Source organism: Proteus sp. LHD240705 (assembly GCF_047921555.1).
GTDB lineage: Bacteria > Pseudomonadota > Gammaproteobacteria > Enterobacterales > Enterobacteriaceae > Proteus.
In genome coordinates, this window is the sequence record NZ_JBLRMI010000009.1 from 57,672 (window position 1) to 151,860 (window position 94,189).

A 94,189-nucleotide genomic window follows, 5' to 3' on the forward strand; every position below is an offset into this window, starting at 1 on the left:
AAAATACTTTCTATTAAGTCTGCAATAGTACTGTATTCATGATGCTCTTTATAAAGCGTGACAGTGAGTTTTGTTAATGAAGCTGGTTTAGGATGTTGGCGTATTAATTTACTGTGATGCCAATGAAGTAATAAGCCATAAGCGGGAGACCAATGACGTTGATAGAAAGGATCACAATGAGTGAGCATATTAACAGGGGTCAATACACTGCTTAACCATTCCCTTATTTCAGTCTGTTGGCACAGTTTTGAGCGACTATCATAGAGAAGAAAATAACACCCTTCCTCTTTACGACTTTCTAATGAATCTTTATTGGTATCATCGTCCGTTAAATGAATAGTTGAACAAACCATCTTGTTATTCAGTTCAGGAACGACCCAAATATCAATTTCATCTAATAATGCCCGCAAGCCAAAATAGCGATTAAAGGCCTTGATTTGCAGCTTATGTTTATCATTAGCGATAACTTGATAAGCGCCTGTGCCAATAGGGTGTTGTGCAAAAGAGGGAAGTGATGCCCATTCTTGCGGCAAAATAACAGCTTGTGGACTCCCTAATAACGTTGCAAATTGCTTATCAGCTTCGCTTAAGTAAATGTCGAGCACATAAGGTTGAGGTGAGGAAATTTGTTCTATATGGGCATAAAGAGGATTGCAGTGTTTCATTCTCATTAAAGAAGTGCTGATATCTTCAAGTGTAAGCTCTCGACCATGATGAAAATAGATAGAGGGACGTAAATAAAATCGCCAATGTTGCTCTGTGAGCATTTGCCAATGATGAGCTAATTCCGCTTCTACTTCCCCATTTTCCTCTTTTAGATGCACCAACGAATTGAATATTTGGCTCATTAAATGCAATTCAGAGCGCCTTAATGGTGTTCCTGGTAATAAATTTTTAAAGGGACGGTAGTAAATAATACGTAGTAATTGTTGACCGGGATGAAAGCTTTTTTCAATTTGTGAGAGCACCATTTGGCGTACAGAATCTTTATCACCCATTAGTGCTACAAGCTTTTCAATATCATTATCTTCTATTAGTCTTTCGGCGCGATTTTGTTGGATCTCAAGTGCATTAGAATGAAAAATAAGCGTGGATTTTTTACCTCGACCGACTTCTGCTTGCCAATTTATCCAACCTATTTCTTGCATTTTATTTAATAAAGAGCGGACATGACGACGTGTGCAATGCAGGGTTTGTGCTAATTCTTGTAACGTTGTTTCGGTTGCTTTTCCCTGAAAGGCTTGCCATAAGCGAATAAATTGTAACTCTAAGCGGGGTGAGGTCATAAAAGAGGAAATCCCTTGATAAAGTGATCAATTTTAATTTCCTTATATTAGACCGATAATGCCTGTGTTTAAAGTTAGCTCTCATGTTAGTTATCACAAATTACGAATACTGACAGACTCCCCCATTTGAGCATTCGGTGATTACCGGCCAGTGATACGGATCACTGGCTTTTTTATTTGAGCAAAAAAAAGCCGTAAATGAATTTACGGCAAGAATGACAAAGTAAACATCACAGAAAGTAGAAGAAGGTGAAAAAATTACTGTAGTTAGCGCATAAAGGTGGGTTGTTTTGCCTCGTAAGCACTAATATCATCTTGGTGTTGCAGCGTTAATCCAATGCTGTCTAATCCTTCAATCATGCAGTGACGGCGAAATGAGTCGATTTCAAAAGAGAAATGTAATTCACCCGCTCTAACCTCTTGTGCCACTAAATCTACGGTAATTGGTGTACCAGCATGTTCTTTTACCCAATCAAATAATTGTGAGATTTCATCATCACTTAATTTGATGGGTAATAATTGATTGTTAAATGAATTTCCGTAAAAAATATCAGCAAAGCTGGGTGCGATAACGGCGTGAAAACCATAATCAGTTAATGCCCAAGGTGCGTGTTCACGAGATGATCCACAACCAAAGTTTTCTCGTGCTAATAAAATAGAAGCGCCTTGGTAAATTGGCTGATTTAAAATAAATGTAGGATCAGGCTGAGTGCCTTCGTCATCCAAAAAACGCCAATCATGAAACAGGTGTTTACCAAAACCAGTACGCGTCACTTTCTGCAAAAATTGCTTAGGAATAATGGCGTCGGTATCCACATTTGCTGCATCTAAAGGAACCGCAATACCCGTGTGTTGAGTAAATTTATTCATTGTGTTCTCCTTTAAGATGCCACTGCAAATGTACGAATATCTGCAAAATGACCATTAATAGCAGCAGCTGCCGCCATTGCAGGACTAACTAAGTGTGTTCGACCTCCACGACCTTGGCGGCCTTCAAAGTTACGGTTGCTGGTAGATGCACAGCGTTCGCCTGGATTTAATCGGTCGTTATTCATGGCCAAACACATTGAACAACCCGGTAAGCGCCATTCAAAACCTGCTTCAATAAAGATTTTATCTAAGCCTTCCGCTTCCGCTTGGGCTTTAACCGGCCCTGAACCCGGAACAACAATCGCTTGAACATGAGAGGCGACTTTATGACCTTTGGCTATTTCAGCGGCAGCACGTAAATCTTCAATACGAGAATTTGTACAAGAGCCAATAAAGACTTTGTCGATAGCGACATCTGTTAAGTTAACGCCTTCACTTAATCCCATATAAGCCAAGGCTTTTTCAGCAGAGGCACGTTCAACAGGATCGTTAAAACTGTTTAATAATGGAACAATTTGGTCAATCGCAATGACTTGGCCTGGGTTGGTTCCCCATGTGACTTGTGGTGCGATATCGGCAGCATTGATAGTCACTGTGGCATCAAAGATTGCATCATCATCAGATTTTAAGGTTCTCCAATAAGTGACGGCTTCATCCCATGACTGATCTTTAGGCGCAAATTGACGCCCTTTTAAGTAGTCAAAAGTGGTGTCATCAGGTGCGACTAAACCTGCTTTAGCTCCCATCTCAATTGCCATGTTACATAAGGTCATTCGACCTTCCATGCTTAAGGCTTCAATGGCTTCACCTGCAAATTCAACGATATAGCCTGTACCCCCCGCACTACCTAATTTGCCGATAATGGCTAATACGATATCTTTTGCCGTGATCCCAATGGCTGTTTTACCCTGAACTTCGATTTTTAATGTTTTAGCACGAGACTGTTTTAAGGTCTGAGTTGCTAAAACATGTTCAACTTCTGAAGTACCAATCCCAAAAGCTAATGAACCAAAAGCGCCATGAGTTGCTGTATGTGAATCACCGCAAACAATAGTCATTCCCGGTAAGGTTATGCCTTGTTCTGGCCCCATTACGTGAACAATTCCTTGATAAGGATGATTTAAGTCATACAACGTGACACCAAATTCTTGGCAGTTTTTCATCAACTCTTGCATTTGAATTCTTGCCATATCACCACAAGCATTAATATCTTTAGTTTGTGTTGATACGTTGTGATCCATCGTTGCAAAGGTTTTATTCGGTTGACGAATAGGGCGACCTTTTGTCCTTAATCCATCAAAGGCTTGAGGCGATGTCACTTCATGCACTAAATGCCGGTCGATATACAGAATGGGTGTTTCATCACTCACTTCTCTGACAACATGTGCATCATAAATTTTTTGATATAATGTTTTACCCATGTTATGCCCCTTCACGAATATATTGAGCGATACGATCACCCATTTCGGCGGTTGTGATTGCGTTACCATCACCCGCTAAATCTGCGGTGCGATAGCCTTTTGCTAACACTTGTGTGATAGCATCTTCAATGGCTTGAGCTGCATTATCTTCATTAAAGCTATAACGTAATAACAGTGCGGCAGACAGAATTTGTGCAATAGGGTTAGCAATGTTTTTACCTGCTATATCAGGAGCTGAACCTCCAGCTGGTTCATATAAGCCAAAGCGTTCTTCGTTAACACTGGCAGATGGCAACATTCCCATAGAGCCAGTGATCATTGCGCATTCATCAGATAAAATATCGCCAAAAATATTGGAGCACAGCAACACATCAAACTGAGAAGGATCTTTAATTAACTGCATTGTTGCGTTATCGATATACATATGCTGAATTTCAACATCTGGGTATTCTTTTGCGATCCCTGTTACCACTTCACGCCATAAAATAGAGCTTTGTAATACGTTAGCTTTATCAATTGAGGTTACTTTATGACGGCGTTTACGTGCTGATTCAAACGCAAAGCGTGCAATACGTTCAATTTCATAACGATGATAAATTTCAGTATCAAAAGCACGCTCTTGTGCACCTTCACCTTCACGACCTTTAGGTTGACCGAAATAGATACCGCCTGTTAATTCACGTACACATAAAATATCAAAACCACGTTGTGCAATATCGGCTCGTAATGGGCAGTAGGCTTCTAAACCTTCATATAAGCGAGCTGGGCGTAAATTGCAGAACAATTTAAAATGCTTACGTAATGGTAATAAAGCACCACGTTCTGGCTGTTCATTTGCAGGTAAATGTTCCCATTTAGGACCACCGACTGAACCAAATAAAATCGCATCAGCTTGTTCACAACCTACTAAAGTATCTGCGGGTAACGGAGTACCATGATTATCAATGGCAATGCCACCGATATCGTATTCTTTTGTTGTGATATTGAGTGAGAAGCGCTCACTAACTGCCTTCATCACTTTTTGTGCTTGAGCCATGACTTCAGGGCCAATACCATCTCCGGGTAATACTGCAATATGATAATTTTTTGACATAATTAAACCGCTTCTTGTGTTGTGTGTTGTTTGCGTTTTTCTATTTCGACTTGCTCTGAGCGCCAAATGCTATTAATAACGTGGATCATGGCATTTGCTGATGAACCTACGATGTCAGTTTCTAAACCCATTCCATGAAATTTACGTCCTTGATATTCAACGACGATATCAACTTGCCCTAAGGCGTCTCTGCCTTCACCTTTAGCTGTTAATTGGTAAGTGACTAATTTCAACGGATAACCTGTTGCGCGAGAGATGGCTTGATAAACCGCATCGACGGGACCATTACCCGTTGCTGCTTCAGTAATTTCTTTATCACCATGAGTAATGCTGACACTCGCGGTAGCAACGGTTGATGAACCCGATTGAGTATTAAAATAATTCATTACAAACTCATCAGGCTCTTGTTGCTGTTGTCCCATAAATGCTAAAGCTTCCAAATCGTAATCAAAGACTTGGCCTTTTTTATCAGCCAAACGTAAGAAGGCAGAATATAAAGTATCCAAGTTATAATCTGTTTCACGATAACCCATCTCTTCCATACGATGTTTAACTGCCGCACGACCTGAGCGAGAAGTTAAATTCAGCTGCACTTCTTTTAATCCGATAGATTCTGGAGTCATGATTTCGTAGGTTTCGCGGTTCTTCAAAACGCCATCTTGGTGAATACCCGATGAATGCGCGAATGCATTGGGGCCAACAACAGATTTATTAGCATGAATTGGCGTATTACATAATTGGCTGACTAATTGGCTGGTGCGATAAATTTCTTTGTGATTAATCCGTGTCTGAACATTCATCATTTGCTCACGGACTTTTATCGCCATAATGACTTCTTCTAATGCGCAGTTACCTGCACGTTCGCCTAAGCCATTAATTGTCCCTTCGACTTGTCTTGCACCCGCTTGTACTGCGGTAATTGAGTTAGCGACCGCCATGCCCAAATCGTCATGACAGTGAACAGAAATAATAGCTTTATCAATATTGGGAACACGCTCAAACAAGTTGGTGATAATGCCACCAAACTGATAAGGCGTTGTATAGCCTACGGTGTCTGGAATATTAATGGTGGTTGCACCAGCATTAATTGCGCTTTCAACAATTCGACATAAATTATCGATATGAGTACGTCCCGCATCCTCGCAAGAAAATTCCACATCATCGGTATAGCGACGAGCTCGTTTTATTGAGTTCACGCCCATTTCAATAATATCTTCGAATGATTTCTTCAATTTATGTTCAGCATGCAATGCCGAGGTTGCCAAGAACACGTGGATACGAAAAGCTTCTGCGACTTTTAAAGACTCTGCTGCAACATCAATATCGTTATCAACGCAGCGTGCTAATGCACAAATACGGCTATTTTTGATTTCACGTGCAATGGTTTGTACGGATTCAAAATCACCGGGAGAAGAAACAGGAAAGCCCGCTTCAATGATATCCACACCTAAACGCTCTAAAGCGTAAGCAATTTGTAACTTCTCTTTTACGCTTAAGCTCGCCTGCAATGCTTGTTCACCATCTCTCAATGTGGTATCAAAAATAATCACGTCATGGCTCATAATCTGTTCCTTTCTCTTTTTATTTGCTGTTTGCGCTCTCCCAGGTATAAAAAAACCCGCGACTAGCGCGGGTTTTCTCTCTAAGGGCAGGTGTGTTTCACTTTTTACCCATAAGCCGACCGCGCATAAAAGTTGCGAGTAGTAGTAGGCTTGATAGTAAAATTGCGTTTGACATGAAACATCCTTAGATAAGTTCTCAATAATCTGTATTTATTGATACCTAATACCAATAAAGATGTCAAGTGTTGGAATTTATTAATTCATTTGTCAGTGTTATTTATAAATTTTTCATAGTGATTCTGGCTAATATCTAAATTTTTACTAATGATTATAACTATCAAGCATTCATTGATTGGGTTAATGTTCCATACGTTGTTTGAAAAAGAGTGAAATGAAAAATTAAACAATTGTTTGCTTTTTTTTTAATCAGCCAGTGGGTAGGGGAAAAAGAGGGGGTTAGGGGAGGAATAATTGACAAATGTGAGCAACGTTTTGAATGTAAGAATAAAAATCATTGTATTATAAAAAATAATAGATATCGGATACCTATTTTAGGAATGAAAGTACATTATTTTATTATGATTTTTATCATACTTTGTTTTATTATTTGCAAGGCAGAAGGTAAAACAGGTTGTAATATATATTGATATAATCATTTTCTATACATGTAATTTTAATGTCAAAATTAATTTCTTATATGAAATATGTTTTTTTATTGATATGAAAATTATGTTTTTAGTTATATACATGGATGATGAATAATAAATTTTAATAAATAGTTTAAGTAATAGTTAAAGCTTATTTATTATTAATAATATATTAGTTAATAATGTTTATTTGACTATTATGATAACATAGTGGAGTAAGAAATGACGGATTACACATCAGCAACAGTTACCAGCAGAGAATCAGCAGATATGCATTTACGTAATGTTGATCTTAATTTATTAACGGTATTTGATGCTGTTATGCAAATGCAAAATGTTACCCGTGCTGCGCAAGTACTGGGCATGTCACAACCCGCAGTGAGTAATGCTGTATCTCGCCTTAAAGTTATGTTTAATGACGAATTATTTGTTCGCTATGGACGCGGTATTCAACCTACATTAAGAGCTAAACAACTTTTTGGCCCAGTAAGACAAGCCTTACAATTGGTTCATAACGAGCTTCCTGGAGCAGGATTTGAACCAGAACAAAGTGAGCGTATATTTAATTTATCTATTTGTAGTCCTCTAGATATAAAACTAGCACCCAAAATAGTTGAACAAATTAAAAATGAAACACCTAATATTAACGTTAATATTAAGTCTTATTTAAATAGCAATATAGAACACCAATTAAAATATCAAGAAGTTGAGTTCTTTATTAGCTATAAGGAATTTGAAAAGACTGAATTTCATTCACAACCACTATTTAATGACGAAGTTGTTTTAGTCGTTTCTAATAAACATCCTCGTATTAAAGAGAGTGTGACCCAAGAGATGTTATTAAATGAGCAACATTCCATTGTTTCTTTAGATGATATTGGTTCATTTAGTGCGCCTTATTATAAAGATACTCATTTGGAAGATTTAATCACTTATCAAGGAACCGATTTAAATAGTGTATTAAATATTGTATCTAGAACTTATTTGGTCGCTATTGCACCAAGATGGTTAGTTGAAAGTTATTCTGAGCAATTAGATATTAAAGCTGTGTCGTTACCTTGGGAAAAAACAGAGCGTCCATGTTACTTGATTTGGCATGAGTCAACAGCGCGTGATAAAGGCCACTTATGGATGAAAAATTTATTAAGTGAAGTTTGTCAAAAATAGAGTGTTTTTGCTCATAATTAGTTTTTTTTACTAATTATGCAGAAATAGTGGCAGATAACGTTAGCTATTCGGCTAATGACCAAAATGGCGTTTATGCAGTTAGGTAAACTAAATTGGATTGCTGTCACTATTTTTGCCCTTTCTTTGTAATAATGACTCTTATTTGTATTATACTGTGCTAAACCTATTTTTTTTCACTAATATTCTCCTCTCTATATTGTCATTGATTAAGTTATAACAATTACCTATTGTTATTTATCAGCTTTTCTTTTCGGCTTTCCATAAAAAATAAGATCATCATATTTAGTTTTCTCACGATGATGAGATAGCCTTTTTTGACAAAACTTTTCATAACTCACAATTTTACAAATTTATGTAAAATTGAATTCCTTTATTTTGGTGGATCACTTAGACTTTTATTCGAGTCAGCGAACATGTGTAAGCTGAAATTGTAAGGGAGACATTTTCTCCATTTCGGTTTCATAACACGGTCGCTTTTCCATAAATAGCAGGAAAATTATGATAACTAATAATAATCTTCATGATTATCATATAATTAGAAGATTGCAGATGCAATTTTTGCACAGCGGGAATAAAATTGCTTATCGTCAGTGGGATGCTAAGCGCAATATCGAAATGTCTTGGGAGTTGGTTGAAAAGAAAACACGCGCGCTCTCAAATGCATTGTTAGAAATGGGTGTGGATATTCAAGAAAATATTGGGATCTTTTCTCAAAATACCATTGATTGGTCTTTAGCTGATATTGCTTCTTTGCAGCTACGCGCAGTAACTGTTCCTCTTTATGCAACAAGTAGTGTTGAACAAGCCGCTTACATTTTAAATGATGCGAATATTCGTATTCTTTTTGTTGGCGACCAAAAGCAATACGATATTGTTTCTGAATTATTAGCGTTATGTCCTCAGCTTGAACATATTATTGTGTTTAACTCTGATGTTGTGTTAAACGAAAATATACCTTCATGCTATCTGGAAAATTTAATTAACCAGTCAACATTTCAGCATGATGACGTGTTAAAACAGCGTATTAATGAATGCAATTTAGATGATCTGTTTACTCTGATTTATACATCAGGAACCACAGGTGAACCTAAAGGCGTTATGCTTGACTATACAAGTCTAGCATCACAACTTTATCTACATGATGAGCGTCTCTCATTATCTGATAAAGATGTTTCTCTCTGTTTCTTACCTCTTTCTCACGTTTTTGAACGTGCGTGGAGCTTCTATGTGATGCATACAGGTGCGGTTAACGTGTATTTGACTGACACTCATGCTGTCAGAGAGGCAATGAGTGCGGTTAAACCTACCGTGATGTGCGCCGTTCCTCGCTTTTATGAGAAAGTGTATAGCGCTATTCAAGATAAAGTGTCTCAAGCTTCAGTGTTTCGTCAATTTATCTTTAAATGGGCGATAAAGCAGGGTGAAAAACAGCGTGAAGCACAACTAAATCAACGTCAACAGGGCTTTATTTCCCGCTTATGTTATCGTTTTGCAGATAAAAAAGTGTTAAGTCCAGTGCGTCAAATTTTAGGTGGGCGAGTTCGCTTTTTACCTGCGGCAGGAGCGCGTTTAGATGATGCTGTGATCCGCTTCTTCTTGGCTACTGGTATCAATATTAAATATGGCTATGGTATGACAGAAACCTGCGCCACAGTTTCATGCTGGGAAGAGAACAAATATAAATTAGGTTCTATTGGCACCCCATTGCCGGGCGTCGAAGTGCGTATTGGCGCAGAAAACGAAATCCAAGTACGTGGCAGCATTGTCATGAAAGGGTATTTCAATAAGCCTGAAGATACGGCGGATGCCTTTACAGAAGATGGATGGTTACGTACCGGAGATGCTGGTGCACTTGATAGTGATGGCATGTTATTTATCACTGAACGTTTAAAAGATTTAATGAAAACGTCAAATGGTAAATACATTGCACCACAAATGATCGAAGGAACATTAGGGCAAGACCGCTTTATTGAGCATATTGCGGTGATCGCAGATACACGCAAATTTGTTTCTGCACTTATCGTACCTTGCTTTGATGCATTAGAAGAACACGCGCGTGCATTAAATCTAAAATATCAAGATCGTATGGAATTATTACGCCATACTAAAATTAAAGAGCTATTTGATGAACGTTTACGTGAAATGCAAAAAAACTTTGCAAGTTTTCATCAAGTTAAGCGCTTTACTCTTCTTGCTGAAGGCTTTTCTATGGAATCGGGTGAATTAACACCAACATTGAAACTTCGCCGTAAAATTATTTTTGAACGCTATCGAAATGAAATCGAATTAATGTATCAAGATTAATTTTAATTGATGAAAAAGCACCTAAATGGTGCTTTTTTCTTTTGAAATTACTTATTGATAGATAATAATGATTGAAATAATTGATAAAAGACATAAACGGAAACGTTGACGCATACGGTTTTATCAGTAAATTGTGTTAAAATGCAAACTCAGATCAGCATGATGACTGAAATTCATAGCAATATGTAATAAATAACACATTTAATAATTAAAAGAGGCTAATGTGAAACTGGATGAAATCGCCCGCTTGGCTGGTGTTTCACGAACAACAGCAAGTTATGTCATTAATGGTAAAGCGAAACAGTACCGTGTAAGTGACAAGACTGTTGAAAAAGTGATGGCGGTGGTCAGAGAGCATAATTACCACCCGAACGCTGTTGCCGCGGGATTACGTGCTGGTCGTACGCGTTCTATTGGTTTGGTTATTCCTGATTTGGAAAATACCAGTTATACCAGGATCGCAAATTACCTTGAACGACAAGCGCGTCAACGCGGTTATCAATTACTGATTGCCTGTTCAGAAGACCAGCCAGACAACGAAATTCGTTGTGTTGAGCACTTACTGCAACGTCAAGTTGATGCCATTATTGTTTCAACAGCATTGCCACCAGAGCATCCTTTCTATCAGCGTTGGGCAAATCGCTCATTACCGATTATTGCGTTAGACCGAGCATTAGAAAGTGAGCATTTTATCAGTGTTGTTGGCGATGACTTAGAAGATGCCAAAATGCTGGCAACAGAATTAAAAGCATTCCCTTCGCAATCTGTACTCTATTTAGGCGCACTTCCTGAACTCTCTGTGAGTTTTTTACGTGAACAAGGTTTCCGTAATGTATGGAAAGATGATCCTAGAGAAGTCACCTACCTATATGCAAATAGCTATGAACGAGAAGCTGCTGCGGCTGCTTTTTCTGAATGGTTAAATAACAATCCAATGCCTGATGCGTTATTCACTACCTCTTTCGCTTTATTACAAGGGGTTATGGATGTGACATTACAACGTAGTGGTCGTTTACCAACACAATTGGTTATTGCGACTTTTGGTGATCATGAGTTATTGGATTTCCTTGAATGTCCTGTTTTATCTGTCGCTCAACGACATCGTGATATTGCAGAACGTGTGTTAGAACTTGTTCTTGCGAGTCTTGAAGAAGAACAAAAACCGCAAGCAGGAATTACACGTATTCGTCGTGATTTATGTCGTCGAGGCAGTTTGGGGCGTGCGCGTTAATTGATGTCGCTCTGTTGGTAATTATCTGCATTTATACTCATCCCTGTTTTATTAAATTAAAACGGGGATGTTTTATTTGATTTAAGAATGTCGAATTGCTTAGAGAATATTAAATTTGAGATTAATCTTAAGCGTTTTTTTACTATTTCTCGCATTTTGCTAAATTAGTAGATTGAATTTTGACATATCCATAAGTGATATTGCTTAAATTTAATGAGTAATTAATTTTATTTTGGGAAACTTAAGAAAAAAAGAAATAACTATCTTCATGATATTGAATTATTTTTTTTCGTCTTGCTGTTTTTGTTTATATAAAAGCAACCTCAAATTATTATGTTGGCTAAAGGTAAATGAACTGCAATAAATTAGTTTTTTATAATAAAAATCATGATTTACTTATTATGATTTCTTTATCTGGTTTTCTTCCTTGTAATCGCTATAAATAATTACTTTTCGTGATTAAAAATAGAATTTGAAAAATAACCTCTATTAATCATAGTGTTAATATTTCTTTTTTTCTTTTTGTCGATAATTTAAACATTCCAGAGTATCTACCAAATTACTGTAAATATAAATAAAGCTTCCTATATCTGGCTTGACAACGTTTTCATACCATCCGTAAACTCTATTTGTGGGGATTTGTGGGATAATGTGGTGTAAATTACAAAGCTGGGGGTAATGAGGATGTTTCGTGGAGCAACACTCGTTAATCTTGACAGCAAAGGGCGAATAACAGTTCCTTCCCGTTATCGAACAACGCTGAGTGAGATTTCTGAAGGTCAAATGGTTTGTACCATTGATCTCAATCAGCCATGTTTATTGCTTTATACCCTTCCAGAATGGGAAAAGATTGAGTTAAAATTAGCGGCTTTGTCCTCCATGAATCCTGCGGAACGTCGAGTTCAACGTTTGTTATTAGGTCACGCCAGCGAATGCCAAATGGATAGCGCAGGACGTCTTTTGTTAGCTAGCACGCTAAGACAGCATGCGGGGCTAACAAAAGAGGTCATGTTAGTCGGTCAATTCAATAAATTTGAATTGTGGGATGAACAGGTCTGGTACAAACAGATCGAAAAAGACATTGTAGCCGAGCAAACCTCACAGGAACCGTTATCGACACGACTATTGGATTTATCACTTTAAATAATGACAACGAATAATTTTAGTCATACCAGTGTATTACTGGATGAAGCAGTGAATGGCCTGAATATTAAACCTTCAGGTATCTATATCGACGGAACATTTGGTCGCGGAGGGCACTCTCGTCTAATTTTATCGCAATTGGGCGAACAAGGTCGCTTGATTGCGATAGACAGAGATCCACAAGCGATTGCTGTTGCTAATGAAATTGATGATGCTCGTTTTTCTATTGTTCATGGGCCGTTTTCAAATATTGAGCAGTATGTCACTGAGTTAGGTTTAGCAGGGAAAATTGATGGTGTATTACTGGATTTAGGTGTTTCTTCACCTCAACTTGATGATCCAGAACGTGGTTTTTCTTTTATGCGTGATGGACCTCTTGATATGCGTATGGACCCAACATCAGGGCAATCAGCCGCACAATGGCTGATGACAGCAGCAGAAGAAGACATCACATGGGTATTGAAAACCTTTGGTGAAGAACGATTTGCTAAGCGTATTGCTCGCGCCATTGTTGCACGTAACAAAACAGAAGAGCCTTTGACTCGAACCAAACAATTGGCTGATTTAATTAGCGACGCAAGCCCAGTAAAAGAACGACATAAGCACCCAGCAACACGTAGCTTTCAGGCAATTCGTATCTATATCAACAGCGAATTAGATGAAATTGAAAAAGCATTAAAAGGTGCTGTTTCTGTTTTAGCACCAGAAGGACGTTTGTCGGTCATTAGTTTCCATTCATTAGAAGACCGATTGGTGAAGCGTTTTATTCGAGATGAAAGTAAAGGGCCAGTTGTCCCTGCGGGTATTCCTCTCACAGAAGCGCAGATAAAAGAGTTAGGAAGTGCTCGCTTATCGAGTATTCACAAGATGAAACCGACAGGCGTAGAAGTTGAAGAAAATCCACGGGCACGAAGCTCTGTATTGCGTGTAGCACAACGTATTGAGGAATAAATGTCTACTGAACGACACTCACTACCGAGAGTTATAGGGCAGGATTTACTGCGTCATGGCAAATTACCTGTATGTTTACTGATTGCTGTGATTATTTCTGCGGTGTATGTCGTGACGACCGCACATAAGACACGTTTATTAACAGCCGAGAAAGAGCGTTTAGTGCTGGAGAAAAACGTATTGGAGATCGAATGGCGCAATCTCATTCTTGAAGAAAACGCACTGGCTGACCATAGCCGAGTAGAGCGTTTTTCAAGTGATAGTTTGGGAATGATCCATGTTGACCCAACAAAAGAGAACATCGTGGTTACTAAATAATTAAGGCAAGTATGAAATTTTCACGTTCGGCAAAAGCGAAAGCAAAAACAAAGTCAAATGCCAAACTACGCAAGCCTGAAGAAAAAACAGGATTTGTGAGTTGGCGTTTTGCGTTGCTTTGCGGTGGTATTGGTATCGCTTTAGCCGCGCTATTAATCCGTGTTGCCTATTTACAGATTATTAACCCCGATCCCCTTATTCGTGAAGGGGATATGCGTTCTCTACGTGTACAAAAAGTACCGACAGCAAGAGGCATGATCAGCGATAGAATGGGGAGGCCTCTTGCCGTTAGCGTGCCTGTTTTTGCCATTTGGGCAGATCCTAAAGTTGTATTAGATGCTAATCCCGATATGACAGATTCTCGTTGGTTAGCACTTGCTGATGCACTGAAAATGCCAGTGAATCACATCGAGCAAAAAATTGTCGCAACGCCTTCCGCTCGTTTTATCTACTTGGCTCGCCAAGTGAACCCTGAAATTAGTGATTATATTAGTAAACTAAAAATCACTGGAATTAATATGCGCCAAGAATCAAAACGCTATTATCCATCAGGCGAAGTAACTGCTCACATCATCGGTGTAACAAATATTGATGGTGATGGTATTGAAGGTGTTGAAAAAAGCTTTAACCAGTGGTTGACAGGTGCTCCTGGTGAGCGTGTTGTTCGTAAAGATGGTTTTAACCGTGTTATCGAGAATATCGCTCAAACAGACAGCCAAGCTGCTCATAACCTGATGTTAAGTATCGATGAACGTCTGCAATCTGTGGTTTATCGCGAATTAACCAATGCGGTTATTAAGAATAAAGCAGAGTCGGGAACCGCTGTTTTAGTTGATGTAAATACCGGTGAAGTGCTGGCGATGGCTAACAGCCCATCGTACAACCCAAATAATTTAACGGGAACGCCTAAAGATGCGATGCGTAATCGTGCTATCACCGATATTTTTGAACCAGGTTCTACCGTAAAACCGATGGTTGTGATGAGTGCGCTCCACAATCATATTATTAAAGAAAATAGTGTTATTAATACCGTTCCTTATCGTATTAGCGGGCATCAGATAAAAGATGTGGCGTTATATCATGAGCTTTCGATAACAGGAATATTACAGAAATCGAGTAACGTTGGTGTTTCAAGACTGGCGTTAGCGATGCCTGCATCTGAACTTGTGGATGTTTATTCACGATTTGGATTCGGGAAGCCAACTAACTTGGGGCTAGTTGGCGAAAGTAGTGGCATATTTCCAATAAAAAAACAACGGTGGTCCGATCTTGAAAGGGCCACCTTCTCTTTCGGATATGGGCTAATGGTAACGCCGTTACAGTTAGCGCGTGTCTACGCAACGATTGGTAGTTTTGGTATTTACCGTCCTCTTTCTATTACAAAAGTTGACCCTCCAGTACCCGGAACTCGCGTATTCCCCGAGCCTGTGATGAGAACCGTCGTTCATATGATGGAAAGCGTTGCATTGCCCGGTGGTGGCGGTGTGAGTGCTGCAATTAAAGGTTATCGTGTTGCGATTAAAACAGGGACAGCGAAGAAAGTAGGACCAGACGGAAAATATATCAATCAATATATCTCTTATGCGGCGGGTGTTGCTCCAGCAAGTCGCCCTCGTTTTGCATTGGTTGTCGTAATCAATGAACCCAAAGCAGGGAAGTACTATGGTGGGGCAGTTTCTGCACCGGTGTTTGGCGCGATCATGGGTGCGGTTTTACGCACAATGAACGTAGAACCTGACGCATTGACGCCAGACGATAAAAATGAATTTGTAATTAAAAAAGAAGAGGATACAAGTGGCCGATCCTAACTTAAGTGACCTATTAGGGGCACTCGGGATACAAGCACCGTCATTGATGCTCAAAGACATGACACTCGATAGCCGAAAAGCGGCGAGCGGTGATCTTTTTATCGCCATCAAAGGTCATGAAACTGATGGTAGACGCTATATTCCTCAAGCAATTGCTCAAGGTGTTTCGGCGGTATTAGCGGAAGCACAAGATGTTGCAACGCATGGTGAAATCCGTGAAAGTCACGGTATTCCAGTTATTTACATTGATAATCTTAATGCAGAATTATCAAAGTTAGCGGGACATTTTTATCATCAACCTGCGGAAAAACTGAAACTGATTGGTGTTACTGGGACTAATGGAAAAACGACAACAACACAATTGTTAGCACAGTGGGCACAAGGTTTAGGTGAAACAAGTGCTGTGATGGGAACAGTAGGTAACGGACTTTTAGGTCATGTTGTTCCTGCGATGAACACCACAGGATCTGCGGTTGATATTCAATTAGAGTTACAGCAATTATTAAATCAAGGCGCGACATTGACCGCTATGGAAGTTTCTTCTCATGGTTTAGTTCAAGGTCGTGTGAGTGCATTGCCTTTTGTGGCGAGTGTATTTACGAATTTAAGTCGTGATCATCTTGATTACCATGGTGATATGGCTAACTACGAAGAAGCAAAATGGTTACTGTTTTCCACTCATTGCAGTGGTGAAAAAATCATCAATGCGGATGATGCCGTTGGTCAAAAATGGTTATCTCGTTTACCTGACGCTGTTGCCGTGACAATGGAAAATAAATTGCCACAGAATTGGCAAGGCCGTTTTGTTAAAACAACCCAGATTAATTATCATGATGCGGGTGCAACCATTCACTTTAGTTCTAGCTGGGGTGATGGTGAAATTGAAAGCCCATTAATGGGGGCATTTAATGTTAGTAATCTTTTATGCGCTTTAGCGACATTATTAGCACTTGAATATCCATTAGATGCGGTTATTAAAGCGTCATCTTCACTCACACCTGTTTGTGGCCGCATGGAAGTATTTAGTGCGGATAATCGCCCTACGGTTATTGTCGATTATGCTCATACTCCAGATGCTTTAGAGAAAGCACTTCAAGCTGCTCGTTTACACTGCACAGGTAAACTATGGTGTGTATTTGGTTGTGGCGGAGATAGAGACAAAGGTAAGCGCCCACTAATGGGAGCAGTCGCAGAAGAGCTGGCTGATAAAGTTGTTATCACCGATGACAATCCTCGTAGTGAAGAGCCTCAAGCAATTATCCAAGATATTCTTTCGGGTTTAATGGATCCTGGTCGTGCGATTGCTATTGAAGGTCGGGCTGAAGCGGTTACTAACGTGATTATGCAAGCAGATACCAATGATATGATTTTAGTCGCAGGTAAAGGGCATGAGGATTATCAGTTGGTTGGCTCGCGTCGTCTCGATTATTCAGACAGATTAACCGTTGCTCGGTTATTGGGGGTGATAGCGTGATCCCTCTGTCTTTAGGAAATATTGCACAAATTAGCAAAGGCACATTGAGCCATCTCGCTCAAAGCCAAGCGGATCAACTTATCATCAAATCGATTTCAACAGATAGTCGTAAAATTGATGAAGATTGCCTGTTTATTGCATTAGCGGGTGAGCGTTTTGATGCTCATGATTTTATTGCTGATGTAAAAGAAAAGGGCGCCGTTGCGGTTTTAGTTAATCGTGAGATTGATGTTGATTGTCCGCAAATCATTGTGAAAGATACCCATCTAGCAATGGGCGAAATTGCAGCACATATTCGTTCGCTAAGCCACGCCAAGATTGTTGCGTTGACAGGCTCTTCTGGAAAAACCTCCGTTAAAGAGATGACCGCTTCTATTTTGCGTCACTGTGGCGAAACCTTATATACCCATGGCAATTTAAATAACGATATTGGCGTACCTTTAACGCTTTTTCGTTTAACGCCAGAACACCGTTTTGCGGTTATCGAATTAGGTGCAAACCATATCGGTGAAATCGCTTATACCGTAAATATGGTAAAACCAGATAGTGCATTGGTAAATAATCTCTTTTCTGCACATATTGAAGGTTTCGGTTCACTGGAAGGGATTGCTCAGGCAAAAGGTGAAATCTTTACCCACTTAAAAGAGCAAGGTACAGCCATTATTAATCTGGATAGTAATGACTTACCTCTGTGGAAACACCATTTGAATGCGCGCCAAACGCAATGGTCATTCTCTTTATCAGCACAAGGTAAAGCCGATTTTTATCCATCAGATATCACAGTTAAGCAATTCATCACAAACTTCACCTTACACACACCAGAAGGTTGTGTAGAAGTCACTCTTCCATTACCGGGTCGTCATAACATTGCGAATGCTTTAGCGGCAAGTGCGCTTGCGCTATCTGCTGGGGCGACGCTTGAAGATATTCGCCTTGGTTTATCGACATTAAAAGCCGTACCAGGAAGATTGTACCCTGTTGAATTAACAGCAGGAAAAATGGTGTTAGATGATACTTACAATGCTAACGATGGTTCGATGATCGCAGGCTTACAGGTTTTGTCTCAATTACCGGGATATAAGATTTTTGTCGCAGGTGATATGGCTGAATTAGGTAAAGATTCAGAAAAATGTCACCGTGACGTGGGGCGTTTTGCACACGATGTAGGTATTGATAGCGTATTTACCGTAGGACATCACAGCCATTTTATTAGTGATGAAAATCAAGGTGGTCAGCATTTTGTATTTAAAGCCGACTTACTTGCTCAATTAATTCCATTATTACAGCAGCATGATGTTGTTTCAGTTTTAGTAAAAGGTTCACGAAGCTCCGCGATGGAAGATATCGTGAACGCATTAAAGGAGTGCTTTGAATGTTAGTTTGGCTAGCCGAATATTTGGTTAAATACCATACATTTTTTAATGTGTTTTCTTATCTGACATTCAGGGCGATTGTTGGCTTATTGACGGCATTAATTATTGCGTTGTGGATGGGACCTCATCTGATTGCATGGTTACAAAAAATGCAAATCGGGCAAGTGGTTCGTAGCGAAGGGCCAGAGTCTCACTTTAGCAAACGCGGTACGCCAACAATGGGCGGGATTATGATCCTGTTCTCTATATCCATCTCCACACTACTATGGGCAAGATTAGATAACCCCTATGTTTGGTGTGTATTACTGGTTTTAATTGGTTACGGCGTGATTGGTTTTGTTGATGATTATCGCAAAGTAGTTCGTAAAGACACAAAAGGCTTAATTGCTCGCTGGAAATATTTCTGGCAGTCCGTACTCGCACTTGTTGTGGCATTTAGTATGTACGCAATTGGTAAAGATACGCCAGCAACACAGCTAGTCGTTCCATTCTTTAAAGATGTTATGCCTCAATTAGGTATGCTCTACATTTTATTGGCTTACTTTGTGATTGTGGGTACCAGTAACGCTGTGAACTTGACAGATGGTTTAGATGGTTTAGCTATTATGCCAACAGTATTTGTTGCTGCGGGCTTTGCATTAGTTGCATGGGCAACAGGTAACGTTAATTTCGCCAGTTATTTGAAAATTCCTTACTTAATGCATGCGGGCGAATTGGTGATTGTCTGTACCGCGATAGTTGGCGCTGGTTTAGGTTTTCTTTGGTTTAACACTTACCCAGCACAGGTCTTTATGGGCGATGTTGGTTCACTTGCATTAGGTGGCGCATTAGGGACTATCGCAGTGTTATTACGCCAAGAGTTCTTATTAGTGATTATGGGGGGTGTGTTTGTTGTTGAAACACTCTCCGTTATTTTACAAGTCGGTTCATTTAAGTTGCGTGGTCAACGTATTTTCCGTATGGCTCCAATTCATCACCATTATGAATTAAAAGGCTGGCCTGAACCTCGTGTTATTGTCCGTTTCTGGATCATCTCACTGATGTTAGTGCTTATTGGTCTGGCGACATTAAAGGTGCGTTAAGATGGCAAATTATCAGGGAAAAAAAGTGGTTGTTGTTGGGCTTGGGATAACAGGCCTTTCTTGCGTTGACTTTTTTATCCGCCAAGGTGTTACACCTAAGGTTATTGATACACGCCAAAAACCAGGAGGCTTAGATAAGCTTCCTGTTGACGTTGAATATCATACAGGTAGTTTTCATCAAGCATGGCTTAACGATGCTGATTTAATTATCTCAAGTCCGGGTATTGCACTTTCGACACCGGAGCTTGTTGAAGCCGCAAATCATGGTGTTGAAATTGTTGGTGATATTGAACTGTTTTGCCGTGAAGCCAAAGCGCCTATTGTAGCGATTACGGGCTCTAACGGTAAAAGTACCGTGACAACGCTTGTGGGTGAAATGGCAAGCGCGGATGGTATTCGTGTTGGAGTCGGTGGCAATATTGGTGTTCCAGCTCTGACCTTATTAACCGAGCCTTATGATTTATATGTATTAGAGCTATCGAGTTTTCAACTAGAAACGACTTATAGCTTACAAGCCGCTGCTGCAACGGTATTAAATATTAGCGAAGATCATATGAATCGCTATCCGTTAGGATTAGAACAATATCGTGAAGCAAAACTGCGTATTTACGATAATGCTAAAACCTGTGTTTATAACGAAGATGATGCATTAACGCTACCTTTAGCGGGTAAAGATAATCGTTGTGTTAGTTTTGGTGTTGGACAAGGTGATTATCAGCTTGATAACACAAATCGCATTTTAAAAGTGAAAGGTGAAAAAGTCCTTTCAACGGCTGAAATGTACCTTTCAGGACAGCATAACTATACCAATGCATTAGCCGCATTAGCTCTTGCTGATGCTGTGGGTATTTCTCGTAAAGCTGCAACCGAGGTACTGAAAACGTATCACGGTCTTGCTCACCGTTTTCAATTAGTTTATTCACATCAAAATGTACGTTGGATAAATGACTCGAAAGCCACCAATGTGGGAAGCACTGAAGCGGCATTACGAGGACTTGAAGTTGAGGGCACACTACATCTTTTATTAGGTGGTGATGGGAAATCTGCTGACTTCACTTCTTTATTGCCTTATATCAGTGGAGATAATATTCGTCTGTACTGTTTTGGACAAGATGGACACGCATTGGCAAATCTACGACCAGATGTCTCTTTATTAACAGTGACAATGGAAGAAGCCATGCGGGCTTTAGCTCCTTCTGTAAAATCAGGGGATATGGTGTTGCTCTCTCCTGCATGTGCAAGCTTAGATCAGTTTAAATGTTTTGAGCAGCGTGGTGATGAATTTGCACGTTTAGCAAGGGAGCTTGGCTGATGAGCGTATTCGCAATGCGAAGATTAAAACAGTGGCTAGTGGGCAGTTATCAAACTGAGAATACGGCATTTGTACCGTATGATCGCACTTTGCTCTGGTTTACTTTCGGATTAGCGGTTGTCGGCTTTGTTATGGTGACATCAGCTTCAATGCCTGTTGGTCAACGTCTTGCAGAAGATCCTTTCTTATTTGCTAAACGTGATGGCATCTATATTGTTGTCGCATTTTGTATTGCGTTAGTCACCATGCGCATTCCAATGGCAATTTGGCAACGTTATAGCAGCTTAATGCTGTTTGGTTCGATATTACTTTTATTAGTGGTATTGGGGGTAGGGAGTTCCGTTAATGGTGCTTCACGCTGGATTGCGGTGGGACCATTAAATTTCCAGCCTGCTGAATTATCAAAACTTGCGCTGTTTTGTTATTTATCGAGCTATTTAGTCCGAAAAGTTGAAGAAGTCAGAAATAACTTTTGGGGTTTCTGTAAGCCGATGGGCGTGATGTTAGTACTGGCCGTTTTATTGTTATTACAACCAGACTTAGGAACCGTTGTGGTTTTATTCGTAACAACATTAGCGCTGTTATTTTTAGCGGGTGCTAAAATTTGGCAGTTCTTAGCCATTATCGGTTCAGGAATTGCCGCTGTTGTTATGTTGATTATTGTTGAACCTTACCGTGTTCGACGTATCACTTCTTTCTTAGAACCTTGGGAAGATCCATTTGGAAGCGGTTATCAGCTTACACAATCTCTAATGGCATTTGGTCGTGGTGATTTGCTTGGACAAGGTTTAGGAAACTCAGTACAAAAACTAGAATATTTGCCAGAGGCACATACCGACTTTATTTTCTCCATTTTGGCTGAAGAACTTGGTTATATCGGTGTGGTTTTGGTGCTTTTAATGGTATTCTTCATCGCTTTTCGCGCGATGCAAATTGGACGACGTGCGCTGATCCTCGATCAACGTTTTTCAGGCTTTTTAGCTTGTTCTATCGGGATCTGGTTTACATTCCAATCATTGGTGAATGTAGGCGCAGCAGCAGGCATGTTGCCGACAAAGGGATTAACCCTTCCTCTTATTAGTTACGGTGGTTCAAGTTTGATTATTATGTCAACGGCTATCGTGATGTTATTACGAATTGATTATGAAACACGTCTAGCACAAGCTCAGGCGTTTGTAAGGAGCCCGAAATGAGCGAGCGTAGACGCCGTTTAATGGTTATGGCTGGTGGCACTGGGGGACATGTATTCCCAGGTCTGGCTGTTGCTCATTATCTACAATCTCAAGGTTGGGAAATCCGATGGTTAGGAACGGCAGATAGAATGGAAGCCGATTTAGTTCCTAAGCACGGTATCGAAATTGAATTTATTCGTATCTCAGGTTTACGTGGAAAAGGTATTAAAGCATTAATCGCAGCACCTATTCGTATTATTAAAGCGATTTTTCAAGCTCGTGCCATTATGAAGCGCTATCAGCCAGATGCTGTACTTGGTATGGGTGGTTACGTTTCAGGTCCTGGTGGTGTTGCCGCTTGGATGTGCGGGATACCCGTTATTTTGCATGAGCAAAATGGTATCGCTGGATTAACCAATCGCTGGTTATCGAAAATTGCGAAACGTGTATTACAGGCTTTTCCGGGGGCATTTCCTAAAGCACCAGTTGTTGGAAACCCTGTTCGTGAAGATGTATTGGCACTTGAAGCGCCTTCAGTACGATTAAAAGAGAGAACAGGGCCTATTCGTGTACTGATCATTGGTGGTAGCCAAGGTGCTAGAATTTTAAATCACACCTTACCCGTAGTTGCAGGTTTACTAGGTGAACATGTTACAATCTGGCATCAAGCAGGAAAAGGTGGCGAAAGTGATACAAAAACACGCTATCAGAACGAATTAGCAAAAAATTCAGTTAAATCTGAATATAAAGTTACTGAATTTATTGATGATATAGCGCAAGCTTACCAATGGGCTGATGTTGTTGTGTGTCGTTCAGGTGCATTAACGGTCAGCGAGATTGCCGCAGCGGGATTACCCGCTATTTTTGTTCCTTTCCAGCACAAAGATAGACAGCAATATTGGAATGCACTGCCGTTAGAAAAAGCGGGTGCAGCGCGTATTATTGAGCAAAACGATTTAACTCCAGAAGTCATTGCACAAACCCTGAAAAATTGGGATAGAGAAACCTTGTTAGCAATGGCAGAGAAAGCAAAAAGTGTTGCGATTACGGATGCCACAGAGCGCGTAGCGAATGTGATAATCGAAGTGGCAAAAAAATAAACGTAACTTGTAACCATTAACGTAGAGTGAAGAAGTAAATAGTGAATACACAACAACTGGCAAAATTAAGATCATTTGTGCCTGAAATGAGAAAAGTTAGGCATATTCACTTTATTGGCATCGGTGGTGCTGGTATGGGGGGGATTGCCGAAGTGTTGGCTAACGAAGGTTATGAAATCAGCGGTTCTGATTTAGCACCAAACGTAGTCACACAACAGCTCGTTGCCTTAGGCGCGACAGTCTATTTTAATCATCGCCCTGAAAATATTCGTGGCGCAAGTGTTGTTGTGGTTTCGACAGCAATCAGTGCTGAAAATCCTGAGATTATTGCAGCAAGAGAAGCGCGTATCCCTGTTATTCGTCGTGCTGAAATGCTGGCCGAATTGATGCGTTATCGTCATGGTGTTGCGATTGCCGGAACACATGGCAAAACGACAACAACAGCGATGATTTCAAATATTTATGCGCAAGCGGGTTTAGATCCTACTTTTGTTAATGGTGGGCTTGTTAAATCGGCTGGCACTCATGCTCGCTTAGGTTGCAGTCGTTATTTAATTGCTGAAGCTGATGAAAGTGATGCATCGTTTTTACATTTACAACCCATGGTTGCTGTCGTTACGAATATCGAAGCAGACCATATGGACACATATCACGGTAATTTTGACAATCTAAAAGAGACGTTTATTACCTTTTTGCACAATTTACCATTCTATGGTCGTGCAGTGATGTGTCTGGATGACGATGTCATTCGCTCTATTATTCCTAAAGTGGGTCGTTATATTACGACTTATGGCTTTAGTGAAGATGCTGACGTTCGTATTACACATTATGAACAAAAAGGTGCTCAGGGCTTTTTCACTATTTCTCGTGAAGGTATGCCAGATTTACAAGTTGTATTAAATGCACCTGGTCGCCATAACGCACTGAATGCGACAGCTGCGGTTGCTGTCGCCACAGAAGAAGGCATTGCTGACGAACATATTTTAGCCGCATTACTTAATTTCCAAGGTACTGGACGTCGTTTTGATTTCTTAGGTAACTACGGTCTTGAGCATGTTAATGGTCAAGAAGGTGAAGTGATGCTAGTGGATGATTATGGTCATCATCCAACAGAAGTTGATGCAACGATTAAAGCGGCGAGAGCGGGATGGCCAGATAAACGCCTAGTGATGATTTTCCAACCTCATCGCTATACACGTACTCGCGATTTATATGAAGACTTTGCCACTGTTCTCAATCAGGTTGATATTTTATTATTAACAGATGTTTATTCTGCTGGGGAAGCACCTATTGCAGGTGCCGATAGTCGCTCACTTTGTCGAACAATTCGCCAACGTGGGAAGCTAGATCCTATCTGGGTTTCTGATGTGACTAATATTTCATCAATATTGGCAGGTGTATTAACAGATAATGATCTTGTTTTAGTTCAAGGTGCTGGAAATATTGGTAAAATAGCGCGTCGCTTAGCAGATACGAAATTACAACCATCTTTCAGCGAGGATTAAGACGGATGTTTGAGCAAGTGAACATCATTTATGGTGAAATGGTCAATAAAGTAACTGTAATGATGGCGTGTTATGAGGAAAATAACACTGTATTAGCGAAAAAAATGATCGAGAATTCGCTTGCTCAAATCTGTGTTGAGAAAAAATTTCAGTTAAAAAGTAAGAAAAACGCAGAAAAATTCGCAATTTCTTCTTTTAAAGTAAATAATTCTCAACAGATTGAACAATTTAGTGATTTAATTATCAAACCTAAAAGTGTTCATAAAGTATATATATGTAGGAAAAGTATTAATCGCTGGAATATCGGACAAAAGAATGGGCGATTCTCTTGTTTAAACGTTGCTCAGGAGTTAGTGGGTTAATATGTCACAAGCAGCGCTAAATATAAAAGAACACAAAGAGAAGCAACATTCTGACAGACCGAGTAATGGTACTTATTTATCAGGATTAATCTTTTTCTTATGTGTGATTGCCACCATCATTTGGGGTGGAATACAAGTGGTTAACTGGATGAAAGACGCAAATCGTCTGCCAATCTCAAAACTTGTATTAACGGGTGAGCGACATTACACAACGAATGATGATGTACGTCAGGCCATTTTGTCTTTAGGACAGCCGGGTACATTTATGACACAGGATGTGAATATTATTCAGCAACAAATTGAACGTATGCCATGGATTAGGCAAGTCACTGTTCGTAAACAGTGGCCTGATGAACTTAAAATCCATCTGGTAGAGTATGTTCCCTTTACCCGTTGGAATGACACTTACTTTCTTGATAAAGAAGGACGCGTTTTCAGTCTGCCAACGCAGTTGGAAACCAAAGGAAGTTATCCTTTGTTATATGGTCCTCAAGGAAGCGAAAAAATGGTGTTGTCAGGTTATGTGGCAATGAGAGATCAGCTTCTTGCAAGTAACCTGAATTTAAAAGCAGCGTCAATGTCTGCCCGTCAAGGATGGCAATTAGTTTTAGACAATGATGTCCGATTGGAGTTAGGTCGTAAGGATAACGAAAAACGGATCGCTCGCTTTATTGAGTTGTATCCGATACTGCAACAACAAACAGATAAACGAGTTGATTACGTGGATCTGCGTTATGACAGTGGTGGTGCAGTCGGATGGGCTCCTTTATTACTTGATAATGAATAAACAAGACGTGGCAGATGACACGATGAAGGCGAAGGCAGAACAATAATGATCAAAGCGACGGACAGAAAATTAGTAGTTGGTCTTGAGATTGGTACGGCCAAAGTAGCCACCCTTGTCGGTGAGATCCTGCCTGATGGTGTAGTGAATATTATCGGGGTGGGAAGTTGTCCATCTCGGGGCATGGATAAAGGTGGCGTTAATGATCTCGAATCCGTCGTAAAATGTGTACAACGGGCGGTAGATCAGGCTGAGCTAATGGCTGACTGCCAAATATCTTCAGTATATTTGGCGTTATCAGGCAAGCATATCAGTTGCCAAAATGAGATTGGTATGGTGCCAATTTCGGAAGAAGAAGTGACTCAAGATGATGTTGATAGCGTGGTTCATACCGCGAAATCCGTCAAAGTAAAAGATGAACATCGTGTTTTACACGTTATACCGCAAGAGTATGCCATTGATTATCAAGAAGGGATCAAAAACCCAGTTGGATTATCGGGTGTGCGTATGCAGGCTAAAGTTCATTTAATTACCTGCCATAACGATATGGCAAAGAATATTGTAAAAGCAGTTGAACGCTGTGGGTTAAAAGTGGATCAACTGATTTTTGCGGGACTGGCTTCAAGTTTTGCTGTATTGACCGAAGATGAACGTGAATTAGGTGTGTGTGTTGTTGATATTGGTGGCGGTACAATGGATATCGCAATTTATACCGGTGGAGCATTAAGGCATACTCGCGTTATTCCTTATGCTGGCAATGTAGTAACAAGTGATATCGCTTACGCGTTTGGCACTCCGCCAAATGATGCCGAAGCTATCAAGGTTCGTCATGGTTGTGCATTAGGCTCTTTAGTTGGTAAAGATGAAAATGTCGAAGTTCCAAGTGTCGGAGGCAGACCACCAAGAAGTCTGCAACGACAAACTCTTGCTGAGGTGATTGAGCCTCGTTATACCGAACTGCTCAATCTTGTTAATGAAGAGATTTTAAAAGTTCAAGAACAGTTACGCCAGCAAGGGATTAAGCATCATTTAGCCGCAGGTATTGTGCTAACAGGTGGTGCTGCACAGATTGATGGACTTGTTGAATGTGCTCAACGTGTTTTCCACACGCAAGTACGGATCGGTAAACCGTTAAATATTACCGGGCTAACAGATTATGCGCAGGATCCCTACTACTCAACAGCGGTTGGGCTCTTGCATTACGGTAAAGAATCTCACTTTGGTGAGGAAACTGAAACCGAGAAACGCTCTGCTGTCAGTGGTTTATTTAAAAAACTCACTGGTTGGCTAAAAAGAGAGTTTTAATAATCAGACAAATTTAAAAAGAGGTCGTTTGAGCAAGCGGCCCTGAGAAGGCACAAAACGGAGAGAAATTATGTTTGAACCTATGGAATTAACCAACGATGCGGTGATCAAAGTCATCGGCGTTGGTGGCGGCGGCGGTAATGCGGTTGAGCACATGGTTCGTGAACGTATTGAAGGCGTAGATTTCTTTGCAGTCAATACGGATGCTCAAGCGCTACGTAAAACAGCGGTCGGACAGACTATCCAAATCGGTAATGCCATTACGAAAGGCTTAGGTGCAGGTGCAAATCCTGAAGTAGGCCGTAATGCAGCAGAGGAAGACCGCGAAGGGTTACGTGCAGCACTTGAAGGTGCCGATATGGTCTTTATCGCAGCAGGTATGGGCGGTGGTACTGGTACTGGTGCTGCGCCTGTTGTTGCAGAAGTGGCTAAAGAATTAGGCATTTTGACCGTTGCTGTAGTGACTAAGCCTTTTAATTTTGAAGGCAAAAAACGTATGGCATTTGCGGAACAAGGTATTACTGAGTTATCAAAACATGTTGACTCATTAATCACTATTCCAAATGACAAGTTATTAAAAGTACTTGGTCGTGGAATTTCATTATTAGATGCATTCGGCGCAGCTAATGATGTATTAAAAGGCGCAGTTCAAGGTATCGCTGAGCTAATCACTCGCCCAGGTTTAATGAACGTTGACTTTGCTGACGTAAGAACTGTGATGTCTGAAATGGGTTATGCCATGATGGGATCGGGTGCTGCGAAAGGCGAAGATCGTGCTGAAGAAGCAGCAGAAATGGCGATTTCAAGTCCATTATTGGAAGACATCGACTTATCTGGCGCGCGTGGTGTGTTAGTCAACATCACAGCAGGTTTTGACTTACGTCTTGATGAATTTGAAACAGTGGGTAATACCATTCGTGCATTTGCATCAGATAATGCGACTGTGGTTATCGGTACATCCCTTGACCCAGAAATGAATGATGAATTGCGTGTGACTGTGGTTGCAACAGGTATTGGTATGGACAAACGTCCAGAAATTACGCTGGTAACTAATAAACAGAATCAGCAAAGCGCAATGGAGAATCGTTACCAGCAAATGCAAAATAGCATGTCTTCTTTCTCTGCTGTAGAAGAAAGCAAGCCTGCCGCAAAAGCCGTTAACGAACAATCTACTCAGGCAAACAAAGAACCAGATTATTTAGATATCCCTGCGTTCCTGAGAAAACAGGCTGATTAATCGCCAAAAAGATTGGCATCTCCGCTTTTTGTGCTAAACTGTCCTGCCAATTATAAGTATAATGATTGGTAGGACGGATAACATTGCGAGATAAAATGATGATCAAACAACGGACATTAAAACGAATTGTACAAGCAACCGGTGTGGGACTTCACACGGGTAAAAAAGTTACGCTTACAATGCGTCCGGCGCCAGCAAATACTGGGGTCATCTACCGTCGTACTGACTTAAATCCACCGGTGGATTTTCCAGCAGACGCAAAATCAGTTCGTGACACTATGTTATGTACTTGCTTAGTCAACGAAGACGATGTGCGTATATCAACCGTTGAGCATTTAAATGCAGCACTGGCTGGTTTAGGCATTGATAATATCGTAATTGAAGTGAATGCACCTGAAATTCCAATTATGGATGGAAGTGCGGCACCTTTTGTTTTCTTGTTACTTGATGCAGGTATCGAAGAGCTTCGTACTGCGAAGAAATTCATTCGCATCAAAGAAACAGTACGTGTAGAAGATGGCGATAAATGGGCAGAGATGCGTCCATACAACGGGTTTAAATTAGATTTTACTATCGATTTTAATCATCCAGCCATTGATGCAAGTACACAGCGTTATAAATTAGATTTTTCCGCTGAATCTTTTATGAGCCAAATTAGCCGTGCTCGTACATTTGGATTTATGCGTGATATCGAATATCTACAATCTAAAGGATTGTGTTTGGGCGGAAGCTTCGATTGTGCAATCGTAGTTGATGACTATCGTGTTCTCAACGACGATGGCTTACGTTTTGAAGATGAATTTGTTCGTCACAAAATGTTGGATGCAATCGGTGATTTATTTATGTGTGGCTATAACATTATCGGTGAATTCACCGCGTTTAAATCAGGTCATGCACTGAACAATAAATTGCTCCAAGCTGTATTAGCGAAAGAATCTGCGTGGGAATTCGTCACATTTGAAGACGAAGCGCAAATGCCAGTGGCATTCAAAGCCCCCTCAATGGTCTTTGCTTAATTCCTGCGAAGGAAAGCGCGTTAATTATCTCTAATTAACGTTCATCTTTGGCTGTACTTGTACTCTCTCCGGCAAGTGCAGCCAACCGTTCTAATCTCTCTCTTAATTTCTTTGGACTTTTCTCAGCTAAATACTTCAATGATTGCGCACTTTCTAAACTTAAGTGACGTTTCTTTTTAGGCTCTTGTTCTTTTAATGATGATATTAAAGATCTTTTTTCCTGTTTTACGCCTAAAGACGGATTTATTTTGATGTCTATTGAGGATAAGGATGGTAAAATTTCTTGTCTCAATGCGGAAAGTAATGACGGGGTTTCATAACGTAAACGAGTTAACCAACTTGCGTTTGCAACTTCAATAATTAAAATAGCATTACGATAATTTGCGACACGGCACTTATCTCGTAAAGGAACGGGTAAAAGAGCCATGACGGCACGATTTAATTTTAGTAAAATCGTTGCGCGCTGTTGTATAAGTTGTAGTGTACTCTTGTTGGAACCTTCAAGTTCAATGAAGATTTTTTCCAATGATTGTGGGTAACTATCCCGCATAGATTTTGACTCCACAAAATAAAGATTAATGAGCAACGAAGGTTAATGAGTATTATAAGTTTTTGGCGACAGTTTGGCAGGCGATATTTTTGGTCGCATCTGCTTTTAGGGATGGTAGCAGCAGGTATCGGAATACCTTCGCTGTTGTCTGCTCATGCCGAAAATCCACAGCAAACAGATACTCCTTCTTCTCAAAACCGTCAAAGCCAGGCAATTATTGCGTTTGATAACTTATTCTTACGTCAAAGTGTACAGAATCCTGCCTCATCCTTCACCTTTAATTACTGGCAACAGCATGCAGTAAAAAATGTGATCAAACAGCTCTCTTTTGCATTCACCATTAATTCACCCGAATTGATGGTTAAAGCCAAAGATGAACCGTTACCTGCTTCTAATGTTGCAGCGGTTATGCTTGATACGCTGTATGCCTTATTAACAGAGACTCCATCATCGGCACTAAGCCTCCTCCCTCTTTCTGGCTATGTTTTAGTACAGAATAAAATTTCCTATCATACCGGATTATGGCTTGCACAAATCCGTGGTATTCGCGCAGGGCCTTACCTAACAGCTTAATTGAGTCACTTAATCTAATAAGATTATGATTATCTCTGTTTATCAATAAAAACAGAGGCTGTTTTCGGCGTTTCACGCCATAAATGAGAATAAAGATTTATGTTAGGTAAAATTGTAACCAAAATTTTTGGTAGTCGTAATGATCGTTCAATCCGCCGTATGCGCAAGGTTGTTGCTGAAATTAATAAACTAGAGCCAGAATTTGAAAAGCTGACAGATGATGAGCTAAAAGCGAAAACGGATGAATTCCGTGAGCGCTTAAAAAATGGTGAGAAAGAAGAAGATATTTTACCAGAAGCGTTTGCAACAGTGCGTGAAGCCAGTAAACGTGTTTTTGGTATGCGTCACTTCGACGTACAGTTAATCGGTGGTATGGTTCTGAATGAACGTTGTATTGCAGAAATGCGTACGGGTGAAGGTAAAACATTAACCGCAACATTACCTGCGTACTTAAATGCGCTATCAGGTAAAGGCGTTCACGTTGTTACCGTCAATGACTATTTGGCACAGCGTGATGCCGAAAACAACCGTCCTTTGTTTGAATTCTTAGGATTAAGCGTTGGTATCAACTTACCAAATATGGCGCCACCAGTAAAACGTGAAGCTTATAATGCTGATATCACTTATGGTACGAACAATGAATTTGGTTTCGACTACCTACGTGACAACATGGCATTTAGTCCACAAGAACGTGTTCAACGCAAATTACACTATGCATTAGTGGATGAGGTTGACTCAATCTTGATCGATGAAGCACGTACACCACTGATCATTTCAGGTCCAGCAGAAGACAGTTCTGAGCTTTATATCCAAATGAATAAAATCATTCCTCATTTGGTTTCTCAAGAAAAAGAAGACTCAGATACATTCCAAGGTGAAGGCGATTACTCTGTTGATGAAAAAACACGTCAAGTGAATATCACAGAACGCGGTCTGGTTAAAATTGAAGGTTTATTAGCAGATGCTGGCATGATGAAAGAAGGGGAGTCTTTATACTCACCGGCTAATATTATGTTAATGCACCATGTAACAGCGGCATTGCGTGCTCATGCGCTGTTTACCAAAGATGTTGATTATATTGTTAAAGATGGCGAAGTTATCATTGTTGACGAACATACAGGTCGTACAATGCAAGGTCGTCGTTGGTCTGATGGTTTACACCAAGCTGTTGAAGCAAAAGAAGGTGTGAAGATCCAAAATGAAAACCAGACATTAGCGTCAATCACATTCCAAAATTATTTCCGTTTATACGAAAAATTAGCAGGGATGACGGGTACTGCGGATACAGAAGCGTTTGAATTTAACTCTATCTATCGCTTAGAAACAATTGTTATCCCAACTAACCGCCCAATGGTACGTAAAGATCTGCCTGACTTAGTCTATATGAATGAGCAAGGTAAATTTGCAGCCATTATTGAAGATATTCGTGAACGTACTCAAAATGGTCAGCCTGTTCTTGTCGGTACCATTTCAATTGAAAAATCAGAAGAGATTTCTAAAGCGCTGACTAAAGCGAATGTTCACCATAACGTGCTGAATGCGAAATTCCACGCAATGGAAGCGGATATTATTGCTAACGCAGGTTTACCTTCAGCGGTAACTATCGCAACTAACATGGCAGGTCGTGGTACCGATATCGTGTTAGGGGGTAGCTGGCAAACTGAAGTGGCTAAACTGGAAGAGCCAACAGAAGAAAAAATTGAAGAAATCAAAGCTAAATGGAAAGAGCGCCATGATGCAGTATTAGCATCAGGTGGTTTACATATCATAGGTACTGAGCGTCACGAATCTCGCCGTATTGATAACCAGTTACGTGGTCGTGCGGGTCGTCAAGGGGATGAAGGTTCTTCTCGTTTCTATTTGTCTATGGAAGACTCCTTAATGCGTATTTTTGCTTCAGACAAAGTGTCTGGCATGATGCGTAAATTAGGGATGAATGAAACCGAAGCGATTGAGCACCCTTGGGTAACCAAAGCAATTGCAAACGCACAGCGTAAAGTAGAAAACCGCAACTTTGATATTCGTAAGCAACTGCTTGAATATGATGATGTGGCAAATGATCAGCGTCGTGCAATCTATACTCAGCGTAATGAATTACTGGATGTGGCAGACGTAAGTGAAACTATCGATAGTATTCGCCAAGACGTTTTCACTTCGATGATTGATAACTATATTCCACCTCAATCACTAGAAGAAATGTGGGATATTGACGGCTTAACGGCATGTTTACAAAAAGACTTTGATTTAAATTTACCAATCAAAGAGTGGTTAGATAAAGAACCAGAATTACACGAAGAAACATTACGTGAGCGTATTTTAGAAAAATCTATCGAAGTCTATAAAGCGAAAGAAGAGATCGTTAGTGCTGAAATGATGCGTAACTTTGAAAAAGGCGTGATGTTACAAACGCTAGACTCACTGTGGAAAGAGCACTTGGCAGCAATGGATTATTTACGTCAAGGTATCCACTTACGTGGTTATGCACAAAAAGATCCAAAACAAGAGTACAAACGTGAATCGTTCGCTATGTTTGCTAACATGTTGGAATCACTGAAATATGAAGTGATCAGCACACTAAGCAAAGTACAAGTTCGTTTACCTGAAGAAGTTGAAGAGTTAGAACGTCGTCGTCGTGAAGAAGCCGAGCGTTTAGCTAAACAACAACAATTAAGCCATGAAGTGACAAAAGAATCTCAAATGTCAGCAATCGATGGTCAAGTTGCTGCAGGTAAAAAAGTGGGTCGTAATGAGCCATGCCCTTGTGGATCAGGTAAGAAATATAAGCATTGTCATGGCCAATTAGGTTAATTTATTTTTCATAATAATAGCTGTGTAATGTACTGATTAGAAAAAGATCCACTTAGTCATAAGTGGGTCTTTTTTATCGATTACTGATCGTACTTTACGTTCTATTTTGAAACGAACACATAAAAAACCCCACTTTATTATCCTAATAAGTGGGGTTTGGTTTACAAAAGAATAGGCATTACTCTTTTATAGGGTGTCTATTATTTTTCAGAAATAGACGATTTTGTGTTTACCGTTTCATTCACTTTAATAGGTGATTTTAATGATAAGTCACCACCTGCAAGTTGTTTCACTAAATCAACAGCAGATGATTTCAGATCAAGATCTGCACCTGCTTCATATTGATGACCTTCAATATTGTTTAATTGAACGTTGCTACCGCCTAAATCAACCTGACCTTGCTCACTTTTAATTTCAGCACCTGTAAGTTTAGTTGTACCACTTACATTTAATGAAATGTCATTTTTGCTTGTTAAGGTTGTGGTTTGGGTAACGGCATCATTATCAATATGAGAAACTTTGATATCCGCATTCGCCGTATGGCCTTCAGCACCTGTTACGATATTTTTGATGCCATTGCCCACTGTACCAACACCTTTATCAATTTTGGCTTTTGTTTCGCCACTGATACCGGTTTTATCTGCGATAGTTGAAGAGAGTGAGTTGTATTTATCAGAGATAACATCAGTTGCAGATTTAATACCTGAATCAATAGTCTCTTTGATCGTATTTTCTAATAGTGATCCACCTGCTTTAGCTGTTTTATCAACTTGGCTAGATTTAGGATCATTATTGTGGTTGTAACCGACATTTACACCAACAGTAACGTGACGATCGCTGTCTTTTTGGCTTGTCACTGTAAAGTCACCACCCACATTACCTGTCACATTATCCGCAGAAACATTGGCACCAGAAAGAGCAAGGTTTTTGTCGCTATTTACAGTTAATGTGCCTGTTTCTACTGAAACATTTTGGTGTGTGGATTTTTGTTGATCTTCAACGTTTACTAAGACTTTGCCACCAATATTATGGATAGAGGTTGCTGGGTTTTCTTCAGTCACTTCTTTTGGCGTCGTATTAGTTTGTTTGCCATTTAAAGAGATATCAGTACCCCAATTATTTTTGTAATCAGTGGATTGTGCTGAAGTCAGGGTAGTATCACCAGATTGAGAGGTTAATTGCGTATCTTTGCTATTAACTTTAGTACCTTGAAGATTAACGGAACTACCGTTAACGGTTAAATTGCCTTGGTTAGCAATTATTCCACCTTCACGAGAGACCGTTTTCTCATCTTGCTTACCAATAGCAAATTCAGCGCCACCCAAGCCATTGACAGAAGATGATTTCTCTCCTGTTTTTTGACCGAAGCCCGCTTGTAATCCACCAGATAAGTTTTTACCTGTTTCAGTACGTTGAGATTCTGTTGCTTGGAAATCAACTTTGTTAGTTGCTGTCAGAGCAACATCATTTTCGCTGGTTAAATGAGTACCTTGTAAAGTCAGATTATGACCTGAATTTAACTCAATACCTTGAGAGCCATTCACTGAACCTGCTTTCGCTGTTGTCTGATCTTTTTGATGAGTAGCACCACCTGCGTTAAAACCGCCACCGTAATCTTTGCTGTCTGGTGTTGTACCTACTTTGAGGTTTGCGCTGCCATTCACGTTATGTTGGCTTTCAGAGTGAGTATCTGTTGCTTGTGCCAGTGTTAAATCACCGCCAGCATTGATTACCGTTTTGCCATCTTGAGCATCAAACTTAGCGCCTTCATAATGTGCATCTTCACGTACATTAATATTGATATTGCCGGCTGAATTAAACTGGCTACCATTAGCTTTCGTTGTGGTTAAGCTTGTATCTGTGGTTTTACCTTCGCCTTTAATGGCAACGGTAATATCACTCCCTGTTTTCGTGCTGACACCAACTTGACCACCACCTGTTGTTTCATGGAAAGACTCTTGGTGTTTGTTTTGAGCCGCTTCACTGGTGTGAGTATTTGCGGTTAGTGATACATCACCTTGTGTTGATTGGTAATGAGTACCTTGGTCACGTAAGTTGTTATTACTGTCAGAATTGATTTTACCCGCAGTAATTGATGTTGAAACCGCTTGGCTATCGCTTTGTGATTTCTGGCTACCGCCACCTTTAATACCGACTTCAACACCGACATTAGGTGCTTCTAGGTTACTTAAGTTAGCAAGATTACTAATGGCATCTTTAAAAGTAACTTTTTTATCCATATCGGTATTGTTACCTGGTTTTGTGGTATCAATTCCATCTTCTACTGCTTTTTTAATCGGTTTAGTCACACCACTGTAATCAAGATTAACACCTACATCGACACCGATATTTAAGGTATCTGTTTTAGATGTTGCACTGTCATTTGCCGCAAGATGATTAATATTTTCGCCTGATTCTTTATATGAACCGTCAACTTTGTGTGATGCACCTTGATGCGTTACATTATTGTTCGCAGTAATGGTTAAATCACCTGTAACTTGAGTTTCGCTACCTTTATTTTTGGTGATCTCAGTTGTTGTATGCTGTTTATCATATTGAAAATCAGCTTTAGAGCCCACTTTATCAACACCACCTGTGTAGCTAAAGCCACCTGAAATGGTTCTATCTGTGCTGTCTGTTTCTTTTTTGTTTTCTGTTGAAACAAAAGCAACATTGTCACCAGAAACAGAGGCATTACCTGCGGTTGTTTTTAAATCAGAACCTGCAAAAGTGACATCTTTATCCGCTTGAACTTTAACACTGCCACCACTAATAGTAGATCCTACTTGTTCGGTTTCAGTGCTATTGTTTTTATTGGATGTATGAGTAATATGAAAACCTGCGCTATATTGCTTGTCTTCAACTTCTTTAGCATGACCAGTGATCTCTAATGATGTTTTTTCATCATTAATTTTTGTGGTCTGCTGTGCAGATTTAACGTTGATATCACCTAAAGATTCAATGCCTAACTCATCAGCACTTTTAATCAAGCTACCAATAACATTGACATCTTTCCCACTGATCACGGTTAATTGTGCATCAGAAACTAATTCACTACCGGTTGAAACTTGTTGATTAGTTTCATTTTTATGGGAATTCTTAGTAATATTAAAGGCTGTGCCTGTACGCTCATCAGTTTTAGTGATGGTTTCGCTAATCGCATTATCAATAACAACATCACCTTGGGTTGTGTTAACAAAAGCCCCTTGGTTGCCTTTCACTTGGCTACCCGTGATTTTGACATTGTTATCTGCCGTAAGTAACAGTTGTCCGTCAGCCGTTAATTGTGTTGAATGGCTAACTTCTTGTTTGTTATTATTATTCTTATTATTACCACCGCCGATACCCCCCCAAACAACATGATTGTTGGTTACTGTTTTATCATTGTTGGTATTTTGAACATTAAGATTGATGTTCTCTTTAGCGTTAACGACAACATTCTCATTAGAATGTAATTTTGCACCTTGAGCGGTAATAGAGCCTTCAGCATTTAAGCCCAGCGTTTTACCTGCGGTCAGTTCACTCGCTTTTAAGGTTTCTGTTTGATGGCTATTGCTCCAGCTACCTGTTTCTAAACGAGAAGTATGGTTACGTTTATAGCCGTTTTCACTGCGACTTTCTTTTTCAATTAATCCATTGATATTAATATCTTTATTGGCATCAATTGCCAGCGTGTTACCTGCATTAACTTTGGCACCTTCAAGTGTTACATCACCTTTAGTTGCTGTTAATGTTGCACTATTTTTGGCATCAATATGGCTACCAACTTGCTGTACTAGCTCTTTTTCTTTAGTGACATCATATTGCCAAGAATAGAACCAACGATTGTCAGTATCTGTGTCTTTTTGTTGTAACTGTTTGCCATCAACAGTTAAATGAGCCCCTTGTAATAAAATATCATCACCCATTAAATCAGAGGCTTTGATTTGGTTTTTATTATCAGCGACTAAAGTGATGTTTTTACCTTTTAACTCTGTTTTTGTCAGAGTCTGGCTTGAACCACTGTTATTAACCGCGATACCACCACGGTAATTTTGATAGTTTTCACTACCATCTTTGTCGTAACTGTCATAACGAACTTGGCTATCCGTTTGAATATTGTCTGCTCTGACACTTAATTCGTTATCAGCAACAAATTTACCTGTTAATTTAACACCACTTCCTTCTGCGGTATTAATGATGCGGATACGACCCGATTGCATACTTCCAAAGAAATAGCTATCTAAGGCAGAAGCGGGTTTTTGTGATGAAAGAATATCAAAACGTTGAGAGAAGGTATTTTGACCCGTTAATGCAGAAATCTCTGCTGCTGTTATTTTACCTCGGCTATCAATGCGAGGTGCAATTAAATCTAAAAGGCCGGGCGCATATAATCCGTTTTTACCAATAGAAAGTAAATTTGTATTATTAAGCGTGCTATAACCTTTTAACTCACCGTTTTCAAACAGTGGGTTACCTACAACTAAAGAAGAGCGGCTGGTATTGATAAAACCACAACCATCACAGGTGATACCATTTGGATTAGAAAGTACATATTCCGCAGCGATACCAAAAACTTCTTGCTGGCCTAATAAGAACGAAGGATTACGACTAACAACTTCATTTAAAATTAAAGAAGCGGCTTGTCCATTTAAGTTACTGTTGGCATTTAGCTGTCCAGCAAGCTGTGATTGTCCTGCCTCTAAAGAGTTGTTAAAAACAGCTCCTGGTTTACCTACATTAAAATCTTGATATTGGTTATGAGAGATACCTTCGTTATTTGGTGTAACGATATTAATGACTTGAGTGCCACCATTAACTGATGAAACATTCGGTCCTTGATTGCCCGCATCAGGAACAATACCGCCAGCATATGCATTTAGTGATACGAAAATAATCGCTAAAGATGCAGCAAGCCTACCCGAAGGAGAGAGCTTGAAGTTTTTTGATTTCATAGAGTTTTCTCCGTTTATTGCTATGAGTGTGAATCAAAATAAGTATGAAAATCTAACTAACACTTGAGTAGGGTCTTTGGTTTTATTGGAATTCGTTGGGTTGTAAAGCAAATGCCCCTTGGCAACTTCAATATCGAACTGTGCTTTTTGATATTGGAGGTTTAAGCCCGAACTTAGCCCATAGCCACTACGCCATCCTTCATAGTTACCATGTTGTTGAACACGACCAGCATCAAGACCAATTCGAGGGGTGATTGAAAATGTGTTTATCCGATAAGGATAAGAAAGCGTATTGCGCAAATAGCCGCCGTTATCGCCAGAAAGTGTGCTTTGATCAAAGCCACGGATTGCGTTTTGATCCGTTAAACTAAGCCATTCCACACCCGGTAAGGTGTCGGGGCTATATTGACCAAAGAAGGCGCTATTGAATAAAAATGTAGAATTCGATATAGAAAAACGATGTTGCCAATTGGCAAAAAGCTTAACTTTTGTAAAGCGATAGTCATTACTATTGCCATTAGCAATACGAGGTGACTCATCTGCACCAAACCAACCAATGGCTTTCTCAGCACTTAAATTAACGCTGATAACACCACTTGGAACAATGTGTAAATGGTTGATGCCTAGCTCTACCGTTGTAAGTGCAGGGCTACTTAGATCAAGGCGGATTTGGCTGAAATAGTTACGTATTCGTTTATGTGTTACCTGTATATTTAAGGTATCAATCTGTTTTTGACTACGATAAAAAGCGTAATCGCCCCTTAAACCAACTTGTGTGGTATCACCAGATAAACGTACGGTACGTGTTTGTAATGCTTGATGAAATTCATACTCGGAATAGCTACCAAAAGTACTGAATGTCAATGCACCATAAGGTAAAGAATAGAGTAGGGTGTAAGCACGATTAAAACGTGTATTGGGATTATCAGTGGTAATGCTGGCATTTAAGCTAACAAAATCAGATAACCCTAATGGGCTGTCTAAGCTTGCATTCGTTCTAACTAACCAGCGCCCTGAGTTTTTTTGCCCATAATTATCACTTGAAATATTTAGGTGCCACGGTGCTTGTCGCTGATTGGTGAGCTGAATAATAGAGCCACCTAATTGCGTACCAGGCAATATATCTAGTTTAACTTTATTCGATTGTAAGCGATTTGCTTGATCGAGCCCTTGATCCAATTTTGAAAGTTTAAGAGGCTCTCCTTCAATATGAGGGAAAAGTAATGCGGTATTAACGCCTCTATCGCCACCTTCTATTTTTTCAATAAAGCCTTCAATAACATACAACCCAAGTTGTTGCTCTTGATTCGGACGTAAAAATTGGACTCTGGCTGTGATATAACCATGTTGAAGATAGCGTTGGGTTAACTCTTTAATTAAACGGTTAACGTCAGCACTTTTTATACATTGCTCTGGTAATGATGTTAAGGAATCAAGATCTTTTTCATTAAGTAAAGTAATTCCTTGAACATAAACCCCATTAATAGGCAAACAATGTTCTGATTCAGTAATAAGTGTGGGGGTAGGTGAAACCTCTAATACATTTTCTTGAAGTTGTTGATAGCGATTTTGTTCAATAAGTTGATTTATTTCACGTTGGCTATCTTGTAATGCGCGCCGCGATTCTCCCATCGAGCCTAAATAACCGGCGTCATTTGCTGTTAATCCACTGGTTGAAAAACCACTTAATAGTGTTAATAAAATAACTTTTTTTCTCATTTTACCTCAATATAAAGGTATTAATTCAAATATAAATAATATTGCTTAAATATAGAAAGATAATAATTAATGTTTTTATATTATCGTTAATTTTAGAATAATAAATACCGGCTACTCTCAATATGAAAAGAAATTAAAAATCGACGAAATAAAGATAAATTTTTATTTCTTTCGCTATTAAATAGCGACATAACTAAAATGATTGATATCTCAAATAGCATTACTTAAACAAATGATTCATTTAAATGGTGTCTAGTGTATTGATTTTCATGGTTATAATCTTTCATGTTATTTTTTCTTCTTGCCTAAACTACCATCGATTCAGCTATGTTAATTACAATTTTTTCATTTTTTATAAAGAGAAAACAAATAATGAGAGGAGATTCGAAGATATAAAAAAAGCAGAATGCTAATTAGCTTTTCATTTGTTGTTTGGAAGTTTATTAATGTTTTATTCTGGAATAAATATTTCATGAATTATTATTTCATTTTAATGAATAAAATGATTAGCAAGAAAGTAAAAAGATTAGGATTTTATTGTTAAATCATTAATCATGATAAAAAGTATGGTTATTTAAATGCAACTTTCATTCTGTGAAAATGCAATGTAAATACATGTATTACCACTTAATATTATCAATAAAAATTTAAGTTATAAAAAATAGTTTATTAAATAATAAAGTAAGTGATAGTGATCACGTTAATGTATCATTAATTATAAATAGTGTGATTTTTATCCAAAATATACTATTGTTATATTACTAATTGTGTTTAACTGTTATATAAATTAGCGTGTAAATTGTACTATTTCCTGACGATAAGGGTTAAAGTATGTTCTCATCATTTAATGTTTTGATAATATTAAGAGGTTTCTTCAGATTGAAGAAATGGTTTAATATTGATTCTGAACTCGCCTTCTTCTTCCCTGAAAAATAATCCTTTTTATATCTATTCAAAATAATTTAATACTCTTTTCCGTTTAATTTAAATGGGAAGGCTATTTTATTTATTTTTAATTTTATTATTTAATTTATATTAAAGGTATTATCATGGCTAAAAGAATCGTAGAACCATTCCGTATTAAAATGGTAGAGAAAATCCGTGTTCCTTCAAGAGAAGAACGTGAAGCTGCATTAAAAGAAGCAGGATATAACCCATTCTTATTACCAAGTCATGCTGTCTATATTGATTTATTAACTGACTCTGGTACTAACGCAATGAGTGATCACCAGTGGGCAGCAATGATAACAGGTGATGAAGCTTATGCAGGCTCAAGAAACTATTATGATTTAAAAGATAAAGCCAAAGAGTTGTTTAACTACGATTATATTATTCCTGCTCACCAAGGACGTGGTGCTGAAAATATTCTTTTTCCAGTATTATTAAAATATAAACAAAAAGATGGAAAAGCGAAAAATCCTGTATTTATTTCTAACTTCCATTTTGACACGACAGCAGCGCACGTTGAATTAAATGGCTGTAAAGCAATTAATATTGTGACTGAAAAAGCGTTTGATTCAGAAACCTATGATGATTGGAAAGGCAATTTTGATATTGCTAAATTAAAAGAAAATATTGCTAAACATGGTGCTGATAACGTTGTTGCCATTGTTTCAACAGTGACCTGTAATAGTGCTGGTGGTCAGCCTGTTTCAATGGATAATTTAAGAGAAGTTTACGAAATTGCAAAACAACACGGTATTTTTGTTGTTATGGACTCAGCGCGTTATTGTGAAAATGCGTATTTCATTAAACAGCGTGATCCTAAATATAAAAATGCGACCATCAAAGAAGTTATTTTAGATATGTATAAATATGCTGACGCATTAACAATGTCAGCGAAGAAAGATCCTCTGTTAAATATCGGTGGTTTAGTCTCAATTCGTGATAATGAAGAAGTATTCACATTAGCAAGACAGCGCTGTGTACCAATGGAAGGCTTTGTGACTTATGGTGGTTTAGCGGGTCGTGATATGGCAGCAATGGTACAAGGTTTAGAGGAAGGTACTGAAGAAGAGTATCTACACTATCGTATTGGTCAGGTTCAATATCTGGGTGATCGTCTACGTGAAGCGGGTATTCCAATTCAATATCCTACTGGCGGACATGCTGTTTTCGTTGACTGTAAAAAACTAGTACCGCATATCCCAGGTGATCAATTCCCAGCTCAAGCTGTGATTAACGCACTTTACTTAGAATCTGGTGTTCGTGCTGTTGAAATTGGTTCTTTCTTATTGGGGCGTGATCCTGCAACGGGAGAACAAAAACACGCAGATATGGAATTTATGCGTTTAACCATTGCGCGTCGTGTCTATACCAACGACCATATGGATTATATTGCTGACGCACTTATCGGTTTAAAAGAGAAGTTTAAAACGCTTAAAGGCCTTGAGTTCGAATATGAACCACCTGTATTAAGACACTTTACTGCTAGATTAAAACCTATCAAATAAATAATACTCCACAATAAATAATGGCTCTCGTGCAATGCGAGAGCCCTATCCTTATTTCAGTAAGGACTAAAAAATGGAAAATAAGTCGGTAAATAAAGAACCCTCAATTATTGTAGGGGGATTTGTGTTGGGCGGCGCCATGATCGGTGCGGGAATGTTTAGCCTACCAACAATAATGTCTGGTGCTTGGTTTATTAACTCACTCTTTATATTATTTATTGTCTGTTTCTTTATGTTTCATTCGGGAATTTATATTCTTGAATGTATATCGAAATATGGCGCAGGAACAAACTACTTTCATATATCGAAAGAGTTATTACCTAAATGGGCGTGTTATCTCGCGAATGCCTCCTTGATATTTGTATTGTATATATTAATTTATGCTTATATCTCTGCCGCGGGTTCAATCATTTATGAAGCTTCATCATTATATGGCTTTAGTCTAAACCTTAGAGTGATATTCTTTGTATTTACCATAGTACTTGGAGCAACAATATGGTGGGGAGGCGCTTGTGCCAGCCGTTTAACCTCAATATTTTTATTTATTAAGATTGTTCTATTCGTATTAGCATTCTCGGGCTTATTCTTCAAAGCGAGAGGCGATTTATTATTTACTGCTACCTTTGAAGGCAAAAGTCAATTATATCTTTATCCTTTTATTTTTATCATCATTCCTTATGCTATAACCTCTTTTGGTTATCATGGTAATGTTTGTAGCCTTTATAAGCTTTATCATGAAAATGAAAGAAAGGTCGTGAAAAGCTGTATTATTGGTTGTGTGTTAGCACTGGTGATTTATTTGCTCTGGATGATTGGTACTATGGGGAATTTACCTCGTGAGCAATTTATTACTATTATCCAAAAGGGCGGTAACTTAGATGCCTTTATTGATTCGTTATACACTGTATTAAATAGTAAATATATTGAAGGCTTTTTATTATGGTTTTCTATTAGTGCCGTATTCTGTTCATTTTTAGGGGTTGCGATTGGTTTATTCGACTATATTTTGGCATCACTAAAATTTGAAGATAACAAAACAGGGCGCTTAAAATCTGGCGTTTTATGCTTCAGTCCGCCTTTACTATTATGTTTACTTTTCCCTAATGGTTTCTTAATTGCAATTGCTTATGCAGGAACCGCGGCATGTGTATGGGCAATTATTTGTCCTGCGGTTATGGCGCTAAAAGCACGCGAGAAATTCCCAAACTCAGGCTTTAAAGTGTGGGGCGGCAAAGGATTAATTTATGCCGTTATCGCTTTTGGTGCAGTGGGAATTATTTGCCAAACATTAGCACAGTTCGGTTTATTACCTATATATCGCTAATCAACCAAGATAATCAGGGAAAGAAAACCAGAGTAGCGCTATTGGATATACGTTATAATAACGTTAAGTTGTTATAATAACTGGACTATTCAATAGGTTGTCTATAATGGATAAAAAAAAGCTACATATTGCAGCGGGTATTATTTGTGATCAACACAATAATGTCTTTATCACCCAACGTCCTCTAAAATCGCATATGGGGGGATTTTGGGAATTTCCGGGGGGAAAATTAGAAGATAAAGAAACCCCAGAGCAGGCGCTAGTCCGTGAGTTGCAAGAAGAAATCGGTATTGATGTAACACAATGCTCCCTTTTTGAAACGGTAGAGCATGATTTTCCAGATAGACACATTACGTTATCCTTTTTCTTAGTCACACAATGGGATAATGAGCCCTATGGTAAAGAGGGGCAAAAATTCAAGTGGATATCTATTGGATCGTTAAATGCTGATGATTTTCCGCCTGCTAACCGCACTATTGTGGCGTTATTGCAGAAGTAAGTAAAAGTAGAATCGTGTTAAATAAGCGTTTATAAATAAAATAGCCACTCGATTGAGTGGCTATTTTTATGTTATTAATCAGAGTATTAAAAGTCTTTAGGCTCTTGTTGCGGAGCCTCGCTCCAATCATCACTGTCATTAATATCACTTTGGCTGGGAATGCGTTTTGATTCATCCGCCCATTCGCCTAAATCAATAAGTTGGCAACGTTTACTACAAAAAGGACGATAAGGGCTGCTTTCATTCCAAACAACTTCTGTTTGACAGGTTGGGCATTTTACAATTAATTCTTCGCTCATTATCTCTCCTAGATTTCGTTGGTGCGATTTATGCTCATATCAATAAGCATAATGTTAGCAACAAGCAATCTCAAAAGGTAGCTCTAGAGGTACTGTTCCATTTTCACTATCAAGTGGTAAAAAGCGGATCGCATAGCGATTTTTATGCCCAGAGACTTGAGGATAGATTTGGTGATCAATGGCTATCTTAAGACGTAGCAATTCACCTTCTTCAGCGCTGTCTTGATAAAAACCACGGTGACTGAGCGCGGGCTTAAATGTATCTGATTGGCGAATAAGCATGAGCAAACTATTTAATGCATTTTGTAATGGCAATAAACCCGTCAACCAGCTTTGTAATCTTTCATCACGGGTTGCTTGAGGTAAGCTTAACCACAAATGTAATGCTGGCACATCAAAGTTACAGCATCCGCCAGGAATACTTAGGCGCTGTTTAACTAAACTGATGACTTTATCTTGTTTTAAATGCTGACCAATGCGAGGTGCTTGACTTAATACGGCAGCATTTTCAGCTAATTCATCAATAATTTGAGTGACAATCGCTTTATCAACATTAGGAAATGAAAGCCATTGCTGTAATTTTTTTTGTCTTTTTTCTAATTCTTTAAGTAATTCAGCGCGGATTTCGCCACGATCAAGCACTTCAATAAATTCTGATATCGCACGGAAAAACGAGAGTGCCGTGGGTAATGAATCAATTGCACTAAAACTGTTAATCTGAATCAATGAGTTTTCAATTCTAAGCCATGAACGCATTTTTTCATTGAGGGGATGTTCGAAGATGATTGTTGTGATGTCATCACTCATGGCAATTGTCCTGTAACGCTTGTTGAGCTAATTCTAAGTAATGCTGATGGAGTTGCTTAACTTTTCCAATCATATTTTGGCTATTATCGTGATTTTCAATAATATCATCAGCGACGGCTAATCGTTCCTGTCTTTGAGCTTGAGCTTTTAAAATATTGAGAACTTGCTCTCGACTTACGCCATCTCGTTTCATGGTTCTTTCTATTTGCTCTTCCTGTGTAACATCAACAACAAGAACGCGAGAGGCGAGATGCGTTAATTTATTTTCAATTAATAATGGAACAACCCAAATAAAGTAGGGCGCTGTAATTTGCTGTATCTGTTTTTGAGTCTCTTGCTGTATCAATGGGTGAAGAAGATTGTTAACCCAAGTTTTTTCTTCATTATTTTCAAAAATAATCTGGCGCAGCTGTGCTCGGTTTAACGAGCCATCGGGTAGCAAAATGCAGCCACCAAAATGCTGATGCAATGCATTTAGTCCTAAGGAGTTAGGCTCTACCACTAATCGAGCAATAATATCAGCATCAACAAGAGGTACACCTAATGAGGCAAAAGCATTAGCAACGGTAGTTTTACCACTGCCTATTCCGCCTGTAAGAGCAACCGTATAAGCCATTTGTGTTTATCTGTTTTTAATGAATTAAAATTTACTATTAGTCCAAGTATTCTAAAGCCTAATTTTGTTTTTATCACAAGATAATAACTGCAATATTTGGGTTTTATTCGGTTATTATGATAGATGATTTTCTGCTACCCTGACACCCTACCTCATAATATGTAATAGAATTACCATCAATCAATAAGTTAGTGCAATACAGAGTAACAGCATGTTACTCATAAAACTTGTGATTCACTGTATAGTATCACCTAACTGTAATATAGGAAGATACATAGCAATGATTAATGTGCCAATAATCAATGCAATGACCGTCATCAGCATTGGTTCTAACCAAGCACTAATTGTCTTTAATTGCTCATCGAGTTGATGATAAAACCAATCACTCAATTGCTGGCAAAAATAGAGTAACTGCCCTGAGCTTTCTGCACAAATAATAAACTGATAACAAATAGGTGTAAAAAGAGGCTCATTCTTCATAAATAAGCTCAACGATTTACCTTGCATAATGTGATCACTCATTTGAGAAAGGATTCGCTTATAAATAGGGTGTGTAAGTTGTTCTGTTCCTATTTTTAAGCTTTGTAATAAAGGTAATCCTGCTTGTTGTGTAATACTGATTATCTGAAAAATAAGATGTAGCTGCTGATATTTTAAAAGTTTACCTAAATAGGGAAGATGAAGAAAGAGAGCTTGTTCAGCAAAATAAAAGGGTGATAAAGAGTAACGAATCAAACGATAAATAAATATTAACCCGATAAAGATAAACACTATCATGCAGATATAATCAGTAAGCCATTGTGAAAAATCAATAAGGGCGAGTGTTAAAAGAGGAAGTTCTGTATTAAAGGCGCTGTATAAAGATTGATATTCAGGTAAAACATAGAGCAACATAATACTGGTAATAAAAACTAATACAGTCAGTAAAAAAATAGGATATTTAAAAGCTTTTTTGATTCTTTTTACAATCTCTCGGTGTTTTTTTAACTGTATTATTTGCAGAGTAATCACTTCATCTAACTTCCCACTTTCTTCACCAATAAAAACAAAACGACTTAGTGAGGTTGGAAAATAAAGTGGATAGCGATTTAATTGTTTAGAAAGTGAGCCTCCTTGCATTAAGTTAAAAATAATATCTTCTAATACACATTGCCAATGTGAGTAACGACATTCATTTTTTAATAGTGTTAATGCAGGAAGAAGTGCTAAACCAGAACGAAGTAATAAAGCTAATTGTTCGAATAATTGAATTCGATATTGTTTATCAGCATCTTGAAATAAAACGATTTTATATAAACGGATTTTTATGGGAACTTTTTGTTGTTGAGTTAAGTTAATAAATGCTTCGTTATTAGAGGAGGCAAGTATTTTTCCAGTGCACCATTCTCCTTGATAATTTAATGCATCATAGCGATAAATTAGCTGTAATCTCATTCAATATCTCCTAGCGTTTGATAAACCTCCTCAAGTGTTGTTATGCCTTGTTTAATTAATGAAAAACCTGAATAGAGTAGATGATAAAGGGATGAGTGTGTTTGTTTGGATGGTTCAAAGCATTCATAGATAGCCGTTCTTCCGCTATAGCCTGAACAGCATTGCTGGCAACCAACAGCTTGCCAATTTGGTAATTCGACCTCTTCTTTATTTATACTAATATGCTGTTTATTGGATAAGCATATTTTACAGTGAGGGCACAAACAACGAACTAATCGTTGTGAAATAATTAAACTAACACAGGAATGAATAAGATCTTTTTCAATCCCTAAGTTATATAGACGCATTAATGTGGATGAAGCCGAATTAGTATGTAAGGTTGATAATACAAGGTGCCCTGTTTGCGCTGATTTTATTGCCATTTCAGCAGTCGATTGGTCACGTATCTCACCTACCATTATAATGTCAGGATCTTGGCGTAGTAATGCTCGTAATATTGTCGTAAATGAGATCCCTGATTTTTCAGAAATTTGAATTTGATTAATACCTTTTAGAGGTAATTCAATCGGATCTTCAACACTATTTATATTTAGGTTCTCTTTATTTAAATAGTGTAAACAACTATACAAAGTGAGTGTTTTCCCGCTTCCCGTTGGCCCTGTGACTAAAATCATTCCTTGCGGTAAATTTAAATATTTCTTTAATAGCGTTAAATGCGAGGGTTGAAAACCTAGATGATTTAATTCTGGTTGTTGTAAATTATTTATAAGTCGTAAAACAACTTTTTCACCATACAGCGTGGGGAGTGTCGCTATTCGTATAGAATAGTTTTTTTCATTATAAGACCAACTAAATTGCCCATCTTGAGGTAACCGCTTTTCTGCAATATTTAAGTTAGCAAGTACCTTTAATCGAGTGACTATTCCTTCAGAGAATTCATCTGGAGGAGATGATAATAGATATAAGTGATTATCTATTCTGGCTCGAATTCTTACACTGGTTTGTTGAGGCTCTATATGTAAATCAGAGACGCGTTTTAAAATACTTTCACGTAATAGATGTTCAATAAATTCTGTTGCAGAGTGTGTGATATCCATTCTTCACCTCTTTATACTTTTTGATTTATCTGTGTTGTCTTCAATGTTTAATGTGCGTAATAGGAACACTCAATATGAGTGCTCCTTTATATCTAAAGCACTAATATGATTTTAAAATCTCACTACACTGTTTTTGCAACGTAAGATTTGCTGCTGAACATTGTGTTTTCCATATCGGAAGAAGGTCGTTAATTCCTTTCTCTGGCGACATTGTGATCGTCAGACCATCAAGCTGTGATTTTCCGATTGCACTAATCACACCGTTTAACACATTAATATCGGACAAATATCGACTACGGAATTGTTGCGGTATAAAGGTTGAATCAGAATTACAGTGTTGAGGCTCGTTTTCATAGCGACATAATTCTATTGCAGAACGATAGGGAGACAGTGTTTGCAATACATCGGTTAATGCGGCTTTTTGGATATAACCTTGATAAGCCGGAATAGCAACAGAGCTTAAAATCGAGATGATAGCAATTACAATCATAAGCTCCATAAGGGTAAAACCATTTTCATTAGAGTGATAATTAAGTACATTCATCTAGCGTCCTCCTTGAGTAATAGACACTAGAAGTATGAAAAAAAAGGACTTTATTGGCGAATAGATAAAATAAAGTTTGAGTAAAATATCGAAAAGAAAAAGGAGATATACATATTTAGCCTTTATTATTGAGGGAAAGTTCGCATTTATTGATGAGTATGCGTTAATAACATTATTGATAATGGCTAAAACAAAATAAAAGAGGGTTGATGTGGAAATTAAACAAGGTTGGCTAATCGATGCTAGACAAGTTCCTTCACCTAATCATGATAAGAGACCCGAAGGTGAGCAGCCTTCTTTATTAATTGTTCATAATATCAGTTTGCCTCCTGGCCAATTTGGTGGACCTTATATTGACCAGCTTTTCACCAATACATTATCAGAGCAAGACCATCCTTTTTTTAGTGAGATTGTTAGCTTAAGAGTATCGGCTCATTGCCTTATTCGTCGTGATGGAGAAATTGTGCAATATGTGCCTTTTACTGAGAGAGCGTGGCATGCTGGTGTTTCTTTATATAAAGGCAGAGAAAAATGTAATGATTTCTCTATTGGTATTGAGCTTGAAGGTACTGATGAATGCGATTTTACCCAGCAACAATATCAACAATTAGTGAAGATAACTCAATCGCTTATTGCTCTTTATCCTGCTATTGAAGAAAACATTACTGGGCATAGTGATGTTGCACCAAATAGAAAAACTGACCCAGGACCTCACTTTGATTGGGCTTATTACCGCAGTTTGTTAACAAAATAACCACCTAAATCGAATTTAAAATTATAAATTATGAATTTAAATTCAAAATAATATTGCTGTCACGCTTCAGTTTGATTGTTTATGTGTTTAAAAAACGTTAAAAAATTTATTTTTAGCGTTTCTGTGTAATGCGATCTAGTTATCAATTTTGATGAATTTTTAAAATAATTTGTTAAAATTTGCAGGTTTTTATGATTTCGCTCAACAACTGTATGGACAGTTAGTGAATACTTTGTTACTTTATTATCCGTTATATTAAATTGGTATTACCAATTGACAACTCAATCACTAAGGTAATAGTTATCCAATAATGGCTTCCAGCAATATGGCTTATACAAAAATCCGCCAACCTAAGCTTTCTGATGTTATTGAGCAACAGCTTGAACATCTGATTTTAGAAGGTACTCTGCGCCCAGGAGAAAAACTCTTACCTGAGCGTGAACTGGCAAAACAATTTGATGTATCTCGCCCTTCATTGCGTGAAGCAATCCAAAAATTAGAAGCTAAAGGGTTTTTACTCCGTCGCCAAGGCGGTGGTACTTTTGTTCAGCATAATCTCTGGCAAAGTTTTAGTGATCCTTTAGCTCAACTGCTTAGCGGACACCCCGAATCTCAATTTGATCTTTTAGAAACTCGTCATGCACTTGAAGGTATTGCTGCATATTACGCTGCATTACGTGGTACTGATGAAGATCTTGAACGTATCAAAGCTAGCCATGATTGCATTTTGAAAGCCCATGAAGAGGGTGATTTAATCGCTGAGTCTGAAGCTGTATTGCAATATCAATTAATTGTCACGGAAGCTGCTCATAATGTCGTTTTATTACATCTATTACGATGCATGGTGCCAATGCTTGAGCAAAATATCCGCCAGAATTTTGAGTTTCTTTACACTCGTAAAGAGATGTTAACAGCAGTAAGTGAGCATCGTAGTCAGATTTATCAGGCTATTATTAATAGAGAGCCAGAAGCTGCGCGTGAAGCATCACATCGCCATTTGGCCTTTATTGAAGATGTTTTGTTGGATATGAGTCGTGAACATACTCGCCGTGAGCGCTCTTTGCGCCGGCTACAACAACATCCGGATTTATTTTAGTAGCACAGATCCTGACCGCTGAGTCTGTACTATCTATCGCCCTGTGATTTTCAGGGGAAGCGGTAATAACAGCAGGGCCTATCTTCCCGTCATATCAGATGGGTAGAACGGGAAGATAGGCTCCCATAACCATTAAAAACAGATAACAGATAAGGAATACACCATGTCAGATATGCTGAAAAATGACGTGGATCCGATCGAAACTCGCGACTGGTTACAAGCGATCGACTCGGTCATCCGTGAAGAAGGTGTTGAACGTGCACAGTTCCTGATTGATCAGGTATTAAAACAAGCCCGTAATGGTGGTCTTAATATCGCTTTAGGCGGTTCTGTACACAGTGATTATATCAATACCATTCCTGCTGAAGATGAACCCGCTTACCCTGGCAATCTGGAATTAGAGCGTCGTATTCGTTCTGCTATTCGCTGGAACGCAGTAATGATGGTTCTGCGTGCATCCAAAAAAGATTTGGAACTCGGCGGACACATGGCGTCATTCCAATCTTCTGCAACTTTATATGAAGTGTGCTTTAACCATTTCTTCCGTGCGCAAAATGAAACTGATGGCGGCGACTTGGTTTATTTCCAAGGTCATATCTCCCCAGGTATCTATGCACGTGCATTCTTAGAAGGTCGTTTAACAGAAGATCAATTAAACAACTTCCGTCAAGAAATTGGTGGTAAAGGTTTATCTTCTTATCCGCACCCTAAATTAATGCCTGAATTCTGGCAGTTCCCAACAGTTTCTATGGGTCTGGGACCACTATCTGCAATTTATCAGGCTAAGTTCCTGAAATATTTAAATCATCGTGGCTTGAAGAACACCACTGCACAAACTGTGTATGCGTTCTTAGGTGATGGTGAAATGGACGAACCAGAATCTAAAGGTGCTATCACTATCGCTGTTCGCGAAAAATTAGATAACCTGTGCTTCGTTGTTAACTGTAACTTACAGCGCCTTGATGGCCCAGTGACAGGTAACGGTAAAATTGTTAACGAACTAGAAGGTATCTTCGCAGGTGCTGGCTGGAACGTTATCAAAGTGATGTGGGGCGACCGTTGGGACGAACTGCTGCGTAAAGACACTTCTGGTAAACTCGTTCAATTAATGAACGAAACACTGGATGGTGACTACCAAACGTTTAAATCTCGTGACGGTGCTTACGTTCGTGAACACTTCTTCAATCGCTACCCAGAAACTGCTGCATTAGTTAAAGACATGACTGATGACGAGATTTGGGCATTAAACCGCGGTGGTCACGATCCGAAGAAAGTCTTTGCTGCATTCCAAAAAGCAAAAGAGACTAAAGGTAAACCAACTGTTATTTTAGCTCAAACCATCAAAGGTTATGGTATGGGTGAAACGGCAGAAGGTAAAAACATCGCTCACCAAGTTAAGAAAATGAACATGGATGGCGTTCACCATTTCCGTGATCGTTTCAATATTCCTGTTGCTGATGAGCAAATCAAAGACCTGCCTTATATTACTTTTGACAAAGAGTCAGAAGAGTACAAATACCTGCACGCACGTCGTCAGGATTTAGGCGGTTACTTACCAGCTCGTCGTCCACGTTTTGAAGAAAAACTGGATATCCCAACACTGGAAGATTTCAGCCAATTACTGGAAGAACAATCTAAAGAGATTTCAACAACTATCGCATTCGTTCGTGCTCTGAACGTGATGTTGAAAAACAAATCTATCAAAGATCGTTTAGTTCCAATTATTGCTGACGAAGCACGTACTTTCGGTATGGAAGGTCTGTTCCGTCAAATCGGTATTTATAGCCCGAATGGCCAACAATATACGCCTCAAGACCGTGAGCAAGTTGCTTACTATAAAGAAGACGTTAAAGGTCAGATTCTGCAAGAAGGTATCAATGAACTGGGTGCTGGCGCATCTTGGTTAGCGGCTGCAACATCTTACAGCACTAACAATCTGCCAATGATCCCATTCTATATCTACTACTCAATGTTTGGTTTCCAACGTATTGGCGACTTATGCTGGGCAGCAGGCGACCAACAAGCACGTGGTTTCTTAGTAGGTGGTACTTCAGGTCGTACAACACTTAACGGTGAAGGCTTACAGCACGAAGATGGTCATAGCCATATTCAATCGCTGACTATCCCTAACTGTATCTCTTATGATCCAGCATTCGCTTATGAAGTTGCTGTTATCATGCAAGACGGTTTAGAGCGTATGTATGGTGATAAACAAGAAAACGTTTATTACTACATCACTACACTGAACGAAAACTACCATATGCCAGCAATGCCAGCCGGTGTTGAAGAAGGTATCCGTAAAGGTATCTACAAACTGAAATCACACGAAGGTGCGAAAGGTAAAGTTCAGTTACTGGGTTCAGGTTCTATCCTGCGTCACGTTCGTGAAGCCGCAGAAATCCTGTCTGCTGAATACGGTATTGGTTCTGATGTTTATAGCGTAACTTCATTCACTGAATTGGCTCGTGATGGTCAAGATTGTGAACGTTGGAACATGCTGCACCCATCAGAAACACCACGCGTACCTTACATCGCTCAAATTATGAATGATGCACCAGCTGTTGCGTCTACTGACTACATGAAATTGTTTGCTGAACAAGTTCGTACTTATGTACCAGCAGATGATTACCGCGTATTAGGTACTGATGGTTTCGGTCGTTCTGATAGCCGTGAAAACCTGCGTCACCACTTTGAAGTTGATACTTCTTATGTGATTGTTGCTGCATTAGGTGAATTAGCTAAACGTGGTGAGATTGATGTGAAGGTTGTTGAAGAAGCAATCAAAAAATACAACATCAACCCTGAAAAAGTAAACCCACGTCTGGCGTAAGAGGTAAAGTGAATGTCTATTGAAATTAAAGTCCCAGATATCGGTGCTGATGAAGTTGAAGTCACCGAAGTGATGGTGAAAGTGGGTGACCGTATTGAGGAAGAACAATCCTTAATCACCGTAGAAGGCGATAAAGCGTCTATGGAAGTCCCATCACCACAAGCGGGTATTGTTAAAGAGATCAAAATTGCCGTAGGCGATAAAGTCCAAACGGGTTCTCTTATCATGATTTTTGAAGCAGAAGGTGCCGCGCAAGCAGCACCAGCTCAAGCAGCTGCACCAGCCGCAGCACCTGCAACAGCTGCGCTGAAAGAAGTTCACGTTCCAGATATTGGTGGTGACGAAGTTGAAGTCACTGAAGTGATGGTAAAAGTGGGCGATAGCGTTGCTGAAGAACAATCACTGATTACTGTTGAAGGCGACAAAGCTTCAATGGAAGTACCAGCACCATTTGCTGGCGTAGTGAAAGAAATTAAAATTGCAACAGGTGATAAAGTGAGCACAGGCTCTCTTATCATGGTATTTGAAGTTGCAGGTAGCGCACCTGTTGCTCAAGCAGCACCAGCACAAGCTCCAACGGCATCTGCACCAGCAGCATCTGCTGTGAAAGAAGTGAATGTTCCAGATATCGGCGGTGATGAAGTTGAAGTTACTGAAGTGATGGTGAAAGTAGGTGATTCCATCTCTGAAGAACAATCTCTGATCACAGTTGAAGGTGACAAAGCTTCAATGGAAGTGCCAGCACCATTTGCAGGTGTGGTTAAAGAGATCAAAATTGCAGTGGGTGACAAAGTGAAAACTGGCTCACTGATCATGACTTTCGAAGTTGCCGGTGCAGCGCCTGTCGCTCAAGCACCAGCAGCAACCGCGCCAGCGCCAGCAAGTTCTGCACCAGTAGCACCAGCTAAAGCACAAGCGACTGCGCCAGCTGCGAAAGAAGAGTTTGTTGAAAATGATGCTTATGTTCATGCAACACCAGTTATTCGTCGCTTAGCGCGCGAATTCGGTGTGAATTTAGCGAAAGTAAAAGGTACTGGTCGTAAAGGTCGTATCTTACGTGAAGACGTTCAGTCTTACGTGAAAGAATTAATTAAACGTGCTGAATCAGCGCCAGCTAATGCAGGTGGCGGATTACCTGGCATGTTACCTTGGCCGAAAGTTGACTTCAGCAAGTTTGGTGAAATTGAAGAAGTTGAATTAAGCCGTATCCAGAAGATCTCTGGTGCTAACTTAAGCCGTAACTGGGTGATGATCCCTCACGTAAATCTGTTTGATGAAGCAGATATTACTGAGGTTGAAGAATTCCGTAAGCAGCAAAATAAAGAAGCAGAGAAGAAAAAACTGGATGTTAAGATCACGCCATTAGTCTTCGTAATGAAAGCAGCAGCGAAAGCGCTGGCAGATATGCCTCGTTTTAACAGCTCTATCTCTGAAGATGGACAGAAACTGATCCTGAAAAAATACATCAATATCGGTATCGCAGTAGATACACCTAACGGTCTTGTTGTTCCTGTTTTCAAAGATGTTAACAAAAAAGGCATTATCGAACTGTCTTATGAGTTAGCTGAAGTTTCTAAGAAAGCGCGTGCAGGTAAACTGACAGCAGCAGATATGCAAGGCGGATGTTTCACTATTTCTAGCCTTGGTGGTATCGGTACTACCGGTTTTGCACCAATCGTTAACGCACCAGAAGTTGCGATTATGGGACTTTCCCGTTCTTCTATGAAACCTGTATGGAATGGTAAAGAATTCGTACCACGCTTGATTTTACCAATGTCACTATCTTTCGATCACCGTGTGATCGATGGTGCTGATGGTGCTCGATTCATCACTCTGATTAATCAGTACATGAGTGATTTACGTCGTTTGGTAATGTAATTTTAAAACCGGTGCTTAGCGCCGGTTTCTCTGATTACAGTGATGGGTTTTACAGTCATACATCTTAGGTTGTGAGATCCGTCATGTTAGAGCGCTTTTCAGTTTATTAACATTTCTGTAAACTGCATGCGGTATGTAAGTCTCGGTGTTAAATATGGATTATCGTCTGACTCGCCGGACAAATAAATAATGAGGTCACGATGAGTACTGAAATTAAAGCACAGGTAGTGGTTCTCGGTGCAGGCCCTGCGGGTTATTCCGCGGCGTTCCGTTGCGCTGACTTAGGTTTAGAAACAGTTTTAGTTGAACGTCACTCTACTTTAGGTGGTGTTTGTCTGAACGTGGGTTGTATCCCTTCTAAAGCGTTACTCCACGTTGCTAAAGTTATCGAAGAAGCGAAAGCATTGTCTGAACACGGTGTTGTATTTGACGCACCAAAAACAGATATCGACAAAATTCGCATCTGGAAAGATAAAGTTATCTCTCAGTTAACGGGTGGCTTAGCGGGCATGGCTAAAGGCCGTAAAGTTACTGTCGTTAATGGCGAAGCACGATTCACTGGTTCTCACACATTGTCTGTTGAAGGTGCTGAAGGTACAACTACCATCACTTTTGACAATGCAATCGTTGCTGCCGGCTCACGTCCAATCGAATTACCATTCATTCCACATGAAGATCCTCGTGTATGGGACTCAACAGATGCACTGCAACTGAAAACCGTACCAGAGCGTTTACTGGTTATGGGTGGCGGTATCATCGGTCTGGAAATGGGAACGGTTTATCACTCTCTGGGTTCTCAGATTGACGTAGTTGAAATGTTTGATCAGGTTATTCCTGCTGCTGATAAAGACGTGGTTAAAGTATTTACCAAACGTATCAGCAAGAAATTTAACCTGATGCTAGAAACCAAAGTAACTGCGGTTGAAGCAAAAGAAGATGGCATCTACGTAACAATGGAAGGCAAAAAAGCCCCAGCAGAACCACAACGTTACGATGCAGTATTAGTTGCTATCGGCCGTGTACCTAACGGTAAACTGTTAGACGCGGGTAAAGCAGGTATCGAAGTTGATGATCGTGGCTTTATCCATGTTGATAAACAAATGCGTACTAACGTACCTCACATCTTTGCTATCGGTGACATCGTTGGTCAACCAATGCTGGCTCACAAAGGTGTCCATGAAGGTCACGTTGCAGCAGAAGTTATCTCTGGTAAGAAACATTACTTCGATCCTAAAGTTATTCCATCAATCGCTTATACTGAACCAGAAGTTGCATGGGTTGGTATGACTGAAAAAGAAGCGAAAGAGAAAGGTGTTAGCTATGAAGTGGCTTCTTTCCCTTGGGCGGCATCAGGCCGTGCAATCGCATCAGATTGTGCTGATGGTATGACTAAACTGATTTTCGACAAAGAAACTAACCGTGTTATCGGTGGTGCAATTGTTGGTTCTAACGGTGGTGAACTGTTAGGTGAAATCGGTCTGGCAATTGAAATGGGTTGTGATGCTGAAGATATCGCATTAACTATCCACGCTCACCCAACGTTATACGAATCAATTGGTATGGCTGCGGAAGTATTTGAAGGTAGCATCACTGACCTGCCAAATCCAAAAGCGAAAAAGAAAAAATAAGCGACTCGTTTACTGAAAACAGTTTACTAAAGTTGTTTAAATGATAAGGGCTAAGTTCTTTATAGAACTTGGCTCTTTTTTTATGGTTTCTATTTAGAATATGACTGTTTTGTGAAGACTCATATCGATTATTATGTGCATTAGTCGTTTATTTAACCGTTAATTTCACTTTAGTGCTAATTTGGGTATTAAAAAAACTATAAAAAGTGTGGTTATTAACCCAAATCTTGGTTAAAAGTCTCTGTTATATATTTTGTTTAAGTGTTTTAATCTGAATAAGTGGATATTTGAATCTGATTAATGTTACTTTTATGTGAACGAATTAACATCGTGTTGAAGATTTGCTATGCTGATAGCCCTTAGCTGGGCATAATTTTACAACCTCTTATGTTTTATGCGAGCAAAAGATCCTCTGACCTGGCATCCTTCAACAGACAGGGTGCAGACAGCCGGGTTATACAAAATGACAAAGAAGCGAGGAGACAGTCGTGCTAGAAGAATACCGTAAGCACGTAGCAGAGCGTGCAGCTGAAGGTGTCGTTCCAAAACCTCTCGATGCCACACAAACAGCCGCACTTGTTGAGCTATTAAAAAATCCCCCTAAAGGTGAAGAAGAATTTCTTCTTGATTTAATTGTTAACCGCGTTCCACCCGGAGTTGATGAAGCTGCCTATGTTAAGGCGGGCTTTTTAACTGCCCTCGCGAAAGGCGAAACCACATCACCTCTTATCACACCAGAAAAAGCTGTTGAATTATTAGGCACCATGCAAGGTGGCTATAATATCCATGCATTAATTGAGTCTCTGGAAAATGATAAGTTAGCACCAATTGCAGCCAAAGCGCTTTCTCACACATTACTGATGTTTGATAACTTCTATGATGTTGAGGAAAAAGCGAAAGCAGGCAACGTTTATGCTAAGCAAATTATGCAATCTTGGGCTGATGCACAGTGGTTTACTGAGCGCCCTGCACTAGCGGAAAAAATTACTGTTACCGTATTTAAAGTCACTGGTGAAACTAATACCGATGACTTATCTCCAGCACCTGATGCTTGGTCCCGCCCTGATATCCCATTACATGCTTTAGCAATGCTGAAAAATGCGCGCGAAGGCATTGAGCCTGACCAGCCGGGTAGCGTAGGCCCAATTAAACAAATCGAAGCATTAAATAAGAAAGGCTTTCCACTGGCTTATGTTGGTGATGTTGTTGGGACTGGCTCATCACGTAAATCAGCAACTAACTCTGTACTCTGGTTTATGGGAGACGACATTCCGTTCGTTCCTAATAAACGAGGTGGTGGTGTTGTTCTTGGCGGCAAAATCGCGCCTATCTTCTTTAATACTATGGAAGATGCGGGAGCACTCCCAATCGAAGTCGATGTTTCTAAATTAAATATGGGTGATGTTATTGATATTTACCCATACAAAGGTGAAATTCGTAACCATGAAACAAATGAGTTACTGGAAACCTTTGAGCTGAAAACAGAAGTATTAATTGATGAAGTGCGTGCTGGTGGTCGTATTCCATTGATCATTGGTCGTGGATTAACGTCAAAAGCGCGTGAATCGCTAGGTTTACCGGTTAGCACATTGTTCCGTCATGCTAAACCTGTTGAAGAAAGCAACCGTGGATTCTCTTTAGCACAGAAAATGGTTGGTCGTGCTTGTGGTCGTACAGGTATTCGCCCTGGCGAATATTGCGAACCAAAAATGACCTCTGTGGGTTCACAAGATACCACAGGTCCAATGACCCGTGATGAGCTAAAAGACTTGGCGTGTCTTGGTTTCTCTGCTGATTTAGTGATGCAATCATTCTGTCATACCGCGGCTTATCCAAAACCAGTAGATGTTACAACACATCACACCTTACCTGATTTTATTATGAACCGTGGCGGAGTTTCACTGCGTCCTGGTGACGGTATTATCCACTCATGGTTAAACCGCATGTTACTGCCTGATACTGTTGGTACAGGCGGTGACTCACATACTCGTTTCCCTATTGGTATCTCATTCCCAGCAGGTTCAGGCTTAGTGGCTTTTGCTGCGGCAACAGGAGTAATGCCATTAGATATGCCAGAATCTGTTCTGGTACGTTTTAAAGGTGAAATGCAACCGGGTGTGACACTGCGTGATTTAGTTCATGCTATTCCTTATTACGCGATCCAAGACGGTTTACTGACAGTTGAGAAAAAAGGTAAGAAAAATATTTTCTCTGGTCGTATTCTTGAGATTGAAGGCTTACCAGAGCTTAAAGTAGAACAGGCATTTGAGCTTGCTGACGCATCAGCAGAGCGCTCAGCAGCAGGTTGTACGATTAAACTGGATAAAGCGCCTATCATTGAATATCTGCAATCTAATATCATCTTACTGAAATGGATGATTGCTGAAGGTTATGGCGACCGCCGTACTATCGAACGTCGTATTACATCAATGGAAAACTGGCTGAAAGATCCTCAATTACTTGAAGCTGATGCAGATGCAGAATATGCGGCTGTTATCGAAATCGATTTAAATGAGATCAAAGAGCCAATTTTATGTGCGCCGAATGATCCTGATGATGCACGTCTGCTCTCAGAAGTGGCAAACAGCAAAATTGATGAAGTGTTTATTGGTTCTTGTATGACCAATATTGGTCACTTCCGTGCTGCGGGTAAACTGCTTGATCAGCATAAAGGTCAATTACCAACACGTTTATGGGTTGCACCACCAACAAAAATGGATGCGGCACAATTAACGGAAGAAGGCTATTACAGCGTCTTTGGTAAGAGTGGTGCGCGTATCGAAGTGCCGGGTTGTTCATTGTGTATGGGTAACCAAGCACGCGTTGCTGATGGTGCAACAGTGGTTTCAACATCGACACGTAACTTCCCTAATCGTTTAGGTACAGGTGCGAATGTGTATCTTGCTTCTGCGGAGCTTGCCGCAGTTGCGTCATTATTAGGTCGTTTACCTGAGCCACAAGAGTATCTGGACTTTATGAGTAAAGTGGATGAAACCGCAGAAGATACTTATCGCTATTTAAACTTTGACCAACTAGAGCAATATACAGATAAAGCAGACCAAGTTATTTTCCAAACAACGGTATAACGATTAATTTATTGCTTTAAAGTATTTTATATGAACAAACGGGAGGCAAATGCCTCCCGTTTTTTGTTATTTTTGTCATAATAAGAATAAGATATTTTTTATCAAAAAGTAGCAGCTTAATAAGGGGCGTACACCATGGATTATGAATTTCAGCGAGATCTCACTGGCGGTATACTAGCCCGTTTTTCGATGGATCATGAAGCAATAGGCTATTGGCTGAATGATGAAATTCAGGGCGATATTAGTCTGATAGATCAAATTCTTGAAGAAATGGAAGGTATTAAATGTAGTGAAAGACAGTGGGAATTAATCGGTAAAGAATACAGCCTTTCTATTGATGACGAAGAAGTGATGATAAGAGCGAATACATTACATTTTGAAACAGATGAAATGGAAGAGGGCATGAGTTATTACGATAACGAGAGTATTGCTTTTTGTGGGCTAGATGATTTCGCTACTATGCTACAAAAATACCGGTTATTTATTCTGGAAAATAGAAAAAATTAACAAATCCTATATATTTTTGGAATAAATCTGCCACAATATACTATTGAATTACTCTTCTTTTTATTACGTTTTTAAGTTTAAAAGGTGGTCTAATGAATGAATTACCTGCTAGTTTAGATGAAGCAACAGGTTGGTTTGTCGCCAATCAAGATCTCTTTATTCAGTATGCAGTCAATATTGTTGCCGCATTTTTGATCCTATTTATAGGTTTATTTGTGGCAAAAATGATTGGAAAAGGTGTTGCTAGAGTTTTAACGTTACGTCATATCGATGCTACTGTCGTGACATTCTTATCTGTTTTAGTGCGTTACACTGTTGTCGCTTTCACTTTAATTGCAGTATTAGGCCGATTAGGTGTACAAACGGCTTCTGTTATTGCTGTATTAGGTGCGGCTGGTTTAGCGGTTGGTTTAGCTTTACAAGGCTCACTTTCAAACTTTGCTGCTGGTGTGCTTATTGTTATTTTCCGCCCAATTCGTGCAGGCGAATATGTGATTATAGGGGCTGTGGAAGGTACCGTTAGAGATGTCCAAATTTTCTCAACGACTTTGCGCTCAGCCGATGACAGAATTATTGTTATCCCAAATAGTAAGATAATCAGTAGCGAAGTGATTAACTTAACGCGAGAGCCTGATCGCCGTACTCAAATCATTGTTGGTGTAGCGTATGATGCTGACATTGATACGGTAAAAAAAGTATTAGGTGATGTCGTTGCTAAAGACAAACGTATTCAACATGATAAAGGCGTGACTATCCGTTTACATGAAATGGCACCGTCTTCATTAAATTTTGTGGTACGAGTGTGGACAAAAAATGATGATGCGTGGCCTGTCTATTGGGACTTAATGGAAGACTTTAAACGCACATTGGATGCGAATAAAATTGGTATTCCATTCCCACAAATGGATGTCTATATGCATCAAATACAAAGTGCGACGACTAAAGCAGAATAGTCACACTAAAATAGATGATTTAGAGCCACGTTAATAACGTGGCTTTTTTGTATTTATTGCCATTAGTTTTTCTTATTATCAATAAGAATGATTCATTTCCTCTAATATCAAAACCCCTCTATTATTCATCCAATATTAAACGAATAATTATTAGGATATTTTGCATGTTCATAACTTTTTTTCAGGGGTTCTTATTAAGTGCAGCAATGATTTTACCAATAGGGGCTCAGAATGCCTTTGTTTTACAACAAGGAAGTAAAAAACAGTTTCATTTGATGAGTGCATTTTTATGCGCTTTAAGTGATGTTATTTTGATCTCGGCAGGTGTCTTTGGTGGAAGTGCCCTACTTAGCCAATCAGAAATACTTTTATTACTGATCACTTGGGGGGGAGTCGCGTTCTTATTATGGTATGGCTGGAATGCATTTAAAACTGCTTTTTCAAAAGATATTGAATTGTCACAAAGCGAAAATCAGGTAAAAAGCCGTTGGCGTGTGATCGTAACATTAGTTGCCGTAACATGGCTTAATCCTCATGTTTATTTAGATACTTTTGTTGTGATAGGTAGTATTGGCGGGCAATTAACGTCAGAACTTCGTCCTTGGTTTACATTTGGTGCGGTATTTGCCTCTATAAGCTGGTTTTTTGCGTTATCGCTCTTAGCAGCTTGGTTTTCTCCAATATTAAGCAAAGCGCGCGCTCAACGTATTATTAATCTGTTTGTAGGATGTATAATGTGGTTTATTGCTATTCAATTAGCTGCACAAGGATGGAAAACACTCTTTTAATCTTAAAGAACTTTACATCAGATATGCTAAGGTTCTTCTTAGCCATAAAAGATGGTCTTAAATTTTATTATGTCGGGGGTTTTTGTGAAATTAAAAGCAATTGTATTAGCATCCGTGTTTACGCTGGGATTACCTTCTTTTGCATTAGCGGCGTCTGAGCCAGAAGGGCCTCATATCACAACATCGGGTAATGCGACAATTAAAGCCGCTCCTGATATGGCAACATTAAATATTCAGGTTAACGAAAGAGCAAAAGATGCAGCTCAGGCTAAGAAACAAGTTGATGAGCGTGTTGCAAAATATTTTGCCTTCTTAAAAGAAAATGGTGTTGTTAAAGAAGATATTGATGCTGCTAATATCCGTACTCAACCAAATTATGAGTACGATAAAAAAGCAGAGCGTTCAGTGATTAATGGTTATACTGCAACACGTACTGTTAATGTTAAAATTAAGAAATTAGAACAGCTTAATACGTTGCTTGATGGCGCATTAGCAGCTGGTTTAAATGAGATTAATAACGTTGAATTTGGTGTCAATAATCCAGAACAATACAAAACAAAAGCACGAGAAGTTGCGATTAAAAATGCAATTGATCAAGCAACGTCAGTAGCAAAAGGTTTCGGTGCAGATTTAGGTGCTGTTTATAGCGTGAGCTATCGTGCGCCAGAAGCCACACCTTATCCAATCGCACAAGTGCGTATGGATGCAATGGCATTAAAAGCACAAGCACCTGCTGCTGTGCAAGAAACCTATGAACAGCAAAGCATCGAGTTTAAAGATTATGTTGATGTGGTTTTTGAATTAAAACGCACTAAATAATCATGTGGTGATAAAAATAAATAGGCTTCAATATGAAGCCTATTTTTTGTGTTAATAAGATGAAATAGCGTATTACTCTTCATCCTGTTTTAAAACTTTATGGCCAAAATCAATGAGTGCGTCTGTCACTTTTCTCATGGTTCTACTTTCTGGCGCAAATCGGTGCCAATAAAGCATACGTCGCTGGCAAAGCCCTGGAGTTAAATCAACCAACTCTCCGCTTTTTAGTTCATTAGCAATTTGCAGATGAGGGATCATACAACAGGTTGAACCTTGTTTAGCTAATTGCACAAAGGCTTCAGATGAGTTCACGATATGACACGGCACACTACCAGGTGATAAGCCGAAATTTTGTTGTAAAAATGCCTGATGCATATCATCAAGATGGTCAAATGCGACTGCTGGCGCTTTTAATAACGAAGATTTTGTTACGCCATTGGAAAAGTAGCGTTGAGCAAAGTCAGGAGAAGCAACGAATAGGTAATCGAGAGCGCCTAATTGATCGACAAGGCAACTTGGTAGTGCTTGTGGTTGAATACTGATTGCACCAACCACTTCGCCTCGTCTTAATCGTTCTTGAGTACGAGTTTCATCTTCTACTTGAATATTGAGACGAATAGGCAGTTGCGTTAAGACGGGATGTAAAGCAGGCAATAACCATGTTGCTAAACTGTCAGCATTCACCGCCAAAGAGAGTAAAAGAGGCGTAGAACCGCTATTTTCATCACCTAACCATTGTTCTTCAAGTAATTCTACTTGATGCAATAGCGCTAATAATTTTTGTCCTTGCTCAGTGGGTTGAGGTGGAACAGTTCTGACTAATAGCGGTTGCCCGAATAAGTTTTCTAATTGTTTGATACGCTGTGAAACGGCAGATTGTGTAATACATAACTTTTGCGCGGCTCTTTCAAAGCCACGTTCTCGAATGACGGCATCAAGGGCTTGTAATGCTCGATAATCAGGGCGTTTCATTAACAGACTCTCTTCGATTTTATATTCTATTGCTTACTATGCCATATTTTTCGTTGTAATGAGTTAAAATGTTGCTTCTCAGTTTTTGATGTGTCTCGTGCTAGTTTTGAATGCAATATGCTATTCTTAGTCCATTAACGTGATAAATAAGGTTTTTTAAATGACTCAGGATGAATTGAAAAAAGCAGTAGGTTGGGCGGCGCTTGAATATGTAAAACCAGGCACGATTGTGGGTGTCGGTACTGGCTCTACGGCTTCTCACTTTATTGATGCATTAGCAACAATGAAAGGTCAAATCGAAGGCACAGTTTCAAGTTCAGAAGCATCAACTGCAAAATTAAAAAGTTACGGCATTCCTGTTTTTGATTGTAATGAAGTTGACTCTTTAGACATTTATGTTGATGGTGCTGATGAAATTAACCATCACATGCAAATGATCAAAGGTGGCGGAGCAGCATTAACCCGTGAAAAAATTATCGCAGGTGTAGCGAAAACATTTATCTGTATTGTTGATGAATCTAAACAAGTTGACGTATTAGGTAAATTCCCACTACCAGTAGAAGTCATTCCAATGGCGCGCTCTTATGTTGCTCGTGAATTGGTCAAACTGGGTGGTTTACCTGAATATCGTGAAAATGTGGTAACGGATAACGGTAACGTTATTTTAGACGTTCATAACTTAACTATTCTTAATCCCATTGAACTGGAAAACAAAATTAACAGTATTCCAGGTGTTGTAACCGTAGGATTATTTGCTAACCGTGGTGCGAATGTTGTTTTAATGGGTACCTCTGAAGGTGTGAAAACCATTAAGTAATTCTTTTTAAGATAGGTAGCGATGGCTACCTATTTTTTAAATTATTTTAGAAACTGCAAATTCAGTGATATATATCACACGACAGTTATATCTCTCTTTAAAATCCTGCCATTTTCAAAGTCAAAATCATTTTACTCGGTAGAAAATCGCTTTCTTTACCGCTTATTCTGTCATCACAGCAATCGGTTGTATTGCCACAAAATCTATTTTTGTTATGTTGTTGAGACAGGATTTTGTTTTTCATTAAATGTAATAACGATAGGGCAGGGTAAATGGTCAAAGTATCTTTGGAAAAAGAAAAAATAAAGTTTCTACTCCTTGAAGGTGTGCACCAAAGTGCAGTAGAAAATTTAAGAGCTGCGGGTTATACCAATATTGAATATCACAAAGGCGCATTATCGGACGAAGAATTAAAAGAAGCTATCCGTGATGCACGTTTTGTTGGTCTTCGTTCCCGCACTCATTTAACAGAAGAGATTTTTGCTGCGGCTGAAAAATTAGTTGCAGTGGGATGCTTTTGTATTGGTACCAATCAGGTTGATTTAGAGGCTGCTGCCCGTCGTGGTATTCCTGTTTTCAACGCACCTTTCTCAAACACCCGTTCCGTGGCTGAGATGGTGCTTGGCGAATTACTGTTATTACTGCGTCGTATTCCTGAAGCCAATGCGAAAGCTCATCGTGGTGTTTGGGATAAACAAGCCAAAGGCTGTTTTGAAGCACGAGGTAAAAAACTGGGTATTATTGGTTATGGTCACATTGGCACACAATTAGGTATTTTAGCCGAAAGTGTGGGTTTAGATGTTTATTTCTATGATATTGAAAACAAACTGCCATTAGGTAATGCAACGCAAATTCGTCATCTCTCTGAACTGTTGAATATGTGTGACATTGTCAGCTTACATGTGCCAGAAACACCATCAACCAAGAATATGATTGGACATGAAGAAATTCAGCGTATGAAGCCGGGAGCAATTCTTGTCAACGCTTCTCGTGGTACGGTGGTTGATATTCCTGCATTGGCTCAAGCGTTAGAATCAAAACATTTATCTGGTGCTGCGGTTGACGTATTCCCATCAGAGCCGGGTGCAAATAACGATCCTAACGATCCGTTTGTTTCTGAACTTATCAAGTTCGACAATGTGATATTAACACCACATATCGGTGGTTCAACTCAAGAAGCGCAAGAAAACATTGGCTATGAAGTTGCGGGTAAATTAGCGAAATATTCAGATAACGGCTCTACATTATCTGCTGTTAATTTCCCAGAAGTATCACTGCCAAGCCACGGCGACGATGTAAACCGTTTACTGCATATTCATGAAAACCGCCCAGGTATGATGAATAGCATCAATAAAGTGTTTACTGAAGAAAATATCAACGTAGCCGCGCAATATTTACGTACGTCAGGTAACGTAGGTTATGTTGTGATCGATATTACAACACAAACGAAAGCTCAAGCTGAGTTAGTGTTACAAAAACTCAAAGCATTACCGGGAACAATCCGCGCTCGTATGCTTTACTAATTATTAATAAATTATTCGTAATATATTGAAGGCTCGAAATATCGAGCCTTTTTTGTATCTTTTAATCTTTATTTATTGAATTTGTTGCTGCCATAATTGGTAATAGAGTGCTTGGTTTTCTAATAAATGAGAGTGAGAGCCTTCTTCTAATACCTGCCCTTTATCTATTACATAAATATAATCTGAATGCGCTAATGTATTAAGACGGTGCGCAATACTAATTACGGTTCTGTTTTTACAAATCTGAGGTAAATTCGCTAAAATTTGTGCTTCAGACTCATAGTCTAATGCAGATGTTGCTTCATCTAAAATAAGAATACGTGGATTAGTTAATAAGGCTCTAGCAAGTGCAATACGCTGGCGTTGCCCGCCTGATAAATTAGAACCTCTTTCTCCTACTTGTGTATTAAATCCTAAAGGAAGTTGATTAATAAAATCTAAAGCGCCAGCAAGTCGAGCCGCTTCTGTTATTTCCTCTTCACTCGCATTCGGTTTTGATAAACGAATATTTTCAAAAATAGAGCCACTAAATAAAAAGCTCTCTTGTAAAACGATACTCATACTTTGGCGTAGAGATAAAGGATCAGCGATAGCTAAATCCATGCCATCAATATAAATTTTTCCTTGTTGGGGCGTATAGAAACGTTGAATTAAGCGAGTAAGAGTACTTTTTCCTGAGCCAGAACGCCCTGTAATACCAATAAATTTCCCTGCTGGAATAGATAAAGAAAGTGACTCAATAACATCAGGTGTCTTGTCTGTGTAACGAAAATAGACATTTGAAAAAGTAATGCTCCCTGTTATTTTAGGAACGGTAGCTAATCCTTGGTATTGGTGTTCTGTGGGATTACTTAAAATATCACCAATACGGCGCAAAGAAATGGATGTTTGTTGAAAATCTTGCCAACATTGCGCTAAACGTAAAATAGGTTGTGTAATATGGGCGGCAAATAAATTAAACGCGATAAGTTCACCTACGGTCATTTGTGCATTAATAATGAAATTGACGCCTTGCCATAAAATAATTGCAGTAGTGATCTTATGAATAATAAAAATAAATTGCTGAGCGAATAACGCTTTTTTAGCACCTGAAAAACGTTTATTAATGTGATCGGTCAACTTGTATTGCCACTTTTCTATAAAATGATTTTCTGTCGCCGTCACTTTAATGGTTTCTATACCATTTATCGCTTCTGTCAGTAGACTAATATTATCTGCGTTGGTTTGATATTCTTGCTTTACCCAATAACGAATGATAGGTCCTAGAATAAGCCAAAATATAAAATAAAGAACTAAAGAACTTAATGTTATCCACGTTAAGGTTGATGAATAAATAAACATCACAAAGATAAACACAGCAATAAAAATAAGATCAAGGACCATCATCAATGCTGAACCAGTAATAAATTGTCTGATATGTGAAAGCTCTTGTATACGAGCAATGATTTGTCCAGATGGGCGTTGAGTAAAAAAATGACTCGGTAAGCGGATGAGATGTTGATACGCTTTTCCTGAAAATTCAGCACTTAATTGACAAGATATAAATGCATATAACTTATCTCGCAAAAAAAGATATATGGGTTCCGTGATAGCAATTAAGACGAATAGACAGCCAAATAGATGTAAATTAGATAAATTTCTCCCCGTTAAAACGGTATCGATAAATTTTTCAAAAATAATGGGATTCACTAAAGCAAAGAGTTGAATGCAACAAGATAAAATAAAAAACAGGAATAATGATTTTTTCTGCTTTAGTATAGAAGGAATAAACCAATTTAGATTAAATTTTGATAATGATGCAGAGGGCTCTTTAGCAATAAGTTGTAATGTATTAAGCTTTTTTTCTTTATCAATGACATGTTCGGTTTTTATATTATTTGTAGGATTTATAATAATTAATGTTTTTTCTTTTGTTTTTTTTAAAATATACCAAGAATCATTTATTTCTATAAGGGTATCGATAATAAGATGCTCATTATAATCGAATAAGCAGAAATCACCTTTTAATTCCAAAAGTTGAATAGCTTCAAGAATATCCCACTTATTAAGATGATCTTCTTTACCCAGGAAATGAATAACTTGCTCTTTTTTTATCTTTCCACTTTGTGTTTTTGAAAAATAAATTAGTCCATCAATAATTGATGAGTGATATTTTTTTTCTTTCTCTAAATTAATATTGTTCATGATATTAAGCACCTTATTATTTTTCTGTTAGTGCGTTATGACGGTAAACTTCTATTGGGCTTAAGAAATAGTCAATAACACGACGTCTATCGATAATAATTTCAGCGACTAAAGACATCCCAGGAGCAAGGTTATATTGTTGATTATTGCTTTCTATCATTTGCGTATTTAGTTCAATTTTTGCGGGATAAACTAAACCTAGCTGCTCATGTTGAACGGAATCTCTGGCGATATTGGTTATATTTCCTTCTAAGGTGCCATAACGAGTGTAAGGAAAAGCATCTATTTTTATCATTGCTTTTTGCCCTACATGAATAAAACCAATATCTTTATTGAGAATATTAACTTCTGCTATATTGTGCTGATTATCAGGAATTATCGTCATCACTTGTTGTGATGGCTGTAAGATACTGCCAAGTGTGTAATTTGTGATTTGTTGTACAGTACCTGTAACGGGAGAACGGACGATTTTTAGCTGTTGTCGTTTTTGGGCATGATTAAGATTTTGGCTATAAATTAATAGTTCACTTTCATACTGTTTATATTTATCATGCCATTCTAATTTTTTCTGTTTCTCTAACTGATCTAAATTTTCATTTAGTTTTTTCTCTTGACTCTTAATAAGTTGATATTCAGCATTCTTAATTGTAATGACTCGGTTTATTTCTAATAATTCTTTTTCATTTTCTAAATATTCCATTTGGCTAATTATTTTTTTTATAAAGAGCTTTTCCTTAAGAATAAAACGTTGTTTAATATTTTCTTTTAATATATTTAATGATAATAGTTCATTATGGATCATGGTTTGATTTTTATTATTCACCTCGATTTCGGCATCAATTAAATTTATATTACTTTCAAATTCATCTTTTTCTTTTTGGTAACTGATAAGAATAGATTTTTTTGTTTTTTCATCTAATTTATTAAAATGATAAAGTTTTTGTGGAGATGTTTCTTGGCTTAATGCTTGATAACGAAGTTTAAGTAACAGCAGACTATCTATTTTTTTCTGTATTCCCTTAACTTCCTCATCAACACCCAGTATATCGAGTGTTAATAATGCATCACCTTGATTTACTTTTTGTCCCTCTTTTACATGAAGGACAGCAAGGCGGCTATGCTCATAAATTTGAATAACTTGAGAATGCCCTGCAACAATAAGTTTACCTGTTGCAGATGATTGCACATTTAATTTACCTAAATAAGCCCACATAAGAAAAGCGATAACACTGAATGAAATAATTGACGCAATATAACGACTATATGGCGTTAAAGGTTTTTCAATAAGTGCAATATGATTAGGGTAGAAATCATAATTAATATTCTTTCTCTTACGCTGAAATACTTTAGAAAGTGCAGATTTTATATTTAGGTTCATACTCAACATCCTTGTTGACGTTGCCAAAGTTTTTTGTAGTGGCTATTTTTTGCAATTAATTCCTTATGTGTTCCTTCTTCAATAAGGTTGCCTTTTTCCAACACAATAATACGATGGCAAGTTCTCACCGTTGAAAGTCGATGAGCAATAATGATAACGGTTCTCTCTTTTGCAATAAGAGGAAGGTGCTCTTGGATAATAGCCTGAGATTCATCATCTAATGCGCTGGTGGCTTCATCAAAGATTAAAATTTTAGGCGAAGATAATAAGGCTCTTGCAATCGCAATACGTTGGCGTTGTCCTCCTGATAAGGATTGTCCTCCCTCTGCAATAATAGTGTCATAACCTAATGGTAGTTTTAAAATAAATTCATGAGCGCCCGTTAGTTTTGCTACGTAAATAACGTCTTCTAAAGAGGCATTTTGTCGAGTGAGTCGGATATTATCAAACACACTGAGATTAAATAAAAAATTTTGTTGTAGAATAATACCTATTTGCTGGCGTACTCTATTTAAATTAAGTTGTGAAAGAGGAATATTATCAAGTGCGACATGACCTGATTGTGGAATATAAAGACCTGAGATCATGCGTGCTAAAGTACTTTTTCCTGATCCTGATGTTCCAACAACACCAATAATTTCATGTCTTTTTATATGTAATGAAATATTATTTAAAATAGCAGGCGTATGATTTTGATAATGAAAACTGACATTATCAAAGGTAATTTCCCCCTTAATATTTGTTTCTAATATTGAACTATTTTGTTCTTTAGGAAGGTTAAGTATATCTTGTAAGTTGTAGATTGCTGTTTTTGTTTTGATATATTTTCCCCAAACATCAATAGCTGTCGCTAAAGGTTGTAAGCAATAGCCAAGTAGCATCGTAAAAGCAATAAGCTGACCTATTGTCATTGAGAGCGAAATAACTTCACAAGCCCCTACCCATAAGAGTAGTGCAACTGTTGTTTTATTTATGAATGACACAATAAAGCGAGATAAATTATCAATATTTTGAAGTTTTTCGTTTTCACCTGTTAGTTTATGAATTTGTGTATACCATTGTTGTGTAAACCTTGGTTCAAGAGAAAGGCTTTTAATTGTCTCAATACCACCTAAGCTTTCAGTAAGAAAGGCTGTATTGACTGCAACTTTTTGATAAAGATGCTGAACTGCAAATTCTATTTTTGGGGCAATTAATTTAGCTAAAATAAGATAAAGAGGAATTGTCGAAATAAATATTAATGTTAGCTTTAGCGATAATATTGCCATTGCAAATATAAATAAAAAAATAAAAGAAGAATCAACAAATAACAGTAACAGCGTTTTTGTTATAAATTCTCGAATAATATCTAATTCTTTTATTCGAGCCACAATGGCACCTGTTTGACGTGATTTAAAATAGCCGATAGGAAGTCTAAATAAATGTTGGGCGAGTTTTAGACTTAACGTTATATCAATTTTATTTGCTGTATGCTGATAAATATATTCTCGAATTCCTTTTAGTGTTCCTTCTAGAATAGCAATAAAAATCAATCCAATAATTAAAACATCTAGTGTTGATAGAGCCTGATGGATAATCACTTTATCCATAATAATTTGTATTATAAAAGGCGATGTGAGCATTAATAATTGGAGAATGAGTGAGTAAAATAAAATGTTTATAAAGATAAGTTTGTATTTCTTTATTACTGTAAAAAACCATGAGAGACTAAAAAATGGATTTTCTTTAAAACAGAGATAATAGCATTGTGAGATGTTTAATGAATTGAATTGGCTTTGACTTAGGTTTTCTGTTTTATCTGTTTGTATATTATAAATAAGATATGTATTTTTATTTTTTTTTAATAATATAAATGTATTGTTTTTATTATCTAAAAAAATAATGTGATGTTCTATTTTTTTTAAAATAAATGATTTTTTTGTTTTTTTTAGTTTAAATTGATATTCAGTTTCTAATGCGTTTATAGTAGAATCTTTTTTTATTTCTATTTTTCTCTTTTTAGTTAGATTGATAATAATACTAATGCTTTTTATTATGTGACTTTTTGTTTTATTATCCATGACAATAAAATACCTTTTGTATAGCTGAAAATATAAAAAGGTATTTAATATTATTTTTTTTATCAAAAATATAAAAAAACACAGATGATAATCATTAATTTTAATCTAGCACTAATAAAAAACTAAAAATGCCAGATCTTTTCTGGTGTAATAATTTCAGGTAATGGTACATCCCAATTCGCACTAGGAAGGTGAGCAACTTGTTGGCAAGTATGCGCTAATCCCATTGGGTAAAATGATTTTTGTTGCCAGTTTTCTAGTGTTCTATCGTAAAAACCCCCCCCCATACCTAATCGTTGACCTTGTTCATCAAATGCGACAAGTGGGGTAAAAATAATATCGATATTAGAAAGAGGGATCACCGCATTCACATTTAAAGGCGGCTCTGAAATATTAAAGCGATTTTTTACTAATGTAGTAGAAGGTGTGTAGCGTAAAAAAAGGAGGTGATGGCGATGAAAGGGATGCAATACAGGTAAGCAAACTTGTTTATTTAATGCCCATAGCTGGGAGATCAAAGGTGATGTATCAATTTCACCATCAAAAGAAAGAAACAGTGCAATCGTCTGCGCTTGTTTGATTTTAGGGTGAGTAAGAACTTGCTCGCATAGTTTTAGCGCAGCGTCCTGCTGTTGCTCTTGAGTGAGTAAACGTCTCTTTTGGCGGATAGACTTGCGTATTTCATCTCTTTGCTGAAAAAGTGAGGCTTCTATCATTCATCAACCCATCAGTAAGTCGTTAGTGTTAATGATGAAGTATCATTAACATCAATTTATTACACTTTAGAGGTAAAAAAGAGAAAAGCCAAGATTGGGTAAGGGAAAAGGGTATAAAAAAAGTTCTAAACATTAAGCATTTATAAAATACTCAGTGTTTAGAACTTAAATGGAGGTCTCCAAGATGCCGCCGCAAGCTGTAACCCTTGAACCCATGGTCCAAGGTGAACATAGTGTTGCTGCCATTAGGCTGCCTGAACGAATCGGGTATGCTCACAAGCAACAGATCACCACGTTCTATGTGTTTCGAATATCGGCTCAGGGGACTGGCCCGCTGGCAAACATCTCAGAGAAATTTGGTGGGTGCGTTAAGCACCTTATCTATGAACTATTGTATTATTTTAATTGTAGAAAGCAACCTATTATCTGTGAATTTCGTGGTGTACGCGTGCTTTCTGAACAAATCTACTTCGCAGTTGAAAAAGTGCGATCATGATGCTTGCCTTGATCGTGTAAAGCTTGTTCAATGGATTGTTGTAGCATTTTTATCTTCTCTTCCATGTTGTAGGCATAGTCTCTGGTTTTTAACTTTTCTTCTGCCAACTCATGACTCATATTTAATGCCACGATAAAAATTAAGTGCTCTGTGTTGGAAACACCACTGCGTTCTTTGAGATCTTGTAATCGTTGTTCCAGTTCAGCAGCAGAAGCCAGTAAAGCATCTCTTTGTTCTGGTGGGCAATTGACACGTAATGAGCGCCCAAAAATTTGAAGATCAACGGGTTGTGCGGACATGATTCCTTCCTGACATAAAATCTGTGCTACGTGTTTAGTAGTGTATACGGTTATAACGCTGTATTAAACGCTATTACTGCAAAAATTCCAATGATTAACATGGCTTAACTGGTACAGCGACTTCTATTGATGGTAGCATATCTTGAACTATTCCCCTAAATGCGACGTTTATTCTTATGTCAAAACAGAACACATTACCGAATTATCAAACTATTGATGCATTATTACAGCAACATACAGTGCCTTTAACCGCGGCTGAAATGCATGGTTTGATTACAGGATTTATTTGCGGTGCAGTGCGCGATAACAGTTGGAAAACCTTATTACACGATTTGACTAATGAGGGTTTAGCTTTTCCTAAAACGTTATCAGAGCCACTTGAAGAGCTTTATCACATCACCTATGAACAGCTCGATGACAGTGTGTTCAACTTCTCTATGTTAGTGCCTGACGAATCTGAATCTGTTTTTCTAAGAGCCGATGCCCTTGCGGGATGGGTTAATCATTTTCTTTTAGGTCTGGGTGTTGCTCAACCTAAGTTGTCTGATCATAAAGAATTGACTGAAGTGATTACTGATTTGCGTAATATTGGTGCGCTAGGTTATGAAGAAGACGAAAACCAAGAAGAACTTGAAGATGCACTTGAAGAAGTCAGTGAATATGTAAAAGTATCCGTTCAACTTTGTTATATCACTTTTGTCGCTCCAAAAGACAAAGGAAATGACAAACAAAATGAGCAACGTGTACTACATTAATTTCATCATTAATTAGATAACCATAAAGATAAATGAAAGACAGGAGTGGGTATGAATAAGCAAGAATTTTTATCCCGTCGTCAGGCATTATTAGCTCAAATGAAGCCTGCGAGTGCAGCTATCTTTTTTGCCGCACCACCAGCGCAACGTAATGCCGATAGTGAGTATCCTTATCGCCAACATAGTGATTTCCTTTATCTAACTGGTTTCAGCGAGCCTGAAGCTATTCTTGTGCTGATTAAAAGTGATGAAACACATAATCACAGTGTGCTTTTTAATCGCGTTAGAGATTTAACCGCTGAAATTTGGTTTGGTCGTCGCCTTGGACAAGAAGCTGCACCTGAAAAATTAGGTGTTGATAAGGCGCTACCTTATGAAGATGTTGGTGAGCAACTGTACCAATTATTAAACGGGTTAGATGTTGTTTATCATGCTCAAGGTGAATATGCGTTTGCTGATGAGATAGTCTTTGGTGCATTAGAAACCTTAAGAAAAGGTTCTCGCCGTAACTTAAAAGCACCACAAACTATCATTGATTGGCGTCCAATTGTTCATGAGCAACGCCTATTTAAATCTGATTTTGAACTTGAATTACTGCGTAAAGCTGGAAAAATTACCGCATTAGCACATACGCGTGCGATGCAAAAATGTCAGCCGGGTATGTATGAATATCAACTTCAAGGTGAGATTGAACATGAGTTTACCTCTCATGGTGCGCGTTTCCCTTCGTATAATAGTATTGTCGGCAGTGGTGAAAATGGTTGTATTTTGCACTACACCGAAAACGAAACCAAAATGCGTGATGGGGATTTAGTTCTTATTGATGCAGGCTGTGAATATGAAGGTTATGCCGGTGATATCACCCGTACTTTCCCTGTTAATGGTAAATTTAGCCGTCAACAACGTGAAATTTATGACATAGTCTTAAAATCCATCAATGTTTCTTTGGAATTGTACAAACCTGGTACAAGTATCAAAGAAGTCACTGAGCATGTCGTGTATATCATGGTCGAAGGACTGGTTAAACTGGGCATTATGCACGGTGAAATCGAGCATCTTATTGAGACAAAAGCCTATCAGCGTTTCTTTATGCATAGCTTAAGCCATTGGCTAGGTCTTGATGTTCATGATGTTGGACATTATGGCACGGAGCGTGACCGCATTTTAGAACCTGGCATGGTACTGACCATTGAACCGGGACTTTACATTGCACCAGATGCAGATGTGCCACAAGAGTATCGTGGCATTGGTATTCGCATTGAAGATGACATTGTTATCACGGAAACAGGCAATGAGAATTTAACGGCATCTGTCGTTAAAGATCCTGATGAAATTGAAGCTCTGATGGCAGGAAAAATTTAAGGCTAAAATCAGCATGAATGTGATTATTGTGGGTGGTGGAATGGCAGGTGCGACATTAGCACTTGCACTCTCTGCATTAAATAAAGGTAAGATTTCAATTTCGTTAATTGAAGCAAGAGAGCCTGACAATGGGCACCCTGGGTTTGATGCAAGAGCGATCGCATTAGCACATGGAACAGCGAAACGGTTAGAGCAAATCGGGCTTTGGTCAACATTAAAACCTTTTGTCACTCCCATTAATCATGTTCATGTCTCTGATAAAGGTCATTGTGGTTTTGTTAATATTCATGCACAAGACTATGATATCTTAGCACTGGGTTATGTTATTGAATTGCATGATGCTGGGCGTCAGCTTTTTGCTAAGTTAAAAAAACAATCTAATATCACGCTTTATTGCCCTGCTAAAGTTGAACAAGTTCAACGTAATATCGATTCTGTTGAGGTAACACTTGATGATGGTACGCAATTATCGGGTGATTTACTGATTGCTGCTGATGGTACTCATTCACCTATTGGTCACCAGTGCCATATTCAATGGCAACGAGAGCCTTATCATCAAGTGGCTGTGATCGCTAATGTCAAAACAGAAATTGATCCTCAAGGCAAAGCTTTTGAGCGTTTTACGGAGTTTGGTCCATTAGCCATGTTACCAATGAGTGAAGGGCGTAGCTCATTAGTATGGTGTCATCCTATTGAAAAATTGGATGAAGTTTCACAGTGGGATGATGAAACAACTATCGCGCATTTACAGCGTGACTTTGGCTGGCGTTTAGGAAAGATAGAGCATATTGGTAAGCGAAATTGCTACCCTTTAGCGCTACAAAAAGCCAATCAAATTATTGGTCATCGTTTAGCGTTAGTTGGAAATGCCTCGCAAACACTTCATCCTATTGCAGGACAAGGTTTTAACCTTGGTTTACGTGATGTTATGGCACTTGCCAATACGATCACCCAAGCGATTAATGCCAATACTGATATTGGTAGTTATCGAGTACTCTCTCAATATCAACAACTTCGCCAACAAGATAGAGAAAAAACAATCTCTATTACTGATGGGTTGGTGAAAGTGTTTGCAAATCGTTGTGTGCCACTGATTGTTTCTCGCAACTTAGGGCTAATGACGATGGAATTACTCCCAATGATGAGAGATAAATTGGCGCATCAAACACTTGGCTGGACAGACTAGAGCGTGTTGATCTTTGATGGTCAATTTTTATTCGAATTAAATATAGTCGCTTTTTAGGATACTTTTATTATGAAATCATTTGATGTTGTTATTGCTGGTGGTGGAATGGTTGGGCTTGCATTAGCCAGCGGATTACACGGGTGTGGATTACGTATAGCGATAATAGAAAATCACCCAGTAACGACGCTTTTTCACCCACAAGATGATTTTTCATTACGCGTATCTGCTATTAATACAGCCAGTGAAATGCTGCTGAAAAAATTAGGTGTTTGGGAAAATTTGCAAGCATTACGAACAGCACCTTATCAAGGTATGGAAGTTTGGGATCAAGATAGCTTTGGCCGTATTGAGTTTTCAGCACAAAAAGAAGGATTCAGCCACTTAGGCTCTATTATCGAAAATAACCTTATTCGTGAAGTGCTTTGGCAAAAATGTGAAAGCCATAGTGATATTACCTTCTATTCATCAACGCAAATTGAGCGTGTGGTGTGGGGGGAAAACGATGCTTTCATTACCCTTAATGATGGTGAAATGTTAACCGCAAGACTTGTTGTGGGCGCTGATGGTGCTAATTCATGGCTACGTAAACATGCTGATATTCCACTGACGTTTTGGGACTATGAACATCACGCATTAGTTGCCACTATTCGTACCGAACAACCTCATGAAAATGTTGCGCGCCAAGTTTTTCATGGTGAAGGTATTTTGGCATTTCTGCCTCTTTCTGATCCTCATACTTGTTCTATTGTTTGGTCTTTACCAAGCAACCTTGCTGAGCGTTATAAAAGCGCAGAAAAAAGCTTATTTGAGCGCACATTAGGTGTGACCTTTGATATGCGTTTAGGTCAATGTGAATTAATAAGTGATCGCATGACCATACCATTAACAGGTCGTTATGCTCGCCAATTTGCCGCTCCTCGCTTAGCGTTATTAGGCGATGCTGCTCATACTATCCACCCTTTAGCTGGACAAGGTGTTAACCTTGGTTTTATGGATGTTGCAGAGTTAATTGGTGAAATTCGCCGTTTAAAAGCTGAAGGTAAAGATTTTGGTGAATATCTCTATTTGAGACGATTTGAACGTCGCCGCAAACATGCAGCCGCGGTGATGTTGGCAAGTATGCAAGGATTTCGTGAACTTTTTGCTGGCAATAACCCCGTTAAAAAACTGGTTCGAGATATCGGTCTTTCGTTAGCGGATAGTTTACCGGGGGTAAAACCTAAGTTACTTGAGCAAGCAATGGGACTTTCTGATTTACCTGAGTGGTTAAGTAATAAAAATTTCACTTCAGTTGAAAAAATCTAATTTCTCTCTTATTTCACATTACTTTTATTTATATCTGACTGAAGAAATAGAACTAAAAAAATCTATTTTTTCAGTCTATTCTTTGCACTAATTCCCTTTTTTCAGTAATTCCTCGCTAAAAATGAGCGCTGATACGCATAATTGCAATCATTAGTTCTGCATACCCATATGTCTACATTATGATTAAGAGACACAATACCCTATTTTAACTTATGGTTTATTTTTTCTCACAATGCTAAGTTCAAGGGGATGGTATCGTTTGCGTTGTACGTTAATTGCTCGTATTTGTTAAATCAATGTTTAAAAATAAACTTAAGTTTGAGATTAACACTATGATTTCAAATCAAGTTTAATTTTATATTTAACAAATTACGTTCTCTGAATAATCTAAAGTAAAAGTAGAAAGAGGGAAGAATGGCAAAACAGACTCCGTTGTATGATGAGCACGTAGCCTGCGGTGCTCGTATGGTCAATTTTCATGGTTGGATGATGCCTTTGCATTATGGCTCCCAAATAGATGAACATCATATTGTACGTCGTGATGCAGGTATGTTTGATGTTTCTCATATGACCATTGTTGACTTACATGGCTCACAAGTTAAAGATTTTCTACGTTATTTATTAGCGAATGATATCGCTAAACTCACCGATAAAGGTAAGGCGCTTTATACCGGTATGCTAAATGCATCAGGTGGTGTAATTGATGATCTTATCGTCTATTACTTTGATGACTCTTTCTATCGTCTCGTTGTGAATTCTGCCACTCGTGAAAAAGATCTCGCGTGGATTGAACAACATGCTTCAGATTATGTGGTTGATATCACTGTTCGTGACGACTTAGCATTAATCGCTGTTCAAGGTCCTCATGCACAAGAGAAAGTACAAAGCTTATTAAGCGAAGCGCAACGCCAAGTCGTTTCTGCCATGAAGCCTTTCTATGGTGTAGAGCTTGGAGACTTGTTTATTGCGACAACGGGCTATACCGGTGAAGCTGGCTATGAAATCGCAATGCCAAAAGAGCAAGCAGTCGATTTTTGGAAAAAATTATTAGCTGTGGGAGTTAAACCCGCAGGATTAGGTGCAAGAGACACATTACGCCTAGAAGCGGGAATGAACCTCTATAGCCAAGAGATGGATGAAACGATTAATCCACTTGAAGCAAATATGGGATGGACGATTGCATGGGCACCAGAAGATCGTCAATTTATTGGTAGAGAAGCATTAGAAAAATTACGCGCAACAGGCACAGATAAACTTGTTGGTCTTGTAATGCGAGAGAAAGGTGTGTTACGTGCTGGCACTGCCGTACACTTTACTGATGATTTAGGCGAGTTAAGAGAAGGTATTATTACAAGTGGTACTTTTTCGCCTACATTAGGCTTTAGTATTGCATTAGCAAGAGTTCCAGCAGGTATAAAAGATAGCGCAATTGTATTAATGCGTAATCGTGAGATGCCAGTAGAAGTGGTAAAACCTGGTTTTGTTCGTTCAGGTAAAGCATTGGTATAACACGTACAATTATTTTAAATGGAGAGTAAGGTCAATGAGTCAAATACCTAGTGAATTAAAATACGCACAATCTCATGAGTGGATCCGTTCAGAAGGCAATGGTGAATACACTATCGGTATTACTGAACATGCACAGGAATTATTAGGTGACATGGTGTTTGTTGATCTACCAGAAGTGGGTAGAGAAGTCGCAGCTGGTGATGATTGTGCGGTAGCGGAATCAGTAAAAGCAGCATCAGATATTTACGCACCATTATCGGGTGAAATTATCGCAGTAAATGAAGAGTTAGATGGTTCTCCAGAACTGGTGAACAGTGCGCCTTACGGAGAAGGTTGGTTATTTCGCATTAAAGCAAATAATGAAAGCGAATTAGATAACTTACTTGATGCCGCCGGTTATCAAGAGCTGGTAGATAGCGAAGAGTAAAACGAAGCGCCCCGTCAAATCAATGTCGGGGCGTTTTTATTTGTTAGCTTGTTATCGTAATGCTATATCAACGCGCTTTAAGCCTTGAGCTATTTACCTATCCATTCATAGTGAATTCAGGAAATTACTTGCAATGACACAGACTTTAAATCAGTTAGAGTATCGCGATGAATTTATTCGTCGCCATATTGGCTCATCACCAGAACAGATTAAAGAGATGCTCAGTGCTGTTGGCGTCTCCTCATTAAATGAATTAACTCAAAAAATTGTCCCAGATAATATTCAATTAGAAACACCACCGAATGTGGGTGCAGGGGCAACAGAGCAAGAAGCCTTGGCTGAATTAAAAGCGATCGCCAGCCAAAATAAACGTTTTACTTCTTACATTGGAATGGGTTACGCACCTTCTGTATTGCCTCCTGTGATTTTGCGTAATTTATTAGAAAATCCAGGTTGGTATACCGCTTATACACCTTATCAGCCAGAAGTTTCTCAAGGTCGTCTAGAATCACTATTGAATTTCCAACAGGTTACAATTGATTACACGGGAATGGATCTCGCTTCCGCATCGTTGCTAGATGAAGCAACGGCCGCAGCTGAAGCAATGGCAATGGCAAAACGTGTAAGCAAATTGAAAAATGCGGATCGTTTCTTTGTCGCTGATGATATTCACCCTCAAACCTTAGATGTTGTCAGAACGCGTGCAGATACTTTTGGTTTTGAGGTTGTTGTTGATAAAGCTGAAAAAGTATTAGAGCTTGAAGGTGTCTTTGGTGTGCTATTACAACAAGTCGGCACAACGGGTGAAGTTCATGATCACAGCAAGTTATTAGCCGCACTAAAAGAGCGCAAAATAATTACCAGTGTTGCCGCTGATTTAATGGCGCTGGTGGTTCTCACTGCGCCAGGTCATCAAGGTGCTGATATCGTATTAGGTTCAGCGCAACGTTTTGGTGTCCCTATGGGTTACGGTGGCCCACATGCGGCATTCTTTGCTTGCCGTGATGAATATAAACGTGCGATGCCGGGTCGTATTATTGGTGTCTCTCGCGATGCTGCGGGTAATCGTGCATTACGTATGGCGATGCAAACGCGTGAACAGCATATTCGTCGTGAAAAAGCGAACTCGAATATTTGTACATCCCAAGTTTTACTTGCCAATATCGCGGCTATGTATGCGGTTTATCATGGGCCAGAGGGGTTAAAAACCATCGCTCAACGTATTCATCGTTTAACGGATATTTTAGCTGCGGGTTTACAACAAAACGGTATGGTATTACGCCATAAAACTTGGTTTGATACATTAACGATTGATACCGCAGATAAAGCCGCTGTATTACAACGTGCTAAAGATGCCGAAATTAACTTACGTACCGATATTGTGGGTGCTGTAGGTGTAACACTAAGCGAAATTACAACGCGTGAAGATGTATTAAAGCTTGTTGAAATTATCAGTGGTAAAGCATTCACTGGTGATATTGATGCACTTGATAAACAAGTTGCCTCCTCATCAGTATCAATTCCTGCTTCTATGCAACGTAAAGACACTGTGCTGACACATGAAAACTTTCATCAGTATCACAGTGAAACAGAAATGATGCGCTATATGCATCGTTTAGAAAATAAAGACTTAGCATTGAATCAAGCGATGATCCCATTAGGATCATGTACGATGAAACTTAATGCTGCTGCTGAAATGATCCCTATTACATGGCCTGAATTTACAGAGCTACATCCATTCTGCCCAGCCTATCAAGCGAAAGGCTATCAAGTGATGATTGGACAACTGTCCAATTGGCTTGCTGCATTAACGGGTTATGATGCGATGTGTATGCAACCAAACTCGGGTGCGCAAGGTGAATATGCGGGCTTATTAGCGATTCGTCGTTATCACCAAAGCCGTGGTGAAGGTGCGCGACATATCTGCTTGATCCCAAGTTCAGCACACGGTACTAACCCAGCTTCTGCTCATATGGCTGGCATGACAGTGGTGGTGGTCGGTTGTGATGATAACGGCAATATCGATATTGCAGACTTAAAAGCCAAAGCAGAAAAACATCAAGCTGAACTCTCTTGTGTGATGGTGACATACCCATCAACGCATGGTGTTTATGAAGAAGGTATTCGTGAAGTTTGTGAAATCATTCATCAATATGGCGGACAAGTTTATCTTGATGGTGCCAATATGAATGCGCAAGTGGGGATCACAACACCGGGCTTTATTGGTTCTGATGTTTCTCACTTAAACTTACATAAAACCTTCTGTATTCCTCATGGTGGTGGTGGTCCAGGAATGGGGCCTATTGGCGTGAAATCACACTTAGCGCCATTTGTACCAGGTCATTCTGTTGTTGAAATGGAAAATGTCACTACACAAGGTGCTGTTTCTGCGGCTCAATTTGGTAGCGCTTCAATACTACCGATTAGTTGGATGTATATTCGTATGATGGGCGCACAAGGGCTTAAACAAGCAAGCCAAGTGGCAATCTTAAATGCGAACTATATCGCACAACGTTTGAAAAATGATTATGACATTCTTTATGCTGGCGCTGATGGTTATGTCGCACATGAATGTATTATCGATATTCGCCCATTAAAAGCGAATTACGGTATCAGTGAAATGGATGTGGCTAAGCGTTTAATTGATTATGGATTCCACGCTCCAACTATGTCATTCCCTGTTGCGGGCACATTAATGATTGAGCCAACAGAGTCTGAAAGTAAAGTTGAAATTGATCGCTTTATTGAAGCTCTGCTTTCTATTCGTGCTGAAATTGCACAAGTAGATAAAGGTGTATGGCCAATTGATGACAATCCATTAGTTAATGCACCTCACACACAATATGAATTAGTGCAAGAGTGGTCACATAGTTATAGTCGTGAATGTGCGGTGTTCCCAAGTGAAGCAACGAAACAAAGCAAATATTGGCCAGCGGTTAAACGTCTGGATGATGTGTATGGCGACCGCCATTTACATTGTTCATGTGCGCCAATTAGTGACTATGAATAAGCTTTAATCTAGCTATATTCTTAAATTTAAATACCGATGGTTAAGTTAGCCATCGGTATTTTTTATTTAACAAATTCAGCATTGAATAGATTACTTCAGCCAGCCTTTTTTCTGTGCCTCTAATAATTGAGGGTAGAGATATTGCCAAAATTCAGGCCACTGTTTTTCAATAAACAGATTACGTGCTAATACTTGCTCTAAGCGGATATTATTTTCGACCCAGCTTTGACCTTTATTATGTAAATTCATCAGCATCGGCATGGTGCGATCAAGAATATTAGCAAACTGAGATTCTGGTGTTTCAGCCGCATCATATTCCAGCCATAAATTGAGGAAATATTCACTTTGTGGGGAAGGCAATAAAGAGAAAATACGTTTTGCGGCTTTTTGCTCGTGCTCTTTAATCGCTTCGCGAGCGGCAACGTCATAAACCATCACATCGCCAGCATCTATTTCGACGATATCGTGAACAAGGGCTAATTGAATAGCTCGTCCCATATCAATGTCACCCGCGTAAGGCTGAAAACTCATTGCTGCAACGGCAAAGTGCCAACTATGTTCTGCGGTATTTTCGGAACGACTATTGTCTAATACATTATTTTTACGATAAACACGTTTTAGTTTATCTAACTCCATAATAAAGTTAATAGTATCAGAGAAGGGGCCAAATGCCCCTTTTGGTAATTGTGTCATAAAAGTCCGTATTGGTTATGATAAATAAGAATTACTCTTCTTCTAAAGAATAAGGCAGTGGTTTAATGGATAAACGACTGATGTTATCGTCTTGAACTCGAAATACACTATCTGGCTCCATATCGTTATTCATAACAACTTCAGCCAAAATAGTATTATCAGCCATACGTACAGCGCTTAATACCGTTCCTGTTTTACGCCATTTATCTTCGCCTAATTGCCATTCAACGCTACCACCAATCTCTGGCAATTCAGTACCACCACCTGATAACAAATACATAGCACGTTTATTTGCGCCTCTGAATTTCGCACGAGATACCATCTCTTGCCCAGTATAACAGCCTTTTTTAAAGCAGATACTCAGCGGTAATGCTTGCAGATTTGTTGCTTGAGGTAAGAATTGCTCAATATTTGGAGTATCAATAATAGGATATCCAGCCTCAATATCTAAGGCTAACCATTGCTCACTATTACTGGTTTCTGCTTTTAATGTTGTTGCAAGATTTTTTGCTGTTTCTTCGTCTGTTACGATTAAAAAGCGTTCAGTAGGTAAAGGTAATTGCAGAATATAAGTATTATCGTGATTAACCACTTCGTTTGCTTTACGAGGGATATTTGGAAAGTAATCTGCTAATGCAAGAGCAGCGCCTTGCCCTGCTAATCCTAATAAAACGCTATCTGTATTTTCAGCTAAGGTTACTTTTGAAAATACAGCATATTTTTTTAATTCAGCAAGTTGTTTTTGTGCGACATTTTTACGCAAAATATAAGCAAAACCCTCTTGCTGGTGGAATAAGCGAAGTGTACTCCACATTTTACCTTTTGCTTCACAGTGTGCAGACAATGTATGTGTTGTTGTTGGAAGTGCTGCAATATCCGTTGTTAGTTGACCTTGTAGATATTTTTCACTGTCAGCACCTGTTGCTGTTATCAGTGACCATTCATCTAAAGAAACCAGTGTTAATGGCAAATTGATTGCTGCATGAGGGCGTTTAGCCTGAGTAGAATTTTGAGTCATGATGTCACCAGCTATTAAATTAATCAGATACATCAGTTATGGTAAAAGAGTGGCAAGACAATGCAAGTCATTATTATTTTTAACGCACGGAAAATGAACTTGATAAATAACAAATGAAAGCATGTTCAATAGGTTGTCTATGAGACTAAACCTGCAAACTGTGATCATTTTGATGTTAAAAATTTTGCGATAAGACTATTATCAATGCTAGGAAGAAATAGTGGTATTTCTTGATTTGAACAATGTAAAGAGCAGAGTATGACTATCGATATAGAGAATAAAGCACGAATTAACTGGGCATGTCGTCGTGGAATGCGTGAACTGGATATTTCTATCATGCCTTTTTTCGAGAATGAGTACGATACGCTATCTGATAACGATAAAGCACTTTTTGTTCGTTTACTAGAGTGTGCAGATCCTGATTTATTTAACTGGTTAATGAATCATGGGCGCCCTGATGATGATGCGCTCTATTATATGGTGAAATTAATCCAAGATCGCAATAAAGCTAGAATGGCGGAGATCGTTGATAAATATTAATAAAATAGATTATCAAATCAACGATAGGATTAAATAGTAATTAAGATTGATTAAAAATGACGCCTTTATTTTCTCATCAAATAAAGGCGTTTTCATTTTTTATGTAAAAATTTAATAATATTAAGGATACTCTAAAATTTACTGAAATAAAAAATGTAGTTGCGTTAAATTTGCGCACTACCTCTAAAAATGATCGCTTAAATCGTCTTTTTTTGATGTTTTTCGCTTTATACTTAATAAATCAGGTATGCTGACTTTATTAAAACAGCGATTAAGAAAGAATAGAAATTTCGTACTTATTATTAAGTTATATTTTTTTAATACATATTAAATCGAAAAAGTAACAATAAATAATTAAGCTAAAATATAAGATAAACTATTTGCAAGGTTAAGGAAGAAGTTACATTATAAATAGATTGGTCTTTATTATCTTTAACTTATTTATATTCGTATAGAATTATAGCAGGAGTTAATATAACTCGTGATTTTATGGAAGTCGCACCTCACAGTATCATGGTTTACTCAACTCTTCTCAACAGTTGCTTATGTTGCCTTTGAGATCGGTTTACTGTTGTATCCATGGCCTCCTGATTTTATTTATGTTTGGGTTCCATTGTTACTTTTCTTGATAGGTGGTTGGTATTTCACACAAAAGAATATTAGTCGTATCAAAGGGGATTTTATTTTACTGAATGGCAACCGAATTCAATGGAAACTGCATGAATGGCAAATAACAAAACGCCCTTGGATCAGCCGTTTTGGTGCTCGAATAACGTTAACCTCTATTCTAAATAAAAAGCAAATCACGTTATGGGTTGCTTTTGATAGTATGACTGAAAATGAGTGGCGTAACTTTTCTCAGTTATTGATGCAATATCCAGATATTTAATATCTGGATATTAAATTTATAAATTTTCTTCTACTTCACGTAGAATTTGCATACACCATTGTGATAAACGTTCATCAGTTTCTTCAAATTGGTTTACGTCATCTAATGCAAGACCAACAAAATGTTTACCATCATCAGATAAAGGTTTTGGGCTGACAAATTCATACCCATCAACAGGCCAGAACCCAATAAACTTAACACCACTTGGTAATAAATGATGGTAGAGCATACCCAGCGCATCAAGGAACCATTCGCTGTAATCAACCTGATCACCCATTCCATACATTGCAATAAGCTTATTTTTTAAATTTAATGTCGGCAATGTATCCCAAATATTGAGCCAATCTTCTTGGATCTCACCAAAATCCCAAGTTGGAATACCTAAAATAAGGATGTCATATTGTTCCATAAGCGTGATATCACACTCTTGAACATTATGAAGATCAACGAACTCTTCACCGAGAATATCACGAATTTTTTCTGCTGCCATTTCGGTGTAACAAGTGCTGGAACCGTAAAATAGACCAATTTTCATAAAGGTTTTTAGGATATTTTTGCCAATAAAGGTCACTATTGTACCAGAAAAATTTTTTTATAAGGCATAATGTAAAGGCGATAAGCTAAAGAGAGGGAGAGTAAGACTGTGTCACAAACCAAATTATCGACAAAAAAGGCAACTCATATCAATGAAGATACTGATATTATCATTGAACAATTTCTCGACAATATTTGGTTAGAGCAAGGCTTATCTGCAAATACGCTCAGCTCTTATCGCTTAGACTTACAAGCATTAGGGCAATGGCTTGCACATCACGAATTAGACTGGTTATCAGTCACTACTTTGGATTTGCAATCCTTTCTCGCAACGCGTTTAGATGAAGGCTATAAAGCCAGTAGTGCCGCGCGTCTACTCAGCACAATGCGTCGATTATTCCAGTATCTGTATCGTGAAAAATTACGTTTAGATGACCCAAGCTCATTACTGTCAACACCTAAGCTTCCTAAGCGTTTACCAAAAGATTTAAGTGAGCGACAAGTTGATGATTTACTCAATGCCCCTTGTATTGATGAGCCTCTTGAATTGCGCGATAAAGCAATGCTTGAAGTGCTTTATGCATGTGGGCTTCGTGTTTCTGAATTAGTGGGATTATCCCTCTCTGATATCAGCTTACGACAAGGCGTGCTACGTGTTATTGGTAAGGGCGATAAAGAACGATTAGTTCCTTTAGGTGAAGAAGCTATTTACTGGCTGGAGCAATATCTGCAATATGGAAGACCCACTTTAATGCAAGGAAAAACAGACGATATTGTTTTTCCTAGCTTAAGAGGGCAAAAAATGACACGCCAAACATTTTGGCATCGGATAAAACATTATGCAGTGATAGCAGGGATCGATACTGAAAAACTATCACCTCATGTGTTGCGTCATGCATTTGCGACACATCTCTTAAATCATGGAGCAGACTTGCGTGTTGTACAGATGTTATTGGGGCACAGTGACCTCTCTACAACACAGATTTATACCCATGTTGCAACAGAACGCTTGAAAGCGCTTCATCAGCAACATCATCCAAGGGGATAGCCGCTAAAGAGCAGGCGTTAAATAGGAATTCAAATGAAAAAGAAATTATTCTGGTTGCCAATATTATTAAGCATGGTGTCAATGCCTGTGCTTGCTGACAATGCCTCAATTGAAGCGCAACTGGCTAAAATGCAAATTAAAGCAGAAAGTATCCAACCTACACCGATTGTTGGGTTAAATGCGGTGTTATCAGACAAAGGTATTTTTTATATTACGGATGATGGTAAGTATCTAACAGCGGGCCCTATTTATAATATCAGTAATGGTGAGCCAGTCAGTATTGCCAATCAAATTATTATGAAAAAAGTAGATTCACTTAAAAATGAAATGATTGTCTATAAAGCACAAAATGAACGCCATGTGATCACTATTTTTACTGATATTAGTTGCCCCTATTGCCAAAAACTTCATCAAGAAGTACCCGAATTGAATAAACAAGGAGTGACAGTACGCTATTTAGCGTTTCCTCGTAATGGCATTAGCAACAATATTGTGAGCAAAGAAATGAATGCTGTGTGGTGTAGTGGCTTCCCTAATAAATCATTAGACAGTGCATTTAAAGGTGACAAAATTATTGCGATTGATGATTGCAAAAAAATCAATATCAATGAACATTTTAAATTAGGCACTATGATGGGGATCCAAGGCACACCTGCTATTGTATTACCTAATGCTAGTATTTATGGTGGATATATTTCTGCACAAAACCTTGTTGAATTATTAGATAAAAAAGAGAAGTAATTACGTTTTATGGTCACTATTGAACCGACATTGCGTCGTCGAATTGCACAGGCAACTCAATTACCAGATAACTTAGATCCCTTATTACGACAAATTTATGCTAATCGTGGAATAACCTCTGAAGTTCAACTAGAACGATCGTTAAAAGGCTTACTTCATTATCAAGCATTAACAGGAATAGAAACGGCAATTTCATTACTGATTGATGCATTACAGCAACAATCTCGTATTGTTATTGTTGGCGATTTTGATGCTGATGGTGCAACAAGTACCGCACTTGCGATTAAAGCATTACGCCAAATGGGATTTAAGCAGGTTAGCTATCATATCCCTAATCGCTTTGATGATGGTTATGGTTTAAGCCCTCAAGTTGTTCATGACGTTGCTAAAAAAGGGGTTGATCTCATTATCACTGTAGATAATGGAATTTCCTCTTTTGAAGGTGTAGATGCGGCTCATGAATATGGTATTCGTGTCCTCGTTACCGATCACCATCTACCGGGACAAACCTTACCTGCCGCTGATGCGATTATTAATCCTAATCTGACAGATTGTTCTTTTTTATCTAAATCATTAGCAGGTGTTGGCGTTACTTTTTATTTAATGACGGCATTAAGAGCTGAATTAGAAAAACAAGGCTGGTTCGAGCAACAAAACTTAACTCGCCCAAATATGGCGGATTTTCTCGATTTAGTTGCACTAGGCACAGTGGCAGACGTTGTTCCTCTTGATGAAAATAACCGTATTTTTGTTTATGAAGGATTACGCCGAATTAGAGCTGGACGTTGTTGTGTGGGTATTAAAGCGTTAACAGAAGTGTCTCGTAAAGAACTATCTCAATTGGTTAGTAGTGACTTAGGTTTTTCTTTAGGGCCTCGCTTAAATGCAGCAGGGCGTCTAGATGATATGTCGGTGGGGGTTGCTTTACTCTTAACTGACAATATTGGTACTGCTCGTGAAATTGCCAATGAACTTGATGGATTAAATCAAACTCGGCGTGAAATTGAAGCGGGAATGCAAGAAGAAGCCTCAACCATTTTTCGCCAGTTTATGGGCACTCAACATGATTTACCTAATGGTTTAGCGATATATCATCCCGAATGGCATCAAGGCGTTGTGGGTATTTTAGCCTCTCGTATTAAAGAGAAATTGCATCGTCCTGTTATTGCGTTCGCACCTAGTGGTGATGGTCTGTTAAAAGGCTCTGGTCGTTCAATTAGTGGCGTACATTTGCGAGATGCCTTAGAGCGATTAAATACATTAAATCCGGGGTTGATGGTGAAATTCGGTGGGCATGCAATGGCAGCCGGGCTTTCACTTGAAGAAGATAAATTCCCTTTATTTCAGCGTCATTTTTCGTCTTTAATGGCAGAGTTAGTTTCTGACGAGCAATTGCAAGGCGTTATTTTATCTGATGGTGAGCTAACAGAAAACCAGCTATCACTACCAATTGCGGAAATGCTAAGAGAAGCTGGTCCGTGGGGACAAGCTTTTCCAGAGCCTTTATTTGACGGTAAATTCACGTTATTACAGCAACGTATTGTGGGTAGTAAGCATTTAAAAATGATGCTTCAGCCCGTAAATAGCCATCTTATGATTGATGCTATTGCCTTTAATGTTGATATTAATATGTGGCCTGATAACAGCATTAAAATGGTTGAGCTAGCGTATCGATTAGATGTGAATGAATTTAGAGGGCAACGTAATGCTCAATTGCTTGTTGAGCATATTTGGCCTTGTTAATGCGAATAAATTAAACAATTTACCGTGATATAGAGAGTCACGTTGTTATGGTAACAACTATCTGATAGACAGTTGTATATAAATGCTATAAACCCGCTGATATATCCGTTACAATATGCGGTTCAAAATTTATTCCAATTGTTTTTGAAAACAACATAAAGACGAAAAAATATGTTTGAAATCAACCCCGTAAAACACCAAATTGAAGAAGTCTCTGAAAGAACGAATGTTCTCAGGGGGTATCTTTGACTATGATGCCAAGAAAGAGCGTTTAGAAGAAGTTAACGCTGAATTAGAACAACCTGATGTATGGAACGAGCCAGAAAGGGCACAAGCATTAGGCAAAGAGCGTTCATCTCTTGAGGCTATCGTAGAAACAATCGATCAGTTAGAGCAAGGACTAGAAGATGTTTCTGGTTTACTTGAATTAGCGGTTGAAGCTGATGACGAAGAAACATTTAACGAAGCTATTGCTGAGTTAGATGGTTTAAATAAAAAGCTTGAGCAATTAGAATTCCGTCGCATGTTCTCTGGTGAATATGACAGTGCGGATTGCTACCTTGATTTACAAGCGGGCTCTGGTGGTACAGAAGCGCAAGATTGGGCAAGTATGCTGATGCGCATGTACTTACGTTGGGCTGAATCAAGAGGCTTTAAAACAGAAATTATTGAAGAATCTGACGGTGATGTTGCAGGATTAAAATCAGCGACTATCAAAATTATTGGTGAGTACGCTTATGGTTGGTTACGTACAGAAACAGGTGTTCATCGCCTAGTTCGTAAAAGCCCATTTGACTCAGGCGGCCGTCGCCATACCTCATTTAGTTCTGCCTTTATTTACCCTGAAGTTGATGACAATATTGATATTGAAATCAATCCAGCTGATTTACGTATTGACGTTTATCGCGCTTCGGGTGCGGGTGGACAGCACGTTAACAAAACAGAATCTGCGGTTCGTATTACCCACGTTCCAACAGGTCTTGTTACTCAATGCCAAAACGATCGCTCTCAGCATAAGAACAAAGATCAGGCAATGAAGCAGATGAAAGCGAAGTTATACGAGCTGGAAATGCAGAAGAAAAATGCAGATAAGCAAGTAATGGAAGATAACAAGTCCGATATTGGCTGGGGTAGTCAAATTCGTTCTTATGTTCTTGATGATTCACGTATTAAAGATTTACGTACTGGTGTGGAAACGCGTAATACACAAGCAGTATTAGACGGTGATCTTGATAAATTTATTGAAGCTAGCTTAAAAGCGGGCCTGTGAGGAAAAACATGTCGCAACAGCAACAAGGTGCGGAGCAGGCACCTGATTTAAATAACGAACTGCAAACACGCCGCGAAAAATTATCCGCTTTACGTGATAATGGTAACGCATTCCCAAATGATTTCCGCAGAGATGCGCTGTCTGACGAATTACATCAAAAGTATGATGCAATGAGTGCAGAAGAGTTAGAAGCAGCAAATGTGGAAGTTTCTATTGCAGGTCGTATGATGACTCGCCGTATTATGGGCAAGGCATCTTTCGCTACATTGCAAGACATGGGTGGTCGTATTCAGCTTTATGTTTCTCGTGATGATTTACCAGAAGGTATCTATAACGAGCAATTTAAAAAATGGGATCTCGGCGATATCTTAGGTGCTCGCGGTCGTGTTTTCAAAACGAAAACGGGTGAATTAAGTGTTCACTGTACAGAAGTGCGTTTATTAACGAAAGCACTACGCCCATTACCAGATAAATTCCACGGTTTAGCTGACCAAGAAATGCGTTATCGTCAGCGTTATTTAGATCTGATTTCTAATGAAGAATCGCGTAAAACTTTCCAAATTCGTTCACAAGTCATGGCGGGTATCCGTCAATTTATGGTGAACAAAGGCTTTATGGAAGTTGAAACGCCAATGATGCAAACCATTCCTGGTGGAGCAAGTGCGCGTCCGTTCATTACCCATCATAATGCGTTAGATATCGATATGTATCTACGTATTGCACCTGAATTATATTTAAAACGTTTAGTTGTGGGTGGTTTTGATCGTGTATTCGAAATCAACCGTAACTTCCGTAACGAAGGTGTATCACCACGTCATAACCCAGAGTTCACCATGATGGAACTCTATATGGCGTATGCAGATTACCGCGACTTGATTGAATTAACTGAAGAATTATTCCGTACATTAACTGAAAATGTACTTGGTTCTTCATTAGTGAAATATGGTGATCAAGAGTTTGACTTTGGTAAACCTTTTGCCAAATTAACCATGAAAGAAGCTATCTGCAAATATCGCCCAGAAACCGTAATGGCTGATCTTGATGATATGGATAAAGCGGTTGCTATTGCTCAATCTATTGGTATTAAGATTGAGAAAAGCTGGGGCTTAGGCCGTGTTCAGTGTGAAATTTTTGAAGAAGTTGCAGAAAGCCACTTAATTCAACCAACATTCATTATTGAATACCCAGCAGAAGTTTCTCCACTGGCTCGTCGTAACGATGATAATCCATTTATTACTGACCGCTTCGAATTCTTTATTGGTGGTCGTGAAATTGGTAATGGTTTCTCAGAACTCAATGATGCACAAGACCAAGCAGAGCGTTTTGAAGATCAAGTTCGCCAAAAAGAAGCGGGTGATGCAGAAGCAATGTTCTTCGACCATGACTATATCACGGCATTAGAACACGGCTTACCGCCAACTGCAGGTTTAGGTATTGGTATTGACCGTATGGTGATGTTATTTACTAACAGTCATACTATTCGTGATGTTATTTTATTCCCAGCAATGCGCCCTAATAAATAATTGTTATTTTAAATAACTGTTATTTTAAATAAATGGTTAATTAACGAATAGCATTAACGAATATCAATATAGTTATAAAGCCACCGAAAGGTGGCTTTATTGTTTTTTAAAACAAATGGTTATCTTTTTTTTGATGATTAAATAATCATTTAAATAAAAAGGGGATTGTCGTTCAATTAAGGAGGCGTATAATCAAAAAAATCTAATGCGGGCGTAGTTCAATGGTAGAACGAGAGCTTCCCAAGCTCTATACGAGGGTTCGATTCCCTTCGCCCGCTCCAATTTTTCATCGTGAATTTTCTTGGCTCAATAAATTTGATTGCGTAATCTGTATACAACATTAAGTTGATATTTTACATATCTAATATACTAATCTTAACGCAGGAGGTTAAAATGGCTATTACAAGTAGTACGTTCGGTCGCACCATCCTGACGGGAAAAGATGCAGAACAAATGCTTAAGCAAATAAAGAACTCTAAGCCTAATGCTAAACGTTCTTTAGAAAATGCACGTCAGAATCGCCAAAAAACAGTAAAAAATGCATAGTTTAAATTTAGGGTAGGTTGTTGAACTAAAATGGAATTATTATAACCTAACCTAACCTAACCTAACCTAACCTAACCTAACCTAACCTAACCTAACCTAACCTAA

Annotated in this window: 75 protein-coding genes, 1 tRNA gene and 1 other RNA gene (1 of these 77 running past the window's edge); 53 read left to right on the top strand and 24 right to left on the bottom strand. The window is 38.7% G+C overall.

Annotated elements, in window-relative coordinates; translation table 11 throughout:
* The 5 genes from sgrR to leuA form a co-directional block, all read right to left on the bottom strand.
* Positions 1–1,286, bottom strand: the 5' portion of a protein-coding gene (gene sgrR, locus ACNART_RS15350) for an HTH-type transcriptional regulator SgrR (protein WP_198620927.1). Its footprint begins 394 nt before the window's first position; only the first 1,286 of its 1,680 coding nucleotides appear in the window; its start codon is at positions 1,284–1,286; its stop codon lies off the left edge, out of view.
* Positions 1,287–1,553: 267 nt separating this feature from the next.
* Positions 1,554–2,156 carry a 3-isopropylmalate dehydratase small subunit gene (gene leuD / locus ACNART_RS15355; protein WP_198620835.1) on the bottom strand — a complete coding sequence of 201 codons (603 nt, stop codon included), beginning with the start codon at positions 2,154–2,156 and terminating at the stop codon, positions 1,554–1,556.
* A gap of 11 nt (positions 2,157–2,167) precedes the next feature.
* A complete protein-coding gene (leuC, locus tag ACNART_RS15360) occupies positions 2,168–3,577 on the bottom strand; it encodes a 3-isopropylmalate dehydratase large subunit (RefSeq protein WP_368927828.1) in 1,410 nt (469 codons plus the stop codon).
* A 1-nt stretch (position 3,578) separates the two neighbouring features.
* Positions 3,579–4,670 (bottom strand): 3-isopropylmalate dehydrogenase, encoded by a 1,092-nt coding sequence (gene leuB, locus ACNART_RS15365; protein ID WP_198620833.1) that lies wholly within the window; start codon positions 4,668–4,670, stop codon positions 3,579–3,581.
* A gap of 2 nt (positions 4,671–4,672) precedes the next feature.
* Entirely contained in the window at positions 4,673–6,232 is a 1,560-nt protein-coding gene (gene leuA, locus ACNART_RS15370; protein WP_368927827.1) for a 2-isopropylmalate synthase, read from the bottom strand.
* An 869-nt stretch (positions 6,233–7,101) separates the two neighbouring features.
* On the opposite strand from leuA, the gene leuO reads away from it, so the two are divergent.
* The 19 genes from leuO to lpxC all read left to right on the top strand — a co-directional run bounded on the left by leuO (position 7,102) and on the right by lpxC (position 29,544).
* Entirely contained in the window at positions 7,102–8,046 is a 945-nt protein-coding gene (leuO, locus tag ACNART_RS15375) for a transcriptional regulator LeuO (RefSeq protein ID WP_109371160.1), read from the top strand.
* 519 nt (positions 8,047–8,565) lie between these two features.
* The gene (locus tag ACNART_RS15380) at positions 8,566–10,371 is read left to right on the top strand and encodes an AMP-dependent synthetase/ligase (RefSeq protein WP_196533376.1); all 1,806 of its coding nucleotides are present in this window, start codon (positions 8,566–8,568) and stop codon (positions 10,369–10,371) included.
* Positions 10,372–10,594: 223 nt separating this feature from the next.
* Positions 10,595–11,602, top strand: coding sequence for a catabolite repressor/activator (cra, locus tag ACNART_RS15385; protein WP_075670767.1), 1,008 nt, complete (start codon positions 10,595–10,597; stop codon positions 11,600–11,602).
* Positions 11,603–12,286: 684 nt separating this feature from the next.
* Positions 12,287–12,745 carry a division/cell wall cluster transcriptional repressor MraZ gene (gene mraZ, locus ACNART_RS15390; protein ID WP_075670769.1) on the top strand — a complete coding sequence of 153 codons (459 nt, stop codon included), beginning with the start codon at positions 12,287–12,289 and terminating at the stop codon, positions 12,743–12,745.
* Between the two features lie 3 nt (positions 12,746–12,748).
* Entirely contained in the window at positions 12,749–13,696 is a 948-nt protein-coding gene (gene rsmH / locus ACNART_RS15395) for a 16S rRNA (cytosine(1402)-N(4))-methyltransferase RsmH (protein ID WP_196533377.1), read from the top strand.
* Entirely contained in the window at positions 13,697–14,014 is a 318-nt protein-coding gene (gene ftsL / locus ACNART_RS15400; RefSeq protein WP_109371152.1) for a cell division protein FtsL, read from the top strand. It abuts the gene before it with no gap.
* 11 nt (positions 14,015–14,025) lie between these two features.
* Complete coding sequence (ftsI, locus tag ACNART_RS15405; protein WP_109371150.1) at positions 14,026–15,822, top strand: peptidoglycan glycosyltransferase FtsI; 1,797 nt, start codon at positions 14,026–14,028, stop codon at positions 15,820–15,822.
* Entirely contained in the window at positions 15,809–17,296 is a 1,488-nt protein-coding gene (gene murE / locus ACNART_RS15410) for a UDP-N-acetylmuramoyl-L-alanyl-D-glutamate--2,6-diaminopimelate ligase (RefSeq protein ID WP_196533378.1), read from the top strand. The genes ftsI and murE overlap by 14 nt, the downstream gene beginning before the upstream one ends.
* Positions 17,293–18,675 carry a UDP-N-acetylmuramoyl-tripeptide--D-alanyl-D-alanine ligase gene (murF, locus tag ACNART_RS15415; protein ID WP_368927825.1) on the top strand — a complete coding sequence of 461 codons (1,383 nt, stop codon included), beginning with the start codon at positions 17,293–17,295 and terminating at the stop codon, positions 18,673–18,675. The genes murE and murF overlap by 4 nt, the downstream gene beginning before the upstream one ends.
* Entirely contained in the window at positions 18,669–19,751 is a 1,083-nt protein-coding gene (gene mraY / locus ACNART_RS15420; protein ID WP_023581493.1) for a phospho-N-acetylmuramoyl-pentapeptide-transferase, read from the top strand. Before murF ends, mraY begins: the two co-directional genes overlap by 7 nt.
* Position 19,752: 1 nt before the next feature.
* Positions 19,753–21,063, top strand: a complete 1,311-nt coding sequence (gene murD / locus ACNART_RS15425; protein WP_198620830.1) for a UDP-N-acetylmuramoyl-L-alanine--D-glutamate ligase — start codon at positions 19,753–19,755, stop codon at positions 21,061–21,063.
* A complete protein-coding gene (gene ftsW / locus ACNART_RS15430) occupies positions 21,063–22,256 on the top strand; it encodes a cell division protein FtsW (RefSeq protein ID WP_196533381.1) in 1,194 nt (397 codons plus the stop codon). The genes murD and ftsW overlap by 1 nt, the downstream gene beginning before the upstream one ends.
* On the top strand, positions 22,253–23,335 hold the full coding sequence (gene murG, locus ACNART_RS15435; protein WP_109392863.1) for an undecaprenyldiphospho-muramoylpentapeptide beta-N-acetylglucosaminyltransferase: 1,083 nt from the start codon (positions 22,253–22,255) through the stop codon (positions 23,333–23,335). The genes ftsW and murG overlap by 4 nt, the downstream gene beginning before the upstream one ends.
* A 41-nt stretch (positions 23,336–23,376) precedes the next feature.
* Positions 23,377–24,840, top strand: coding sequence for a UDP-N-acetylmuramate--L-alanine ligase (gene murC / locus ACNART_RS15440; protein WP_160230585.1), 1,464 nt, complete (start codon positions 23,377–23,379; stop codon positions 24,838–24,840).
* A gap of 5 nt (positions 24,841–24,845) precedes the next feature.
* A complete protein-coding gene (locus ACNART_RS15445; RefSeq protein ID WP_198625859.1) occupies positions 24,846–25,202 on the top strand; it encodes a hypothetical protein in 357 nt (118 codons plus the stop codon).
* 1 nt (position 25,203) lies between these two features.
* A complete protein-coding gene (gene ftsQ / locus ACNART_RS15450; protein ID WP_198620826.1) occupies positions 25,204–25,989 on the top strand; it encodes a cell division protein FtsQ in 786 nt (261 codons plus the stop codon).
* Between the two features lie 45 nt (positions 25,990–26,034).
* Entirely contained in the window at positions 26,035–27,291 is a 1,257-nt protein-coding gene (gene ftsA, locus ACNART_RS15455) for a cell division protein FtsA (protein ID WP_006533748.1), read from the top strand.
* A 70-nt stretch (positions 27,292–27,361) separates the two neighbouring features.
* Positions 27,362–28,528, top strand: a complete 1,167-nt coding sequence (ftsZ, locus tag ACNART_RS15460) for a cell division protein FtsZ (protein WP_023581499.1) — start codon at positions 27,362–27,364, stop codon at positions 28,526–28,528.
* Positions 28,529–28,626: 98 nt separating this feature from the next.
* Positions 28,627–29,544, top strand: coding sequence for a UDP-3-O-acyl-N-acetylglucosamine deacetylase (lpxC, locus tag ACNART_RS15465; protein ID WP_036913397.1), 918 nt, complete (start codon positions 28,627–28,629; stop codon positions 29,542–29,544).
* 34 nt (positions 29,545–29,578) lie between these two features.
* Here the strand turns inward: lpxC and ACNART_RS15470 are convergent, their stop codons facing one another.
* Positions 29,579–30,094: a DUF721 domain-containing protein gene (locus tag ACNART_RS15470; RefSeq protein WP_109371134.1), complete on the bottom strand. Its 516-nt coding sequence runs from the start codon at positions 30,092–30,094 to the stop codon at positions 29,579–29,581.
* Between the two features lie 45 nt (positions 30,095–30,139).
* Here ACNART_RS15470 and secM point away from each other — a divergent pair, with 45 nt between their 5' ends.
* The gene (secM, locus tag ACNART_RS15475; RefSeq protein WP_198620825.1) at positions 30,140–30,667 is read left to right on the top strand and encodes a secA translation cis-regulator SecM; all 528 of its coding nucleotides are present in this window, start codon (positions 30,140–30,142) and stop codon (positions 30,665–30,667) included.
* Positions 30,668–30,766: 99 nt separating this feature from the next.
* Positions 30,767–33,475 (top strand): preprotein translocase subunit SecA, encoded by a 2,709-nt coding sequence (secA, locus tag ACNART_RS15480; RefSeq protein ID WP_198620824.1) that lies wholly within the window; start codon positions 30,767–30,769, stop codon positions 33,473–33,475.
* Positions 33,476–33,675: 200 nt separating this feature from the next.
* Here secA and hpmA read toward each other — a convergent pair whose 3' ends face one another.
* Both hpmA and ACNART_RS15490 read right to left on the bottom strand, forming a co-directional pair.
* Positions 33,676–38,409 (bottom strand): calcium-independent hemolysin HpmA, encoded by a 4,734-nt coding sequence (gene hpmA, locus ACNART_RS15485; RefSeq protein ID WP_368927824.1) that lies wholly within the window; start codon positions 38,407–38,409, stop codon positions 33,676–33,678.
* Positions 38,410–38,442: 33 nt separating this feature from the next.
* Positions 38,443–40,128, bottom strand: a complete 1,686-nt coding sequence (locus tag ACNART_RS15490; RefSeq protein WP_368927823.1) for a ShlB/FhaC/HecB family hemolysin secretion/activation protein — start codon at positions 40,126–40,128, stop codon at positions 38,443–38,445.
* An 831-nt stretch (positions 40,129–40,959) separates the two neighbouring features.
* On the opposite strand from ACNART_RS15490, the gene tnaC reads away from it, so the two are divergent.
* The 4 genes from tnaC (at position 40,960) to mutT (ending at position 44,404) form a co-directional block, all read left to right on the top strand.
* Positions 40,960–41,064: a tryptophanase leader peptide gene (gene tnaC, locus ACNART_RS15495; protein ID WP_071788547.1), complete on the top strand. Its 105-nt coding sequence runs from the start codon at positions 40,960–40,962 to the stop codon at positions 41,062–41,064.
* A gap of 113 nt (positions 41,065–41,177) precedes the next feature.
* Complete coding sequence (locus ACNART_RS15500; RefSeq protein ID WP_075670808.1) at positions 41,178–42,581, top strand: tryptophanase; 1,404 nt, start codon at positions 41,178–41,180, stop codon at positions 42,579–42,581.
* A gap of 73 nt (positions 42,582–42,654) precedes the next feature.
* Positions 42,655–43,905: an aromatic amino acid transporter gene (locus ACNART_RS15505; RefSeq protein WP_368927822.1), complete on the top strand. Its 1,251-nt coding sequence runs from the start codon at positions 42,655–42,657 to the stop codon at positions 43,903–43,905.
* A gap of 106 nt (positions 43,906–44,011) precedes the next feature.
* Entirely contained in the window at positions 44,012–44,404 is a 393-nt protein-coding gene (gene mutT / locus ACNART_RS15510) for an 8-oxo-dGTP diphosphatase MutT (RefSeq protein WP_109371122.1), read from the top strand.
* Between the two features lie 86 nt (positions 44,405–44,490).
* On the opposite strand, the gene yacG is transcribed toward mutT, so the two are convergent.
* The 6 genes from yacG to ppdD form a co-directional block, all read right to left on the bottom strand.
* Positions 44,491–44,703 (bottom strand): DNA gyrase inhibitor YacG, encoded by a 213-nt coding sequence (yacG, locus tag ACNART_RS15515; protein ID WP_088494938.1) that lies wholly within the window; start codon positions 44,701–44,703, stop codon positions 44,491–44,493.
* A gap of 54 nt (positions 44,704–44,757) precedes the next feature.
* Positions 44,758–45,510 (bottom strand): cell division protein ZapD, encoded by a 753-nt coding sequence (gene zapD, locus ACNART_RS15520; protein WP_196533392.1) that lies wholly within the window; start codon positions 45,508–45,510, stop codon positions 44,758–44,760.
* Positions 45,503–46,126 (bottom strand): dephospho-CoA kinase, encoded by a 624-nt coding sequence (coaE, locus tag ACNART_RS15525; protein WP_109371118.1) that lies wholly within the window; start codon positions 46,124–46,126, stop codon positions 45,503–45,505. Before coaE ends, zapD begins: the two co-directional genes overlap by 8 nt.
* A 234-nt stretch (positions 46,127–46,360) precedes the next feature.
* On the bottom strand, positions 46,361–47,560 hold the full coding sequence (locus tag ACNART_RS15530) for a type II secretion system F family protein (protein ID WP_198632519.1): 1,200 nt from the start codon (positions 47,558–47,560) through the stop codon (positions 46,361–46,363).
* The gene (locus ACNART_RS15535) at positions 47,557–48,657 is read right to left on the bottom strand and encodes an ATPase, T2SS/T4P/T4SS family (RefSeq protein ID WP_198620819.1); all 1,101 of its coding nucleotides are present in this window, start codon (positions 48,655–48,657) and stop codon (positions 47,557–47,559) included. The genes ACNART_RS15530 and ACNART_RS15535 overlap by 4 nt, the downstream gene beginning before the upstream one ends.
* A 100-nt stretch (positions 48,658–48,757) precedes the next feature.
* Positions 48,758–49,201, bottom strand: a complete 444-nt coding sequence (gene ppdD / locus ACNART_RS15540; protein WP_368927821.1) for a prepilin peptidase-dependent pilin — start codon at positions 49,199–49,201, stop codon at positions 48,758–48,760.
* A 211-nt stretch (positions 49,202–49,412) separates the two neighbouring features.
* Here ppdD and ampD point away from each other — a divergent pair, with 211 nt between their 5' ends.
* The 10 genes from ampD (at position 49,413) to ACNART_RS15590 (ending at position 63,540) form a co-directional block, all read left to right on the top strand.
* On the top strand, positions 49,413–49,955 hold the full coding sequence (ampD, locus tag ACNART_RS15545) for a 1,6-anhydro-N-acetylmuramyl-L-alanine amidase AmpD (RefSeq protein WP_198620817.1): 543 nt from the start codon (positions 49,413–49,415) through the stop codon (positions 49,953–49,955).
* Between the two features lie 325 nt (positions 49,956–50,280).
* On the top strand, positions 50,281–51,051 hold the full coding sequence (pdhR, locus tag ACNART_RS15550) for a pyruvate dehydrogenase complex transcriptional repressor PdhR (RefSeq protein ID WP_109371481.1): 771 nt from the start codon (positions 50,281–50,283) through the stop codon (positions 51,049–51,051).
* A gap of 163 nt (positions 51,052–51,214) precedes the next feature.
* The gene (aceE, locus tag ACNART_RS15555) at positions 51,215–53,881 is read left to right on the top strand and encodes a pyruvate dehydrogenase (acetyl-transferring), homodimeric type (RefSeq protein WP_349442967.1); all 2,667 of its coding nucleotides are present in this window, start codon (positions 51,215–51,217) and stop codon (positions 53,879–53,881) included.
* Positions 53,882–53,893: 12 nt separating this feature from the next.
* Complete coding sequence (aceF, locus tag ACNART_RS15560) at positions 53,894–55,759, top strand: pyruvate dehydrogenase complex dihydrolipoyllysine-residue acetyltransferase (RefSeq protein ID WP_349442968.1); 1,866 nt, start codon at positions 53,894–53,896, stop codon at positions 55,757–55,759.
* A 200-nt stretch (positions 55,760–55,959) separates the two neighbouring features.
* Complete coding sequence (gene lpdA / locus ACNART_RS15565) at positions 55,960–57,387, top strand: dihydrolipoyl dehydrogenase (RefSeq protein WP_075670832.1); 1,428 nt, start codon at positions 55,960–55,962, stop codon at positions 57,385–57,387.
* A 488-nt stretch (positions 57,388–57,875) separates the two neighbouring features.
* Entirely contained in the window at positions 57,876–60,473 is a 2,598-nt protein-coding gene (gene acnB / locus ACNART_RS15570) for a bifunctional aconitate hydratase 2/2-methylisocitrate dehydratase (RefSeq protein WP_198620815.1), read from the top strand.
* A gap of 135 nt (positions 60,474–60,608) precedes the next feature.
* Positions 60,609–60,980, top strand: coding sequence for a YacL family protein (locus ACNART_RS15575; protein ID WP_368887593.1), 372 nt, complete (start codon positions 60,609–60,611; stop codon positions 60,978–60,980).
* A gap of 92 nt (positions 60,981–61,072) precedes the next feature.
* The gene (gene mscS / locus ACNART_RS15580; protein WP_109371100.1) at positions 61,073–61,933 is read left to right on the top strand and encodes a small-conductance mechanosensitive channel MscS; all 861 of its coding nucleotides are present in this window, start codon (positions 61,073–61,075) and stop codon (positions 61,931–61,933) included.
* A 164-nt stretch (positions 61,934–62,097) separates the two neighbouring features.
* Positions 62,098–62,721, top strand: a complete 624-nt coding sequence (argO, locus tag ACNART_RS15585; RefSeq protein WP_311747492.1) for an arginine exporter ArgO — start codon at positions 62,098–62,100, stop codon at positions 62,719–62,721.
* An 84-nt stretch (positions 62,722–62,805) separates the two neighbouring features.
* Positions 62,806–63,540: an oxidative stress defense protein gene (locus ACNART_RS15590; protein WP_109419752.1), complete on the top strand. Its 735-nt coding sequence runs from the start codon at positions 62,806–62,808 to the stop codon at positions 63,538–63,540.
* A gap of 72 nt (positions 63,541–63,612) precedes the next feature.
* Here the strand turns inward: ACNART_RS15590 and ACNART_RS15595 are convergent, their stop codons facing one another.
* Positions 63,613–64,512, bottom strand: coding sequence for a LysR family transcriptional regulator ArgP (locus ACNART_RS15595; protein ID WP_368927819.1), 900 nt, complete (start codon positions 64,510–64,512; stop codon positions 63,613–63,615).
* A 160-nt stretch (positions 64,513–64,672) separates the two neighbouring features.
* Here ACNART_RS15595 and rpiA point away from each other — a divergent pair, with 160 nt between their 5' ends.
* Together rpiA and serA are read left to right on the top strand one after the other, a co-directional pair.
* Positions 64,673–65,329 (top strand): ribose-5-phosphate isomerase RpiA, encoded by a 657-nt coding sequence (rpiA, locus tag ACNART_RS15600; RefSeq protein ID WP_072063358.1) that lies wholly within the window; start codon positions 64,673–64,675, stop codon positions 65,327–65,329.
* A gap of 272 nt (positions 65,330–65,601) precedes the next feature.
* Complete coding sequence (gene serA, locus ACNART_RS15605) at positions 65,602–66,852, top strand: phosphoglycerate dehydrogenase (RefSeq protein WP_198620809.1); 1,251 nt, start codon at positions 65,602–65,604, stop codon at positions 66,850–66,852.
* A 72-nt stretch (positions 66,853–66,924) separates the two neighbouring features.
* On the opposite strand, the gene ACNART_RS15610 is transcribed toward serA, so the two are convergent.
* The 6 genes from ACNART_RS15610 to zapA all read right to left on the bottom strand — a co-directional run bounded on the left by ACNART_RS15610 (position 66,925) and on the right by zapA (position 73,985).
* Positions 66,925–69,036, bottom strand: a complete 2,112-nt coding sequence (locus ACNART_RS15610) for a type I secretion system permease/ATPase (RefSeq protein ID WP_368927818.1) — start codon at positions 69,034–69,036, stop codon at positions 66,925–66,927.
* Between the two features lie 16 nt (positions 69,037–69,052).
* Positions 69,053–70,414, bottom strand: a complete 1,362-nt coding sequence (locus ACNART_RS15615; protein WP_198629869.1) for an HlyD family type I secretion periplasmic adaptor subunit — start codon at positions 70,412–70,414, stop codon at positions 69,053–69,055.
* Positions 70,415–70,416: 2 nt separating this feature from the next.
* Positions 70,417–72,474 (bottom strand): peptidase domain-containing ABC transporter, encoded by a 2,058-nt coding sequence (locus ACNART_RS15620; protein WP_198632514.1) that lies wholly within the window; start codon positions 72,472–72,474, stop codon positions 70,417–70,419.
* Positions 72,475–72,596: 122 nt separating this feature from the next.
* The gene (locus ACNART_RS15625; RefSeq protein ID WP_198632513.1) at positions 72,597–73,190 is read right to left on the bottom strand and encodes a 5-formyltetrahydrofolate cyclo-ligase; all 594 of its coding nucleotides are present in this window, start codon (positions 73,188–73,190) and stop codon (positions 72,597–72,599) included.
* A 172-nt stretch (positions 73,191–73,362) separates the two neighbouring features.
* Positions 73,363–73,546, bottom strand: a non-coding RNA gene (ssrS, locus tag ACNART_RS15630) — 6S RNA.
* A gap of 109 nt (positions 73,547–73,655) precedes the next feature.
* Positions 73,656–73,985, bottom strand: coding sequence for a cell division protein ZapA (gene zapA, locus ACNART_RS15635; RefSeq protein WP_023581530.1), 330 nt, complete (start codon positions 73,983–73,985; stop codon positions 73,656–73,658).
* A gap of 176 nt (positions 73,986–74,161) precedes the next feature.
* On the opposite strand from zapA, the gene ACNART_RS15640 reads away from it, so the two are divergent.
* The 7 genes from ACNART_RS15640 to gcvP all read left to right on the top strand — a co-directional run bounded on the left by ACNART_RS15640 (position 74,162) and on the right by gcvP (position 83,539).
* A complete protein-coding gene (locus ACNART_RS15640) occupies positions 74,162–74,740 on the top strand; it encodes a YecA family protein (RefSeq protein ID WP_109371086.1) in 579 nt (192 codons plus the stop codon).
* 51 nt (positions 74,741–74,791) lie between these two features.
* Positions 74,792–76,102 carry a Xaa-Pro aminopeptidase gene (gene pepP, locus ACNART_RS15645; protein WP_198629867.1) on the top strand — a complete coding sequence of 437 codons (1,311 nt, stop codon included), beginning with the start codon at positions 74,792–74,794 and terminating at the stop codon, positions 76,100–76,102.
* A 13-nt stretch (positions 76,103–76,115) separates the two neighbouring features.
* A complete protein-coding gene (gene ubiH, locus ACNART_RS15650) occupies positions 76,116–77,288 on the top strand; it encodes a 2-octaprenyl-6-methoxyphenyl hydroxylase (RefSeq protein WP_198620802.1) in 1,173 nt (390 codons plus the stop codon).
* A 69-nt stretch (positions 77,289–77,357) separates the two neighbouring features.
* Positions 77,358–78,593: an FAD-dependent 2-octaprenylphenol hydroxylase gene (gene ubiI / locus ACNART_RS15655; protein ID WP_109371080.1), complete on the top strand. Its 1,236-nt coding sequence runs from the start codon at positions 77,358–77,360 to the stop codon at positions 78,591–78,593.
* A gap of 414 nt (positions 78,594–79,007) precedes the next feature.
* Complete coding sequence (gene gcvT / locus ACNART_RS15660) at positions 79,008–80,102, top strand: glycine cleavage system aminomethyltransferase GcvT (protein ID WP_368927817.1); 1,095 nt, start codon at positions 79,008–79,010, stop codon at positions 80,100–80,102.
* Between the two features lie 34 nt (positions 80,103–80,136).
* Positions 80,137–80,529 carry a glycine cleavage system protein GcvH gene (gcvH, locus tag ACNART_RS15665; protein ID WP_368927816.1) on the top strand — a complete coding sequence of 131 codons (393 nt, stop codon included), beginning with the start codon at positions 80,137–80,139 and terminating at the stop codon, positions 80,527–80,529.
* A 133-nt stretch (positions 80,530–80,662) separates the two neighbouring features.
* Positions 80,663–83,539 carry an aminomethyl-transferring glycine dehydrogenase gene (gcvP, locus tag ACNART_RS15670; protein ID WP_311747487.1) on the top strand — a complete coding sequence of 959 codons (2,877 nt, stop codon included), beginning with the start codon at positions 80,663–80,665 and terminating at the stop codon, positions 83,537–83,539.
* Between the two features lie 90 nt (positions 83,540–83,629).
* Here gcvP and ACNART_RS15675 read toward each other — a convergent pair whose 3' ends face one another.
* Both ACNART_RS15675 and ygfZ read right to left on the bottom strand, forming a co-directional pair.
* Positions 83,630–84,232 carry an HD domain-containing protein gene (locus ACNART_RS15675; RefSeq protein WP_198620801.1) on the bottom strand — a complete coding sequence of 201 codons (603 nt, stop codon included), beginning with the start codon at positions 84,230–84,232 and terminating at the stop codon, positions 83,630–83,632.
* Between the two features lie 31 nt (positions 84,233–84,263).
* Positions 84,264–85,250: a tRNA-modifying protein YgfZ gene (gene ygfZ, locus ACNART_RS15680; protein ID WP_198620800.1), complete on the bottom strand. Its 987-nt coding sequence runs from the start codon at positions 85,248–85,250 to the stop codon at positions 84,264–84,266.
* A gap of 264 nt (positions 85,251–85,514) precedes the next feature.
* On the opposite strand from ygfZ, the gene sdhE reads away from it, so the two are divergent.
* Both sdhE and ACNART_RS15690 read left to right on the top strand, forming a co-directional pair.
* Positions 85,515–85,790, top strand: a complete 276-nt coding sequence (sdhE, locus tag ACNART_RS15685; protein ID WP_036913402.1) for an FAD assembly factor SdhE — start codon at positions 85,515–85,517, stop codon at positions 85,788–85,790.
* Positions 85,791–86,271: 481 nt separating this feature from the next.
* Positions 86,272–86,679, top strand: a complete 408-nt coding sequence (locus ACNART_RS15690; protein WP_198620799.1) for a protein YgfX — start codon at positions 86,272–86,274, stop codon at positions 86,677–86,679.
* A 16-nt stretch (positions 86,680–86,695) separates the two neighbouring features.
* On the opposite strand, the gene fldB is transcribed toward ACNART_RS15690, so the two are convergent.
* Positions 86,696–87,214 (bottom strand): flavodoxin FldB, encoded by a 519-nt coding sequence (gene fldB / locus ACNART_RS15695; RefSeq protein WP_088495999.1) that lies wholly within the window; start codon positions 87,212–87,214, stop codon positions 86,696–86,698.
* 108 nt (positions 87,215–87,322) lie between these two features.
* Between fldB and xerD the strand changes: the two genes are divergently transcribed.
* The 7 genes from xerD (at position 87,323) to ACNART_RS15730 (ending at position 94,084) form a co-directional block, all read left to right on the top strand.
* Entirely contained in the window at positions 87,323–88,261 is a 939-nt protein-coding gene (gene xerD, locus ACNART_RS15700; RefSeq protein WP_198625843.1) for a site-specific tyrosine recombinase XerD, read from the top strand.
* A gap of 33 nt (positions 88,262–88,294) precedes the next feature.
* The gene (dsbC, locus tag ACNART_RS15705) at positions 88,295–89,002 is read left to right on the top strand and encodes a bifunctional protein-disulfide isomerase/oxidoreductase DsbC (protein WP_196533415.1); all 708 of its coding nucleotides are present in this window, start codon (positions 88,295–88,297) and stop codon (positions 89,000–89,002) included.
* A 9-nt stretch (positions 89,003–89,011) separates the two neighbouring features.
* Positions 89,012–90,745: a single-stranded-DNA-specific exonuclease RecJ gene (gene recJ / locus ACNART_RS15710; protein ID WP_198620797.1), complete on the top strand. Its 1,734-nt coding sequence runs from the start codon at positions 89,012–89,014 to the stop codon at positions 90,743–90,745.
* Positions 90,746–90,916: 171 nt separating this feature from the next.
* Positions 90,917–92,015, top strand: a protein-coding gene (gene prfB, locus ACNART_RS15715) for a peptide chain release factor 2 (RefSeq protein ID WP_109371064.1) whose coding sequence is annotated in 2 segments (ribosomal slippage) — positions 90,917–90,991 and positions 90,993–92,015 — 1,098 coding nt in all. Because the reading frame shifts where the segments join, the coding sequence is not laid out codon by codon here.
* A gap of 8 nt (positions 92,016–92,023) precedes the next feature.
* Entirely contained in the window at positions 92,024–93,538 is a 1,515-nt protein-coding gene (gene lysS / locus ACNART_RS15720) for a lysine--tRNA ligase (protein WP_198620795.1), read from the top strand.
* A 207-nt stretch (positions 93,539–93,745) separates the two neighbouring features.
* A tRNA-Gly gene (locus tag ACNART_RS15725) sits at positions 93,746–93,819 on the top strand.
* A 112-nt stretch (positions 93,820–93,931) separates the two neighbouring features.
* Positions 93,932–94,084 (top strand): hypothetical protein, encoded by a 153-nt coding sequence (locus ACNART_RS15730; RefSeq protein ID WP_368927815.1) that lies wholly within the window; start codon positions 93,932–93,934, stop codon positions 94,082–94,084.
* The last annotated feature ends 105 nt before the right edge of the window (positions 94,085–94,189 follow it).

What these genes read in the sequence shown, in the direction of transcription:
- leuD (WP_198620835.1), bottom strand. Translation starts at nt 2,156, where the DNA reads ATGAATAAATTTACTCAACACACGGGTATTGCGGTTCCTTTAGATGCA.
- leuC (WP_368927828.1), bottom strand. Translation starts at nt 3,577, where the DNA reads ATGGGTAAAACATTATATCAAAAAATTTATGATGCACATGTTGTCAGA.
- leuB (WP_198620833.1), bottom strand. Translation starts at nt 4,670, where the DNA reads ATGTCAAAAAATTATCATATTGCAGTATTACCCGGAGATGGTATTGGC.
- leuA (WP_368927827.1), bottom strand. Translation starts at nt 6,232, where the DNA reads ATGAGCCATGACGTGATTATTTTTGATACCACATTGAGAGATGGTGAA.
- leuO (WP_109371160.1), top strand. Translation starts at nt 7,102, where the DNA reads ATGACGGATTACACATCAGCAACAGTTACCAGCAGAGAATCAGCAGAT.
- ACNART_RS15380 (WP_196533376.1), top strand. Translation starts at nt 8,566, where the DNA reads ATGATAACTAATAATAATCTTCATGATTATCATATAATTAGAAGATTG.
- mraZ (WP_075670769.1), top strand. Translation starts at nt 12,287, where the DNA reads ATGTTTCGTGGAGCAACACTCGTTAATCTTGACAGCAAAGGGCGAATA.
- rsmH (WP_196533377.1), top strand. Translation starts at nt 12,749, where the DNA reads ATGACAACGAATAATTTTAGTCATACCAGTGTATTACTGGATGAAGCA.
- ftsL (WP_109371152.1), top strand. Translation starts at nt 13,697, where the DNA reads ATGTCTACTGAACGACACTCACTACCGAGAGTTATAGGGCAGGATTTA.
- ftsI (WP_109371150.1), top strand. Translation starts at nt 14,026, where the DNA reads ATGAAATTTTCACGTTCGGCAAAAGCGAAAGCAAAAACAAAGTCAAAT.
- mraY (WP_023581493.1), top strand. Translation starts at nt 18,669, where the DNA reads ATGTTAGTTTGGCTAGCCGAATATTTGGTTAAATACCATACATTTTTT.
- murD (WP_198620830.1), top strand. Translation starts at nt 19,753, where the DNA reads ATGGCAAATTATCAGGGAAAAAAAGTGGTTGTTGTTGGGCTTGGGATA.
- ftsW (WP_196533381.1), top strand. Translation starts at nt 21,063, where the DNA reads ATGAGCGTATTCGCAATGCGAAGATTAAAACAGTGGCTAGTGGGCAGT.
- murG (WP_109392863.1), top strand. Translation starts at nt 22,253, where the DNA reads ATGAGCGAGCGTAGACGCCGTTTAATGGTTATGGCTGGTGGCACTGGG.
- ACNART_RS15445 (WP_198625859.1), top strand. Translation starts at nt 24,846, where the DNA reads ATGTTTGAGCAAGTGAACATCATTTATGGTGAAATGGTCAATAAAGTA.
- ftsQ (WP_198620826.1), top strand. Translation starts at nt 25,204, where the DNA reads ATGTCACAAGCAGCGCTAAATATAAAAGAACACAAAGAGAAGCAACAT.
- ftsA (WP_006533748.1), top strand. Translation starts at nt 26,035, where the DNA reads ATGATCAAAGCGACGGACAGAAAATTAGTAGTTGGTCTTGAGATTGGT.
- ftsZ (WP_023581499.1), top strand. Translation starts at nt 27,362, where the DNA reads ATGTTTGAACCTATGGAATTAACCAACGATGCGGTGATCAAAGTCATC.
- lpxC (WP_036913397.1), top strand. Translation starts at nt 28,627, where the DNA reads ATGATCAAACAACGGACATTAAAACGAATTGTACAAGCAACCGGTGTG.
- ACNART_RS15470 (WP_109371134.1), bottom strand. Translation starts at nt 30,094, where the DNA reads ATGCGGGATAGTTACCCACAATCATTGGAAAAAATCTTCATTGAACTT.
- secM (WP_198620825.1), top strand. Translation starts at nt 30,140, where the DNA reads ATGAGTATTATAAGTTTTTGGCGACAGTTTGGCAGGCGATATTTTTGG.
- secA (WP_198620824.1), top strand. Translation starts at nt 30,767, where the DNA reads ATGTTAGGTAAAATTGTAACCAAAATTTTTGGTAGTCGTAATGATCGT.
- hpmA (WP_368927824.1), bottom strand. Translation starts at nt 38,409, where the DNA reads ATGAAATCAAAAAACTTCAAGCTCTCTCCTTCGGGTAGGCTTGCTGCA.
- ACNART_RS15490 (WP_368927823.1), bottom strand. Translation starts at nt 40,128, where the DNA reads ATGAGAAAAAAAGTTATTTTATTAACACTATTAAGTGGTTTTTCAACC.
- tnaC (WP_071788547.1), top strand. Translation starts at nt 40,960, where the DNA reads ATGTTCTCATCATTTAATGTTTTGATAATATTAAGAGGTTTCTTCAGA.
- ACNART_RS15500 (WP_075670808.1), top strand. Translation starts at nt 41,178, where the DNA reads ATGGCTAAAAGAATCGTAGAACCATTCCGTATTAAAATGGTAGAGAAA.
- ACNART_RS15505 (WP_368927822.1), top strand. Translation starts at nt 42,655, where the DNA reads ATGGAAAATAAGTCGGTAAATAAAGAACCCTCAATTATTGTAGGGGGA.
- mutT (WP_109371122.1), top strand. Translation starts at nt 44,012, where the DNA reads ATGGATAAAAAAAAGCTACATATTGCAGCGGGTATTATTTGTGATCAA.
- yacG (WP_088494938.1), bottom strand. Translation starts at nt 44,703, where the DNA reads ATGAGCGAAGAATTAATTGTAAAATGCCCAACCTGTCAAACAGAAGTT.
- zapD (WP_196533392.1), bottom strand. Translation starts at nt 45,510, where the DNA reads ATGAGTGATGACATCACAACAATCATCTTCGAACATCCCCTCAATGAA.
- coaE (WP_109371118.1), bottom strand. Translation starts at nt 46,126, where the DNA reads ATGGCTTATACGGTTGCTCTTACAGGCGGAATAGGCAGTGGTAAAACT.
- ACNART_RS15530 (WP_198632519.1), bottom strand. Translation starts at nt 47,560, where the DNA reads ATGAGATTACAGCTAATTTATCGCTATGATGCATTAAATTATCAAGGA.
- ACNART_RS15535 (WP_198620819.1), bottom strand. Translation starts at nt 48,657, where the DNA reads ATGGATATCACACACTCTGCAACAGAATTTATTGAACATCTATTACGT.
- ppdD (WP_368927821.1), bottom strand. Translation starts at nt 49,201, where the DNA reads ATGAATGTACTTAATTATCACTCTAATGAAAATGGTTTTACCCTTATG.
- pdhR (WP_109371481.1), top strand. Translation starts at nt 50,281, where the DNA reads ATGGCTTATACAAAAATCCGCCAACCTAAGCTTTCTGATGTTATTGAG.
- aceE (WP_349442967.1), top strand. Translation starts at nt 51,215, where the DNA reads ATGTCAGATATGCTGAAAAATGACGTGGATCCGATCGAAACTCGCGAC.
- aceF (WP_349442968.1), top strand. Translation starts at nt 53,894, where the DNA reads ATGTCTATTGAAATTAAAGTCCCAGATATCGGTGCTGATGAAGTTGAA.
- lpdA (WP_075670832.1), top strand. Translation starts at nt 55,960, where the DNA reads ATGAGTACTGAAATTAAAGCACAGGTAGTGGTTCTCGGTGCAGGCCCT.
- ACNART_RS15575 (WP_368887593.1), top strand. Translation starts at nt 60,609, where the DNA reads ATGGATTATGAATTTCAGCGAGATCTCACTGGCGGTATACTAGCCCGT.
- mscS (WP_109371100.1), top strand. Translation starts at nt 61,073, where the DNA reads ATGAATGAATTACCTGCTAGTTTAGATGAAGCAACAGGTTGGTTTGTC.
- argO (WP_311747492.1), top strand. Translation starts at nt 62,098, where the DNA reads ATGTTCATAACTTTTTTTCAGGGGTTCTTATTAAGTGCAGCAATGATT.
- ACNART_RS15595 (WP_368927819.1), bottom strand. Translation starts at nt 64,512, where the DNA reads ATGAAACGCCCTGATTATCGAGCATTACAAGCCCTTGATGCCGTCATT.
- rpiA (WP_072063358.1), top strand. Translation starts at nt 64,673, where the DNA reads ATGACTCAGGATGAATTGAAAAAAGCAGTAGGTTGGGCGGCGCTTGAA.
- serA (WP_198620809.1), top strand. Translation starts at nt 65,602, where the DNA reads ATGGTCAAAGTATCTTTGGAAAAAGAAAAAATAAAGTTTCTACTCCTT.
- ACNART_RS15610 (WP_368927818.1), bottom strand. Translation starts at nt 69,036, where the DNA reads ATGAACAATATTAATTTAGAGAAAGAAAAAAAATATCACTCATCAATT.
- ACNART_RS15615 (WP_198629869.1), bottom strand. Translation starts at nt 70,414, where the DNA reads ATGAACCTAAATATAAAATCTGCACTTTCTAAAGTATTTCAGCGTAAG.
- ACNART_RS15620 (WP_198632514.1), bottom strand. Translation starts at nt 72,474, where the DNA reads ATGGATAATAAAACAAAAAGTCACATAATAAAAAGCATTAGTATTATT.
- ACNART_RS15625 (WP_198632513.1), bottom strand. Translation starts at nt 73,190, where the DNA reads ATGATAGAAGCCTCACTTTTTCAGCAAAGAGATGAAATACGCAAGTCT.
- zapA (WP_023581530.1), bottom strand. Translation starts at nt 73,985, where the DNA reads ATGTCCGCACAACCCGTTGATCTTCAAATTTTTGGGCGCTCATTACGT.
- ACNART_RS15640 (WP_109371086.1), top strand. Translation starts at nt 74,162, where the DNA reads ATGTCAAAACAGAACACATTACCGAATTATCAAACTATTGATGCATTA.
- pepP (WP_198629867.1), top strand. Translation starts at nt 74,792, where the DNA reads ATGAATAAGCAAGAATTTTTATCCCGTCGTCAGGCATTATTAGCTCAA.
- ubiH (WP_198620802.1), top strand. Translation starts at nt 76,116, where the DNA reads ATGAATGTGATTATTGTGGGTGGTGGAATGGCAGGTGCGACATTAGCA.
- ubiI (WP_109371080.1), top strand. Translation starts at nt 77,358, where the DNA reads ATGAAATCATTTGATGTTGTTATTGCTGGTGGTGGAATGGTTGGGCTT.
- gcvT (WP_368927817.1), top strand. Translation starts at nt 79,008, where the DNA reads ATGGCAAAACAGACTCCGTTGTATGATGAGCACGTAGCCTGCGGTGCT.
- gcvH (WP_368927816.1), top strand. Translation starts at nt 80,137, where the DNA reads ATGAGTCAAATACCTAGTGAATTAAAATACGCACAATCTCATGAGTGG.
- gcvP (WP_311747487.1), top strand. Translation starts at nt 80,663, where the DNA reads ATGACACAGACTTTAAATCAGTTAGAGTATCGCGATGAATTTATTCGT.
- ACNART_RS15675 (WP_198620801.1), bottom strand. Translation starts at nt 84,232, where the DNA reads ATGACACAATTACCAAAAGGGGCATTTGGCCCCTTCTCTGATACTATT.
- ygfZ (WP_198620800.1), bottom strand. Translation starts at nt 85,250, where the DNA reads ATGACTCAAAATTCTACTCAGGCTAAACGCCCTCATGCAGCAATCAAT.
- fldB (WP_088495999.1), bottom strand. Translation starts at nt 87,214, where the DNA reads ATGAAAATTGGTCTATTTTACGGTTCCAGCACTTGTTACACCGAAATG.
- dsbC (WP_196533415.1), top strand. Translation starts at nt 88,295, where the DNA reads ATGAAAAAGAAATTATTCTGGTTGCCAATATTATTAAGCATGGTGTCA.
- recJ (WP_198620797.1), top strand. Translation starts at nt 89,012, where the DNA reads ATGGTCACTATTGAACCGACATTGCGTCGTCGAATTGCACAGGCAACT.
- lysS (WP_198620795.1), top strand. Translation starts at nt 92,024, where the DNA reads ATGTCGCAACAGCAACAAGGTGCGGAGCAGGCACCTGATTTAAATAAC.
- ACNART_RS15730 (WP_368927815.1), top strand. Translation starts at nt 93,932, where the DNA reads ATGGCTATTACAAGTAGTACGTTCGGTCGCACCATCCTGACGGGAAAA.